Genomic DNA, 113,062 nt, shown 5'->3' with positions numbered 1-113,062 from the left:
GCAAAATCTCATTGAAGAGATTTAATATAAACAATATCATTTATTGACATTTTAAAATGTTAAAATCATTGATAAACAAAGATATTCCCGGAAAGCGACAGAACTTGTCGTATAAAATTATAGATACAAATTTTTAGAATCAGGTTGGAAAATATTTGAAATTATACCTTAGAGTATTGCAAAAAGTGTAAAAAGATTTTATTAATCCATTACTCGTTAACAGTATGATTAATAATTAAATACTATAAAATTCGTAGAATCATATGGCTACTCTTTAAATTTCTCCAGCCAATTACTTTCCAGCCTTTTAATCTTTTGAGTTTTCCCATCAACCAGCACCCAAAGTGTACTTGAGTCCACAACAAGCTTATCATTACAGAAAAATTCAACTTTTCGGGGTTGCCTAATACCCTCAGGAGCTTTCGGATAGGTTTTAACAGTAATTATATCTCCGAGATAAACCTGTTTTTTGTACTGAATATGATGATCGACGAGCATCCATATATCTTCAGGACAGTCTGTTTTTCCTTTCACTTTATCCCAGTGTTCGCCTGCTATTTCCTCTACCCAATGTACATACTGCACATTGTTGACATGATTATTTCTGTCTATATGCTCTTCTGTTACCTGTATCTGTTTCTGATAAATTAAATCCATTATTTTTCGGGCTTCATGAATAACCAAATATATGGACTTTAAGTTTTTATTTTTCATTCCAAATTAAAAACCTTCCCAAAACTGAGAAGGTTCACATCTGTAAAAATTTATTTAGTTATGGAAATGATCAGTGAAACTGTGCTGTCTCCGTAGAATCTTTCATCGCTACTGTTGCCGAGGAACCATTGGTTACTACATTCTGGATCTCATCAAAATATCCTGTTCCTACAAATGACTGATGCTTTACCGCCCGGAATCCTTTCTGCTGAAGAGCAAATTCACGTTCCTGAAGCTCTGAATAACCAGCCATTCCTCTTTCTTTATAAGCCAAAGCAAGTTCAAACATTGCCGTGTTCAGTGCATGGAAACCTGCCAACGTAATAAACTGGAATTTATAACCCATTTTCGCAAGTTCTTCGCGGAAATTTGCCATTTCTTCCACGCTTAGTCTGGCTGCCCAATTGAAAGATGGAGAGCAGTTATAAGCCAGCATTTTCCCCGGAAACTGAGCATGAATTCCTTTTGCAAATCTTCTTGCCTGTTCCAGATCCGGATTAGAGGTTTCCATCCAGATCAGGTCTGCATAAGGCGCATAAGAAAGACCACGGTCAATTCCCTGCTCTACTCCGTTGTTCACAACATAAAAACCTTCGGAAGTCCTTTCTCCGGTTACAAATTTTTTATCCCTGTCATCAATATCTGAAGTTAAAAGATCTGCTGCATCTGCATCTGTTCTTGCAATGATGATACTTGGTACACCCAATACATCCGAAGCCAAACGGGCTGCAATCAGTTTATTAATAGCCTCCTGAGTGGGAACCAGAACCTTTCCTCCCAAATGCCCGCATTTTTTTGCAGAAGAAAGCTGGTCCTCAAAATGGACAGCTGCTGCCCCTGCCTCGATCATTTGTTTCATCAATTCAAAAGCATTCAGATTTCCTCCAAATCCCGCTTCCGCATCTGCTATAATCGGAACCAGGTATTCTTTATCACCGTTTCCACTTACTGACTGAATCTGATCTGCTCTCAATAAGGCATTATTGATTTTTTTCACTACAGAAGGCACAGAATTAGCCGGATACAATGACTGATCAGGATACATTTCTCCTGAAAGATTTGCATCCGCAGCAACCTGCCATCCTGAAAGATAGATAGCCTCCAGCCCTGCATCAACTTCCTGAACTGCCTGATTTCCTGTTAATGCACCAAGTCCTGCCACATAATCCTGATTATTCAATTTATCCCAGAATTTGTTGGACATTTCTGTCGCAATTGTATAATCAATTTTGTAGGAACCACGCAGCTTTAATACTTCTTCAGCAGTATATGTTCTTTTTACTCCTTTCCAACGTGGATTGGTCAGCCAATCCTGTTCTATAGCCTGGATTTGTTCTTCTTTTGTTTTCATAATATTTGGATTTATTGTTAACTAAGGGTTAAGGGATCAGGGTTTGAGAATAGGAGAGTTTTAGAATCGTATATTAGAAGTATAAGATTATAGCAGAATAAGATTTTGTTTTTGAACTGTACCTCATCCTAAAATTATTCTGCTCCAAACTCTATAACTTTCCTACTCTCAAACACTCTCACTCAATAAACGGGTACGCTTTCAATGTCAGGAATTCTTCAAATTTTTCTGAAAATATCAACTCATTGAAAAGTTCTTTTGCAAGATTGAATTTCCCATTTTTGAAACGCTGCTCACCTACATATTTCTCAATATTTTCTATTTCTTCAGATTCCCACTGGAGAATCATTTCACGGGCTAAAGTAATACCACTATCCAGCTTCGCATCATTTTTCAGCCATTGCCATAATTGTGTTCTTGATATTTCAGCAGTTGCGGCGTCTTCCATCAGATTATAAATGGCTGCCGCACCGGTTCCCATCAGCCAGCTTTCCAGATACAAAATACCGACATTGATATTTTTTCTTACTCCTTTTTCTGTGATCTCTCCTTCTGGAACCTCCAGCAGATCTTCTTCTTTAATATGGTATTCAAATTTTTTATCAATCTGATTTTTGGTCGGCATATGTTCATCAAAAATCTCTTTTGCAATGGAAACCAGGGCCGGATGTGCCACCCAGGTTCCGTCGTGGCCGTTTTTCACCTCACGCTCTTTATCTTTTCTTACCTTTTCAAAAGCCGCATTGTTTGCTTCATTATCATTCTTTACAGGAATCTGAGCTGCCATTCCTCCAATTGCATGAACATTTCTTTTATGACAGATCCCGATCACTCTTTTTGAATAGGCACTCATAAACGGTGAAGCCATAGTTACCTGATCTCTGTCCGGAACCATAAATTCAGGAAAATTTCTGAATTTTTTGATAAATGAAAAAATATAATCCCATCTGCCGCAATTCAATCCGGCACTGTGTTCTTTTAATTCAAATAAAATTTCATCAATCTGAAATGAAGCTGTAATTGTTTCGATCAAAACGGTAGCTTTAATAGTAGCTTCCGGAATCCCTAAATAATTCTGGGAAAAAACAAAAACCTCATTCCACCATCGTGCCTCTTTATAATGCTCCAATTTTGGAAGATAGAAATACGGACCGCTGCCATTATCCAGCAACTGCTGTGCATTATTAAAAAAGTAAATTCCAAAATCTGTCAGAGACCCTGATGTTTCTTCTCCATTGATTTCAATATGTTTTTCCGGCAGGTGCAGGCCTCGCGGACGAACCTGAAGAACAGCCATCTCTTCATTAAGCTGATAAGATTTCCCATTTTCAGCAGTGAAATCTACGTTACGCCGTACTGCATCCATCAGATTAATCTGTCCCTGAATACAGTTTTCCCAGGTAGGCGAACTGCTGTCTTCAAAATCTGCCATAAAAGTAGATGCACCGGAATTCAACGCATTGATGATCATTTTACGGTCTACAGGTCCTGTAATCTCCACTCGCCTGTCCAGTAAATCATCCGGAAGCGGCGAACAGCTCCAATTTCCATTTCTCACTTCTTCAGTTTCAGATAAAAATCCGGGAAGATTTCCCAAATCAAAAAACTCCTGTGTCTTTTTTCTTTCTTCTAAAAGTGCCAGTCTTTTTTGATTAAAATTCTGATGGAGAGCAACCATAAATTCCGTCAATTCCGGAGTGAAAATCTCTTCAAACTGCTTCTGGGCTTTTATTTTCAATTGAGTCTCTGTTTCCATAACCTGCTGATTTTGTGATTTGATGTTACAAACATAAATAAAAATATTCACAAACAGCGAACGTTCGCTAATTATTTTTAAAATTTATTATGCGAATAATCGCTTTCATTTTTTTATATTTGATTATGAATTCAGAAAGTGATTTTATTAAAACAGTCTTCGGATTGAAGCTGAAACAGCTCAGACAAAAGAAAAACTGGTCTTTGCAGGATCTTGCTGTAAAGACCGGCTTATCCAAATCTTACCTCAACGAGATTGAAAACGGAAAAAAATATCCTAAACATGATAAAATCATACAGCTTTCAGAATCATTGAGCTGTACTTTTGATGAACTGGTTTCTACCAAACTGGATAAAAGCCTTGCTCCTTTCAACGAAATTCTGCAGTCGGATTTTTTCAAGGAGGTACCTCTGGATCTTTTTGGAATCAACAAAAATAACCTCATCAGCATTATCAGCGATGCACCCAAAAAAGTAACCGCTTTTATCAATGCCCTGATTGAGATTTCTCAAAACTATAATCTGGGAAAGGAACGCTTTTATTTTGCTGTCCTTAGATCTTTCCAGGAGCTTTACGATAATTATTTCCCTGAAATTGAAGAGAAAACAGCAGAATTCATTAAAGAAAACGGGCTGAACATCAGTAAAGATCTGAGAGCTTCTGTTTTGGAAAGTATTCTTACTGAAAAATTCAATTATACTATAAAATCTGAGAATTTTGAAGAGTTTGGTACCTTGGATAATCTGCGCTCTCTTTTCATTCCTGAACAAAGGCTTTTGGTTTTGAACCAGAAACTTGAAAAAGACCAAAGAACTTTTATTCTGGCTAAAGAAATAGGATTCAATGTTCTGGAACTGAAAATCCGTCCGAATACTTATTCCTGGCTGGATTTTGGTAGTTTTGAAGAAATTCTGAATAATTTTTATGCATCATATTTCGCCGGGGCTTTGTTAATTTCTAAAGAACAGACCATTGAAAAAACCACGGAATTTCTCCTTCAGCATACATGGGAACCGAAAAGTTTCGAGGAGCTGATTGAACGTTTTACAGATTCTCCTGAAACGTTTTATTACAGACTTACTAATCTGCTTTCTTCTGAATTAGGCATTAAAGATCTGTTTTACCTGTGTTTGGTCAAAAAAAAGAATTCGGATAAGATCCAGATTTTAAAAGAACTTCACCTGAATCACCAGCAGGCACCACATGCCAACGCCACGAATGAACATTATTGCCGAAGATGGATTGCAGTAAAAAACCTCCACCATTTAAAGGAAAATGAAACACTTACTGATGCTCAGATCTCCCACTATAAAGATCAGGGAGTAAGTTATCTTGTTATTTCAACATCCCAAAAGAATCCTTTTTCTGATGGAAGCAACAGAAGTTATTGTCTTGGAATTCTATTAAACACACAAACCATAAAAAAGATTGGCTTTGTAAAGTCCCCGTCTTTAAAAACAATTAATGTAGGGGTTACCTGCGAATCCTGCAGCATTGCAGATTGTGAAGTCCGTCAGGCTCCCGCAGTCAGGCTGGAAAAGGAACATTTTAACCTCAGTATGAAGAATGCGATTGAGAAAATAAGGAAGCAAATGATAAATGATGAATGATAAATGATACATGATGAATATAAAGTTATAAGTCTCATAGATTATAGCTAATTTCAATTTATTAAAACACACAAATGATATTAGATTTATTTTTTCCCAACCGTTGCATTAGCTGCAACCGGATTATAGATGCAGATCTTTTGGTCTGCAGCTTATGTTTTGAGCAAATCCATTTTACCCACTTTGATTATTTCGGCGGAAATACGGTTAAAGAAAAATGCAGACTTCTTTTTCCTGTTGAAAATACTTATGCTTTGATGAAATTTGAAGAAAACGGTTTAAGCAGGCAACTTATTCATGAGCTGAAATACAAAAGCCGGGAAAACGCAGGAAAAACCCTTGCTGAATGGACTACAGAACGCCTGGATTTTAAAAACGGAAAGCCTGACATTCTGGTATCCGTTCCGCTTCATCAAAAAAAACTAAGAGAAAGAGGCTACAACCAACTGCATTTATTTACAGAAACTTTATCAAAGTTTTATGACATCCCATTCGATCATGAACTGATTCAAAGAAATCATTACTCAAAAGCACAGGCACTGAAGGATAAGAAGCACCGCCTGGAAACAGAGAATCCGTTTTCACTTTCAAAACCAATTTCCGGAAAACATATTCTTTTGATTGATGATGTTTTTACAACAGGAAATACCGTTTCATCAATTGCATGGGAGATTTTAAATGCGGGTGAAAATAAGGTGAGTGTTTTGGTAATGGCCGTGGATTCCTGATGAGTATTTTGAGTTTGAGTGTCTTAGGGTAAATGAGTATTAAAATAAGTTGCTGGTTGCCAGTTGCTAGTTAATCATTACTGAACTCTAAAACTCATTTACCCTAAGACACTCAAACTCTTCTCCCTTTCCTCTTTCGATTCTTTTTCCTAATTTTCCGGTAAACTATTGAACATGAAAAATCTGCTTTTGCTTCATGGTGCGCTGGGACACAGTGATATTTTTAAGCCTTATGAGAAAGAGCTGTCAAAATATTTCAATATCCGAACCCTTTTATTTTCCGGACATGGGAATACAGAACTATCTGAAAATGGTATCAGCATCGAAAAATATACTGAGGAAATCAGAGATTATTTAGAAAAGGAAAATTTGGATGATGTTTATATTTTCGGTCACAGTATGGGAGGTTATGCTGCACTTTGCTGTGCTTTAAGGCATCCGGAAAGAATCAATTCTATTATGACGTTGGGAACAAAATTCAACTGGACCGAAGATCAGGCTTTAAAAGAGAGTAAAATGCTTGATCCGGAGGCTATTCTCCTGAAAGTCCCGAAATATGCCGAACAGCTGGAAACCCAACATGGTGCGAAATGGAAACAGTTATTGCCTGCCATTGCAGAGATGATGATTTCATTGGGCAAAAATCCTCCTTTGAATGAAAGCAGTCTCTGGGCTGTCACCATACCTGTACAAATTATGGCCGGAGACAAAGATAATATGGTGAGTATAGAGGAAAGTGTAAGTGCCTACCGTAGTATTCCTAATGCAAAATTGGCCATACTTCCGGATACAAAACATCCTATGGAAAAAGTACGGCCAACTTTATTATCTGATCTGATGAAAGATTTCTGGAATCTTTCCTAATGTTTATCGTTGTAATTTTTCACCGTAGCTTAAATCTCCGGCATCGCCAAGTCCAGGGGTGATATAACCTTTGGAAGTCAATCCTTCATCAATGGCTCCTACCCAAATTTTTGCGTCAGGATAAGCTTTCTCGATAGTTTCTACTCCCTGCCTGGAAGCAATTGCAGCAACAATATGCAGCTGGGTTGGAGTTCCGTTGGTCAGAAGGTCTTTGATGGCTTCTATTAATGATGCCCCTGTTGCCAGCATTGGATCAGCTACAATCAATGGTCTTCCTTCAATATTGGGGCAGGTAAGATAATCCTGCTTGATTGAGAAATAATCATTAGCATCGTGTTTTCTGTAAGCAGCTACAAAGCCACAGTCCGCTCTGTCAAGATAGCTCAGAATCCCTTCAAACAAAGGTACACCAGCTCTCAAAATAGTTGTTATAACCGGCTGAACTGCTATTTCCTGAACTTTGATTTTGTCTAAAGGGGTTTGAATTTCCACTTCCTTATATTCTAATCCTTTACTGATTTCAAAAGCTGCAATTTCACCAATACGCTCCATATTTCTACGGAATCTCATTCTGTCATGCTGGATATCTACATTCCTAAGCTCGTTGATCCAGGAGTTTACTAAAGAGGACTGTTTTGACAATACAATTGTATTCATTATCTGAAAAAGCTTTTATTTAAAATATTAAATTTAATATGAATAAAATCCCTCTTAGAAAAAATCTAAAAGGGATTATTTTTATTTCTGTCTGAAATACACCTCGATCGGAACTCCGGTGAATCCGAATTCTTTTCTCAATTGGTTTTCAGTAAATCTTTTGTAAGGTTCTTTTACGTACTGAGGCAGGTTACAGAAAAATACAAACTGCGGTGACGGCGTCGGAAGCTGTACACAGTATTTGATTTTAATATACTTACCTTTATTAGCCGGCGGCGGGGTCTGTTCAAATATAGGAAGCATTACCTCGTTTAATTTTGAAGTTTTAATCTTCTTTTTACGATCTTCATAAACCTCCATTGCCACTTCTACAGCTTTCAGAATTCTTTGCTTCGTTAAAGCTGAAACAAACAGAATAGGAACATCGTGAAACTGACCGATCTTATCTTTGATCACTTTCTCGAAATCACGCATGGTATTAGTCTGCTTGTCTTCTACAAGATCCCATTTATTAACCAGAATTACAATTCCTTTTCTGTTCTTCTGTGCCAGTCCGAAGATATTCATATCCTGAGATTCCCAACCCAGTGTAGCATCTACCATAACGATTACCACATCGGAAAATTCGATAGAACGGATAGATCTCATTACAGAATAGAATTCCAAATCTTCATTTACTTTAGATTTTCTTCTCATTCCGGCTGTATCTACCAACACAAATTCATGACCGAATTTATTATAAAGGGTCTGAATACTGTCTCTTGTAGTACCTGCAATATCTGTTACGATATTTCTCTCTACATCAAGCAAAGCATTTGTTAAAGTAGATTTCCCTACGTTTGGACGGCCTGCAATAGTAATTTTAGGCAATCCTTCGAACGGATCTTTGTATTCTGTGGTTGGAAAGTCTTTAACAATATCATCTAAAAGATCTCCTGTTCCTGAGCCCGTAGCCGAAGAAAGTGTGTAATATTTATCGATACCTAGCTGATAGAATTCTGTAGCAGGAAGTTCTTCCTTTGCTGAATCCACTTTATTGATAACAATATAAATAGGTTTATTTGATCTTCTTAAAAGACGGTAGATCTCATAATCTGTATCAGTAAGACCTTCTTCTACATTCATCATAAAGATGATAGAGGTAGCTTCATCTACAGCCAGCTGCACCTGCTTACGGATCTCTTCTTCAAAAATATCATCCGTTCCTACATCATATCCTCCGGTATCTATAACTGTAAAATCTACACCATTCCAGTCAGATTTTCCGTAATGACGGTCTCTGGTAACACCAGCCGTAGAATCTACGATGGCTTCTCTTCTTTCCAGTAAACGATTAAAAAGTGTGGATTTTCCTACGTTGGGGCGCCCAACGATTGCGACAATATTTGACATAAAAATGTTTAATAAATGAAATTATTAATGGGTATCTCCAACTTTTGGAGCCCAATTTTTTTGCAAAGATAAGATTTTATTATTTAGCCGTTAAAAAAGTATAGTTTGTAAAATTGTTTCTGATTAACTCACTACAGTATATTTAATTAAAAATCATATAATTATGGATAAACACTACTTTTTCCAGGGCAAAACTGTAAAAAATTATTTTTTCAATCGAATATTTTTTTATACTTTCGCACCTCCAAAGTAACAAAGACCCATGGTGTAGCGGTAACACTACTGATTTTGGTTCAGTCATCTGGGGTTCGAATCCCTGTGGGTCTACAAAAAGCCATTAAAATTAATTAATTTTAATGGCTTTTAATATTATAATTAAGATTGTTCTAAAATTTATCTTATCCTGGAAAAAAACTGTTTTAAGCTAATACCAATCCTGAAAAATTATTATATTAATATATTTTTCTGCCGGTAATAATTTTCTTTAAGGTTCTTTTCTAAAATACAATAAGTAATATATTCAAAAAAGCGATTATCTTTTTTTATAAGCCGCATTAAGTGCATATGTATTAAATCGAAAGCCTGATCTTCTTTATTGGAAGTATCAGATTTTTGTAAATTAATATGTATTTCCAATCGGATTTTTTCTAAAATGTTATCTATTTCCGAATGTTCAGCAGATAATATGGTATCAATATTCTGTTTATTTTCTAAAATAATTCTGTTAATGTTCTTATTATCATCAGCGCTTATTCCTAATTCCGTTCCGAAAAAGCCTTTTATTTTCTTTACATATTTTATTTTATCTTCAACCGTATAAAAAAAGCAATCAATATAATACAATGCTATCTTTACAGAGAAAAGCCAGTTTTCAATAGTGCTTTCCAGTGCTTGTTTTATAATTTGATATGCTATTAAACTGTCCCAATAGTATATTCTCTCAAAAAATAAAATATTATCACCTTGATATCTTATCATTTCTCTGTCATAAGTATCATACTGCAGAGAATCAATGTGTGAATTTTTTTCACTTAAAGCCTTATTTATCTCATCTATTAATTTTATTTGCTGATCAGAAAACACTCTGAATCTTATATGAAAATCCGGAGCATAATAATATAAAAACATGAAATGTGAGATAATTCCTTTCTCTACCAGATTATTCAGAACAGGTACAATATCCAGTATAATTGTGCTTGCAATATCTTCATTAACAAATAATTTGAAATAGATACACTCATGTATAAACGGATAAAGTTTATTTAAAACATGTACAGTTTCCGGTATTTTTTGAGAAGTATAGGTAAGAAAATTTTTATTCTTCAGTGGAGTAATAACTTCTAAATTAACTGCTGATTTGTATTCATCAGTAAAAAAAGGCTGGTAATCATCATAAATTGCCTCACATACAATTAATGTATTTTTCTTCTTAAGCTCTTTTAAGAACAGCTCAACGGATATCTGTATGTTCTGATTGATATAAAGTTCCTGCTCGCCATCTATAATACAAAATGTTTTCTTTAAACCCAATTTCCCTGCATTCTCATCATAAAGCGGTAATGCAGCAACGATACTTTCATTTTTATTCTTAAAAAAATCAGATGTTTTTATAAGCCAATGCGCTTTCTTTAAAATATGATTCTTATAGCTGATCCTAGGAAAAAAACCAAGAGTATTCAATACATTATTAACATTAATAGAGCTTTTCTCATGGTAATCATGCTGGGTACTGACATCTAGTAAGAACTTAAAAACCGGGCTGTTCAGAGTGTGATAATGATCAAAGAATGTAGAAAATGTTGGAATTATATATTTATTAAGCTTTTTACTCCTCAGATAAACCTTTGATTCAATAATACTGATATATAAATCATTAATGTCGATGTATTTTTGACCATCCTCTACCGGTATATCATTCGGATATCTTATAATATAATCAAAATTGATATTCCGTTTTACAATATGCCCTGCCAGATAAGTTGGCAGATGTTCAACCTCTGCTAAAATAAAATTCGATCCGATGGTCTTCTTTTGATACGAGCTGATCTCTTCTACAAAAGACTTTATTTCCTTATTTTCCGTGAACCTTCCTACTATTTTTATTGGTGATGAATAGGATATATAATTAATATTTATAATTTTCTTCCAACTATACTGAGGATCTTTAAAGAGTGAATAAGAACAGTATTTAGTACCGGTATCAGGGATGCTGTGCTTCAATGAAGATAGTTCATCTTTTTCAAACTCTATTTTTGTTTCCCCGTTTTTAGCCGCTTCAAATGTTTTTCTCAAAATAAGTAATTCCAATTTACTTAATTCTGCATGACCAGTATGGCTGCTGCTACCCTGACCATTACCATATCCCATATCTAAAGCCTCTAATAAAAGAACTTCTTTTTCCCCATATTTTTTATTAAAAGAATAAATAAACTTTTCTAAACGTGTTTCCTTTGAGTTAAAATTTTGTGACAGCTTTTCATATACAGATAATGCATCCTGTACATCATTCACAGTATCAAAATCTATTTGAATATTACTTTCAAAGTTTAAATCATACTTTATTTTGTCTGCAAGTGAGTTGTTTATGACTCCACTCGTTTGAAATTCATAAATATCATTTAATGACTGAAATAAAATAGGATTATCTCTTCTGAGCTCTTCCGAAATAATAAGCTTTAATAAATTATTCTGTATGAAGTCCTGGCCAATTGTCGAATAATTAAGATTAGAAAAAATGATTGATTCGTTAAGAATCTCGTCAAAAAATGTATAAGCTTCCTCTTCAGTAGCATTGAAACTTTCTTCCAGGAAACTAATGATTTCAGCCATAGACCGGTCTTTCTGAAAAAAAATAAAAAGGGAATCCATCACCTCATCATTTTCTATACTGGTCTTATGATAATTTTTGATCCTGCTTTTAAAATTTTTCTGGATATAAATTAACTCTGAGCCTTTAGAATAAATCGTATTATTAAGACTATAAGTAAGTTTTTCCTTGATTATTTTGTTTTCGCCGGCCTCTTTTATAACCCGGTCCAGATATTCATAATCAATTTTAGGCAATAATTTTTTTTCATAGACAGGAACTTCTTCTTCATTTTTTTTAGAATGATTTATAAGACCAATCCCCGAGAACATTCCAAAAGGTATGGGCCTGTTTGCCGCACGGGAAAAATATTTATAGAAAGTAAATTCAATATTTTTCTTCTTTTCAGAAGATTTGTTATCATGCTGCAACAACAGGTTATAAAATTCTTCAGATGACATCTTTACGGAATCTATAAACAATTCATTGTCTTGTAAATGTTTATATATTTCTGCAAAAGAACTATTCGAAAGATAAATATTTTTAAAAAAATCCAGACTGAACAAAGGCCTTCTGATTATGGATTTCGTGAACAATGAATCCGACATAATTTATAGGGAAAAATTATTTGATTTTTTCATATCGCTTATTAAATCAGGAATAAAATACCTAAGAAATGATCTGGAATAGTTTTCCGGGAAAACATATTTATTTAAAAGCAGTGTAGGCGAATGTTCAAAATTCGTGGACAATCCAAAATTATTTTGGCTCAGTATCTGGGTTTCAATTTCAGAAGACAATTCATCATTGATATACTGTTTTTCTTCAAAAAAATTATAATTATTAGCCAGCATTTCTAATGTGGAACTTCCTCCTGCATCTAAATAATGATGCAGAATATTCCTTATTATTTCTTTTCCCTCAGATGTAAAGTTTTTATCATAAAATATGATTTGAATTACCACATTATCCGATTCATAATTATATAAGTCCCATAAATTCTTATAGGTTTCTTTACAATACTTGCAGTTGGGGTTAGAAACCATAGTAATTAAAGGTTTAGCATCGCTTCTTTCCCCGATAATTACTCCCAGGTTTTCTAAATCAAAATCAATTCTTTTACTCTTTATCAAAGAATATTTAAACAGGTCAAAGTTTCTGTAAAACTTGATTAAACCATTATTCGTTTTCTTTAATCTTTCAACTAAAGCTGCATTTTCAGAAATAAAATGAGTAATTAGATAAGCCCCTGCAATGATAATAAGGAACAGTAAAATTTTGTTAAAATTTAAATTAAAGGGTAGTTTATTAAACGAAATAATACTGATTAATATCTGTATATAAAGAATAGCAATGATAGTAAGACATACCGTACAGAATTTTTTTTCTATAACAAGCTGGAAGTATAAAGAATAGAATGTCAAGGGTAAACTTAACATGATCCCTATAAAAAAGATACTATAAAACTCAGGAACTGCAATACTGAAAGCCAGTAGAAAAAACTGCTGGATAAAGAAAAAAAAGCTCAGATGCCCTAATTTAACAGGAAGTTTCTTATCCGAATTAATGATAGAACTGCAGCTGGATTTTTCTTCTTTTGATGAACAAAATTTATTGGAAAAGTCTGATTCTATTCCTAACTCAATTGAAAGTCCGCTATATGAGATATAAACTCCTATGACAGCACATAATGAAAGAACAGGGATATAAGGTGATCTGAAAATCGAGCATATAAACAGCAGCAGCAAAAAAACCACAAACAAAAAAGCTGTTTTGAGATTAAATTTTAAGGTCCATTTTTTAGGCAGTTCTTCAGCAATTAATACCAGAGATTCTTTTAAAGTATTTAGATTTTGTGATTTAATGTATTCGAATTTTAAATCCCCGGATCTGTCATAAAAAATAGCAAGATCTTTTCGATCAGTTTCATTTTCTATATCCGGATAATTATAAATATTATATCTGATATTCATCATATCCAGCGTATCTGCATAGGACAGAATATCCGGATAATTCGGATGGGAGGAAATACCTGTTTCTAAATCAGAATAATCTACATCAACATTTTTCTTTTTAAGATATTTATAAAGAAACTGAATATTGTTATTCATCTTTGCTTACATTTTTTAACAGGAAATTATTTAGCTGATCAACAGAAACATTGATCAGTACTATTTCATTTTTATTATTCAGCAGAAAATTGGTTGGATAGGAATTGATACCCCAGCGCGTAGCCTGCTCTCCATTTTCATCCAAATATTGAGTCCAGGGAATCTCAAAATCTTTGATTGTTTTATTTAAATAAGGCAAATCTTTTTTACGGTCTGTTGCAATATTAATGATTGTGAATCCTTTCGGATTATACTTATTATACAGCTCCTTATACTTAGGCAGATCTCTCCTGCACGGAAGGCAGTGGCTAAACCAAAATTCAACTAAAGTATATTTTTTTTGATTATCCAGCTTGAATGCAACAGGTTTCTGATCTAAACCGCTAACTTTCGGTAAAGGGAATGTATGTCCGATACTCAGAATCTTTTTCCGTCTGATTTCACCGGAAATTTCCTTTCCGTAAAAACTCTGTTTTATATCTTTTGAAAACCTATTAACTATAGATTCCGCTTCGGTTATAGAAAATAAGTTTTTTTCAAATAAATCAACAAACTTCCAAAAAGCTATATTTGAGTCCGGATGGGTACCAATATAATCCGATAATATTTTTTTTTCATCTGCTATGATTTCTTTCTCCTGTTTATCATATGATGCAAAGTATTCTTTAGGTACATTCTGCATACCTCCGTATTTACCAACTGCTTCATCCGCATCTTTATATAACTGGTTATATCTTTTTTTTACAGGAAGAAATGAAAGATCATACTCTTTATTCTCTTTAAGAAATTTATCGTTATGATTAACTGATAGAGAATCTATTGTGTAAATGTGAACATTCGTATCCTTAGAAGTAACAAAAAAAACAGAACTTGATGTATACCCATTCTCATCCCGATCAAAAAACTTGTATGGATAATTAGCTTTTAAATTGGCAGGTTTAAATTCAAAATTACCATTATTATCAACTGTTGAAGAATCCAGTACCTTGCCTTTTTCATAATATCTATCCTGATAGGCATTGGCAAGATAAATCTTTGAATGCTTAAAATTATATTTTGTTATACCTTTAACTGTATTGTTCTGAGAGCTAAGATTCTGACTGCATAATATTAAAAACAGCAAACTGTATTGAGATAAAATTTTCATTTAACTTATAAATTATCGATGAGAAGGGATTAACAAAGGCTGCTTTTAAATAAAGCAGCCTTTTTAAGAATTTAATTATAAGTAAGATCTTATTTCATAAGATTTTCAAATAATGTTATTTTAAGCGCAGCAATTAGTATGAGGTCTTCCTGAAAAATTATTCCAGATAGATCTTCCTGATGAACACAGTGAATCTGAATTACATCCTCCACCTTCTAAACCTTCTCCTAATTCTTCTTCAAAACCGATACCTCCTTTGAAGTTTTTCAATGTTTCTCTTGTAAGAGATGAAGATTTTACTTCTGATGCCTTAATTGTTTTCTTAATCGTTAGTTTTTTCATAAAATGAGTATTAAATATGTTTTTAATGTTCAAACAAAGTTAATTATTTATTTCATACATACAAGATATATTTCATATAAATCACCATTTAAGGTGTAATTTATTCATAGTTAGCAAAACAAACCTTAGCATGAAAAAAGTAAAAATATCATACCCAATTACTTATATAAAAAAAGCATTATTTTAAATCCCGATAAAATGATTAATTTTTATTCGCCTCAATAAAAAAGCCATCCTATTTTTAATAGAATGACTCTTTTTATATCAGTTAAATTGGAATTTAATACCTCGAAATCACCACCCAGGCAGAACCAGTACTTTGCACTACAATCGCTCTTCCCAGATTACTGTTATTTAAATCATAATTCGTAAAATCCCCGCCATTAATTCTGAAAGTTCCGCTAATGGTAACATTTCCGGCCGTATCATTAACCAGATTATAAATTTTCCCCTGATTGGCAGTACCTGGAGCCGGAAGAGAAATATTTCCGGTGACAAGAACCGTATAATCATCGGCAGCAACAGTTCCCGAAGACAAAGTTTTTATTTTTGCATTTAAAGATGAAGTATCTTTCCATGATAATGTTCCCGCGCCATCTGTTACCAAAACCTGATTAGCCTGCCCTCTTGTTCTTGGAAAAGTATAATCCCCCTGAGGATTACCGGATGTATCTTTATAAGAAAAAGTAACTCCTTTATTTTTTTCCAGAGCGATTTCTGTTAATTCTGCTGATGTCTTTTCATGGCTCAGTCTCAGATTGTCAACACTCCCGTTACTTATTCCCCATATAGAGGCATTTACACTTTGGTCCGCATTATTGGCAACCAAGGCAAAAATACCTCCCGTAGTCTGTGAAAAGGTTGCTATACTACCTCCACCCGATCCATAAGTAGATTGTAAACTGCTTATTCCCGGCCTCGTAAGCACTACACTTGTACTTGTAGCAGCAGATAGGTCACTATTGTCAGCATAATAAAATCCATTACCTATCCCAAAAAGATTGGTATCGATACCGAAATAGTTACTTCCGCTTCCGTATTGAGCTCTCATATCTCCTTTTACTTCAAACTTTCTGTCGGATACTGCATCACCGGCAGCAAAGCCAATCCCTACTTTTCCATTCTGGTAAATATCTTGAGTATTATCAGTCGCTGGATTTGCTGTATTTTGGATATTCCATGGTGATGTTCCTGTATTAAGCTTTACCCATTTATTCAGGTCACCGTTAAAATAATAATACCCCACAGAATTCATATCAGCAGTCTGCGTACCTGGCGTTCCGGTAGCAGTTATGTATACCAAAGCTCCTGTTTGTAAAGAAGTATAGTTTTTTAAATTTAGCTGATCTACGGTAATTCTCGGAGCAATAATTCCGTCAAATTTTGAAGTATCTGTCGGGTTTCCGACTACATCGAGTGTCGCATTTGGAACATCTGTATTAACCCCCACTTGGGCAAAACTAAAAGAACCAGCCAATACTAAGGCAGGAAATAATTTTCTTAACATAAATATTTGTTTGTTTTTCAACAAATATATAATTAATTTAAATATATTATCATTTTTAAATTAAACTTAGAAATAATTAATAAAAAAAGACAGCTTTTTCAGCTGTCTTCATAAATATTATGTTAAGTTTATAATTATTTTAAATCAAATCTGTCGGAATTCATCACTTTAACCCAGGCAGAAACAAAATCATTTACAAATTTTCCCTGAGCATCTGAACTTGCATATACTTCTGCAATGGCTCTCAATTCAGAATTTGATCCGAAAACAAGATCTGCACGGGTTGCGGTCCACTTTGGCTGTCCTGTTGACCGGTCAGTCCCCATATATAATTCATGATCTTCGGAAATAGCCTTCCATTGTGTTCCCATATCCAGAAGATTCACAAAGAAGTCATTGGTAAGCACTCCCGGACGACTGGTAAATATACCATGCTTTGATCCGTCAAAATTCGTATCTAATGCACGCAGTCCCCCCAAAAGTACTGTCAGTTCCGGAGCAGTAAGAGTTAATAGCTGTGCTTTGTCAATCAATAAAGATTCTGTAGATACGCTGAACTTTGTTTTCAGATAATTGCGGAATCCATCTGCTGCCGGTTCCAGATAACCCATAGATTCTACATCCGTCTGCTCCTGTGAAGCATCCATTCTTCCTGGTGAAAACGGAACTTTAGTATGATTACCTGAATCTTTCGCAGCTTTTTCAACTCCGGCACTTCCTGCAAGAACAATCAAATCTGCCAATGAAACTTTTTTACCATTAGTTTGGGCTTCATTGAATTCTTTTTGAATATTTTCCAGAATTCCCAAAACTTTCTGAAGTCTGACAGGATTATTTACCTCCCAATCTTTTTGAGGAGCCAGTCTGATCCTTGCCCCATTGGCACCACCACGTTTATCGCTTCCTCTGAAAGTAGAAGCAGAAGCCCAGGCTGTAGTCACCAATTCCGCAACACTTAATCCTGAATTTAATATTTTCTCTTTTAAAGCATCAATATCCGCTTCATTTACCAATTCATGATTAACTTCAGGAATTGGATCCTGCCAGATCAGCTCTTCCTGAGGCACATCTGGTCCTAAGTATCTCGCTTTTGGTCCCATATCCCTGTGGGTAAGCTTAAACCATGCTCTGGAGAAGGCGTCTGCAAATGCATCAGGATTATCATAGAAATGTCTTGATATTTTTTCATACACAGGGTCCAGTCTTAAAGAAAGATCCGTTGTAAGCATGGTAGGTCTGTGTTTTTTTGAAGAATCAAAAGCATCAGGAATGATCTCTGCTCCGTTTTTGGCAATCCACTGATGAGCTCCGGCAGGGCTTTTAGTAAGTTCCCATTCATTTTCAAATAAATTTTTAAAGAAATAATTGCTCCACTCGGTTGGTGTTTCAGTCCACGTTACCTCCAGCCCGCTGGAAATAGCATCCGTTCCTTTTCCTGATTTATAGCTGCTGTTCCATCCTAATCCCTGAAGCTCAATTCCTGCAGCTTCCGGCTCTTTGCCTACGTTATCAGCGGGACCTGCACCATGTGTTTTTCCAAAAGTATGTCCACCTGCAATTAAAGCTACTGTTTCTTCATCATTCATCGCCATACGTCCAAAAGTATCACGGATATCTTTAGCAGCAGCAATAGGATCAGGATTTCCGTCCGGACCTTCAGGGTTTACATAAATAAGTCCCATCTGAACGGCAGCAAGAGGGTTTTCAAGGTTTCTGGAGTGAATATCACCGTCTGCATTATCGTCAGTTGGAAGTACCCCATGTTTTTCAGCTACTCCCTCTGAGCCATGGGCATAACGTAAATCTCCTCCCAGCCATGTTTTTTCTGTTCCCCAGTAAACATCCATATCTGGCTCCCAGACATCTTCACGTCCTCCTGCAAAACCGAATGTTTTAAAGCCCATAGACTCTAAGGCAATATTTCCGGTAAGAATCAAAAGATCTGCCCATGAAATTTTATTTCCATATTTCTGTTTGATAGGCCATAGTAATCTTCTTGCCTTATCCAGACTTACATTATCAGGCCAGCTGTTCAGGGGTGCAAAACGCTGCTGCCCTGCTCCGGCTCCTCCTCTTCCGTCACCTACACGGTATGTTCCGGCACTGTGCCATGCCATACGGATAAACAGAGGACCATAATGGCCAAAATCAGCCGGCCACCAGTCCTGAGAATCTGTCATCAGTGCGTGAAGGTCTCTTTTTACAGCTTCAAGATCGAGACTTTTAAAGGCTTCAGCATAGTTAAAGTCTTTATCCATAGGATCTGAAAGCGATGAGTGCTGACGCAGAATATCTACTCTCAGCTGATCAGGCCACCAATCAAGGTTCTTGGTTCCTCCGCCTGCTACAGCTTCTTTTTTCATTGTTCCGTTATGAAACGGGCATTTACTGATGTCATTCAAGTCTTTTTCCATTGCAGTTTAATTTTTTATGTTGATAAATACAGTTTTGTTTTAATACATGACAAACTTACAAAGCTTAAATAATAAATACAATCTATTAATATTTATTTAAACAATAGTTAAAAACTATAATTAATTAAATTTTACAAATCGTTTGAAAGCATGATACCAAAAGACATAATAATGCAATTAAGTTAATAAAAATTCAGGAACAGATAGATAAAAAGCAAGAGCAAGTTGTCATATTTAGAATGATTCAAATAAAGATTTTACATTTTGATAACCAGCTCATTCGATTTAATAAAATTTGATTATTTTTATATTTTAAGATAAAATTGATATGAAAAAAGTCCTGATTGTTCTGCTTGTTGCATTTATCATTATACAGTTTTTCCCGATCGATAAAACTAATCCGCCCCCCACTCCGGGTATGGATTTTCTGAAGATCAAAAACACACCTGAACCTGTTGCAAAGATCATCAGTACTTCCTGCTACGACTGCCATTCCAATGAAACCAAATATCCCTGGTATGCAAGTATCTCACCAGCTTCATGGTTTGTTAAAAATCATATAGATGAAGGCAGGAAACATCTTAATTTCTCTACCTTTGCAGTATACGAACCAAAAAAACAGGCTCACAAACTTGAAGAGTGTATAGAAATGATAGAAAAAGAGGAAATGCCTCTGGAATCTTATTATGTGGGACATCAGGATGCAAAACTGACTGCTGAGCAGCGCAAGGAATTAGTGGAATACTTTAAAAAAGTAAAAGAAGACACCGAGAGGAAAATGTTATTTTAAATACCTACACCATTATGAAGGAGATTTGGGAAGATAAACATATTGTATTTTTTGATGGCGAATGTGGCGTCTGTAATTTTTGGGTACAGTGGATCCTTGAGCGGGATGGAAATAACCAATTCATGTTTGCTTCTTTACAATCTGATTTCGGGCAAAAATTTCTGGCTGAAAGAGGTTTGGAAACCAAAGCCTTCAATACACTCTACCTTTGGAAACCCGGACAGTATTACCTGATCAAGTCAAGAGCTGTATTGCAAATTGCCAATATATTGGGTGGAATTTATAAATTGTCGATTGTAGGAAAAATAGTCCCTGCATTCTTCAGCGATCAATTATATGATCTGGTCTCACGAAACAGGATGAAACTTGCCAATCAGAAATGTTTTCTTCCAGATCGGAATCAGAAGAAAAAATTTATCGAAGTATAATTTTCCACTACATAAACAATTAAGAAAGCAAAGATGAATCATCTTTGCTTTCTCTTTTATTTTTAAATTTTTATTGGTTCAAAGACCATATTGAATAGCTGTTTGGTGGTGCCTGGATCTTCACCCACTTATCTCCCTGTGTTGTAGGATACCAGCTTGAATTACCCGTAAAATCTTTAATCTGCTGGCTGCTCCAGTTAGTTTCTATCCATCTTTCCTGCCAGCTTGATGAATTATTAATGTAAACAACAAGCCCCGGATTGCCGTTATAACCGTTACGTCTTGCAATATATTCATCATTATCAGTATATAATATGGAAGTAGTTCCTGTAGCTTTATTGTTATGAATCCAGATAAGATTGTTCAGTCTTTCCTTGTTTAGCCATTCTTCATAATCTCTGTAAAAAATGGTAGGATAACCTTCATGAGTAAGGATATAAGCATAGGCCGGCATTTTGTTATAAATAATGTCAGTATCGTGATTGGCCACAAAAGTCACAGCCTTGTAAGGATTCCTTTTCCACATCATATCATCATTCAAAACATTTAAATTTCCGTTATCAAAAGCTTCATCCATTTTATAATAGGCTGCGAAATCAAATACGGAGCTGTTGGCGTTATTAGCCCACCACTCCAGCGTATTTACATTGGAGTCCCACAATTCGCCTACAGAAAATCCGCCTACGTTGGAATTCCAGTTATTGACAACCCAAGGTCCGAAACCTTTGACATAATCAAATCTCCAGCCATCAAATTTCATGACATTTTTATAGTACTTCCCGACAGAATCATCTCTTCCCCACAACCAGTCCTGCACGTAAGGATTGGCATGGCAAAGATCCGGGAATCCCCCGAAAGCACCTTCATCATTGTTACCGTAAGAGTTTTTGTAAAAATCATTATAACTTCTCTGAAATTTTCCGGAAGCAACTCCTGAAAAATCGGTCCAGGTATTTGTTCCTGTGTAAGGATTGGCCTGAGATTGTCCGCCACTGTTGTGATTAATCACAATATCTGCATAAACCTGCATATTTTCAGCGTGGGCTTTTGTAATTAGTGCTTCCAGTTCAGTTCGGGATCCAAAGCGGGTTTCTATGCTTCCGTTCTGGTTGAAATTACCAAAATCATAGTAATCTGTAGGATCGTATCCCATGGAATAAGCACCGTTCTGCGCCTTAGATGCAGGTGGAAGCCATACTGCGCCGATTCCTGAATCTGACCAGGCTGTCAGCTTATCTTTTACAGTATTCCACCAGTTTCCACCCTCGGGAACATCCCAGTAAAACCCCTGCATCAGAACTCCGCCTCCGGGACCAGATACAAATTTTCCAGCAGCAGATCCGTTTCCTGTACTGAAAGGACGCCCGTCATGATTGGTAACGTTGACGGTTTTGGAATGAACTTCCTGCTTCTGGAGGTTTTCATTGTCATTTTCATCACGGTTCTGACAGGAATTTAAAAATGCCAAAGCCAGCATCGAAACTAAGAAATGTGTTTTTTTCATACTTTATTTTAATTATTAATCTATTAACTAAATTACAATTTTATTGAAACAAAATCTATAAAACGTGAAATATTTTCATTTTCACCAAAAAATCCTGATAAATAACTGTATAAAAATTTCATTAAAAAATCATAAACTTTTAATATTTTCAAAACAATTTTTCTTTTAATCCATATATTTGCATACTATGGAATACAATACCCAAAAAACTCAGCTTCATATGCCGGAATATGGCAGAATCATACAGCAGCTGGTTGAACGCTGCAAAGAGCTCCCTACCAAAGAGGAAAGGAGTGAAATGGCTATGGCCATTATCGATTTTATGGGTCAGAGAAACCCTCAGCTCCGCGACGAAGAAAATTATAAACATAAACTTTGGGATCATCTTTTCATTTTAGCAAATTATGATCTTGATGTAGACTCTCCATATCCTTTCCCTACAAGAGAACAATTGTCTGAAAAACCGAAAAAAATGGAATATCCAAAATTACAGGGAGATTTCAAATTTTACGGTAAGAGTATTCTTCAGCTGATAGAGAAAGCCATCGAACTGGAATCAGGTGACGAAAAGGAAGCCCTGATTGAGGTGATTGCCAACAATATGAAGAAATCTTATAACGTATATAATAAGGAACATGTAACAGATGATGTCATTTTCCGTCACCTGAAGGAGCTTTCTGAAAACAGGCTGGATCTTACAGGAATAGAGTCTCTTGAAAAGAGCAAGATCTACTATACCAGCAATAATAACAACAGCAGAAACAACAATAACAGCGGCAGAAGCAACAGCAATAACAACAATAATAAGAACCAGCCCAACAAGAGAAGACATAACAACAATCATAAAAACAGAAAATAATGAGTGGAACATTTCAGATAAGAGGAGGAAAAAGACTGCATGGTGAAATTACTCCACAAGGGGCAAAAAATGAAGCCTTACAAATTTTATGTGCTGTACTGTTAACTGATGAAGAGGTAAGAATTAAAAATATTCCTGATATTCATGATGTGAACAGACTGATTGAAATTCTTGGTGATTTCGGAGTTAAGGTAACCAAGAATGGTCAGGGAGATTTCACATTTAAAGCAGATAAGGTTAATTTCGATTATATCAAGTCTCATGAATTTAAAAAAGACGGAGCCAAACTGAGAGGTTCCATTATGTTGATGGGTCCTATGCTTGCCCGTTATGGTGAAGCTTATATGCCGACTCCGGGAGGTGATAAAATAGGAAGAAGAAGATTAGATACGCACTTCCAGGGGCTTGTTGAACTTGGTGCTGAATTTAACTATGATGAAGATGAATATTTTTATTCTTTAAAGGCTAAGGAACTCAGAGGTAAATTTATTCTTCTGGAAGAGGCTTCCGTTACAGGAACTGCCAATATTGTAATGGCTGCCACTCTTGCCAAAGGAAAAACAAGAATCTATAATGCTGCCTGCGAACCTTATCTTCAGCAACTTTGTAAAATGCTGAACAGAATGGGGGCCAATATTTCAGGGATTGGTTCCAATCTTCTTACAATTGAAGGAGTGGAACATCTTCGCGGCACTGAACACACAATGCTTCCGGACATGGTAGAGATCGGATCATGGATAGGTCTTGCTGCCATGACAAAATCTGAGATCACCATTAAAAATGTAAACTGGAGCCAGCTTGGCGTTATCCCTAATACATTCAGAAAACTGGGAATCCAGCTTGAGCAGAGTAATGATGATATTTTTATTCCAGCTCAGGAAAATTATAAAATCCAGAAATTTATCGACGGATCTATCCTTACGATTTCAGATGCTCCGTGGCCTGGATTTACACCGGATTTATTATCGATAATTCTGGTAGTAGCTACACAGGCGAAAGGAAGTCTTTTGGTTCATCAGAAAATGTTTGAATCAAGGTTATTCTTCGTGGATAAATTAATTGACATGGGTGCACAGATCATTTTATGTGATCCTCACAGAGCTACGGTAATCGGACTGAACCAGGAGGCTCCATTAAGAGGAACTACCATGGTTTCCCCGGATATCAGAGCTGGAAATGCACTTCTTATTGCAGCATTATCTGCAGAAGGAAAATCTATCATCCACAATATTGAACAGATCGACAGAGGATATGAAAATATTGACGGAAGACTGAAAGCTATCGGTGCTGATATTGAAAGAATTTAGAAAAATATTTTATCTAATAAAAAAGCGTTCAAATTAATTTGAACGCTTTTATTTTATAAGCTTTGGCTACCATCCGCCACCACCTCCACCACCTCCGCCTCCGCCGGAGAATCCACCGCCACCAGACCCGCTGCCAGAGCTGGAAGGTTGGGTAGATGCAGACTGAATAGATTGGGTAAGGCTTGAATTCAGGGTATTGGCAAAAGCATGCTGGTTCATTACTCCTCCGTAGTACCAGTTATTCTGATATTCTGCAGCTGTTCTTTTCAGCATTTCATCAAATTTCTGCCCCCAGATCTGATCAACTCCCATTACCATTGCAAAAGGAAGGAGGGTTTCAAAAACCTGAGGAGTCATCTGAGGAGGGTTATGAAACTTCAGCTGTTCGTTTTCAGCAGCTCCCATATACATTTTGAATCCGTCTATCAATGACTTTTTTCTAAGTTTCTCTTTCGATGGCTGCCTGATCAAGTACTGATACGCCACCATTACGGAAAACGCAAGAACATAAAAAATATAGCAGGCATTGAAATTCATATTTTCAACACCACCTCCGCCTGCAGAAATGATTCCTCCAACTCCCAGAATTATAGCGATAGGCAGTGGAATCAAAAATTTCCAGGACGTATTTTTGAGCAAAAATGTTATTAAAATCAATACAATGAAAAGAATAATATACAAAGCTATCCCAGCAAAAACCCTTTCAAATTCAGGAAGGATAGTATAGCTTACAAATAATCCAAGGCCATAAACAATGCTGATCACAAGCCACGGCAGCACCAGCTTCTTCGTATTATTTCCTTCATTTAAAAGATCATCATGCTGAAAACCCAGTGTTCCTTTGAAATTCCGGACAGCTGTTTCAATTTTCGAATTATATTTTCCATCAAATTTCAAAGAATCTTCGAACCCCGAAAAAAGACTGTTCATCAGATTAATTTCTTCTTTGGATAAAGATTCATCTGCTTCATTTAATTTTTTCAGAGTAAAAATTTTGGTACTGAAAAATCCTAGCAGGCCTGAATCTTCCCCTTCAATTATTTTGATATATCCTTTCACTGCAAGATTGACAATAGCTGCAGTAAGGTATTTATTTTTAAAACTTCCACTATTAATATAACCCAAAGAAGCGGGTGAAAGATTTTCAGGAACATTGAATTGTGGATAAACAGTAGGTGCTTCAGCATCTATCCCATATTTCATCCATGTGGAATAGAGATACAGCAGCAATCCTAAGAAAATAATACATCCTGCGATCAAAATACCGTAAGTTTCAAGGAAAGTCGGCGGCGGCGGAGGCACCATAATTCCTTTCTTGAAACCTACTGCTATAGTAAGTCCCTCATTGGCATGAAGCCCTGAAGCCCCCCATTCTATGGAATTATCTGAAAGTACCTTGGATGTACAGTTCTGGCTGTTGCTACCATAAGCTCCGGTGTAGCAGGAATTCTGAATAATTCCGGCTCCTTCGGGAAGGTTCACTTTTGCAGAAATGGTATCTACATCGAAATCCCAGTAGGTACCGTTTACATTCCAGTAAAATTCATCGTATTTATTAAAGAAGCCAATCTGGTTCTCTGTTTTATATTTTATTTCATACTCGTAGGTTCCCGGATCAAGGATCACATCTTTATTTCCGGCATATATTTTCAGATAACCATCATCATTTTCTTCATGATAATCTTCATCTTCTCCGTTTTTTTTAACTGAAATGATATCATACCTTACTTTCTGGCTTTTATTGTTCAGATTTCTGGATAAAGGAAGTGCCCGGAAGATTCCCCTTTTGATATTGTTTCCGAGACTGTAAACTTTAATATTTTCGGTAACAGTGATACCTGAATTTTTATCAACATCAATATCCGAATGGAAAGAAATGATCTTTTCCGGCCCGATAATGGTCGACTGATCCAGCCTCTCCAGATCGTTCTGGGCAAAAACTATACAAAAAAACTGAAGAAGGAAAAGCTGTAACAACTTTTTCATCTCTTAGAATTTTACCGTTGGTACTTCTCTTTCTGCAATATTTTCCAGTTCGAAAAAAGGGGATTTCTCAAACTTATACATATTCGCAATGATATTGCTAGGAAAAGATTCTATAAGTGTATTGTTCTCACGAACGGTACCATTATAATACCGTCTTGATTTCTCAACATCATTTTCTATAGATGTAAGCTCGCTCTGCAGCTGTTGAAAATTGGTATTGGCTTTCAGATCAGGATATTGTTCTGCTACGGCAAACAGATTCATCATAGCCTGATTCAGGTTTTTCTCCGCAGCTTCTTTAGCCTGAACGGAATCCGCCCCTACAGCCTGGGTTCTGGCTCTTATAACACTGTCAAGGGTTTCACGCTCGTGTGTAGCATATCCTTTTACCGTTTCTACAAGGTTTGGGATAAGATCATGACGCTTCTTAAGCATGACATCAATACTGCTCCATGCTTCCTGAACAAGGTTTTTCAGCTTTACAAGACGGTTGTAGACAGATACTGCATAAATAAGGCACAATGCAATTAAAGCAATAATAACAATTAGGGTCATAGTTTTTTTGTTTTTTTATATTCCTTAAAAATACTGCTTTTTTTAAATTGGAAAGAGAATTAATTATTTTTTAATCTGTTCAAACTTAATTGTTATTACTTTTAAACCTTTAGCAAGAATTTAAGAAATAAAGTATAGTTAAGACTAATTATTCTGATTCCTGAAGGCTGTGCAGATTTTCCTAGTGCTATCAACAACTTATTACATCTTAATGATTTAGAAAATAAAAAAGTACCCGATAAAAACCGGATACTTTCTGTAATTAAAACTATATGAATCTCCCCTAAAAATACTTCCGGCAGTTATATTCCACCATGGTACTTAAAAGTTTATTTTTATTCAGATAAAATTCCAATTGCTGGTAATCTTCTGAACTGACATTAATATATAATTGTACTGAACCCAAACTATATCCGTTGACATATTCCACGTTGGCTGACAACACCCTGTGACAGATCCCGAACTGATTATAGATGGTATTCATTAAATGCTCAAATTTCATTTTGCCGTTTAATTCTATTTCCAGTATCAGTTCTTTTTTAGGCAGGTTAATTTTGTTATGTATTACCTGCAGTGTAGGATTAGGTGTAATCATTACTCAACAATTTTGGGTTAAACATTTTCTAGATCATGGTTGCTTTCTTGCGTTAAATCTTTGACAAAAATATAAAAAATTATTAGTCCACCAAATTAGTAGACTAATAATTTTAAATTTTAACATTTTCCAGCAAACCAACATCCAAATAATGAGCTTTGTTCTTATATAACCTTCTACAGATTGAGCAGATAAAAAAAGGCAGCAATTAGTGATTTCACCGGATGAACAAATTATGATTTCTCCCTTGATTATTTTTATAAATATAACCTTATGCGTTTTTAATAAAATACCCCTAAAGAATTTCTAAAACTTTAGGGGTACCATTATTCTTAGAGTATATTTACAACTCTCCTATTTTTTCCAATTTATCTGAAGCCGCCAAACCGTTGGGGTTGCATCCCGGTTTTCCTTCTGGAACTTCCAGGTTTTTCTTTTTGTAAAACCCGGTCCAGAATTCATTAGTTTTACCGGTTTTGGGGTCAATGAATGTCATCGGCTCAAGTTTGAATATTTGATTTTCCCGGAATGCCCTTTCAATATAATCTGAACAGTAATAAGAGTTTTCATCCAGAATATAATTGAAATTATAAGGCTTACCCAGCATGAATTCTGCTTTTTTGAGAGCAGCAGGAATAGACTTTTGATATTCCGGTTTGAGGCGGTAAATCATTACTTTCTGGCCATCATCAGACTGATCCGTAAGGAAAGATTTCAAATCCTGTTTCTGAGAACCGCCTTTGGGAGCGGCATGCAGAACATACCAGTGATTATTTTCTTTTTCCACAATCCCAATGTGATCAAATGATGCTTCTTTCTGCTTTTGAGTTACATTATTAATCGCTCCAGAAAGTCCGGTTTCTTTAGCAGTGACAAAAAGCAGGTCGCCACTCTTCAGCTTTCCGAATTTGGATTGAGATGCACAATACTGCAACAGCAGGATTACAACAAAGAAAATAGAATAGATTAAGGTCTTTGAGATTTTTTGAAACATATCTTCTTTAAATGTAATTATAATATGAAAATATAGATCTATTTTCCTTTTGAAGCTGATTCTTTGGATCTTTTAAACTGGGTTTCGTAGATGTTGATCCAGTTTTCAACCGTCATTTTTTTGCTGACTTCAGCAATAAGTTCAAAGGGAATATCATCCATTTTTTTAAAACGCACACAGGATTTCCCCATATCCAGTTTTCTTTTTGAATATTTCGGATATTCAGCCACAAACCATTCCAACAGTTTAGGATCGGCATAGATTCCCATATGATAGAATGCAATAAAATTTTTCTGGGAAGCCAGCGCCATAAACGGCAATGGTGTACCCGGAGCACAATGGTAGCCTGCCGGATAAGTTTCAAGGGGAACCCCCCAGCCTACCATCCCGTAGCTGACATTTTCCTGAAAGCCTTTTGGTAAATTATTATTTACAGTATCAAATAGTTTTTTGAATACTTCCTGTCTTTCTTCAGGAATTTTTGAAATATAATCGGTTACAGAGTCTGCCGGAATTTGCATTTTCAGTGAGTTTTAATTTCTCCCAAAATAACAAAATTTATAGATACCATCATTGAAAATTTAAAGCACAAAAAAAGCGGCAGTACATCAAATGCACTGCCGCTCCGTTTTACTACATAAAAAATTATTTTTTAACTGCTTTAATTGTTTGTTTAGATCCGTCGTTCATAGTAAGAACTACCATATACATTCCCTGATTTAAATCTCCTAAATGAAGAGCTGATCCAGGTTTTTCAATCGTTTTAACCAATTTTCCTGCAGCATCCAAAACTGAAACAGATTTAACATTTTTGACATCAGAAATATTCAAAATATCTGTAAACGGATTAGGGTAGGCTTTAATATCATCTTTCTTAAATGATGTTTCAGCAGTTGCCAAAACAGACTTTGAAACAGAAAGGTCATCAAATCCCATATAATATGGAGCTGATGTTGTACAGTAAGCCTTAATACCAAAAGTGTAATCTCCTGTCGTTGCTGGTATATAAGTAACAGTTACCTGAGTATAATTCGTGCTGTTAGTTCCGGAACCGCCACCCGCAGTTGCAGTTTGAGTAGGCGTAAGGAATGTCGTTAAGCTGGTAGCTCCCGTTGCTGATGGTGCATTGTTTACCAATACTTCATTTTGCCAGCCTGTTTTTCCGTCTCCCACCCAATAGAAAGAGAAATCATAAGAAACTCCTGCTGTTAAAGTAAATGATGGTGTCCATAAATAAGCAGCATTGGAATACGGATAATAGATCGTCATATAATTCGGTGCAGATTTAGGATCATTATATGATTGTTGAGAAGCATTTGCTGAAGTAAAGCTAGTTGTAGACGAGCTACCTCCCGGAAGTTGTTTCCAGCAATTCGGAACTACTGCCGATCCTAAAGTGGTCATTGCATCAAAATTTTCATTCCAAGGCAAGGTGGTTACCGGATAGCAAGGTGTTGTGAATGTTGTCGAAGTATAACTCCAAACACTTTTATCTGTAGCACTGCAGCTGGATCTTACCCAAGCATAATATGTTGTTGCAGGTGATAATCCACCCACCGGCGCAGAGGTTGTAGTAGAAGTTGCAGAATTTGATGCATTTAAAACTGTGGCAGCAGTAGGAGCAGTATTGGTTGTACTGTAATATACTTCATATCCAATCGCAGGAGCCTGAGCAGGAGCCGTCCAGCCAATCGTTGCCGAGCTGGCAGTAACATTCGAAGATGTAACCGCAGTTGGCTCAATACAGGTAGGAATATCCTGAACCATAATATCATCAATATATATTGCTCTGGCCGTACCACCTAAACCATGTTTAAATGCCAACTGCAAATCAGAGCCCGCCGGGATATTAACAGTGTACTGTGTATGTGTAGTTGTTAAGCTAATAGGAGAACCTATTTGTGTAAAAGAAGCAGGATCTGCAGGGTTTGACAAAGTCCCCACCAATAATGGGTAACCAGCCCCTCCAGATTTTGCAGAGAACCTTACACGCTTGTTGCCATCTGAAAGGTTAACAGTTGGAGGTGAAACCAGCATCTGACTGCCTGTAGTAGCGGTTGAATTATACAGATAATAAGAATTAGGCGCTGAATAAGGATTTGACGTAGTCACATATCCATAACCTGCAAATGATGCACTTTCTAAATATGCCCAGCAGCTTGGCGCGTTATTATTCGTTGAAGAACCTATACCGGTAGTATCAAAATTTTCTGTATATGGAACAGTGAAAGTAGAACAAGCCGTTTTGAATGTACCGGCAAAAGACCAGACACTTTGACTTGTTGCAGAGCTACAATTGCTTCTTACCCAGTAATAATAGGTAGTATTTGAATTAAGCCCTCCTATAGTAGTATTTGTACCTGTTACTCCTGGATATGTAGGTGTTACCGTACTTGCAGGCGTTATATTGGAAGTGCTGTGATATACATCATAGCTTACAGCACTGGTCGGAGCCGTCCAGGAAACGAAAGCAGAATTAGCTGTTATACCTGAAGCCGCCTGCAGAGTAGGAGGCGCGCAGTCTGAATACACATCTGCGGAAAAAGCAAAAATGTTCGGAATACCTGAACCACTTGCTTTAGTTACTGTAACACTCTGTATAGGTTTTGCCTGATTGGCAGGATCTATTGCCAACGGCATCTGATAAAGTCTGGGATCAGTAGTACTGGATTCTAAAGCATCTGTAGTTCTTTTGATCCTTCCAATTCCCTGTATGGCAAAATTTGCTCCTCCATACCAGTCCAGAAGGTTTACATTCGAAAATGTCTGAGTAGTATTATCCGTAAAAGTAACCGTAACGTTTACCACGGATGTTCCACTCCCGCTGGTAGACAGCATATACAACGTGAAAGCAGCTTTCGGGGTTGAAAAAACAAGGGTTCCCGAATCATTCACATTCGCGAGTCTTAAATCATTATTCGCACTTAAGCCTCCCAAAGTAAAGCTTAGACCGGGAGTAGTGGCAACTACAGAATTAATAATTCCGTCTACCGGTAAACCGTAAGTGATGGGAGTACTTGTTGCCGTCAATTGATAATCTTTTGCTACAAAAGCATAGGAAACTCCATCCACATCAATCGTGGTAGATAAAGAAGCAGATCCCACCCCGTTAGCAATAACATCTGCCGAATATCCGGATGAGACAGGCATGGTTTGAAAATTTTGGGCATTCATTGCTGTCGCAACAAAAAGAGTCATAAAAGAGAGACCCTTCAATGGTAAATGTATTTTCATAATTATTTTTTATTAGCGCCGAAATTTAATAAAAAAATCAATACAACATATATATTTTTATTAAATAATCAAACATTTGCTAATAAATTTAAATTATCAATATTAAAAATCTTACAAGGAAAGATTAAATTATTTATTGACCAAATGTTTTATTCACATTTTAATATATTATTTTAACAATTTTAATCATTTTGACATAAAATTTAGTCTCAAATGTAAATAGAAAGGGTTGCAGCTGCAATCAAAAAACAAACAACAACACTTTTTAATTCACTGATTATCAATATAATTAAAAAGTATTCAAAATGAACAACCCGTTATTTTATTATTGAGAAATTAAATCTTATTTTTGCCATACAAATTTTTGAACAATGCCGAATATTTCAAACAGAGCACAGCACATGCCCGCATCACCGGTAAGAAAGCTGGTTCCTTATGCTTTAAAAGCAAAACAGCAGGGAATAAAAGTATATCACCTTAATATCGGACAGCCTGATATTGAAACACCGGAAACCGCTTTAAATGCTTTAAAGAATATTGACCTTAAAGTATTGGAGTATGCGCTTTCTGAAGGTAATATAGAATACAGAAAAGCTCTTACGGAGTATTATCACACACTAGGCTTTTCAGATCTTACCCCTGATAATTTCATTGTTACCAACGGAGGTTCCGAAGCATTAAACTTTGCCATTTCCACTTTATGTGATGACGGTGACGAAGTGATTATTCCTGAGCCTTACTATGCCAATTATAATGGTTTCACCAGTGCATTCAACGTTAATGTTGTAGCAGTTCCATCCACTATTGATACAGGTTTCGCCCTTCCTCCGATTGAAGAATTTGAGAAAAAAATCACAGAAAAAACAAGAGCAATTGTTATCTGTAACCCTGGAAATCCTACAGGATACCTTTACACCCGTGAAGAACTTCAGAAACTGGCAGAAATTGCTTTAAAATATGACATTGTTGTTATCTCGGACGAAGTTTACAGAGAATATGTTTACGATGGAAAGCAACAGGTATCTATGCTGGATTTCCCTGAACTTAGTGACAACTGTATCATTATAGATTCAGAATCCAAGCGTTATTCCATGTGTGGAGTAAGAATAGGATGTATGGTAACACGCTCCAAAAAGATCCATGACGCAGCTATGCTTTTTGCACAGGCAAGACTTAGCCCTGTTCTTTTAGGCCAGATTGCAGCAGCTGCAGCACACCAGAATGACGGAGCTTATATCAGATCGGTAAGAGAAGAATATACACACAGAAGAAATATACTTGTAGATCTTCTTAACGCTATTCCGGGTGTTATCTGCCCTAAGCCCAGAGGAGCTTTCTACTGTGTAGCAGAACTTCCGGTAGATGATACTGAAAAATTCGCACAGTGGCTTTTAGAAAAATACTCTCTTAATAAGGAAACCATTATGGTAGCTCCTGCCGGAGGTTTCTACAGCGATCCTGAATTGGGGAAAAAGCAGGTAAGAATCGCTTACGTTTTGAAAGAGGAAGATCTTAAAAGAAGTGCTGAAATTCTTAAAGATGCTCTAAAGAAATACAGAGAAGAATTCAGTCTCTAAAATATAACTTATGATGCCGGCAATAAAAAATACTTATCTGAAACTTCTGTTTTCAATGTTTTTGCTGCCGGCATTTTTTTCCTGCGACAAAAAGAAAGAACAGTCTTCTGACAGTCATCAAAATCCGAATGAAATAACCTCTATCAGCTTATCCAATATCGGCGGCGATCAGGGAGATTACAAAATCATCAAAGTCACAAAAGATTCCATCCATGCCGAACAGGGCATTACAGCCCGCCAGGTCCATAAAGAATGGGATTCAGCTATCAGCATACAGACCTGGAATAATCTTATATCATCCATCAATATCAAAGATCTGGATGTGATACAAAGCTCTCCAAGCAAACAGTCTGTAGATGGTATTGATGAAACTTTTCAGATCAGGACCCCTAAAAAGTCGCATATTTATGTCAATTCTTATGCAGACACCCTGCATTACAGACAGCTGAAACAGTTTAAAGAACAACTTTACATCATTCTTCCCACAGAATATCAATAAAAACATGCAAGAAAATTTTTCCTTAAAGCCTTACAATACATTTGGCGTTGATGCTAAAGCAAAATATTTTATTGAAGTACAGTCCCTTGAACAGCTTAGGGATTCAATCAATTACGCCAAAGATCACAATCTTCAGATTTTGTTTTTAGGCGGCGGAAGCAATATCCTGCTGACAAAAGATTTTGACGGCCTTGCGATTAAACTGAATTTAAAAGGCATTTCCGAAGAAAACCTTAATGAAAATGAAGCTGCAGTAACGGCAAAATCCGGAGAAAACTGGCATGAATTTGTAATGTACACTCTTGAAAAAAACTACGGCGGCCTTGAAAATCTTTCACTGATTCCGGGAAATGTAGGTACTTCACCGATGCAGAATATTGGTGCTTACGGAACTGAAATAAAAGATGTTTTTGTAAGCTGTACCGTTCTGGATCTTGAAACGCTTGAACTAAAAACATTTAATCTTGATGAATGCCGTTTCGGTTACAGGGACTCTATTTTTAAGCAGGAAGGAAAGGGAAAATATGTGATTTTGGAAGTCAGTTTTAAATTAACAAAGAAAGATCATCATATTAAAACAGAATACGGAGCGATAAAAACAGAGCTGGAAAACCTGGGAATTACTTCTCCAACCATTCAGGATGTTTCAAAAGCAGTCATCAATATCCGACAGAGCAAACTGCCGGATCCGAAAGAGATGGGAAATGCCGGAAGCTTTTTTAAAAACCCCACTATTCCTTTAATTCAATTTGAAGATCTGAAACAGAGGTTTGAAAACATTCAGGGTTATCCTAACGATGATGTGGTAAAAGTACCTGCAGGATGGCTGATCGAGCAGTGCGGATGGAAAGGAAAACAGATTGGAAACGTTGCCTCACATAAACTTCAGGCGTTAGTCATAGTGAATGCAACCGGAAATGCAACCGGAAAAGAAATTTTTGATTTTTCTACCGGAATTATCGATTCTGTAAAAGAAAAGTTCGGGATAGAGCTTGAGCGGGAGGTGAATATTTTATAATAAATATATTATAAAGTCTCCACTACTTTAAATCATAAAGAAAAATGATTTCTTCTTTTCGGACTAGGCATTAAGCAATAAACTTGCCCTATGGAAGAATTAGGTAACTGAATGTAATTTTTAATCATGGGCAAACCCCCAAAAAATTTTCTCATCAGCCCCACTATCCGCACAGGTGAAGGAATTAGCTAATGTTTTCGGAGTAATAACGATACTGCCTTTTTTAAATAATAACCCCTGTAATCCTTTCCCGCAAATCCTACCGGGCCTTTTATCTATATTCCCCAGAATTACCAAAGTATGATCCACTCCTGCATCCGGGTAGGAAAAATTTTCAACTTTATTCCCAGTCCACCTGAGAAAATAGCATGGAGGGGAAATTTTTATATTTCCTGATCCGGATACTTTTGAATTAATCCTTAACTCTGCTTTTCCATTATTATTTATTAATTCTAATAATACTCCGTCAATCAATGTAGTATCAGTAACTATCACAGCATTATTTTCAGTAATTGACTGACTTAAATTCTCTTTATCTTTTTTGCATGAAAGAACGAGAAATAAAATTGACACTACAAATAATATATTTTTCATAATCATTTAAATTAACGGCCAAAACCAGATCTCCGTACCCCTGGCTAGATAATCGTAAGCATCACCACCTTTCAGTTCTATACCATTCCACACATCAATGTGATCGGTAGCACCCCATCCATCTTTAATGAAGATAATTCCTTTTGCGTTTCTAAAGCTTTTATGACTCATCGTTGGATATTTTTTCCTTTCCAACAGCAGCCGGTTTCCAAAAATTTCAGAATGTTTATTAATCCAGTTGGCAAGCTCTTGTGCCCTCAAAATATGCTTGAAGCCGTCTTCATGTCTTTCCCAACATTTCACACCGCCAAACGACACCAAATCTACTCCTGATTTTTCAAGGGCTAAACTCATACGAATTGCACATTGATTAGCATGCTTCGATCTGTCACAAGGAAAAACCCCGTTACCCGGGTGATTTTTCCATAAAATATCAAACCTTACCATATCAAAATAGTTTTTCTCTAAATTAGTAAATATTACATTATTCACAAATACGGGAATGCTTTTTTTAATATATTCAAATATAAAAATTACCAGACCACACCCGGGAAAGATAAAAACATTATTTTAGCTGAAAAAAGAACACATAACATGAAAATCACTATCCTCGGAGCCGGCAATATGGGCCTGTCCTTTTCAAAATCATTTCTAAAATATGAACTGATCAAACCGGAAAACCTCCACCTGATCACCCGGAATGAATCCAAAATTTCCAAAATAGCAGAAGAATTTCCAAAATCTGAAATTTCCACTTTTGAAGAAACGAAAGAACTGGATGCCGATCTTATTATCGTTGCTGTAAAACCTCAGGATTTTCAGCATGTTGCCCAGAATTTACAGTTTACATTAAAAGAAAACCAGATGGTACTTTCCATTATGGCCGGAATTAAGATTGAAAAAATTCAGAAATTATTAAACCACCCTCTTGTTGTAAGAGCGATGCCTAACTCTCCTACTCTTTTAGGAATGGGAATTACAGGTTATACCGCAGCAGATGGTATTTCTTTCAGCCAGCTCATTAATATTGAGAGATTGCTTAACAGCACCGGAAGGTCGGTATATCTGGAAAATGAAGATCTTCTGGATGGTGTTACGGCACTTTCAGGAAGCGGACCTGCATATTTCTATTATATTATTGACGCCATGATAAAAGCTGGTATGGAAATGGGTATAGAGGAGAATCTTTCTAAACTTTTTGTGAAGCAAACCATGTTGGGCGCCTATCACCTGATCAACAATTCTGAGAAAAATCTTGAAGAACTCATTAAAGATGTTGCCTCCAAAGGCGGAACCACTGAAGCTGCTTTAAAAACTTTTGAAGACAGCAGTTTAAAAGAAATTTTACAAAACGGAATTTTAAATGCAGAAAAGCGCGCTAAAGAATTAAACGGCTAAATCAGAAACTATGTATTAAATAGCAATAAAAATATTTTGATATATTATTTTTATAAATTTACTTCCCTAAAAACACACAAATGAAATTAAAATTTTTACTTCTTGCCATAGTAATGGTATTCTTTAGTTGTAGTACCGTAAAAATGAACAGCAATGTTTCTTCTGACTTCAAAGATGGAAAACTAGATAAATTACTCGTAATTTTTAATGGTGGAAAATCAAAAAAAATTGAAGACACTTTTATTTCAGCAATTAGCTCAGAACTAAACAAAAGATCAGTTGGAAATGAATCGTTAGCTGTCAGACCCGCAATGCTCAATTATGATACCATCATAAAAGAAACTGAGGAAAAATACAACCCGAACTACATCATGAACATCAATTATATCCAGATTGTTACATGGACCGACGGAACAGCACATGCAAGCTATGCTGTAACAATTACTGATAAAAAGAATAATTATGTAGTTTATAGTGCAGGGGCAACACTTGGAATCAATATGCTCACAGAAAGAAGTGGTGGAGAAAAGCTGGCTATTAAAATAATCAATGATTTAGAAAAAAATAACCTAATTCCAGCAATACAAAAATGATTCTAAAAAATTTATTCTTCGCTTTTGGTATATTAATTTTGACAGGCAGCTGCTCTACAAACAATATGTCTCGCGCTGTTGCTGACACGTCTTTTAATGCAAAAAACTTTGATAACGTTTTAATTATCTATCACAACCTTTCATTACCGGAAAAAACGGTTAATGAATTGAAGCAGGAACTGGACAATACCTTTAAAAAGCATAATATTAATTCTTCCGGTGTTATATATTCCGTTATGGATAAGGAAAGAGAGTATTTACTTGCAAAAACCTTAACCACTTTTCACTCAGATTATATATTAGAAATAAAACATTATTCTGCTTCTTATTTTCAGTGGAGTTTACTGGATGCAAACACCAAAAAAGAAATATGGAAGACTTTCACCAGTAATATTACTGACGTGGATAAGATAAACAAAACTTTTGAAAAAGAATATTTTGGAAAAAAATAAACTTTACTGAAATAGACTTAAAAATTATAAAAAAATTACATAACCAGACCGGGAAACTTATTTTCAATAAATTTTCGCAGCAGCCAGCCCAGATAAACACCGAAAGTATTAAGAATAATATCATCTACCTCGAAGATTCCCATCCTGGTAAAATACTGGAGTGCTTCAATAATAACAATAGAGGAAACAAAAGTATATATCAGCATTTTCAGATTCTTAAGCTGAGGAAAAAGCCAGCCCAGAAACCCAAAAGGTGTGAACATAATAATATTGCCCAAAACAATAATTACAATGTATCTCCATTCAATAGCATTGTGGATAAACTCTATAGTAGAGAAAACAGGCTCTACAGTGATCTGGTTATCTTCATACTGAAACCTGCCCATTCCCCAGAACATGAGGTAGAGTAAAAACAGCGTATACGGAATGATAATAATTTTATAAAATTTCTTTAACATCAGGTGCAAATTTATTCATTTCAAAAACATTAAATTTGTGTGTTAAATTAATTTAATGAAATACGTCTTACTTACGCTCATTTCAGCAATGCTGCTGTCTGTTTCGTGGCCTACCTACGGTGTTCCGTTCTTTATATTTTTTGCCCTTGTTCCTCTTTTGATGATGGAACACGGAATCTCAAAATTTTCATCCTACAAAAGAAAAAGCTGGATGGTCTTCGGACTCTCCTATCTTTGTTTTGTCGTTTGGAATATCGTAACAACAGGGTGGCTGTACGGTTCTAAAAACCCGGACGGAAGTCACTCCATGATGGCGGTGGTATTTCCTGTGCTTGTAAATTCTTTTTTATATTCACTTGTTTTCCAGTGCTATCATTGGTATAAAAACGCACAGGGAACCTACTGGGGACTAGGATTCCTGATCGCTATATGGATGAGTTTTGAAAAATTCCACCTTAATTGGGAGCTCACATGGCCATGGCTGAATTTGGGAAATGTGTTTTCAGAATACCCAAAGCTGGTACAATGGTATGACACACTGGGAGCAACCGGCGGAAGTTTCTGGATTCTGGTAATTAATGTTTTAATTTTCTATACTTTAAGAACCTGGGAGGCAGGACGGAAAAGAAAAGATCTGATCAGAAACACTTCAATTGTTGCTGCTTTAATTGTTCTTCCTATGATTATTTCATTGGTTAAATACAATAACTTCAATGAAAAGCCTTCCGGTCAGGTAAACGTTCTGATGCTACAACCTGATCTTGATCCTTACGCTGAAAAATATTCAAAGGATAGTCTTACAATCGAAAATGATCTTTTAACCTTAGCCGAAAGTAATTCAAAAGGAAAAATAGATTATTATATCGCTCCGGAAACTGCTCTTCCGGGAAGAGGATCCATTTCCGAAACGGCTTTTGATAAGAGTTTACTTTTAAACAATGTCAAAGGATTTTTATCGAAGCATCCGGGATCCGTTTTTGCAACAGGAATTTCTTCTCACCGTTTTTATAAAAATCAGGAAAATATTCCGGAAGAGGCTTATCAGCTCAATCCTGAACTTTGGGTAGAAAGTTACAATACAGCTATCCAGATCGACCCACAACAGAAAATCCAGGTGTATCACAAAGGAAAACTTGTTCCGGGAGTTGAGATATTTCCGTATATGAATGTTCTGAAACCTCTTTTAGGGGACGCTATGCTTAATCTGGGCGGAACCGTCGCTTCTCTGGGAATAGACAAGGAAAGAAAATCTTTTGCAAATCCTTACAACAAAGGCAGAATGGCCCCGATCATCTGCTATGAAAGCATCTATGGCGAGTTTACAACAGATTACGTTAAAAAAGGAGCCAATTTTCTCGGCATTATGACCAACGACTCGTGGTGGGGCGTTACAGAAGGACACAAACAGCTTTTATCTTATGCCAGGCTGAGAGCCATAGAAACCAGAAGAGAAATTGCACGTGCTGCCAACAGCGGTATATCTGCTCATATCAATGCAAAAGGAGAAGTAGTTGCTGATACTTTCTATGGCGATAAAACAACATTATTTGCCAAAGTGAATCTTTACGAAACGATGACTTTCTATACAAGAGCCGGAGACCTGTTGTCAAGATTTTCTATTTTCGCTTTAGGCTTTTTGCTGTTCTATTTCCTGATTGAAAAGTTTAGAAGCAAAACTAAGAAAGCATAATTTTAAACTCAAAAAACACTAATGATTTACACAAATAAGCACAATTATCTGTGAAAATTCGTACAATCTGTGATTAATAAATTTTGACTACAAAAGTCACAAAAGACAAACATTGAAGTTTTTTTATTCATTACATTATTAATAGTGTATCTGACCACTACTATTCAAACAGTGAGAATTCCCCTCCTCCAGAGGGGTGGCAAATCGAAGATTTGACGAGGTGGTTCAAAAATTACCTTAATATATATCAAAGTAAAAAAAATAGAAAAGCCAGCTGGACGACTGGCTTTTCTTACTAATAGAACTCTTCAGTTTTATTTAATCATAAGTTTTTGAGTGGTTATTTCGTTTTTAATTTTCAGTTTTAATAAATAAACTCCTTTCGGAAGATGGGATACACTGACCGACTGGTCATTATTTAAAACAATATTCTGTTTTCGTCCATCTATAGAATACATTTCAATATCAGAAACTTTTTCCCCTTTGATAAATACTTTCTCCGATGCCGGATTAGGGTAGATTGAAACCTTTCCGTTTACAGCCACATCACGTGTTCCTAAAGTGTTCTGTACCGAGGCATCTGAAAAAGTTTTTGAAGCATCTATTGACCTTACACTCCAGTATACATTCTGGACTGAAGGATCAAGATCCAGGAACCAGGATGGTGTTGTTACCACATATTTTGCAATATTTCCTGCTCCGGGTGCAGACCCTACTTTAATTTCGTAACGAAGTGCATTAGCAGGTGTCTTATCATCCGATGCACCGCTCCACGAGAAATTAAAACGGTTTCCGTTTTTTGTTAAATTAAGGACTGCAGGAGGTGCAGGTTTCAGATTAACTTCAGAAGAAGTATTTTTGAAAATTTTGGTAAGTGAAGGCATGCCCGGATCTGCCCAATCAAATCCGGCCAGCAAAATATCCAGACGGTTGTCATTGTCAAAGTCAAGTAAATTCACAAAACCCGGACCTCCTAAAATATGCAGACCTGTAGGTATGTTTTCAGTAAAATTTTGAGTTGAAGGATTGTATAAAAAAGTCTTTACTACAGCATCATTGTTGTCATCATTCCCAGAAACAATAAAATCATAGTATCCGTCATTATTCAGATCACCTGCAGCTACAGATGAGTCTGCAATTTCAGGAATATTAAATCTTTGTTCTGCCAGGTTTCCTGTCCCGTCATTCATCAGAACCGCCAGATAACCATTATAATTATTATCCTGTCCGGAGATTACAATATCCTGATAACCGTCTGCATTGAAATCTGCAAAATCCATTTTGCCACCTGACAGCGCAGTAAGATCCTGAGACAGAGTCAATATTCCAGCCTGATTCATATAAACTTTGCAAACCGGATTATCTCCCTGTTCCGTCCCTAAAATAACGAGGTCAAGAAGATTGTCATTATTAAGATCAACAAATTTGAAGCTTCCGTTCTGTGTTCCGGGCTGCCAGGCTTTAAAGATCTCAAAATCAGTCCCGGTATTCCTGTAAAAATCCAGATTATTCAGAAATCCCGCTCCTTCTACATATTGTGTTCCGTTGACTGCATAATCTGTTTTACCGTCATTATTAAAATCAAAAGCTTCTAAAGATCCATAAACCTTTCCGGCAAGATCAGCTTCCTTCACAAAACCTGCTCCTGAATTCCGGAATCTGTAATGTTTATAATTGACCACATCATTGTAACTCAATCCTGTCGAAATAATATCCAGAAGACCATCATTATTAAAATCCATGAATTTAATATCCCCTAAATGAGTTGCATCCGTTCCAAGACTGGCATGAGGCACCAGTGAAGTTCCATTATTTTTGTATACTTCGTTAAAAGAGGTGTCAACATTTCCATCACCATCACTATCAATCGCTCCGTTGATCACTATATCCTGCTTTCCATCACTATCCATATCGGCTGCATCTGCTGATCCGTAGTAAAAATTCTTCATACCGGTCTGGATTTCAGCATAGTCCTGTGCCCAAAGCCCAACAGGAAGCATAGATAAAAGAATAAAAATCCTCTTCATTTTATTTTTATTTAGATTAATTAAAAACAAAGATAAAATATTCAGATTTGCTTTTACAGTAAAGCTTATATGAAATATATCAGTCACTTGGCTCAGCCTATCTCAGGATTTCTTTTATTTTAAAATCATGATTATTAATGAGTCTGTTATTTGTAAATATTTTCCAAAAGATTTGTCTATCTAAAAAATTCTTCGTTATTTTGCACTCTCAAATATTATACAAATAAGAACATCGAGATATGTCAAGAATTTGCCAAATAACAGGAAAGCGTGCAATGGTTGGTAACAACGTTTCTCACGCTAATAACAAAACGAAGCGTCGTTTTGAAATTAACTTATTAGAGAAGAAATTTTACCTTCCGGAGCAAGATAAGCACGTAACACTGAAAGTATCAGCTCATGGATTGAGAGTGATTAACAAGATTGGAATCGAGGAAGCTATTGAAAGAGCTACTAGAAACGGATTGATTAAAAAGAATTAATAAATCATGGCAAAAAAAGGAAACAGAGTTCAAGTAATCCTTGAATGTACAGAGCACAAAGAGAGCGGTATGCCGGGAATGTCAAGATACATTTCTACTAAAAATAAAAAGAACACTACTGAAAGATTGGAATTGAAAAAATACAATCCGGTTCTTAAGAAAGTTACAGTTCACAAAGAAATCAAGTAATTTATAAATATATTTTACCATGGCAAAGAAAGTAGTAGCAACCCTACAAAGCGGTCAGTCAAAAAAAATGACTAAAGTTGTGAAAATGGTTAAGTCATCTAAGTCAGGTGCTTACGTTTTCGAAGAAAAAGTAATGAATGCAGACGAAGTAGACGGTTATTTGAAGAAATAATCTCCACTTTATTTACAATATAAAAAACTACTCAGATTTTGGGTAGTTTTTTTGTTATCTTTGTTCACCAGATTATTAATCAACTAAATATACATCATATGAAAAAGATTCTTATTCTGGTTTTCACAGAAATTTTTCTATTTTCATTCGGTCAGAAAAAAATGAGCAATGTAGAATATAAAAGCTCCGCAGAAGTTTTTACCATTAAAGGTCTTTCACAATCGACAAGTATCGACTGTGGAAGTTCTAAAATGATCCTTCTCTCCGGACAGGTTCCACTGGATACTGCAGGTAACCTTGTAGGAAATACTGTTGAACAGCAAACCCAGCAGGTTTTTAAAAATATTGAATACATCCTGAAAGAATATGGAGCTACAGGAAAAGATATTGTAAAGCTGGGAATCTTTATCACTGATATTTCCAAAACGCCAGACTTTAGAAAAATCCGTGATTTATATATCAACCTTCAAAACCCTCCCGTGAGTACCTTGGTGGAAGTAAGCCGTCTTTTCAGAGATGATGTTCTTATAGAGGTAGAAGCTACGGCAGTTATAAAAAACAAATAAGAATGAACTATGAGTTGGTTTAAAAATATTTTCAAAAAAGAAGAAAAGGAAACTTTAGACAAAGGCCTGGAAAAATCCAGCCAAGGTTTCTTTGAAAAAATGACGAAGGCCGTAGTCGGTAAAAGCAAAGTAGATGATGAAGTCCTGGATGATCTTGAAGAAATACTGATTGCATCTGACGTAGGAGCTTCCACAACCATCAAGATCATAGAAAGAATTGAAGAACGCGTTGCCCGTGATAAATATGTAAATGTAAGCGAGCTTGACAATATTCTCCGCGAAGAAATCTCCGGATTACTTCTTGAAAATCCTCATGCAGGAACAGGAAATATTGACACCTCGAAAAAGCCTTATGTAATAATGGTTGTTGGTGTAAATGGTGTCGGAAAAACCACTACAATCGGGAAATTAGCTCATCAGTTTAAATCGGAAGGAAAAAAGGTTGTTCTTGGAGCAGCAGACACCTTCAGAGCTGCAGCAGTAGATCAGCTTACCATATGGAGTGAGAGAGTTGGAGTTCCTATCGTCAAACAGGATATGGGCTCAGATCCGGCTTCTGTTGCTTTTGATACCGTACAGAGTGCTGTGGCACAAGGTGCAGATGTGGTAATTATAGATACTGCAGGAAGGCTTCACAATAAAATCAATCTGATGAATGAGCTTTCCAAGATCAAAAGGGTAATGCAGAAAGTAATTCCTGATGCTCCCCATGAGATCCTTCTGGTTCTTGACGGGTCTACAGGACAGAATGCATTTGAGCAGGCAAAACAGTTTACAGCAGCCACGGAAGTGAATGCTCTGGCAGTAACAAAACTTGACGGAACGGCTAAAGGCGGTGTTGTCATCGGTATATCAGATCAGTTCCAGATTCCGGTAAAATACATAGGAGTAGGTGAAAAAATGCAGGACCTTCAATTGTTTAATGGTACAGAATTTGTAGATTCTTTTTTCAAGAAAAGATGATTTTTATCATATTTATCTTTAAATTAGTACAACAAATTTTATACAAATAACAAAAAAAATTTAGGACTATGGGAATTTTAACTTGGATCATATTTGGTCTTATCGCAGGTGCAATTGCAAAACTTATTATGCCGGGAACACAGGGCGGCGGTTGGCTGATGACAATTATCTTAGGTATTGTCGGAGCTTTTGTTGGCGGATTTGTAGGTAGCCTTATCGGCTGGGGTTCGGTTAACAGTTTTGATTTTAAAAGCATGTTATTAGCTGTAGGAGGAGCTCTAATCGTTCTCTGGATCTACGGAATGGCTACGAAAAAAGGCTAAATAAGCCAGATAAAAAATAAAATCCCGGAACTGAAATTCAGCTCCGGGATTTTTTGTACAATATAATTTAGTTTAGTTGATTTTAATCTGGTATGGCATTTCCATTTTTACTTCAGACTGCAGCTTCTGATCTGTAATCTGCTGAAGGATTTCATAATTTGCCTTTCCTATCTTGTTTTTAATAATTCTTGCAGAAACATCTTCTTCGTTCAGATCTTTGAAAACCTGCTCAAACGGAGTCATTCTTTTAGGATAAGAAGACACGTGATAAGATTTTAATCCTGCTTTCTGTGCTGCAAATTTCACAGCGTCGTTTAATGTTCCCAATTCATCTACAAGACCAATTTCTTTAGCACGTACACCGCTCCATACTCTTCCCCCTCCTACACTGTCGATCTGCTCGAAAGTCTGTTTCCTGTTCTGAGTAACGAAATGCACAAATCTCTTATAAGTTCCTTCCACACTTCTTGTAATCAGGCTTACTCCATAAGGCGTAACCCCATTCAAAGCTGAATAATACTGGGAATTGGCATTCGTTGCGACAATATCTGAACGGATCCCGTTCTTATTAGCAATATCCTTATAATAAGGTATCACTCCGAAAACTCCGATAGAACCTGTCAGTGTATTAGGCTCAGAATAAATTTTATCAGCTGCCATTGCAATGTAATATCCTCCGGAAGCTGCATAATCTCCAAAAGATACTACTAAAGGCTTTTTCTTTTTCAACTGCTGTAATTCAAATAAAATCTGATCTGAAGCATTGGCACTTCCCCCAGGAGAATTGATTCTGAAAACAACAGCCTTTACTTTATCATCATTCTGAAGATCTTTGATATATTTCACATATTTTTCAGAATAGATCTCATTGTAACCGTCACCATTGTTAATTCCTCCGGAAGCATACAATACAGCTACTTTCTCCCCGGATTTATCTTCGCCCGCATAAGAACTGATATAACCAGCTAACGATACCTTATTCAATTTTTCTTTCTCTTTAAGACTAAGCTTGCTTTTTATCATCTGATCATATTCTGTTTTCTGAATCAGTTTGTCGGCAAGTTTATATTTTAAGCTTAATTCTGGAATCATTCCATATAAGCTGTCCACAACCGTTCTGAACTGAGCAGTATCAATCTTTCTTGAAACAGCCATTTTGGTTGAACTTCTTTTCCAGATATCATTTAAAAGTGTACTCAATTGTTCTTTATTCTCAGGAGAAATATCATTTCTTAAAAAAGGTTCAACCGCTGATTTAAATTTGCCATGTCTTATAACTTCTATACCGATACCATATTTGTCAGCAAAATCTTTAAAGAATGTAACCTCAGTAGCCAACCCTTTCAATTCTATCATTCCTGACGGATTAAGATAATATTGATCCGCAACAGATCCTAAGTAATAAGAAGCCTGTGAAACTGCATTCCCGTAAGCATATACAAATTTTCCACTCTTTTTAAAGTCCTCAACAGCACTTCTGATATCATCTATCTGTGTCATTCCTGCATGCAGATCATCAGCTTCAATACTTATACCTTTAATGTTATCATCGTCTTTAGCTTTCTTAATGGCCTCCAACACATCATACAGCATAACGCTCTTGTTTTTTTCACTGATATTGAACAACCCCACTTCTTCTTCAGTAGGACTATCTATTATGTTAGTTTTTAAATTAATCGTAAGAACAGAATTGTTTTTCACTACAACAGATTTGTCGTTCCCCATGGAACTGAACACTAGCATCATAATGAAAAAGACGAAAAATAAGGCACATAATAGGACAATTGCCACTATATTTGCCAAGACGTTTTTAAAGAAACTTCTCATAAATTCAATCAATTTTCTAATATGTCGCAGCATAAGGTAGTTTTGTTACTAGGAAGTAACCTTGGAGATCAAAAAAAAAATTTGCAACTGGCTCTAAAGAAAATCAGTGATGGCGGTAATCACATTTCACAAACAAGCGAATTTTTGATAACGGAACCCGTAGAATTTGTCAGTTCCAATATTTTTTGTAATATTGCATCAGAAATATTCACTCATTTGTCACCTATCAAACTGCTAGAATTTATTAAAAATATAGAAGTGGAGATGGGTAGAACCGAGGATTCAATTGCATCGGGCGGCTATAGTGACAGAATAATAGATATTGATATCATTAAATATAATGATTTGAAATTCAAATCAAAAAAATTAGAAATTCCTCATCAAAAGCATTTATTCGAAAGGGAATTTTCTAAAATATTATTGAAAGATTTTATCTAAATAAAACATAAAAAACATATATGAAATTAGGTTTATTATTATTGGCCACACTACCTATCGCGGCTTATGCCCAGGATAGTACTACAGTAAACTCGTCTAGTGAGTACCCTAATACCTTCTCTTCAGGTTCTGCTAATGTACAGCGTTTCGACAACAAAGCCAGACGTTTTAATGACTGGTCTATTTCCGTTGGAGGAGGTGCTGCATTCATGGTACACTCTGACCTTAGATCTATTTATGACAAAAAGGTTAACTGGGGCTACAATGCTTATGTAAGTATTGACAAGCAGATCACTCATACTTTTGGATTAAGCCTTATCTATCAGAGAGGAGAAACTAAGCAGAAAGCAATGTTAGATGGCGCGGCAGGTATTGCAGCAGGTGTAGGAACAGCAACTACAAAGTTTAACCAGCTTGCTTTAATGGGAGATATTAACTTCTCTAATCTATTGAGAAGAGTTGATAATCATTCACCTTACAGATGGGCATTACACGGTTATGCAGGTATCGGTATCCAAAATTACAATACTTCCTTGCATGATGCAAACGAGTTCAGATGGAGCGACAGCCCGAAAAGAGTTCCTTTATTTATCGATCAAAAATTTGATTTTAATTCAATCTACTATCAGTTCGGTACTGGATTGAAATATAAGGTATCAAAGCTTATTGATATTGAAGCAAGAGCTATGTATATTATAAGTGGGGATGATGAATTCGATGGAGGCGGATGGGCTGATCCAAATAACTATGATCCTGCAACTCCAGGTTCAAAGTATAACATGATCAGTGATTCCAGATCTGATAATGCATTGTCAGTTACTTTAGGGGTTTCTTTCAAATTAGGAAACAAACTATCTCACTTGGCATGGCATGATCCGCTTCAGGAAGCATACTACAGAACAAGCGTTTTAGAAAATGCAGCTACAGATCTTGTGGTATGTGAAAAAGGTGACGCAGATAATGACGGCGTATGTGACGATTGGGACAGACAGCTTGATACTCCTGCTGGTGCAAGAGTAGATGGTGCAGGTGTAGCTTTAGATATGGATCTTGACGGAGTGATAGATTTATACGATAAGTGTGTAACAGTTCCCGGACCTGTTGAAAACAACGGTTGTCCTACAAAATAAGAAACAGGAATAAAAACTGTTTTATAAAATTTAAATCATTTAATTAACTAAATAAAAATACACTATGAAATTAAGTTTAGCAATTGTAGCATTAGCAATGGCAATTCCAGCCGCGAGCTATGCGCAAGACTCAACAGCAGTTTCAAATGGAGAATATCCAAACACGTTTTCTTCTGGTTCTGCCAATGTTTCTCCGTTTACCAATCAATCAAAAAGATTTAATGACTGGTCTATTTCAGCCGGTGCTGGTGTACCATTGGTACAATCAGGGGATTTAACATCTATCAAGAATGGTAACGGTAAAAACTTATTCGGATACTCTGCTTATTTAAGTATTGATAAAGCGATCACTCATGCGTTCGGTTTAAAATTACAATATGACAGAGGTGAAACAAGACAAGGATGGTTCAATACTAAAGATGCTGCACCAGATGCAACAGCTGTAGGTGCAAGAACTCAATATGATGCGATCTCATTATTGGGAGACATCAACTTCTCTAACTTATTGAGAAGAGTTGACAACCACTCACCTTTCAGATGGGCACTTCACGGTTATGCCGGTATTGGTACTATCGCTTACAGAGCTTATCAAAAAGACATTAACGGACAAAGACTTGCTACAGAAGTTAAGCCTTTCAAACTAGGTTCAATGTTTATGCAAGCTGGTACAGGTTTAAAATACAAAATCAATAACAGACTTGATATTGAAGGTAGAGTAATGTATGTGGTAACCGGTGATGATGAGTTCGATGGTGGAGGTGACAAATACAGCGCAATCAACAAGCGTGAGGAGCAGGTATCTGATAACTTCTTCAATGCAACTTTAGGTCTTACTTTAAAATTAGGAAAACACGAATCTCACCTAATGTGGCATGATCCACTTCAGGAGATCTATTACAAACTTGATGTTTTGGCTAACAAAAACCAGGATATTGAAGTATGTAAAAAAGGAGATGCTGATAACGACGGAGTTTGTGACGATTGGGACAGACAGCTTGATACTCCTGCTGGTGCAAGAGTGGATGGTGCTGGTGTTGCTCTTGATACTGACCTTGACGGTGTAATCGATCTTTACGATAAGTGTGTAACAGTTCCTGGACCTGTTGAAAACAATGGCTGTCCTACAACTACTGCAGGACCTGTAGTAGAAACAGAAACTAAGCTTGAAGGAATTGAGTTTGATTTAAATTCTGACAGAATTTTACCTTCAAACACTCCAATCTTAAATAATGCTGTTTCTTATATCAACTCTTCAAACGGAGCATATAACGTAATCGGAGCTACAGATACAAGAGCTTCTGATGCTTATAACCAAAAATTATCTGAAAGAAGAGCAAATAGCGTTAAAAACTATTTGATCAAAAACGGAGTAGAATCTTCTAAATTAAACGCAATCGGTAGAGGTGAAAAAGACCTTAAATACCCTGAGTGTGAACCTGCTACTAAATGTCCTGAATGGAAAAACAGAGCAAACAGAAGAGTATATTTCGAAGCTAAATAATAAACTTTTTAGTAAATATATCAAAGCCGTGCAATGCACGGCTTTTTTTGTTGTAATACTTTTATTACATTTACCCTATGATTTCTCAGCAGGATTTCCAAAAATTAAAATATGATACCCTGAAATATTTTTGGGGTTATGATACTTTCAGAGATTCTCAGGAAGAGATTATAGATGCTGTTATTAAGGAAAATGACAGTCTCGTTCTTTTGCCGACAGGTGCAGGAAAATCTCTCTGCTATCAGCTTCCCTCTTTATTAAAGGAAGGAACCTGCCTTGTAGTTTCACCTTTGCTTGCGCTGATGAAAGATCAGGTGAGCCAGCTAAAGCATCGCGGCATTGAAGCAGAATATCTGTCTTCCGAACTAGATGAATATGATGCAGAAGCTATCTATGACCGTTGTAAAGACGGCCTTACCAAATTACTGTATGTTTCTCCTGAAAGATTAACCAATACACAATTTCTTCAGAACATTGAAGAAATCCAGCTGTCATTCATTGCTGTTGATGAAGCTCACTGTATTTCAGAATGGGGGCAGGATTTCCGTCCGAGCTATCAGAATATCAAAGAATTCAGACAAAATCATCCCAAAGTTCCCTGCCTTGCCTTAACCGCCACCGCAACTCCCAAAGTACTTGAAGAAATCAGAAATAAACTGGAACTAAAAAAACCGTTTGTTTTTCAGAAAAGTTTTAGAAGAGAAAATATCCGGATTTTTTTGGATGAAGTCTCCGATAAATTTCAACGTGTTTTTGATATTTTAAAGCATAGTAATGATTCCGGAATTGTCTATGTAAGAACCCGGAAGGATGCAGAAATGCTGGCAGAATTTCTAAAAAAAAACCAGGTAAAAAACGTAGATTATTTTCATGCAGGTTTAACTACAAAAGAAAAGAATACAAGACAATCCATCTGGAATAAAAGTGATAATCACGTTTTGATCTCGACCAATGCCTTCGGTATGGGAATAGACAAGGACAATGTCCGCTTTGTAATCCATTTTTCTCCTGCACCATCATTGGAAAATTATTACCAGGAAATCGGAAGAGCTGGAAGAGACGGTAAAGACAGTTTTGCATTCCTTCTTTGGAACAAACAGGAATTGCTCAATTTTGATGAAATCTTAAAAAACCAGACTCCTAACAAAGCTGAATTTTTAAAGATCATTACCTACCTCTACTCTATTTTCCAAGTTGCAGAGCATGAATTACCTGAGAAAGTTTTCCAGCTGAATATTCAGGGAATCCAAAATTTCACCCGGCTGTCGAAAGCAAAGATCAGTAATGTTCTTAATTTTCTGCATAACCAGGAAATCATCTATCATAACGACAACAAAAGCCTGTCTTCACTGGAACTTCTCTTCAATGCTGAGGAAATAGACCAGCTGCCACAAAAAGATGCTTATTTCATAGAACTTCTGCTTCGTACGGTATCAGGAATTACGACTCATAAAGTAATGTTCAGTGAACAGCAGGTGAGCAGTAAAATCGGAGTAAGTGTCCCTTTAATCAAAGAGCGGCTTAAAGAACTTCAGCAGAAGGATTATCTGGAATATGTAGATGGTGCTCTTTCAAGCATCAAATTTTTGAAGCCACGTGATGAAAGAGTAATTAATGCAGCCTATTGGAAACTTTTCGAACATATCCAAAAAAATAAGATCCAGAAATGGGAAGAGATGAAGTTTTTTATAGAAAATACAGATTACTGTAAAATGAAGCTCATTCTTGCTTACTTTGGTGAAAAAAACACAAAAAATTGTGGTCAATGCTCAGTTTGTGAAAAGAATAAACAATCCATTTTCGGTAAAAATATTTCCCAGCAAATCATCAATCTGCTGGCTAAAAGACCTTCTACCATCGAGGACCTTTCCGTTCAGCTCAATTATCATTCTAAAAACAATATTTTAGAAAATCTTATCTTCCTTCTGGATTCCGGAAAAGTAAAGATGCTGAATTTCAGAACATATGCATTGAGTGATTCATAATAGGCATCTTTATCAATGATGAATTTGCTTTACACGTTTTTTAGAGTCAAAATTTGAGACTTTTCTAATACAGTTCGCAACGATAATCCAACAACTACCAACCCGCAACAATTAACCTTACAGCGCTTCCCGAAACTCAAAAAACCCTTATCTTTGCACCATGAAATCATTGAAAGTCGTTTTTTTAGGGACTCCGGAATTTGCTAAAACATCTTTGGAGGCTATCCATCAGTCAAATCATGAAGTTGTTGGTGTTATAACTGTAGCAGATAAAGCCAGCGGACGTGGTCAGAAGATCAGCCAGTCGCCGGTAAAAGTTTATGCTTCAGAAAATAATATTCCCGTTTTCCAACCTGAAAAATTGAGAAATCCTGAATTTCTAGAAGAGCTTAGAAAACTGGATGCTGACGTTTTTGTGGTAGTTGCCTTCAGAATGATGCCTAAAGTTCTTTTCGAAATGCCTAAAATGGGAACGTTCAATCTTCATGCATCGTTGCTTCCTGATTACAGAGGTGCAGCTCCAATTAATTATGCGGTAATTAACGGTGAAGAAAAAACAGGAGCCACCACATTCTTTATCAATGAAAAAATAGATGAAGGAAATATTCTTCTTCAGGAAGAACTTGATATTTTACCCGATGAGAACGCCGGAAGTCTGCACGACAGATTAATGGTAATGGGTTCAAAGCTGGTAGTAAAAACACTTGACGGTCTGGCTGAAAATTCCATTACTGAAAGACCTCAGCCTCAGGTAGAGCATCCAAAAAATGCTTATAAAATCTTTAAAGAAGATACCAGAATCGACTGGAAAGCTCCTTCAAAAACAGTACATCGGTTTATCCTTGGAATGTCTCCTTATCCTGCTGCTTTCACGACCTTAAAGATTGGAGCAGAAGAGAAAGGATTAAAGATATTCGCAGGAAAATTTGAGATAACAAATCATGGAAAAACTTCCGGAACTCTGGACATTTCTAAAAATGAATTCAAAATTTATACCCAGGACGGTGTTTATTTTCCACAGGAACTCCAGCTTGAAGGCAAGAAAAGAATGACGGTAAAAGATCTTCTAAACGGATTCAGAAATTTTGATGAGATAGAACTATCAGTTTGAGGGTAAGAGAGTATATGAGTTTTAGAGAAAATGAATTTTGAGACATTAAATTGAAAATTTCAATAGTCTGAAATCTTGATTCTTGGCTCTAAAGATTCACTTGCAAAGCAAATTCATTATTGACTATTAAATCTTAATTCTTACTCACAATTTTCCGGCGGATTCTGCTTATAAACTCAGGAGTGACGCCCAGATAAGCTGCAATCTGGATGTTGGTAAGGCGATGGGCTGTTTGCGGATATTCTTTCAAAAAGTCCTGATAACGTTCATCAGAAGGTTTGCTTAAATTATCAATAATTCTGCGCTGTAAAGCTATAACTGACATCTGAAATTTTAACCTTATCAGTCTTTCAATTTCAGGAATTTCCCGATAGAATCTTTCTTTATCTTCTTTTGAAATAAGAAGAATTTCACTGTCTTCAATGGCCTGAATATTGAGCTGGGACGGAATCTGGTTGATAAAACTGTCAATATCCGAGATCCACCAGTCTTCCACTCCGAAATACAGAATCTGCTCATCTGCATTTTTATCAGTACGGAAAACTTTAAAACATCCGCTCAATACAAAGCCTTCGGCTTCACAGATATCTCCCTCTTTTAAAAGAAAATCCTTTTTCTTTAATTTCTTAATCTTGAAGGCACTGCAATATTTCTCCAGTTTTTCGTCTGAAATTTCAATATACTGTCTGATGTGTTTCTTCAAAGATTCTGTCATGGTTTAAAAATAAAAAAAGGTTTAGTAAAATCCTAAACCTTTTATATTATTATATTGAATTTATTTTTAATTCTCAATTTCCAATAAAAACTGGCAATAAAGTTAATTCAAAATAGATAAGTCTCCCTTACAGCTGAACCAACTCTGTAACCTCTACATCATATCCGCCAACCTGTGGTTTGATATTAGGATTTTGAGTAATTACCTTGAATTTATTGATTCCCAGGTTTTTCAGTATCTGTGTTCCGATACCGTAATCCCTGTAATTGTATGCTAAAGTAGGATGCTGCTCCTGCCCGTCCTGATAATTCAGGAACTGCTGAAGTTTTCTCAGAGTATTTTCAGAATTGGAAACATTGTTGATGAAGATCACAGCGCCTTTTCCTTCTTCATTGATCATATTGGTTACTTTCTCCAACAAAGGTTTCTCCCCGTTGTTAAGTCTTGTCAATACATCAAAATAAGAATCTGAAGACTGAACTCTTACCAACACTGGCTCATCAACCGTCCAGGAACCTTTTGTCAATGCAAAATGGATCTGGTCATTTGATGTTTCTCTGAATGCGAAGAAATCAAATTCACCGTAAGCGGTTTTTACTTTTCTTTCTTCAAGCCTTTCGATCAGGTTTCCTTTTTTAAGCTGATAATGGATCAGATCTTCAATAGAAACGATCTTCATATCATGCTTCTGGGCAAAAGCGTGAAGTTCAGGCAAACGTGACATAGTACCATCATCATTCATGATCTCACAGATTACACCTCCTTCCTTTAAACCTGCTAAATTTGTCAGATCAATGGCTGCTTCAGTATGTCCGGCTCTTTTCAGAACCCCTCCTTTTCTTGCACGAAGCGGGAAAATATGGCCGGGTCTCATGAAATCTGTCGGCTTGGATTTTTCATCCATCAAAGCTAAAATTGTTTTGGCTCTGTCACCCGCAGAAATACCTGTGGAAGTTCCGTTACCAAGAAGGTCAACAGAAACGGTAAAAGCAGTTTCCTTTGGATCGCTGCTTCTGCTTACCATTACCTCAAGGCCAAGCTCGTCGCATCTTTTTTCAGGAAGTGGCATACAGATGAGTCCTCTTCCGTGGAATGCCATAAAATTGATAATTTCCGGTGTTGTCAGCTCCGCAGCACAAAGAAAATCACCTTCGTTTTCTCTGTCCTCATCATCTACTACTATGATTATTTTACCATTTTTAAGGTCTTCGATAGCCTCTGGAATAGTATTCAATTTAATATCAGACATGTTTACTTTTTATTTGTGCAAAGATACTTATAAAAATAAGCATCTGCCAATTAATATGAATGTTTGTTAGGCTTTGGATAAAGAGTTCGCAGCCTCTCTGAAAATCTCATAAGACCTCAGTCTTTTCTGATGATCGTAGATATGCGAGTTGATAATTAATTCATCAACATTGAATTTTTCCTGAAAATCTTTCAGTTTTTCCTCAATTTCTGTCTGATCTCCAATCAATGTATACTTTAGTTTCTGGAGCACCATCGATTTTTCCATTGGTGACCAGATATCATCCATATCGTCTACAGGAGGTGCAAAAGGTTTTCTGTCATTTCTGATGATATTGATGAATGCCTGAAATAGAGTTGTAGAAATTTTATGAGCTTCTTCTGAAGTTTCAGCCGCTACTCCATTAATACATGCCATAATGTAAGGCTTATCCAGTTGTTCCGAAGGCTGAAAATGTTCTCTGTAAATATTAAACGACATTTCCATTTGTTCAGGAGCAAAGTGTCCTGCAAAAGCATATGGAAGCCCCAATTCTGCCGCTAACCAGGCACTATCTGTACTGGATCCCAGAATGTAAAGCGGAATATCCAAACCTTCGCCGGGAATGGCACGAACCAGAGCATCAGAATTATCTTTGGAAAAATATCTCTGTAGTTCCAGAATCTGTCTCGGAAACTGTTGGTTGATTATTGCAGGATTTCTTCCCAAAGCCTGAGCCGTAAGACCATCAGTTCCTGGTGCTCTTCCCAAGCCAAGATCTATTCTGCCGGGAAAAAGAGATTCCAGTGTTCCGAACTGTTCAGCAATGATTAATGAACTGTGGTTGGGAAGCATAATTCCACCGGAGCCGACTCTTATTGTTTTTGTTCCGTTGGCAATAAAGCCAATCAGAACTGAAGTGGCAGAACTGGCAATACTTTCCATATTGTGATGTTCGGCCAGCCAGAATCTTTTATAATTTAAGCTTTCAGTATGGTTTGCTAAAGATAAACTGTCCTGAAAAGTATCGTGAATGCTTTTTCCCTGTTTTACGGGAGCTAGATCCAGCACCGATATTTCAAAATTTTTCATATTTTAAATGTTAGGTTTAAAACCAAACAAATTTAAATCAATAAAATTGCAATAGTTACTTTTTGTAATTGATAGGATGGATTAGCTAGTTCAGGAAAAAACTATTGGAAATTAAATTCTTATTTAAATGATTTTACTTATACAATTTGACAGATCATAAAAATAGTTTAAATCTTACTTGTAAACTTTCCATAAAAAGACGAAGTTTATCAAATAAAAATTCCATCTGAAAACTATCATGAAAAAATTCTGCATTATCCTTATTTCTTTTCTCCTGATCAGCTGTTCATTTAATCAAACCTTTTCAAACAGAGAAGAAGATAAAAAAGAGGCAGAAAAAATCTCTCAAAAATTCTTTTGGGAACTAAAGTATGGAGGCAATCTGGATACAATTTACAATCTGTTCAGTGATAAGTTTTTTGAAGTAACGAACAAAGAAAAGTTACTCCAAATAATCAATGTATCTCAAAATGATATAGGACGGGTTGAAGAATATAATTTAGTAAAATGGGAAACACTTATTATAAAAGGATCTAATTCAAAAAGTGAATATTTATTGATATACGATGTTAAAAGAGGCTCAGGCAAAACGGAAGAAACTTTTTCCATGGAGAAAGATAAAAACGGGGATATTAAGATTGTTGGATACAGGGTTAACCAAGATCTGTTGAATAAATAAAAACAGCCTGTCTCGCTTGAGACAGGCTGTTTTATTATACCGTTTTGTTTTTCTTCTTCTTAAAATTATAATGATTAATCAAAATTCTGATCTCATTAAATTCAAAATCATTCGGAAGAGCATTCTTCCATTCCGTTAAGGATTCATGAGGGTTTTCATAAAATTCTTTTTCAAATGCTTTGATCTTATCCGAAGTAATCACTCTTGAAATATCCAGCAATCCCTGTTCTGCAAATTTGGCTAAATGCCCGATTACGGTTTCTTTTACCAAGCCTCTTTCGAGAGCAATTTCACCAATAGTTTTTCCCTCTTCAAATAACTGGAAGGTCAGAACCTGAGAAGGAACTTTTGCGATCTTTAAATTGATCTCCTTGTTATTTTTTTCATCTAAAAGTTTCGTTTCCAATAGATGAGCTTCTTTCAGGTTATTCAGATATTCTTCCGTATCCTCAAGCCAGTCTCTGAATGCTTCATTATATTGTTTTAACCCTTTTGTTCCTTTAATTTCAGCATAGAATTCTTTCAGCGGATTGAAAACCTTGTCTCTTATTTCGATAAAGAAAAAATTAACTGCCCCTTTAGTTTTGCTTTCAATATCAGACCATTCTTCTTTGTTCTCAATAAAATTGTTAACCTTCTGGGAAATTACTCTTTCCAGTTTTTCAAAGATTTTTCCAAGGCTGACAATTTCATGTTTCAGTTGAAGGTATAGCTGATTTGTCTTTACGTGATCAATATTTTTTGTGGTAATGGAAAGCTTGTTCCAGTCTTCCACTTCCTGCAGAAACCAGAGACAGTTTACCGTACGGAGTACTTTTTTGATGCTGTAATCATATTTTTCCTTATTCAGAATAGCCTCCACATTATCATTGGCAAAAGTATCACCCTGGAACTGCAGAATTCTGTTATCCTTAAAAATAACCTCAGGGGTAATTTTAGATTTTAACACAATCCCTTCCAGAGTACGGCATCTGGACAGCGCTACATAGACCTGACCTGCTGTAAAACTTTTCCCCGCATCAATAATTACTTTGTCAAATGTAAGACCCTGGCTTTTATGAATGGTAACGGCCCACGCCAGCTTTATCGGAAACTGTTCGAAGCTTCCCAAAACTTCTTCTTTGATATTTTTCTCTGTATCAAGGAAATATTTCTTCTGTTCCCAGACTTCTCTTTTAACTGTAATTTCTCTTTCACTGCCATCCAGAACAACTTTGATCTCATTGTCATCCAAAGCAGAAATTTCACCCAGTTTTCCATTGAAATATTTCTTTTCACCGGTAATATCATTTCTTATGAACATCACCTGTGCTCCTACTTTTAATTCCAAAAACTGTTCATTCGGGAACTGGTTTTCTTTGAAATCTCCAAAGAGCTTGGCTTCATAGGTTTTAACTGTCAGGTTAATTTCTTCCAGTTTTTCCTGGTTGATTTCGTCCGCCATCTTATTGTGCGAACACAGATAAACATAAGATTCTGTTCCTGTTTTAAAATCCGGATCGTATCGTTTGTTAAGGTCTTCAAAGTTGATATTGGCTACATCACCGTCACGGATCGCGTTCAGGATTTCCAGGAATTTTTCATCCGATTGTCTGTAAACCTTTGTCAATTCAATCGTCAGAAGCGGAATATCCTTAATGGCAAGACTGTCAAAAAAGAATGGTGACTGGTAACACATTTTTAAAATATGCTCGTCTCTCACCACCGGCGGAAGCTGGTAAAGATCTCCAATGAACAGCATCTGCACTCCACCAAACCGCTGGTTGTTCCTTCTGATAAATCTCAGCGAGAAATCCATCATATCAAGAACGTCTGCTCTGAGCATGGAAACCTCATCAATAATAAGAACTTCCACTTCTCTTAAAAGCTTGAGTTTGTCTTTTCTATATTTGAAATGAGGCATCAGGTCGGCAATATTATTCGCCAAGCTTCCGTCAATACGGTCCGTAGTTGGTAAAAAGGTCCTTAAAGGCAGGCCAAACATGGAATGGATGGTAACTCCTCCTGCATTAATCGCAGCAATTCCTGTAGGAGCAACCACAATATATTTTTTCCTCGTTTTCTTCACAAAATCATTAAGGAAGGTTGTTTTTCCCGTTCCTGCTTTTCCTGTAAGAAAAACGCTTCTGTTTGTATGCTCTATTAAGTCAAAAAAATGATTGTTCATTGTGCTTCAAAATTACGGAAATGAATTTGATTTTCTTACCTTGGCATAACTTTTGAAAATTCTTTAACAGAAAAGAAATTATAATGAAAAAAAGTTTCATATATACTCCACTATTAGCATTATGCACTATTTTTGTAACAGTTTCATGCAATACATCCAAGAACGCCAATACAAATCTGCCTAAAGATATTGCAGAAAGACCTGCAGACGAGGACAGTCAAAAATATGAGCAGGCCCAATTGGATAAATTAAAAGCATCTATCGAATCTGAGGCATCCAGAGAAAAATGCACCAGTGCTTCGGAATGGACATTTGCACCGATGGGAGCCAAAGGCTGCGGAGGACCTCAGCAATATATTGCCTATCCTAAAAAGATAGAAACTACGCTGCTTCCAAGAATTGAGGAATACACACAGAAGGTAAAAGCCTTCAACGAAAAATACAATATTGTCTCTGACTGTATGATGATAATGCCACCAACATCCGTGAAGTGTATTAATGGAAAAGCCCAGCTTATCACAGCAGAGCAGTAAAAAGAGAATCAAAGCAAAGGTTATATATCCTGTTGAGAAATCAACAAAACTTACCCAGGAGTTTATACTAAGGATCAAAAAAAGCTCTATCATATGATGGAGCTTTTGTTATATTTTATTTTGAAGTGAAGTGTGAATTTTTCTCCACAAGTGAATAATCAGTTTTTAGCATGATTTTTCAGGTAGCAAACATCAGATTTCAAACTTATCGAAAGTTTAAATTTAATATCTTTCAATTCCTTTATTTACTCTAAAATCCTCAAACTCCAGAACTCTCAAACCCACACTTACCCTCACACTTTCAGGTTCTCCTTATACCATGAAGAATATTTCACATAATTATCTGCAATCCTGTTTACCTCTCCTTCAAGTAACTGGGCAGAAATATCTTTAATCTTTCTTGCCGGCACACCGCCCCAGACTTCTCCCGATTTGATATGGGTTCCCTGTGTCACTACAGAACCTGCCCCTACGATAGAGTTTTCTTCTACCAGACAGTCATCCATTACGATAGCGCCCATGCCGATCAGTACATTATCTTTAATAGTACAGCCATGAACGATTGCATTATGACCTATGGAAACATTATTTCCGATATTTAAAGGGTGCTTCTGATAGGTGCAGTGCAGCATGGCATTATCCTGAACATTCACTTTATCGCCCATCCTGATGTAATGCACATCTCCTCGGATCACCGCATTGTACCAGATACTGCAGTTTTCCCCCATCGTAACGTCACCTATAATAGTAGCCGTTTCTGCCAAAAATGTACCCTCTCCTATCTGAGGTGTCTTTCCTAAAAGTTCTTTTACAATTGCCATAATATTAATTTGATAATTTGAAAATGAGTTAATTCGAAATAATTTTTACAAAATCAATGCTGGCCTGTAATTTTAAATAACCGTGATAGCAAAAATCTAATTTCCAATCTCTGACTTCTAATTTCTAATTGCGTATTTTTGTATCTCAAATTTAACGAAAAAATGCGTACGATACTTATAGAACCAACTGAAAACACGAAAGTGATGAAATTTGTCGCGGATTATAACCTGATCCCGGGATCTTTAGAGTTGGACAGAAGTTCAGATATTTCAGAAATTCCTTTAGCTCAGGAACTTTTCAACTATCCTTTTGTGGAAAGAATTTTCATTACGGCTAATTTTGTTGCGGTAGCGAAACAAGACACTGTAGAATGGGAGCATGTAGCAGAAAGCCTTAAAAATGTTATTGAGGACGAATTATTGGCCAACCCGAGAATTTATCTTCAAAAAAAGAAGGAATTGTATCAGATTTATGCTGAAATGACTCCTAATCCTAATGCCATGAAGTTTGTTTCCAGCAAGCTGCTTATAGAGGGTTTTGTGGAAGTGAAATCGAGAGATAATTCGGAGGGCGTTCCTTTGGCGAAGGCTATCTTTAATGAATTTGATTTTGCAAAAGAAGTCTTCATTTCTGACAACTTTGTAGCGGTAACAAGGGATGATTCTGTGGAATGGCATCAGGTAATGATGGCTGTACGAGGTTTCATCGCTGAATATCTTCAGAACGGAGGGGAAATTTCCACTCTTGAACCTCAGAAACATGAAAATCCTGTTGAAAAGATCATCAACAGAGAATATACAGATGATGAGCAGAAAATTTCAGATATTTTAAATGAATATGTAGCTCCTGCAGTGGAAAATGACGGTGGAAAAATTTCGCTGATGGAATATGACCAGGAAAGTAAAACAGCAAAAATGTTGTTACAGGGAGCCTGTTCAGGATGTCCAAGCTCTACCGCCACTTTGAAAAACGGAATTGAAAACATTTTAAAACAGTTCGTTCCGGATTTAGTGGAAAAAGTAGAAGCTGTCAACGGATAATCAGCCTGAAATGTCACCCGGAAAGAAGATTTTGGTCATTATCGGAAGTGCCACGAAACATTCCAGCAACCGGAAGTTAATAGAACAGGTTCTGGAAAAACATTCTGACACAGATTTTCATATCTATGATGATCTTTCTGATCTTCCGCATTTTGATACCTCATTAACGGATACGGATACACCGCAGGAAGTTTTGAAGATCAGGGAAGAAATAGAAAGTTCGGATGGCATCTTGTTTTCTACTCCGGAATATATTTTCAGTATCCCGGGCAGATTGAAAAATTTACTGGAATGGTGTGTTTCCACCACTATTTTTTCTGAAAAACCGGTTGCGGTAATTACGGCGTCTGCCAACGGAGAAAAAGGACACGAGGAATTAATCATGATTCTGAAAACACTGGGGGCAAAAACAGAAGATAAGCATCAGCTTTTAATAAAAGGAATAAAGGGTAAATTTAATGATAACGGCTTGGTTGAAAATAATACCTTTGCCCAAGTATCAACATTGATAACAGATTTTGAAGAGGCTGTTTCATAATTAAAATTAAAAATATTGGCTAAAAAAGGAATTTTACTGGTAAATCTTGGTTCTCCAAAATCTACGGCTGTAAATGATGTAAAGGAATATCTTGACGAATTTTTAATGGATGAAAGGGTAATTGATTACCGCTGGATTTTCCGTGCACTTCTGGTCCGCGGAATTATTCTGAATACAAGACCCGCAAAATCTGCAGAAGCCTATAAAACAGTATGGACAGATGAAGGCTCTCCTTTGATTTTCATCACTGAAAAAATTCAGAAAAAACTGCAAAAGCTGGTTGATGTTCCTGTGGAAATCGGGATGAGATATGCTGAACCAAGCATTGAAACAGGAATTCAAAAATTGGTTGACCAGGGAGTTTCTGAGATTGTCCTTTTCCCATTGTATCCTCAATATGCGATGAGTACTACGGAAACGGTGATTGAAAAAGCTGAGGAAGTACGGAAAAAGAAGTTTCCTAAAGTAAAGATCAATTATATACAGCCTTTTTATAACAGGGAAATTTATATTAATTGTCTGGCTGAAAGTATCAAGGAAAAGCTTCCTGAAAATTTTGATGCTCTGCAGTTCTCTTATCACGGTGTTCCGGAAAGGCATATTTATAAAACAGATCCGTCCAAGACCTGCAAAATTGATGATGCCAACTGTATCAACAGCCAGGTAGATACCCATAATGCCTATTGCTACAGACATCAGTGCTATAAAACTACAGAAGCTGTTATTGCTAAAATGGGGCTTCCCAAAGAAAAAACAATTGTCTCTTTCCAGTCAAGATTGGGGAAAGATAAATGGATAGAGCCTTATACGGATGAAACTTTAGAAACAATCCCTAAAAAAGGAGTAAAAAATCTTGCTATTGTTTGCCCTGCCTTTGTTTCCGACTGTCTTGAAACTCTAGAAGAGATTTCGGTAGAAGGGAAAGAACAGTTTCAGCATGGAGGCGGAGAAAACTTTCACTATATCCCATGTCTGAATGATGAAGACCGCTGGATAGATGTGGTAAAAACTCTCTGCGAAGAAAAGCTGAATGATTTTTACTTAGTATAATTTTATCAATACATAAAAAATAAAAGAGTCACAAAATAATTTTGTGACCCTTTTTGAAGATATATTAAAATTTATTTTTTGATAAGATTTCCTGCTTTCTGTCCGTTAACCATTACGATGTATACTCCGGAAAGTATATTAGACGGAAGCTGAACATCTACTTTGTTTGCACCTTCAGTAATTTTGATCTTTTCAGAGATTTCTTTTTTCCCTGTCAGACTTACTAATTCAACGATTCCGTTTCCTTCTTTTCCTTCAAACTCAACAGTAAATCTGTCAGTTGCAGGGTTTGGACTGATTGTGTAAAGTGAAGTACCCGGCGCTGCTATTTTTCCTGCGGCAGAAGTTCCTCCTCCAACACCTACTGCATTCCATGCATTAGTAACCTGAGTTACTTCATTACTTCCGGCTCCGTATAAATCTGCAGCTGCCTGAAGTGAATAAGTTCTTGCATTAGCATACGTAGAAGAAGAAATAAGATAAGTAGTCAATGTTCTGTAAGCAATTGCTGCTGCTTTATCCAATCCGATTCCTGTAACATTATAGGCAAAACCTTTATCATTAGTTCCTGTTCCTCCGGTTACCAATAGATAATACCAGAAGTTCAGAACTCCTGAATTGGTATGAACCCAGCAGCTGTCATTATATCCAGGAAGGTTAGGGTTCCCTTGAGGAGTACAGGTGCTGCTTGCATCTTTCCAGTAAGTTCCTTTGTATGTATCCGGCTGCTGATAAGCATTAGGATTTGCCATATCTCTGATCACATAGCTGAAATCTTCACCCAGCTTCCAGCTTGACTGTGTTGGTCTAGCCCAAAGCTCTATACTGTTTCCGAAAACATCAGAAAAGCCTTCATTCAATGCTCCTGACTCTCTCTGATAAGCAAGATTAGCTGTTTTTGTAGTCAGACCGTGAGTAATTTCGTGTCCGCAAACATCTAAAGCTGTTAATGGTTTACCTCCATTCGTTGAAGCACTTCCATCTCCATAAGTCATTCTGGAACCATCCCAAAAAGCATTAAAATAATTGGTTGAATAGTGTACGTAAGATTTGATAGCAAAATTATTATTGTCAATACTTTTTCTTCCGAATTTTGAATAATAATAATCCAGCGTCATTTCAGCACCCCAATGGGCATCAGTAGCATACTGATCTTTATTCGTATTTACGTTGTTCCAATTATTGTCAGTATCTGTAAAGTCTACAGCAGAAGCATAATTCGTACCTTTTTTCAGATTGTATGTTTCTACAGCTGTTCCTCCATTTCTTCCAGCTTCTCTCAATCTGTAGCTTCCGTTGTATGAATCTGCAACAATAGATCTGTTTCCACTATAAGCTGTTGTAGCAGTTCCCGGAGCATTGGTTTCGTGAATCAATGCATTGGTTCCTAAAACTTCACCGGTTTTGGCATCCACAAAAACATACTGTCTGCTTAATGGTTTTTCCGCATAGATATCAAATTTGTAAGCAAGCTTAAGATCAGCTATCTTTTCATCAGAAGGCTCCGAATAATAAACCAATTCACCTTTTGGAGCAAATGTTGCGTTGGCATTTTTAGATTCGTTTTTAATAAATTCTTCCTCTTCTTTATTTTGCCATTTATAAGAATCTGCTCCTACAAAAGCAAGAGCGCTCTGCAATGCATTACTTTCTGAAATACCAGCTTTCTTTTCTGCAGCTGCAGGCTCTTTAAGAATCCATTTTCCGGTTTCACCTACCACTTTTCCTCCTCTTGTCTGTACAGACATCATTCCGTATTCTACAGGAATACCATTGATTGTCTGCTGGAATCTGTGAGTCTCAAAACCAAGCGCATCTTTTTCTGAGCCTAATCTTAAACCCTGTCCTTGTGAAACCCTTTTAGTAGTTTCATCAAATAAGACAGGCTTTCCCTGAAAATCAGGACCGTTTTTATCGAATCTGATTAGTTCTGCGTGAAGTCCGTTTTTCCCGGAAATTAGTTTTGATGGAGTTTCCTGCCCAAAAACAAAGGCGGAGGCAGCAATGCTTACTGCAAAGATAAATTTCGTTTTCATAAAAAATTTTGTTTAATGTTTAACGAATTTATACCTTTTTTGCAAAAAAGCAACGAAATAGATAAATAAAACTCAAAAAATAAATAGAACAATTGTTTTAAATTTAAAATATTTTTAAAAACAATGTAATTAATTGAAAATATTTTTATTTCTATAAAAATTATAGACTAATAATTTTTATATAATTCAACATTTTATGAAATATTTTTTTCAATATGCATAGCATAACACATGATTATCCTGGAAATTCGTTGCTTTTCTTTCAAATTATTTATTCATCATAGTTTCAAAAAAAAACCATCCCTTACGAGATGGTTTTCTATATAATATTTTATTCTATGTAGTTTACTAATCTATGAGTATTTTTATAAGAAAAGAGTTAAGTTCATTCAAAATTATTTCCCAATAGGAGTTCTGAATTCACCATATCCCATCAGTCCGTCATAATTTCGCCCAAAAGGAGCATAATATAAAAATGCCTGATACAGATTTTCTGTCTGCCAGAAATTACCGTTTATCTCTCCAAAATTCAGAGACCCGTTACTTTCTTTAGTGGCAAGGATATAGTTGTAGAAACCTTGTTTCAGAAATATTCTGGCTACATATTTTTTTCCTGCAGCATCGTACTGCATTTGATTTTCTTTACTTGGCTTAAAATTATTAAAACCTCCCAGTACATAAATTTCTTTATCCACAGGATCAGAATCCAGAGAAAAATATACCCATGAATAATCAGCTTCTCTTTCTGCATTTCTTTCCAGTCCCAGATCGTTTCTTCTGTAGTACCATGCTCCGTTTACATCCGGCTGGTATTGGTAATTCAGAGGAAAAGCCCATACCGGATGAAGATAAGTCTGGTTGATGCCATCCTTCAATTCCGTTGCTCTCACCATATCTGCGGCCATATTCATGTTCTTATTATCAAAATAATAGAATTCATTATTTCCGGGAAATGTTAAGTTCATTTGCTGAAAAAGCAGTTGGTTTCCTAAGGTTGCGCTTGGTTTCATATTATTAACCACCACATTAGGATTGTTGTTCTGCATAACGTTTAAAGTCATAGAATTGACATTAGAAGAAAGGTCCCCTGCTTTTGAAGCGGCTTTTACTTCTACCCTTTGGTTAATATTGGGATTTTTGGCATCTGCGATCCTTGAAATATTTAAAGCAATATTTGCCGCATCCTCTACCAGATAAAAACGCTTTTTAAAAAGAGGTCTGTCAGCTGAATCTTTATAAACGATCAGCTCAAAATTTCCCGAAATTTTCGGTTGTATCTTATCGTTCGGAAATGTAAGCTTATAATGGGTATAAGGCTGCAGGGTATTAAAAGAATACTGAAACTGATCCAAAAGTCCGTTTAAACTTCCATTGGCAATCTCTGTAAAAAACAGGTTATCATCATTCCAGTTTCTGTCGTAATGCTTGATTGTATACCTGTATATTTCACTGGCATTGGTAAGATCGTCAAAGCTTAAAACCAGCTGTTCACCAAATTTGATAACAGGCGTTTCATCATTCGTCTGCGGGTTGAATAATTGGATGCTTTGGATATTCTGTCCAAAAACCAGTCCGCCCAAAGAAAGTAAAAATATTCGCAAAGTTTTCATTATGACGAAGATAGCGAAAAATCAATTTTAAACCATAGAAGATGTGAAAGTTTTAGCAGAAATAAGTAACTTCAGAAGTAAAGACCTAATAAGAAGGAGACAGGAAATACCAACAATTATTCGGTTGATTTATTATACCTTTCACTACTGAAGAGACACAACATTTAAGTAATTAATTTTATGAGAAAAATATTTGATAGTAGTTATTTCTTTCCTGTCGTTTGTTTATTATTAATTGTAGCGTATTTTTTCGAATATATCTTCTCCGGTATTATACCTAATATAATTACATTATTAATATTAGAGTTTATTTATAATTTTGCAGTCCTATTTATCTGTATAAATTATGTCTCAAAAAGTAAATATTTTAAAGAAAATGTATGGATAAAACCTAAAGCAGGAATGTATACTCTAATAGTATTAATCGGCATATTTACAATCAAAACAGTTTATGATCTTTTTAATAAATTGCTTTAATAATGTAGTAATTCTTCCAAAAAAGAACTTAAAAATAAAGAAATGTATATTATAGAATTTATTATTGTTCAGATATATTGTGTGTTTTATCTCAGATATTTGTTTAAAAATAAAATTACATCAGGATCTGTTTCTGCGTTTGGGGCAATTTTATTACTGGAGTTATTAGCTATATATAATTTATGGGTACACCAATCAATTTTAGAAAATTTATATAATTATATATTCTAAACAGCAGAATGACAAGAAATAAAATATAGTTTTATATATCATTCTGAGCAAAGTCAAAGAATCTTTTATTATTAAATATTTCAATTAAAAAACAGCTCAAATATTTTAAGACAGAACTTTTGTAACTAAATTTGTCTCCATAAAATATTACAATATGCTTCAGATTCAAGGCTTCGTATTCAATTTTGCCAGCGAAAATACCTATATCCTTTACAACGAAAATAAAAATGCCTGGCTGATAGATCCGGGAAATATGAACGAGCAGGAAACCACAGCCATAGAAAGCTTTATTTCTGAAAACGGCCTGAAGATCGGGAAGATCCTTCTTACCCATGCTCATATTGATCATGTTCTGGGTTTACAGTGGGCTTTCGATACTTTTAAAGTTCCCGTTTATATGCATCAGGACGATCAGGAAGTACTGGATATGCTTCAGGCAAGCGGAATGAGATTTGGCTTCTCTGTTGATCCTGTAAAAGTAGATACTCTATATATCAATGAAGGTGAAGTACTTGATCTGGACGGAGAAAAGTTTAAAATCTACCATGTTCCGGGACACTCTCCGGGAAGTGTGGTATATCATAATGAAGAGCAAAAATTCATGGTCTCAGGTGATGTCCTTTTCGAAGGAAGCATTGGCAGAACCGATCTTTATAAGGGAAATCATGAACAGCTGATCAACGGTATTACAAATAAGCTTTTTATACTGGACGACGAGACGCAGGTTTTCTCCGGTCATGGCAATCCCACAACGATAGGTTTTGAGAAACAGTATAATCCTTTTTTCAAGTAGATTTCAGAAGGGTTTGAGATTTCCGAGTTTGGGTGTACATTATGATCCCGACTTATACTAAAAGCAAAACCGCCAGAAAAGATCTCTGACGGTTTTTATGAAGAAAATATAAGTAGTATTAAAAATCTAATGTGATAGAAGCTCTTGCAGCTGCTCCCATAATTGGTCTTGCCATTCTGATATTTGTACCTGCCGTAGTCTGGGATCTTGGATCACCTTCTGTAATTCCGATGGTGTTAAAGATATTGGTTCCGTCTACCGCAAAACGTATTTTACCTAACTGGTAAGACATTCCGGCTCCAACTTCCGTGAATGAAGGCAGGATATTATCATCCGTATTTCCTTCGTTCTGGAAACGTTTTCCGTAATAGTTCATGCTTACATATGCTCTCCATTGCTTTGTAATGTTTACAGCCGGAGAAATATTGAAGTAGAACTTAGGCATTCTTCTTACAGTATTATCACTATAATCAACAATTACATTTGTTTTAATTCCATTCACCTCTATTACCTGCGTTACTGCAAAATCTTTGTATTTCGGATTTTGGATGGTTCCGTTGAATGTTACTTCAAGGATGTTATTGAATAATCTTGTATATCCTTCAATCTCTACCCCGAAATTGGTGGTATTTGCAAATTTATTTTCCGAAGTTCCGTCCGAGAATACGTCAGTAAACGAAAGGTTTTTAAGTGTAGAATAGAAAGGAATAATTCCGATATCGAAAGTACGTGAGTAATATTTATATCCCACCTCAAGCTGATTGGTGCCAACAGGTTTAATTGCACTCAGATCTGCCATATTGTTGTAATATGCCTCTTCATTAGGAGATCTGAACCCGTGGGAGAAACGTGCATAAACTGCGTTTTCTCTGTTGATTTTATAATTGGCAGCCAATGTATATGAAACCTTATCTACATCATAGTTCCAGTAGGTATACTTGTTCCCAAGTACCGCCATATTGTCATCTGCTGTTGTTGTTTCAAAACCATGAGTTCCATCAGTAGTTAAGCCTGAGTTGTTAAGATTTCCGGTTGTTGTATTAACTCCGTATCCCTTATAAAAATCACGGCTGTAACGAATTCCTCCATTGAAACTAAGAGCATCTGTAATATTATAGTCTAAGTTTAAATAAAGATCATTAAGGCTTCCCTGAATTTGTGAATCTCTGATCAGGAAAGACATATCTGTAACACCATTATAAGTTTTGGAATATCCTATATCAGTTGGGTCCATTGAAGGGTTCACCAGGTTCAAAAGCTGTGGTCTGTCAGAAGCTGTTGTTAAAATATTACTCCAGTTCCAGTATTGATGGGATTTCCAGTTTGATTTGTAGAAACCTGCCGTTACATTTCCTTTATCAAATTTATAATTGAACTGAAGGTCATTCACAAAATTATTCATCTGCTTGTCAATAGCCCAGAACCCTAATTTCTGTACATATTGAGGATTCACTATAGCACCGCTGCCCACCTGAGAATACTGATAATCGCTCATTGCTAAGCCACCATCTTTAACAGGTTTAGTTGCAAAATCAGAAGCCAGTTTAGGAGCTCCCGCCGGGAACATTCCCGTATACTCCATATTGATATTGGTATATCTTGTTTTGTTTAAAACACTGAAATTATTTCCAAGATCATATTTAAATTCTGCACCTACTACATCAACTTTAGGATGAATTCCGTTTTCAAGGTCTCTCTTGAAAAATCCTCCGCCGGCCTGTGGAATATTAAGCTGGCTGACAGCTCTGTAACTATAGGTTCCGTAATTGGCATCAAAACCAGGGAATTCTTTCAGATCGTTTCCGTCCTGTAATAAAGGAATCGGCAGATAGAATGTATTCCTGTCATCCAGTTTTTTGTAGTATATTTTAGCATATCCTTTATCAAAAACATACTTCAGGTTCATTCTGATCTGTCCTCCGTTGTTGGCTCTGAAACCAGTCTTTCTTATTCCGCTATCTGTTCTGTAGAATCCGCCAACGTTAAAGAAAAGTTTATCCTGAACCAAAGCACCCCCCACATTCATATCTGTACGCATTAAGCCATAGGTACTCGTTTCCAGCTTGGCAGTTCCTTTAAAGTCATTACTTCCTTCTTTAGAAATAAAGTTGATCAAACCACCTGGAGAATTATTGGCATAAATAGATCCGGAACCTCCTCTTAAAGCTTCCAGGCGGCTTACCGTATTATCTACACGGAAAAAGTTATCTGCATTCGCAAACTGAAGCGCACCATCTTCAAAAACCGGAAGACCGTCTTCCTGTACCTGCACGAATTCATAAGCACCTGCAGAAGGAATACCTCTTGCAAAAAGGTTGTTTCCTACTTCACCACCTGAAGTTTCCACAGCAAACCCGGGAACTCTCTGTAACAATGCAGCAGCACTGATTGGATTCTGTTTCTGGATTTCTTTTGCCGTAAATGTAGAAATAGCCGTACTGGATTCTATTTTCTTCTTCGGTCCGGAGTTTCCGGTGATAACGATCTGGTCTATAGAAGATGTTTTGATGGAATCCTGTGGAGTTTCCTGAGCATACGCATTGTTAAAATAAAGCGTAGCGGTGGCGGCCATTAAAAATATCGATCTTTTTTTCATAGCATGATTTTTATATAGTTAGTTTTGTTTTAATTTGAGATAGACCCCATTTGTCCATCCGAATCCGTCCTGATTCGGATATTCCCCGCCTCCTGCAATTGTTTCTGTGTCTAATGCATTATATTTTTCCATTAATTTTCCGGTGTTGCTGTATACTCTTTCCACATTTCCGCACCAGTTATTTTTTATTTCCTCAGCAAGCTTATCAAAGCCATAGTTTTTCATTGCTTTGAATCCTAGCCACTGATAAGGAGCCCATGCATTCGGAAGATCCCACTGCTGGCCGCTGTTTTTTGTAGTGGTTACAAGCCCTCCCTGATAAAGAAACTTTTCAGCAATAATTTTTGCTACGGATTCTGCCTGTTTGTTATCCGCCAATCCCAGAAATAAAGGGTAAAGAGCAGCAATATGTTCAGACGGTGTGTTTGTGTGTTTTTTTAAGTGATAATCTTTGTAACATTCAGTATTTTCATCCCAAAAGTATGTGTTGATCATCTGTCTTCGTTTTGCTGCTCTTTCAGAGAAATAATTTTCCTTATCTTTTATATTCTGAAACGCTGAAGATTTTGCCAGAGTTTTTTCCAAATGCCATAAAAGGCAGTTCAGATCTACTTCTGCAATATTCAGTGTTTCTATGGTCTGTATGTGTTCGCCGTCTGCAAACCATCTGCTGGAAAAATCCCAGCCGGATTCGCAGGCGCTTCTTATATTTCTGTAAAATTCGTTTCCTGCATTTTCGCTGTCCTCAATATCAATCAGGTAGCTTTCAGGGCGTGGTGCATTTTCTGCGTCATAATAACGGTTCAGAACATCCCCGTTTTTTGTTTTTACTACTCTTTTTACACTGGAATCATTGTCCAGCCATTCTTCCCCATTCATCCAGAAAACATATTCTTTCTCTAAAGTGTCATAGTATCGAGTATAAATTTTTTCATCGTTTGTGGTTTCAAAAAGAAGTTCCAGCATCAGTGAAAAGTATGGTGGCTGCGAACGGCTCAGGAAATGAGTTCTGCTTGCGTTGGGCACAAAGCCTACATTCTGGATTAAATAAGAACAATTTTCTACAATATTTTCCATCATTTCCGTTCTGCCGGAAACCTGTAGCCCAAGCATGATAAAATAGCTGTCCCAGTAGAAAAACTCATTAAAACGGCCTCCGGGCACAACATATGGTTTCGGAAGTTTCAGCAGTGTTCCTTTTTCTTCATAGGCAGTACGGGTCAATTCGTCCCAAAGCTTTTCGATATGCTCTTCAATAGGCAGCTGATCCTGTCTCTGGATTGATATCTTTGCACCCAGGAAATCAAAATTTGCCATTACAAAATCTTTCAGATCAAATCCTTCACTTCCTTTCTTCTTTTCATATTCCGCATTGATTTCCGAGACAGGAAACATAGGAACGGCATCGGTCATCATCTTCTGGTCTTCAAAGATCTGTGCTCTCTGTACCTCATCAAAAAGAGCCTGAATTTCGTTTATGTAAAGCTGCTTATTCATTATTATTTCTTAGGATTTATTTTTAATTTATTCATGAAAATGGCCGAAATAATCAGCAGGGAAAGCGGTATCAGAGAAAGATAAAATGCCTGCTGACCACTGAACTCCTGGAATACAAAGCCTGTAATCATAGAACCTATTGTACCTCCGATTGCAGAGAAAACTACGATAAGCCCTGACATTGCACTGTGTAAATATTTCGGAATGGATGCCAGAATAACAGAATTGATGCTTGGATAAATTGGTGCCAGCAAACCGCCCATCAACGGAAATAAATACACTACTAGCGGAGCATTAAACCATCCTGTTCCTTCATTGATCTGAATATTATGGGTTAAAGGCAAGACCAAAAGTATACTTACTGCAAAACCTATTACACAGAAGGAAACCACATAGATCCAGCTGAATTTTTTGGAGAAAAAGCCTGATAAAAATCTTCCCAGAGCAAAAGCTCCTGCCAGAACTGCCCCGGCCTGAATACTCATGGAAGTGGGAAGCTTTAAAATTTCTTTATAAAAAGTAGGAGTCCACGTCTGGAAACTCTGCTCTACTAATACAAAAAGGAAGGCACACAAAAGGAAAAACAGTACTTTTTTGTAGCTGAATAAGCTGATGCTGTTTTTCAGATCTCCCAGTAAATCTGTTTTCTCGCTTCTGGCTTCTTTTTCATTTAATTTTGAAAAGAATAAAAACAGGAATGACAGGGTAGAAAGTGTTCCCAGCACCCAGTATACATTCATCCATTGGGTAGATTTCGGGTTGTGATCATCAATAAATAAACTGAAAAGTACATTTCCTGCCAGTACTCCGATCATAAAAAAACCTTCCAGGAATCCCATAAAACTTGAATGTTCCTTATCTGTTTCCGTAACAAGGCCAATAGAAGTGAAAACCGAGATTTTTATTAAGGCAAATGAGATTCCTACAATGGCAAATAACAGTTTAAAAAACCAGAAATCACTGGTAAAAGGCATTACAAAACACATACAGCTTACCAGAAAAAGAGCAACCAGCATGGAGTTTTTAATCCCGATCTTTGGCAGAAATGATGCCAGAATAAAGGAACATATGGCGATCGGAAGATCTTTAAAACCTTCCAGAACACTGGCAGAGGATTTTGAGATCCCGAAGTTTTGCTGTACCTGCAAAATAACCGTGCCCACAGAATTCAAAAGAATCGCGAAAACGAAATAATTTAAAAACAATACAGTTTTAATGTTGAAATTTTTCATGGAGATCATTTCTTGGCGGCTAAGATAGAAGCATTTCACTTAACATTAATTTAACACAATAAATCAATATTTGAACTATATTAATATAATTAGTATTTTTATTGCATAAATACGATTAATGAGATGAAAGTTAGTTTTGAAAGAATAATTCCGAATGAAAAGAGCTCTTTTCGTACACTGCACAATAATTCCCCCATCTCCGAATTCAAATGGGAATATCATTATCATCCCGAAATTGAATTGGTATGTGTCATTTCAGGGAACGGAACCCGCCACGTGGGTTATCATAAGAGTAATTATACAAACGGAGATCTCGTTTTGATAGGTTCGAATATTCCGCATTCCGGTTTCGGATTAAATTCTACAGATCCGCATGAGGAGATTGTGCTTCAGTTCAAAGAAGAGATTCTTCAGTTTCCACAACAGGAAGTGGAAGCCAGATCCATCAAAAATCTGCTGGAACTTTCTAAATATGGAATACATTTTCATCATAAAATTAAAAAGCTAATGCTTCCAAAGCTGAAACTGATGCTGGAATCGGAAGGCTATAAAAGATATCTGATCCTCCTTGAAATTTTATTTGAACTTTCAAAATGTAATGATTATGATCTTCTGAATAAAGAAATTATGCCTTATACCATTATTTCAAAGAATAAAACAAGGCTGGAGAATATTTTCACATACGTGGAACATCATTATGACAAGGAGATCAATATTGAAGATGTTGCCAAACTGGCTAATCTTACTCTTCCTGCTTTCTGTAATTTTTTTAAAAAGGCAACCCAGATTACTTTTACAGAATTCGTGAACCGGTACCGGATCAATAAGGCGTGTCTGCTGATGGTTCAGGATAAAAGCATCTCAGAATGCAGCTATAGCTGTGGTTTCAACAATGTAACTTATTTCAACAGGATGTTTAAAAAATATACCGAGAGAACTCCTTCTGAATTTATAAAAAATCATTCCCATAATAAAATTGCTATCTAAAAATAATTGAAAAGGCATCCTGTATCATATGCTTTCAAGCTTCTTTCAATAACTTTTTTCAGATAATAGAGTTGATAATTTTCATCCGGATTATCTCTAACAGCAGCTTCTTTACATATTCCGTTTATTCAATAATCCCCCACACTTCATTCACTACATAATGATTTAATTATCAATGCGTTAAAGTTTTAATTTTATTATTTTTTTGCTTACCTTTGTCATAGAAAAACACAATAGAAAATTATATTAATCCGCATTCCACTGCAAAATGAGTAACTAGGTATACAAACTCTCTTTTCAAAATTAGCTTGGCAAAGTCTTTTTTGAACAATCAGTATTGATATACCTGAATGTAGAATTTGTATTAATAAATATTCTAAAAATTATCACGATGAGAAAAATTATTATTTTATCAACAGTACTGTTGTTTAATACTATTGTACCCGGCCAAACCGGAATAAATACAAGCACTCCTTCTGCAAGTTTGGATATTGTAAGCAAAGGAAATACCAGTGCAACAAAAGCCCTGGAGATCAATAATTCGAGTGCAAAAGAAATGGTAACAGTATTAAACAATGGAAATGTAGGAATTGGGGAAACAGCTCCAACTGCTACACTACAGATTACCAATACCACAAGTACAGCTTTAAGAATTGTAAATGGGACGCAAGGGGCAGGAAAAGTGCTTACATCTGATTCATCTGGCAATACATCCTGGGTAAATCCTGCTTTAATAGCAATATCAGGAAATCTACCTTCATCAACAGTAAGTTTTTCATCTTACGGTCCCGGGAATCCGCCTAATATTTCTTTGTATACTGGCGGTACAATTGTATTACCTGCAGGAAAATGGCTCGTTACTTTTGGATCGGTAGCATCCTTAGGTCAAAATGATAGAATTAATACCAGTGATGCCCAATTATGGTGTACCGGATATTTAACAGATTCTTCTACCATCAGTACGGCAACAACAGATTACATTTCTGCATATACGGGACAGAGGGGTTCCGGAGGTTCAATAGGAAGAGGGATGAACAGAACGATGGTAGCAGGCTCTATTGCTATAAATAATACAAGCGGAGCAAACAAAACCTATTATTTATGGGCTAATCAGGAGCTTGAAGCATATCCCGGAGGTCCTACTTTTATTAATGTAAATGCAAGTGGAACTGCAGGATATTGGATTAATCTTTTTGGTGTCGGAAACTGGGAAAGATATTTTTATGCAATACCAATTCAATAATAAGCAAATGCTTCAAATATTAAATATCTGAGATAAAAAAAGCGGTCTGTAATGTAGACCGCTTTTTTATTATTTCCATTTAATGTTGCATCCCATACTTGGTCTTTGAATCTCCTCCTGTGGTTCTCCCAGCAAAAGGTTTTCAAAAGCAATGATAAGATCTTCTCCGGTTACATCTTTATTATTCCCCGGTCTTGAATCATCCATCTGTCCTCTGTAGATCAGATCTAATTTATCATCAAAGAAATAGAAATCCGGAGTACATGCTGCATTATAAGCTTTAGCTACCGCCTGGCTTTCATCGTAGAGATATGGGAAATCAAATTTTCTTTCAATCTGGAATTCGATCATTTTTTCAGGTGCATCAGCCGGATATTTTCCTACATCATTGGCATTGATTGCAATGAATTCAATTCCTTTATCATTATAATCTTCATATAATTCATTGATTTTATCAATTACATGAAGAACAAACGGACAGTGGTTGCACATAAAGATCACCAGAGTTCCTTTTTCTCCTTTCAGGTCATCCAGAGACTGGATCTCGTTTGTTTTTGAAGGGTTCGGAAGCTCAAAAAAAGGAGCCTTTGTTCCTAGAGCCAGCATATTTGAGGGAGTATTCATATCCTTTATTTCTTTATCCGCAAAGATAAAATTTCTTTTAATATAAGCCTATCTGCGAATTTATAAACTTGCGTTAAATGTTAATTATCAAATATTATTTGGAAGATATGTTCAAAAGTTTGTAGTTTTGCTAACACTGTTAGTAAATAATAACATGGGCCTACATGAACGTCGTCAACGAGAAAAAGAATCCATACGTGCAAATATTTTGCAGGCGGCTTTCGGTTTGGCTAAAACAGAGGGTTGGGCTTCACTTTCCATGCGGAAGATTGCAGATGCTATTGAGTACAGCGCTCCCGTAGTTTATGATTATTTTGAAAACAAGGAAGCAATTTTATATGAAATTTCTGTGAATGGTTTTCACTGTCTTCATATAGAATTACTGAAAGCTCAGAGAAAATTTGACACTCCGGAAGAACAGCTTATTGCCATAGTAGATGCTTACTGGAATTTTGCTTTTAAGAATAAAGAATACTATCAGCTGATGTTCGGTTTGGGAATGCAGTGCAGCGGAAAGGGCCAGATGAAAGAAGAATTCTCATCATTCCAGGATCTTATTTATGAATGTACCTATAACATTATCAAGAAGAACGGATCAAATACGGAGAATGCGTGTCATATGTCTCATGCTTTGTTTTCAGCAGTACATGGACTGATCTCTATTATGATGATGAGAAATACGGATATTCCTTCTACGATGAACAAAACGACTTTGGACGAAACGGTTTCAGCATTCGTTAAGTCTTTGTAAATTTTTTTTGAACCAAAAATTAACACCGTTAGGAAAAATAACATTGAATAACGGTAAAATATTCAGTTAAAAAACTAAAAAAGTAACATGAAAACCATAATTCAGAAATTACAGGATAGCCTTTCCAAATCGATTAACACTGTTAGATAAATTAACACACAATTAATACACCTCATTATTATATATAATCAACATTAAAAAACAGACAGCTATTATGAAAATGACGATCTGACTCAATTATTAAAAATTCTGAAATTTTTTTTGAACTAATTATTAACACTGTTAGAAAAAATAACAGAATTTATTTAAAGAACACTATTACTTAAATCTAACACTTCATTAAAAAAATTAAACCAACAATGAAAATATCTGGAAAAATAAGGTTTATCATACTTATATCAAGTATCATCCTTTTACAGAACTGTACCCAAGCAGCAGAAGGTTCCAATGCAGCACCGCCTGTTCCGGAACTTCCGGTTTATACCGTGATCACATCTCCAGCTACAACATATCAGGAATTTCCTACCGCACTGGAGGGTAAAAACAATGTAGAGATCAGATCTCAGGTAGACGGATATCTGGACAGGATCTACGTGGAAGAAGGCTCATATGTAAGAGCCGGACAGCCTTTATTTAAAATAGATTCGAGAGCATACGGCGAACAGGTAAATATGGCCCAGGCCAATCTTCAGGCTGCCAACGCTAATATTGAAAAAGCTAGAGTGGAAGTAGACAGGCTTCAGCCGCTGGTTGCTGCAAAAGTAGTTTCTGACGTACAGCTTAAAACGGCAAAAGCCAATTATGCCGCTGCTGTTGCCGCTGCATCACAGGCAAGGGCTTCCGTAGGAAATGCTAAGATCAACGTAGGATTCACAACCATTACAGCACCTGTAAGTGGATATATCGGAAGAATTCCTTACAAAAAAGGAAGCCTGATTTCAAGAACAGATCCCAATCCATTGACTTTATTATCGGACATCAGTGAAATTTATGCTTACTTCTCTTTAAGCGAACTTGATTTCATTGCATTTCAAAATAAATATCCGGGAGCAAGTTTAGAGGAAAAACTGAAAAATATGCCAATGGTTGATCTTGTGATTGCTGACAACAGCATCTATCCTCAAAAAGGAAAAATGAGCATTGTGGATGGACAATTTGATAAAACAACCGGAGCTATCAGCGTTCGTGCCGTTTTCCCAAATGCACAGGGAACTTTAAGAACAGGAAATACAGGAAGAGTGCGTATGCCTCAGCTGCTTTCCAATGCTGTGGTTATTCCTCAGGAATCTACTTTTGAAATTCAGGACAAAACCTATGTGTATATCTTGGGTAAGGATGGCAAAGTAACCAGCAAACCTGTTAAGATCTCAGGAAAAACCGAGAACTATTACTTTATTTCTGAGGGAGTAACTCCCGGAGAAAAAATCGTATACACAGGAATCGGAAACTTAAAGGACGGTGCTTCTATCAAGCCGAAAGCGATCTCGTCTGACAGCTTATTGAGAGCTAAACCTTTGTAAGTATTCTTATTACGAACTATTTATAAGACTGTCTAAACTTTATCTTTTTTAAACCACGAAAGAGGCAAAAGTTTAAACACATAAAAATAAACTTCTTATGTTAAAACAATTTATAGAAAGACCGGTCCTTTCAACGGTCATCTCCATCATACTGCTATTGCTGGGAGCGCTTTCGGTTTTCAACCTGCCGATCACGCTGTTTCCGGACATTGCCCCCCCAAGTGTTCAGGTAACGGCATTTTATCCGGGAGCGAACGCGGAAGTTGTGGCAAGATCAGTAGCAACGCCTATTGAAGAGGCGGTAAACGGGGTTGAGAACATGACATACATGACCTCCAACTCAAGTAACGACGGTACTATGACGCTGAGTGTATTTTTCAAGCAGGGATCAGACCCTGATAATGCTGCAGTAAACGTTCAGAACCGTGTATCCAAAGCAATGAGCCAGCTTCCTCAGGAGGTAGTTCAGGCCGGAATCTCTACGCAGAAAGTTCAGAACAGTATGATTATGTTCATGGGGCTGTCAAGTGATGATCCTAAGCAGTATGACGAGCTGTTCCTTCAGAACTACCTCAAAATCAACATCATTCCGCAGATTCAGCGTATTCCGGGAGTTGCACAGGCCCAGGTTTTCGGGACAATGGACTACTCCATGAGAATTTGGTTAAAGCCGGATCGTTTGGCAGCCAATAATCTTTCTCCACAGGAAGTGATGGCCGCTATAAAAGACCATAACCTTGAAGCTGCTCCTGGACGTTTGGGTCAGGGAAGTAAGGAAACTTATGAATATATCTTAAAATATAAAGGTAAATTAAACCAAAACGGAGACTACGAAAATATTGCTATTAAAGCCAACAATGACGGTTCATTTTTAAGGTTAAAAGATGTGGCAAGAGTAGAATTCGGTTCATATACCTATACAGCAACGAACAGAGTTGACGGAAAGCCCGTAGCCGGATTTGCCATTCTGCAAACTGCAGGTTCCAATGCCAACGACATTCTTACTGAAATTGAAAAACAGGTAGATAAATTTTCCACTACCCTTCCAAAAGGCGTAAAGCCGATCATTATGTACAATTCCAAAGACTTTTTGGATGCATCTATTCATCAGGTAGTTGAAACCTTAGTCATTGCATTTATCCTGGTATTTATTGTAGTATATATTTTCCTTCAGGATTTCAGATCTACATTGATTCCTGCGATTGCAGTTCCTGTAGCTATTATCGGTACATTCTTCTTCCTGCAGCTGTTTGGTTTCAGTATCAATATGCTGACCCTGTTCGCATTGGTACTCGCCATCGGTATTGTGGTAGATGATGCCATAGTCGTAGTGGAAGCCGTCCATTCCAAAATGGAACACACGGGAATGCCTGTAGAGCAGGCAACAACCAATTCCATGAGCGAAATTTCCGGCGCCATTATTTCCATTACACTGGTAATGTGTGCCGTATTTATTCCGGTTGGCTTCATGCAGGGTCCTGCAGGGGTTTTCTACAGACAGTTTGCCTTTACATTGGTAATTGCAATCATGATCTCGGCAGTAAATGCATTAACATTGAGCCCCGCTCTGTGCGCTTTATTCTTAAATGATCCTCAGGGTGAACATGGAGAGCACGGTCAGAAAAAAGGTTTTGGGGCGAGATTCTTCAATGCGTTCAATGTGGCCTTTAACAATATGACCAGAAAATATATCTACAGCCTTAAATTTTTAATTAAAAACAAATGGGTTGCCGTTGGAGGTCTGGCTCTTATCATTGCAGGAAGTGTTTTCCTGATTAAAAAGGCTCCTACAGGATTTATTCCAACGGAAGACCAGGGATTCGTTCTGTACGCAGTAAATACAGCGCCCGGAAGCTCACTGGACAGAACCAACAGAGCAACAGAGCAGATCGACAAGATCGTAAAAAGTGAAAAAGCAATGAATCACCTTTGGGTAGCTGATGGAATGAATTTCATTACCAATGCCAATGCATCTCCTTATTCTGCAGGTTTTATCAAGCTTAAAGATTATAAAGACCGCGGCGATATGAAAGATCCTGACCAAATCGCAGCAGCCCTGACAGGAAAAGTTTCACAGGTGAAAGATGCCAATGCATTCTTTTTCAACTTCCCTACCGTACAGGGTTTTGGTAACGTTTCCGGTTTTGAGTTTATGCTTCAGGATAAAACGAACGGTTCTTTTGAGCAGTTGGGAACAACTACTCAAGCCTTCATTGGAGAATTGATGAAACGTCCTGAAATTGCGTTTGCTTTCACCACTTATGCAGCAGGAAATCCACAGTATACCATTGATGTGGATGCAGATAAGGCCAATCAGCTGGGAGTTTCTGTCACAGAATTAATGCAGACGATGCAGATCTATTACGGAAGTAGCTTCGTTTCGGATTTCAACAGATTCGGTAAATATTACAGAGTAATGGCTCAGGCAGATATTCCTTACCGTACAGATGCGAATTCTTTAGAAGGAATCTATGTTAAAAATAATTTAGGTGAAATGGTTCCTGTAAAGACTTTGGTGACTTTAAAAAGAACTTTCGGACCTGAAACTGTGACTAGAAATAACCTGTTTAACGCAGTAACGATCAACGGAACTCCAAAACCGGGCTACAGTACCGGAGATGCCATTAAAGCAGTAGAAGAAGTGGCTCAGAAATCACTTCCGAGAGGTTTCGGATATGAATGGACCGGGATTACCCGTGAAGAGATCAAAACCGGTGGTCAGACTGCATTTGTCTTCCTTCTAAGTATCCTATTTGTATACTTCTTGTTGGCGGCTCAGTATGAAAGCTATATTCTTCCGTTCGCTGTTATTCTTACAGTTCCTACAGGGATTTTCGGAGTATTCGCATTCACAGGATTAGCCGGAATTGACAATAATATTTATGTACAGGTAGGTCTGATCATGCTTGTAGGGCTATTGGCTAAGAATGCCATTTTGATTGTGGAATTTGCGGTTCAGAGAAGAAAAGCAGGAAAAACATTGATTGAATCTGCACTTCAGGCTTCTAGATTACGTTTAAGACCTATCCTGATGACCTCATTTGCCTTTATCATCGGTATGCTTCCATTGGTTTGGACACAGGGTGCTGCGGCAAAAGGTAATCACTCCATCGGTATCAGTACTGTGGGAGGAATGTTTACAGGAGTAGTATTCGGGATTTTCATTATTCCGGTAATGTATGTGATCTTCCAGTATCTGCACGAAAAAATGCCGAGCAGAAAGAAAAAAAGACTTCTGAAAAAACAACAGGAAGAACTTATAGCAGCTACTCATTAATAATATGATTTACAAAACTTTGGGATATTAAAATTAAATTTTCTATGAACCATTAAGGTTTTCTTGATTAAACTTAACTCCTTCAATATCCTTAATGATTTAAAAAGCAAAGCATTTCTCCTACTAAAGACTTCTTTGCAAAAGCAGCTTCTCAAAGTTTTGTATTCAATTAAAAGCTTAGTCAAAAAACTATGAAAAAAGTAAAGAATATTTTTCTAACATTTATATTAGCTGTGGCTTCGGCTTCTTGTGTGTCTAAACTGGCATACACGGAGCCGGACCTCCAGCTTCCGGAAAAGTTCCAGTATACCGCTACTGCTGATACAGCAAGCATTGCCAACCTGGAATGGAAACAATTTTTCAGCGATCCCATCTTACAGGGATTGATTGAGAAAGGAATTAAAAATAACTATGATCTTCAGATTGCTTTAAAACAAGTAGCCTCTTCACAGGAAAAACTGAAACAGGCAAAGTATCTCCAATATCCCGATGTAGGTTTCGGTGTTTCCGCACAAATCTCAAAACCTTCGGACAACAGTATGAACGGGAAAAGTTTAAATTCATTTTTAGGCCAGAACCATGTTGAAGATTATAATGCAGCATTCAATTTATCTTGGGAAGCTGATATCTGGGGAAAGATCAAAAACCAGCAGGAAGTTTCAAGAATGCAGTACCTGCAGACTTATGAAGCAACAAAAGCAGTACAGACACAGGTTGTTGCTGCGATTGCCCAGGGATATTATAATCTATTAATGCTTGACAAGCAGATCCAGATCGCAAAAGCCAATCTGGAATTAAGCACCAATACCCTTTCGATTACTGAAAAAATGTGGCAAAGCGGTGATACGACTTCTTTGGGAGTTCAGCAGGCAACTGCTCAGAAACAGTCAACTGAGCTTTTGATTACTCAATTGGAGCAGAATATTGCCATTCAGGAAAATGCTCTGAGTATTCTGGTGGGTGAAAATCCAACTAAAATCAACAGAACAATTGAAATGTCTGACACGTCTCTTCCACAGAATATTTCAGCAGGACTTCCGGCAGCAATGGTAAGCCGTCGTCCGGATGTTCGTCAGCAGGAACTTGTTTTACTGGAATCTAATTCCATGGTAGGAATTGCTCAGGCCAATATGTATCCTGCTTTAAAAATTACAGCAAACGGAGGAGTGAATTCTTTCAAATTTGACAACTGGTTCCAGATTCCTGCTTCTCTGTTCGGATCTGTATTGGGTGGAATTACCCAGCCTATTTTCCAGAAAAGACAATTGAAAACAGACCTGAATGTAGCTAAAATCCAAAGAGAGAAAAACGTTCTGGCTTTCCGTCAGTCTGTTTTAAATGCAGTAGGAGAAGTTTCCGACGCTTTGGTTTCCAATGAAAGCTTAAAAGTTCAGGAACAAAAAGCATCAGAACAGGTAACGACATTAAAAAACGGAATAAAAAGTGCCGAAATGCTTTACAAAGGCGGTATGGCCAATTATCTGGAAGTGATTACAGCTCAGGGAAATTCCCTGCAGGCTGAACTGAATCTTGCATCCGTAAAAAGACAGAGACTGAGCAGCATTGTAGATCTTTACAGAGCGCTTGGAGGCGGTTGGAAGTAGTAAATTTTAACTATATTGTTTTGAAGTGCGGTTTCTTGTTTAGGAACCGCATTTTTTATAGCTCAGATTTTATTATGGGGTACTCTGCCCATACTTTTTTTGAACGGCAAACACCGATCCCGTTGCTGCAGAATTTTTCGTAATAAATATATTATCAAACTGTGTCTCGCTAATGGTCACATTCAATGTATTATTACTCAACACTTTTACCATATCAGGAACAGTATTGGAATGGCCGACAATAACAACAACTTTCCCTTGATTTTGTGCAAGAATGTTGTCAATAAATAATTGAGTTGCAGCCATAGTAGCAGCCGGTGTATATTCTTTAATAACAATTCCTTTACTCTCTGCCAGCGGACTGACTGTTTGTCGTGTACGATTGTATGCTGTTGTATAAATATTATCTATATGAACATTTCCCAGCAAACGTTTCAGCTCTTCAGCCCTCAGTTTACCAGCACTGGTAAGATCAGGATCAGTTCCGGAGTTTTCTTTTTCTGCATGACGTAACAGAATGCATACCGTTTCTGTACTGCTGATCTCCGAAGGAAGTGGAATTCCTAATGGATTATCAGTATTCTGTACACTATTTTCAATGTTCCCGTTTTGGTTTTCCTGGCTGGAAACTCTTTCACAACTTGCAAGCATCACCATAGGCACCAAACTCGAGATAATTAATTTTCTCATAATTCAATTGATTTAATGTGTTTAGAAATTGTCACTATTTTTAAGTACAATTTAATTAAAAAATGACAAATTTTTTTAGAAGTAAAAGATAATCTTTAAAATAGAATTAATCTTCTATTTATTGGAAAGAGAAATAAATTCAATTAAATCATCGAAATCTTTTTGCGAATATCCCAATGGTAAATAGTGAATATCATCCGCTTTTCTGTACCACGTCAATTGCCGTTTTGCATATCTCCTGCTGTTCTTTTTGATCTCGGAAACTGCAAAATCCAGGTCCCATTCACCATCAAAATACTTGAACAGCTCAGAATAACCAACCGTTTTTAAAGCGGTAAAATCTTTAAACTTTTCCAAGCTTTCGGCTTCTGCTAAAAGCCCCTTCTCCATCATAATATCTACCCTCCGGTTGATTCTGTCATACAGATCTTCTCTCGGCGCCTCAATTCCTATACGGATCACGTTAAAATCTCTGGAATCCTGTGAAACAGCAATCTGTTCGGAATATTTTTTATTCGTCTGCCAAATGACATCAATGGCACGTAAAAGCCTTCTGTGATTGTGAAAATCCACCACTTCAAAATATTCAGGATCAAGTTCTTTCAATATTTCCTGAAGCTTTTCAATTCCTTCAGTTTCAAAAATTTTCTGAAGTTTTTTCTGGTTATTTTCATCAGCTTCAGGCAGATCATTTAATCCTTCAATAACTGCTTTTTCATACATCATACTTCCACCGACCAAAATAACGGTGTCATGACTGACGAAAAGTTCATTGAGTTTTTTTAAAGCATCTTCCTCGTACTGCCCGATAGAATAATATTCCTGAACTGAAAGATTTCCTATAAAATAATGAGGTGCTTCCGCCAGTTCTTCTGCTGAAGGTGATGCTGTCCCTATTTTCATTTCTTTAAAAAACTGCCGGGAATCACAGGAAACAATTTCGGTATTGAAATAGTTTGCCAGATCAATTGCCAGTCTCGTTTTGCCTATTCCGGTGGGTCCTACAACAGAAATCAAGTTTTTCATATGTAGTTTATCTGTTTGTTTTTTAAAGGTCATATGGAATCTTAAGTCTTCATCATTAATTTGTGGTTTCCAAATCACTGCGATTTCACAGTGCTAATTTAAATGTTTATCTTTGTAGAACAATAAAAAACTATGATTTTATCGATGACAGGATTCGGCAGAGCCGAAGGTGTTTTTGAAGGAAAAAAGATTTCAATAGATATTAAGTCTCTGAACAGCAAAAGCTTTGATTTAAATATCAAAGTACCTTTACGTTATAAAGAGAAAGAATTCGAAATCAGAAAAATCCTTAACGACAGAATTATCCGTGGAAAGGTAGACTGCTACATTAACCTGGAGAACCTTGAAGAGTCTAACGATGTGAAAATCAATAAGAGTTTAATAGATTCTTATATTAATGAACTTCGCAACATCGCTTCAGACGGACCGGACTTTGAATACCTGAAAATGGCGGTAAGACTTCCCGATGCTATTACCTCAAGGCCTGATGAACTTACTGAAGGAGAATGGGAAGCACTGGCCGCAATTGTGCAGGCAGCTGTGGACCGTTTTATGGAATTCAGAAAGACAGAAGGAACCATTTTGCATGAGGAGCTCGAAAGAAATATCCAGAATATTGATAAATACCTTTCTGAGGTTATTCCTTTTGAAGAGGAAAGAATCATTGCTGTAAAAGAACGTTATCAGAAATCTTTAAAGGAATTCGAAAATGTGGACGAAACACGTTTCTATCAGGAAATGGCTTATTTCACCGAGAAACTTGATATTGCAGAGGAGAAAGTAAGACTGACCCAGCATTTGAAATATTATAAAGAAGTAATGGACAACGAAGATTTCAACGGGAAAAAACTTGGATTTATTTCTCAGGAAATCGGAAGGGAGATTAATACTTTAGGTTCAAAAGCCAATCATGCCGAGATTCAGAAACTGGTGGTTATGATGAAGGATGATTTGGAAAAAATTAAAGAACAGACGTTAAACGTATTATAAGTTACGAGATAGGGAACGTAAGGTTCAAAACCTGAGACCTGAAACTCGAAATCCGAAACAAAATGAATAAAGTTATCATATTTTCAGCACCATCCGGGAGCGGAAAAACTACATTAGTAAAACATTCTCTGGAAACATTTCCTGAACTGGCATTTTCTATCTCTTGTACCACAAGACAGCCAAGAGGAAGTGAAACCCATGCAGTGGATTATCATTTTTTAAGTCCTGATGAATTCAGACAGAAAATAGCGGAAGATGCTTTTGTAGAATATGAAGAAGTATATACTGACAAATATTACGGTACTTTAAAATCTGAAGTGGAAAAAATCTGGAATCAGGGAAAGGTAGTGATCTTTGATGTAGATGTAAAGGGAGGAATTTCCTTAAAAAAATATTTTGGAGAAAAAGCCCTGTCTATTTTCATCGAACCACCTTCGATAGAAGAATTGGAACGAAGATTGATATCCAGAAATACAGATGATGCAGAAACCATTAAAACACGTGTGGCAAAAGCCGGAGAAGAAATGGCCTATGCAAAAGAGTTTGACAGGATCGTAATTAATACCGATCTTGATGAAGCAAAAAGAGAAATAGAAAGTTTAATAAAAAAATTTATAGAAAGAAACTAGAAGTTAGAAATTAGAAGTTAGTTATGCATTAAATTACTTATTTTAATGACAGCTGACATTCTAACCTCTAATTTCTAATCTCTAACTTCTATACCCAAAAAAACATTGAGGTTGATATGAGTACCGAAACATTAGAAAAAGCTAAATCTGCCATTCCTGTAAGAGGATTTCTGGATATAAAAGATATAGCGATCCCTCAAGGAGAAGAATTGGTGAAAGCTATTCTGAAACTTAAAGAAGAAAAAAATGCGGTGATCCTTGCCCATTATTACCAGCCGGGAGAAATTCAGGATATTGCTGATTTCCTGGGAGATTCTTTACAGCTGGCAAGACAGGCTAAGGAAACCAATGCAGACATGATTGTATTCTGTGGAGTACACTTCATGGCTGAAGCCGCTAAAATTCTGAATCCGACTAAAAAAGTAGTTCTTCCGGATACTATGGCCGGATGCTCTCTGGCAGACGGATGTTCAGGAGAAGGTCTGAGAAAAATGCGTGAACAGCACCCAAATGCTTTGATCGCCACTTACATTAACTGTAATGCTGAAACTAAAGCGGAAAGTGATATTATTGTCACCAGCTCAAATGCTGAAACCGTGATTGAAGCGCTTCCAAAAGACAGACCGATCATCTTTGCACCGGATAAAAATTTAGGAAGGTATCTGTCTAAGAAAACCGGCCGCGATATGATCCTTTGGGATGGAAGCTGCATCGTGCACGAAGCATTTTCCATGGAAAGAATTGCCCAACAGCTTGCAGATAATCCTGATGCAAAATTAATTGCACACCCTGAAAGTGAGGAAGCCGTTTTAAAACTGGCCCACTTCATCGGTTCTACTTCTGCCCTGCTGAATTTTGTAGAAAAAGACGACTGTCAGAAATTCATTATCGCAACTGAGGAAGGAATTCTTCACGAAATGAAAAAACGTGCTCCGCATAAAGAACTGATTCCTGCCCTGGTCTTTGACGAAAGCTGTAACTGCTCCGAATGTTTCTACATGAAACGCAATACCATGGAGAAGCTGTACTTATGTATGAAATATGAACTTCCGGAAATCCTTATCGACGAAGAGCTTCGTTTAAGAGCTCTGAAACCTATTGAAGCGATGCTGGATCTTTCAAAAAGCATAAAATAATAAAAAAGCACTGTTCTTACAGTGCTTTCTTTTTTATATCCGTTTAAGCAGAAACAATCTGCCTTTCTTAATTTACAACATTGGAGGATAACAGGTACCACTAGTACTAGGTTTTCTCCAGCAGCCCCAAGCACCGCCTCCGCGGAAGCAAACATATGCAGCCCCACCACATGCTTCAATCTGAATATCGGTAAACCCACCGCTAATTTTACTCTTCTCTTCTCTCGAAAGTTTTTTTAAATTTTTCATAATAAATATTTTGATATGTTTTCTTAAGATTTTTACCATCCTCCGTCCTCTCCCGGCACTTCAAAATCATTACAGTTTGATGCAGCCGGTATACACGTTTTTCCCTTTTCGCACCATTTACGGTCTTTTCCGCAATAGATATAAACAGGACCATCAATTCCGGCCGCTCCTTTTACAGTTTTCAATTCCCCTCTTGAAAGTTTTTTAATTTTTTTCATATGTCTTAGATTTGATTATTTCTAATTTTTCACATACTGCTAATATGCTCTACAAATATGAGTTGCAAAAACTTCAAAACAAAACCAGAGTTAACAGGTGTAACTAAATATTGATTAAGTGAGACATTTCGAACGATTTCTGTTGTAACAATAAAAAAGGCCACCATATAGATGGCCTTATCATTTTTCCCAATTATTGAAAGCATTCATAACTAACAAAAACACAGCTTTTGCATCTGCTTGGGAGTGCATTGTAATCCTCACACGAATAGTCATATCCTCCTGAAGGTCCTCCAGGTCCAAACCCTCCAATAGGACAGCCACTGCAGTTAGACACGGCTCCATTAATTGTTTCCAAATGCTTTCGGGTCATTTTCTTTAAATTTTTCATAGTAGTTTTATTTTGTTTTGGTATTTAAATATAACCATTTTAAGTGAACAAAAAGTGTTTTGCATCAAAATATATCTCTTAAATATGAATTATAAAATACTACCATATCAATAAAATAATTTTGTTATCTCCAAATAATTTGTACATTTGTTCGGTAAAGAATGAATTTTCTAAGAAACATATCAGATATTTCTATTCCGGGATCACCTATTTCGGCATTATCATCTGTTTCTACATTCACAACTACAACAACTACCCCTTAGCGGGGTAAATTTTCACATATCATTTCCTGTACCCGTACTCTTTTTTTAAAGAGTAACCTCATCATTTTATCCAACTTCAAATACCTATCAGATGAAAGTCTTAAAATTCGGTGGTACATCAGTTGCCAATGCCCAGAATATCCTTCTGGCAGAAAATATTATTAAAAAAGAATCTTTGCAGGACAGAATTATTGTTGTAGTTTCAGCCCTTCACAGTGTTACAGACAGCCTGATAAAAGCTGCCGAATACGCTTCCTTAAAAGATGAAAATTATACACCCATTATCAAAGATCTTGAAGAAAAACATCTGGATCTGGTCAAAGAACTGATTCCAATTTCAGCACAAAGTTCCTGGTTAAGTTTCGTTAAAAAACATTTTAATGACATCGAAGATATTTACAATGGAATCTTTGTTTTAGGTGAATTCACAGATAAGATCAAAGATAGAATTACTTCATACGGTGAATTTCTGCCTTCAAACATTATAGCTGCAAAACTTCAGTTTGAAGGTTTGGATTGTCTGTGGATGAATTCCGCTGACCAGATCAGAACTGACAACAATTTTACCCACGCAAAAGTAAATTTTGATGCCACTGAAGAAAATTTAAAGAAATTTATTGCTGATCATAACAATCAAATCATTGTCGCGCCCGGTTTCATTGCCAAAGACCAAAATGGAAATGCTACAACATTAGGAAGAGGCGGTTCAGATTATACTGCCGCTATTATTGCAGCAGCTGTTTCAGTTGAAGAACTCCAGATCTGGACTGATGTAAATGGTATGATGACCGCTGATCCGAGACTTGTATCCAATGCAAAACCAATCCCGGAGATCTCTTACCATGAAGCAATGGAACTTTCCCATTTTGGAGCGAAAGTTCTTTATCCGCCGTCCATACAGCCCGTTATGGCTAAAAATATTGATCTTAAGATTAAAAATACTTTTGATCCGGATGCCTATGGAACTTTAGTTTCTCATACATTGAATAATTCTGTTGACGAAAAACATCAGATCGCGGCAGGAGTTTCCAATATGAGCCATATTGCCCTTCTTACTCTGGAAGGCAGCGGAATGGTAGGAATCCCCGGAATTTCAGCCAAACTGTTTCAGTGCCTGAGCTTTGAAAAAATTAATGTTATTCTTATTACTCAGGGATCTTCGGAACATTCTATTACCATAGCCGTTAATGAAAAAGAGGTATTTCACGCTGAGAACATTGTGAATTCTGCTTTCGGAGATGATATAAAACTACACAGAATAGCTCCCGTAAAAATAGAAACCGGGCTTTCAATTGTAGCACTCGTAGGAGAAAATATGAAAAACAGAAGTGGCATCAGTGCGAAGATGTTCGGGTGCTTAGGAAACAATGGAATTAATATCAGGGCCATTGCACAGGGATCTTCGGAAAGGAATATCAGTATTGTTATTTCAGAAAAAGATACTAAAAAAGCAGTCAATATACTTCATGAAGAGTTTTTTGAAACAGAAATCAAACAGGTACATCTTTATCTGTGCGGAACAGGTAATGTAGGTTCAAAACTGGTAGAGCAGATTTTTGAACAAAATGAATACCTGCGTGAAAACAATTTGATCAATTTAAGAATTGCAGGACTTTCCAACAGCCGGAAAATGTATTTTTCTGACCAGGGGATCTCTGAAAATGAATACAGCAGCTGGATTGAAAAAGGTATTGAGGCATCTGCCAACAGCTTTGCAGGAGAGATCATCTCCCGGAATCTCAGGAATTCAGTGTTTATTGATGTTACTGCCAGTTCATCAGTCCCGGAAGTTTATGAAGATTTGTTGAAAAGAAGCATCAATATTGTTGCCTGTAATAAAATTGCAGCTTCATCAGATTTTGACATTTATAAAAAACTCAAAAACACAGCCCGGAACCATAACTGCCGATTTTATTTTGAAACCAATGTCGGAGCAGGACTTCCAGTTATTGGAACCATTAATGACCTCATAAAAAGCGGCGATAAAATCACATCTATTCAGGCTGTATTAAGTGGAACACTCAATTTTGTTTTTAACAATTATGACGGAAGCAGAACATTTTCAGAGGTTGTTGCTCAGGCGCAAAAGGAAGGGTATACCGAACCGGATCCGCGACTGGATCTGACCGGAACTGATGTCGCCCGCAAAATCTTAATTCTGGCCAGAGAAGCCGGATATCCACTTCAGTTCGAGGATATAGAAAATGAAAGTTTTCTACCCAGTGAATGTCTTCATGGAAGTGTAGAAAACTTCTATGAAAAGCTTACCGAGTATGAAGATCATTTTAAAAATTTACTCAATGAGGCACAGAAAAACGGCAATATCTTAAAATATACTGCTGAATTTAAAGATGGTAAAGCGAAAGTAGGTCTTCAGCATGTTGCTCCTGACAGCGATCTGTATCATCTGTATGGTAAAGACAATATTGTCATTTTCAAAACTCTGCGATATTCTGAACAGCCTCTCGTTGTAAAAGGAGCCGGAGCCGGAGCTGAAGTTACAGCCAGTGGCGTTTTTGCAGATATTATCCGATCAGTTTAAAACAGATACTATGAAAAAAATAAAAATAAAGGTTCCGGCTACAGTTGCCAATCTTGTTTGCGGATTCGATATCCTCGGAATGGCAATTCATGAACCTTACGATGAAATGGAGTTAAAATTACTGGACAGTCCTGAAATTATTATCAAGCACGAAGATGATTTCGGGCTTCCGGAAGACCCTTCAAATAATGTAGCAGGTGTTGTGCTTCAAAATATCATGCAGCATCTGGAGCTGAAAAAAGGTTTTGAGATAACAATACGCAAACATATAAAGCCGGGCAGCGGGCTAGGATCCAGTGCGGCAAGTGCCGCCGGAGCCGCCTTTGGAGCCAATATCTTATTAGGAAATATCCTGTCCAAAGAAGAACTTGTTCATTTTGCTATGTTCGGGGAAGAGCTGGCTTCCGGAGTACGTCATGCTGACAATATTGCACCTTGTATTTACGGAGGCATCACTTTGGTAAAATCCTCTTCTCCTATTGATATTATTCCGCTAAGTACTCCAAATCTTTTTGTAGCTGCAGTACATCCGCAGGTCGAGGTTAAAACCTCTGATGCAAGGCAAATCTTAAAAAAGAATATCTTGTTGAAAGATGCCGTTGAACAATGGGGAAACATTGCAGGACTGGTAGCCGGAATCCTTAAAAATGATATCCCTTTGATTGGAAGAAGCCTTAATGATGTATTGATAGAACCTGTCCGCAGCATTCTGATTCCGAAATTTGATGAGATCAAAACACGAAGCATAGAAGCAGGCGCGCTTGGAGGTGGAATTTCCGGTTCAGGGCCTTCCATTTTCATGCTAGCGGAGAAGAAAGAAACAGCTGAAAAAATTGCACAAATGATGAAATCTGTATACGATGAAATTGAAATCAGGAGCTATGTATATATTTCAAAAATAAACCCTGCCGGGATTGAAATCATTGAAGAAGAATAAACCATCAATTAACAAACAATGAAGTATTATAATTTAAAAGATAACCACGAAGTCGTTGACTTTAAAATTGCCACCATAAAAAGTCAGGGTAGCCAGAAAGGACTGTTCTTCCCCGAAAGTATTCCTCAGTTTGATAAAGAATTTATGCAGAATCTGCATCTGTTTTCTGATGAGGAAATTGCGTTCAGATGCATGAAGGATTTTATCGGGGATGAAATTCCGTCAGACCTATTAAGGAAAATAGCTGCAGAAGCGATCAGTTTTGATATTCCTTTGAAAAAAATCAGTGAGCGGATCTCGGTTCTGGAACTTTTCCATGGGCCTACTTTAGCATTCAAGGATGTGGGCGCAAGGTTTATGAGCCGCTGTTTATCCTATTTTCTGAAAGATCAGGACAAAAAAGTAACAGTTCTTGTTGCTACTTCCGGTGATACGGGAGGAGCTGTTGCGCATGGATTTTATAATGTCCCGGGAATCAATGTAGTCATTCTTTATCCCAAAAACAGGGTGAGTGCAGTTCAGGAAAAACAGCTTACTGCATTAGGCGGAAATATTTCTGCACTGGAGGTTAACGGAAATTTTGATGACTGCCAGAATCTTGTAAAGCAGGCTTTTTCAGATGAAAAGATCAATTCGGAACTGTTTTTAACTTCTGCCAATTCTATTAATGTTGCAAGGTGGCTTCCCCAGCAGATCTATTATTTATTGGCTTTAAAACAATGGAGGCAGCATGAAAATCAAGATCCGGTAATTTGTGTTCCAAGCGGAAATTTCGGAAATATCTGTGCAGGACTTCTTGCTTATTTCCGGGGGCTTCCGGCAGAACATTTTATTGCGGCATGCAATGAAAATGATGTAGTTCCTGATTATCTGAAAAACTATCAGTATCATCCTAAAAAGGCTATTGCAACCCTATCCAACGCTATGGATGTTGGAGATCCAAGTAATTTTACAAGGATTATGGAACTTTTTGACCATCAATTTGATCATCTAAAAAGTATGATTTCAGGATATTCCATTGATGATCAATCAACATTGCAGGCTATACAAGGGGTTCATGAGAAATATGGATACATCCTTGAGCCTCATAGTGCAGTCGCATTTGCTTCCCTAGAACAATATCTGGATGAAAATCCGGAAAAAAAAGGATTTATATTGGGAACTGCCCATCCTGTGAAATTCCCTGAAGCTGTAGAAAAAGCAGTGCATATTAAGCTTGAGATCCCTGAGGCCCTGAATGAGCTCATGAAAAAGGAGAAAAAAACTGTAGAAATAAATGCAGATTTTGAAGAATTAAAACGATTTTTGCTGAAATAAAAATCAGGAGCTATGAGCAAGATCTTTCTTGAAGATGTAAAAATATATGCTTACCACGGTGTACTTCCCGAAGAAAATATCATCGGGACCTATTATATTTTAAATGCGGAGCTGCATACAGATCTTTGGACCGCTGCAGAAACGGATGACCTGAATGATACGATAAGCTATGCAGATATCAACGGGATCATTCATCAGGAAATGGCCATTCGATCTAAATTACTGGAACATGTGGCTGGAAGAATTATCATGAAGATCCATGAAAATTTTTCCCAGATTTCCTACATTAAACTGAGGATCACAAAAACCTCTCCACCTATGCAGGGCGAAATGAAAGGGGCAAGTATTGAACTGGAAAGAAGTTTCAAGCCCGGCGATTTTTAAAAATTTCTATCTTCACAAAAAATATAAAGAATTGAAATCCATCAAATTATTATTTTTATTAAGTTTTGCCATGGTTTTTGGCCAGACTGCTGTTGATAATCAATCCGCAACTTATAACTTTCCAAAGATAAAGTCCAGCATTACCATGCCTGTAACGATTCCGCTAGCCGAAATCAGTAATATGATCAATGCTTCGGTAAAAGAACTGGTATTTCAGGATGATTCTTATACGGATAACAATAATGACCAGTTCAAAGTAAAAGTATGGAAGACCCGCCCTATCCGTCTGGTAGGAGGAACAAACCAAAATATCCTGATCGAGGTTCCTTTAAAAATATGGGCAGAGAAAGGAATTGGCACGTTGGGAGTATATTCTTATCAGAACACTACTTTTGAAACTGTAATGTCTTTCAATACATCCATCAGTTTTAAAAATAACTGGACGATTTCTACATACACACAGCCTAATGGTTTCAGATGGGTAACAAAACCGGTTCTGGATTATGGTAAAATACAGATTCCTATTACTTCACTGGTAGAAAAAAGCCTGAAAGAGCAACAGGGAAAATTCGCAAAAACCATTGATCAGCAAATGGCCGCTCAACTGAATTTCCAACAGTATGCGGTAATGGCATGGAATGTTTTTTCACAGCCATTTAATATTTCGGAAGAATATAATACATGGCTGAAAATAAGCCCGATTGGTGTGAATATCACTCCGCTAAAATTCTACGGGAATGAAATCACCACGAATATCGGGATGGATATTTATTCAGAAACATTTACAGGAAGGAAGCCTGCAGCTTCACCAGTGATAAAATCAGCCGGAAATTTTAATGTGGTTCCGGTTTTGGCAGATAAATTCCTTTTGCAGACCACTGCCAACGTTCCTTTTTCTGAAGCAACCAATATTGCCAGAAATATGTTCATGAACAAAGAATACGATGTCAGAGGCTCTAAAGTAAAGATCAAAGATATTCGTGTTTATGGTGCAGAAGGAAGAGTGATCATTGAGGCTGAAACAGAAGGTTACGTGAATGGTAAAGCCATTATTTCCGGAATCCCCGTATATGATGAAACCAAAAAGAAAATAGTTTTATCCAATACGAAATTCAATCTAAAAACAGCCAATATTCTGCAAAAAACAGCCACTCTGCTTTTTAAAGGAAAAATTGTCAAGATGATTGAAGAGGAATATGGAATTCCAACACAGGATCTGGAACTGGCCTCAAAAAAGAGTATAGAAGAAGCATTTAACAAAGAATATTATAAAGGATTAAAAATGAATGGAAGGGTTTTCAATCTGAAACCAGGCAGTGTCCTTTTAAACGAATCCGGGATTACTGCAGTAATTGAAACGAATGCTACTTTAAAATTAATACTAAACGGAATGTAAATTTATATGAAAACTAAAAACTAATACAAATGAGAAAATATCTACAGATTGTTGACAGACACCGGGCTTCCAAAGGAGCCAGATTTGCAAATTATTTAATTGACCTGGTTGCTTTTTATATTGCATTTTTTGTGATTCTTATGATACTGATGGTTATCAGCCCTGCTTACAGAGAGTGGATTACCAATACCAGTGATATTGTACAAAGACTGATAGGCATTATTTCCTATATCCTGTTTACTTTTTTTATAGAAGCCGTAACCGGAGGAAGAAGCCTTGGAAAACTGATTACAGGGACCAGAGTAATCATGACTGACGGACAGAAACCTTCTGTCGGAGATTATTTTTTAAGAAATATAATCAGAGGGATTATATTGGTTGATCAATTGTCATTCCTGGGTGAAAATGGCTTTCATGATAATTGGAGCAATACCCGTGTCATCAACATCAAAGATTATGAAGCTGAAAGACAGCTAAAAAGCGATATCAACAGCATTGGAGCGAAAGAAATGATTTAAAAATTTTTGTTCGTTAAAAATTTTTGCTATATTTGCACACCTCAAAAATGGTAAAAATGGTACTTTGGCCGAGCGGCTAGGCAGTGGTCTGCAACACCATCTACAGCGGTTCGAATCCGCTAGGTACCTCAGAGCCTTTCTATATAAAACTGAATTTCAGTAGATTATAGAAAGGTTTTTTATTTTTTGTCTATTTATGTGTCAACAATGTAGAAAACAGCTATTTTTACATCCGTCGCGCCCACGTTTTGACTGTCAAAAACTCCGTTCTTTTCAGATTATAAAAATTAGAGTAACCTAACTTATATATACTTCTTAAAATCTGAACTTATTGTATATTGCATAAACGTTAATTCATGAAATTTACACTCTTACTACAACATCTTGCTTATTATGGATGTGTACTATTACCTTCGACAAAATAATAAATCACATTTTTTATAAAACTAATTTCTATACCCTCGTAATGACCGTAGAAAAACCTTCATTCACAAACAGATAATGGGATATAGATTTCTTATTACTTTACAACCAATACTCACGCGTGCGCGTACTGCTCCGAATACAATATATGGAAACCCACAAGTTTCATTATTTGTCTTTCTAATTCTTCTATTTCTTCCATGGAGTAAAGATAAGCAGAAAAGCTAAACCAATTTAAAAATTAATTATCCCTGTGTGATGATTTAATTGTTATATTTACTATCACAAATCAAAAAAAATTCAATATGAAAAATCAAAATCTTCAAAAAGGAAAAAAACTGAACAAAAAAGAATTGAGAGTAATTACTGGAGGACTTCTACCCTGTGCCGATCCAGAGACCGGTGTATGTGAGGAGTATAGACTTCAGTGTGTAGAATTCCAATGCAAACACAAGCCTTAAATTATATCAATCAAAAAAACTTAAATCAAGCCCTCTTTTAGAGGGTTTTTATTTTCTTATTTTTATCAAGGGGGGCATCCAGCATCAACATATCAAGTACTTATATTTAATATATTGGTGCGGATTGACACCAGGGTTATTGATTATATGATGAAATATCAACTCTTTTGTTTGTTGGAAGCCATGTATTTGTATTTTGACCGACTAGCCAGTTTTATTAAATCAAATTAAAATATATAGTGAAGTTTAGTCCATTCTGTAATCTCAATTTATCAGTACTTTATTTTAAATTTAAATTAGAAATTCAGTTTACTTAGATCACTTCTAATCTAAAATCTAAATTTTATTCAGTAAAAATGTACTTTTGTCTGAAAATAACACTAATGATAAAAAAGTATATTTTTTATTCTCTCTTTCTTTTTTTCAATAGCATATACGGACAAAAAACAAATCCAAAAACTATTGACAGCTTGTGGGCAGTAGCTACCGCCAAGCAGGTTTATGCCAATAAAGGATCAAAAGAAATGCTTCGTTTATGTACAGAAATATATTATCAATCCCAAAACATAAAGTATGAAAAAGGAGAACTGAGAGCCCTTGTAAAAATGTCTGAAATATATATTAATGAACAGAATTATAAGGAAAGTTTAAATAAAATTACTGAAGGTCTTCTACTCGCTGAAAAGAGTAACAATTCTGTAATCTGGTCGGATCTGCTAAGACTGCAAAGCAACGTTTATTCTCACCTGGGATATTATGACAAAGCCGACAAGAGTGCCCGTAAAGCACTGGCAATTGCAGATAAGATTCAAGAAAATGACAGAAAGTATCTGGCTAAATCACAGGCTTTAAGAAAAATAGCTGAAAATAAACTTCAGGAAAATATCCTGGAAAAGAAATATGATTCTGTTCAGTTTTATTTTTATAAAGCATATACCGAATCTAAAAAATTAAATCCCAATCTTCCTTACAGAAATGGGAGCATAGCTAAAAATGTCAAAAATTTGGCTTTGATACTTTTTTATCAGGATAAAATTTCAGAGGCAGAAAAATATTTGCTCTGGTATGAAGGGTTAACCAGAAATATCAAAGAGAGTCCCGAATACATTTCGTTTTACAGCCTCAAAGGAAGTATTGAAAACAGGAAAAAAAATTATCAAAAAGCAGTTGAGTATTTTAATAAATCAATCTATTTTTCACAAAAATATAAAATCCTTCCCCTGGAGCTGGTAACAAGCTATTCCGGAATTTCTGAATCATATAAAGGCCTTCAGGATTATAAAAATCAGTCGGTATATATTGAGAAAGCAAAAAAGTTAAGCGATAGCTTATCGGCTGTAGAAAAAACGGCTGTAGAGGAAGTAGCAAAATCAGAAAAAACAGAATATGATCAACAAAAACCTGCTCAATTTATTATCACTGGCATTCTACTTATTCTGATTGTATCAGTTTTAATTTTCATTTTTTTAAAAAGAAAAAAACGGTTTATAAAAGAAAAGACTTTTAATGAAGAAATGGAAAGAAAAACTGAAGCCAATCAATCTGCTGGTCCCATTGAAAAACAAATACCTGCAACTGATTCACAGGAATTGAATATCATCATAGAACTCGCCAAAAATAACAGTCCTTCATTTCCTCTTAAGTTTTCTGAACTATTCCCAACATTTAATCAGAAGCTTCTTGAAATAAATCCACAACTCACCCCTTCGGATTTGGAATACTGTGCATTAATGAAACTGAATTTTGATACGAAACAGATCGCCACATTTAAAAAATCGTCGGTGGGATCTGTAGAAACCAGAAAGTCCAGAATAAGAAAAAAACTTAATATTATTAACTCGGAAAATATTTATGTGTGGCTTATGAAAATACAGTAATTTAATTCTTTAACAATCTCTTTTGAGCATCTATGTAATATTCTGTAATATTTTGTAATAAAATGTGTGTCAATATTTTACACATTCTATATTCGGTGTAATAGTTTTGCAACAAAAACAAAACACATTGAATATGAACAAAAAAATAATATCATATATTTTTTTAATTTACAGTAATTTTATTTTTTCTCAGGTAGGCATTAATACAAATATTCCTTCTGCAGCATTAGATATTGTAAGTAAAGGCAGCACTTATGCAACAAAAGCCCTGGAGGTTAATAACTCCAGTTCACAAGAATTACTAACCGTTCTCGATAATGGAAACGTAGGGATTGGAACTTCAAATCCTGCAGCCCAACTGCACACTACAGGCACTGTACGAATGGAGGGGCTGAGTACCAATACAAATAATACAAAGGTACTAACAGCAGATACTTCTGGAAATCTTACTACAAGATCTACCTCCACATTATTGCCTCAGGTAATTGCCGGAGCTAATGGTTTAGATGCTGTAAGCTCCGCCCAGACAATATCTTCTATAAATAATGTTCCCGCTTATACGAATGCCCTGCTGGTTAAGAGTTTCACTCTTTCGCAAACGTCTCTAGTTACTTTCTTTTATAGTTTAGGGGCAATGAATCTAATGAGCTCATCCGGAAGCTCTGCCTTTAATGATGGCGCCGCCAAGCAGATTGGCACTAACTTAATCTGGAAGACTTTACCAGCTGGCAGTGCTTTTTCAGTAAATGGGATGATATGCACTAGTGCCATACCCTTTTCGAACACAGGGGATAATTATGTAAGTGGAAGCTTCTATTTATCAAACAGCTGTTCGATACTTTTACCTCCCGGCAATTATTCTGTTGAATTACAAGGATTTATAAATGCTTATGACAATAACAAGGGAATCCGTGCCACATTCGGAGGTAATAATTACGACAGGTTCGACATTACGGCAACATCTGCACAATAAATTAAATCATCAAAAACAATTATGAATAGTTTTAATCGGTACTTTATGATTTTTCTGATAAACAGCTGTTGTTTATATTCTCAAGTAGGCATAAGTACTTCCAATCCTTCCGCAATGCTGGATATAGTAAGTATTGGAAACACACCAAAGGCTTTGAAAGTAAGTAATACCAATAAAGAAATAGCATCAATTCTTAATAATGGTAATCTTGGTATTAATGTGTCTAATCCATCAGCCCAACTGCATACATCAGGAAGCATACGCCTTTCCGGATTGGGGATTAATACTGCGGACACTAAGATAGTAACCAGTGATACCAATGGAAATATAACTACAAGGTCTACCACTCTCTTATTACCACAGATTCTTGCCGGAGCAAACGGTATAGATGCTATATCTGCAACCTTATCTGTATCTTCTGTGGCCGGTATTGCAAGCTATACCAGTAATCTGCTTATAAGAAGTTTTACACTTACCCAAACTTCAATGGTCAGCTTTTCTTATCAGTTAAGTGTTGGCAGTATAACTAATACAACAGGTGGTAATTTGACCGATGGAGCATCCAAACAAATAGGAGCCCGTCTGGCATGGAAAAGCCTTCCTGCAGGCAGCCCGTTTACACTAAGTGATACATTGTATACAGATGCAATGCCTTTCATGAATTCATCTGCTAATTACACAAAAGGATTTTATTATCCAAAAGGAAACTGTTCTCTTATTTTATCTCCCGGCGCTTATTCCGTCGAGCTAAAAGGATATGTGTATGCGTATGATAATCTTCAGGGAATAAAAGCAACTTTCGGGGGTTCGCCTTATGACAGGTTAGATATTATAGCAACTCCGGTTCAATAATAAAAAAATAAACGGTACATAACCGTAATGGATGACGATGGAAATCAGGAAAGAATATTCTATGCAACTGATCCGGTAATCACAAAATCATATTGAATTTACCTGAAAAACAAAAGGAATTTTAAAATATTATGATCAATTTAAAAAACATTCACATTGGAAATCTAATTGAAAGCAGATGGAAGGAATTAGGTATTCCAATGAAAAGAACATGTAATTTTTTTAAACTTAATGAAGAAGAAATAGAAAAGATGTTTCAGTTAAGTGATATGAACTCCGCTTATATTCTCAAATGGTGCAAATTATTGGACTATGATTTTTTCAGAATATATTCCCAGCATCTGATTTTATATTCACCGGTGCAAAAAAATATTAACCTTAAAAATATCTCGCTGCCCCAGTTCAGAAAAAGCATTTATACCAAAGAAATTATTGACTTTATACTGAATGAAATCAGTACAGGAGAAAAAAGCATACAGCAGGTGATTGAAAACTACAGAATTCCCAGAACCACACTGCATAAGTGGATCAATAAATATAATCAGCAAAATAAAGATAAAACAGATAGCTAAGTAATAATATAAAAACACGTAACGATGAAAAAAAGCAATCTCCCAAATTACAAGCTGATATTTACTGATATCATCTCAAAAAATCATCCTGAAAAAAGGATAAAATGTCAATCTATTCTGGATAAAAAAGAATTATCAATACTGGATGTTGTTAAACTTAATGAAATAATTTTCGGAATCTGCGATAAAGAATCATTTATAAATAATCAAAAATATAAAGCTTATGATGAATCTACAATTACCTATATTTTAGATTATCAGCAAAAAAACAAGCTGAATAATATCCAATTGGCGAATTATTTTAAGCTTAGCCGAAATACAGTAACAAAATGGAGAAAAACCTTCCAGTCTGATTTTAAATAATTTTCTTAAATTACTGTAATTTCTATGTAGATCCTTACTTTCAAAAAGTAAGGATTTTTATTTTCAGCATATAAGCTAATCATTCATCATTCGCATCAGCACCAAACAAAAAATCCCCGAATTGCTTCGGGGATAAAAACTAATAACCATGAAAACTCAAATTAAACATGAGTTGCTTGATACATTGAAAAATCGTGCCAAAGTTGTCATTCTGAAAAATACTTTTTAAATTTTCTTTTTACAATAATGATAACTGCACATCTATGTATTTATATAAACCAGAAGTAAAAATATCCTTACAGACTGGTTAATTACAGTGAATAATAAAGCAATAAAAAAACAGAGCCCCGGATCAATACCCAATATATTTTCATGATCAATGTCATATACTGATGTTACTTCTTTTCATCAACTTCAAGAAGATAGAAATAAAAAAGCCTCTTTAACAGAGGCCTCAAAAACACAAATGATGAAAAAAATTTTTATAATTTAAATTAAAAACTATTCATTATTAATTCTACCTTCAAAATTACCATCTTTTATCTTTTCATTTTATGAGTTCAGTCATAAACCTCTTTTTTATTCTATTTTTTACTTGATTCTTCAAATAATTATTTCCTTACAACATAACATCCGGCATCAATCCTCATCTGAAGGTTCCGGAAATATACACCAGCTCACAGGAAATTTATAAACTTTTGAACTATCAGACCAGCAAGCTCCACAGACTTATCAACAAAAAAGCCTCCAAATCAGGAGGCCCAAAAACACAAATTAAAAATCCTCTTGCAAGGATTCATAAAGTTCATTAATCTTCTCTTTATTCAGCCCAGGTCATCGGAATATATACTGTAATATACCCATCAGCATCTACCTGAGCATCTGATACAGTTCCGGTTACAGAACCATAACCCGCCCAGCCACCTTGACCCTGCATTGCAGAAAATGTATATGTTCCTTCCGGAATTCCCTCATTATATGCAGGAAGTGTCTGAAAGCCTCCACTATAATAAGTATCATAAACCTCTCCTGTCACTGTATTCTCAGCCAGAAAGCTTCCTACATCATAGTTTCCTGAAAGTGATTTCGTCCCATCCAAATTGACAATACCGAATCTTAGCTTATAGGTTTTTGTTTTTGAAATTTCTTTAGAAGCTTCAGAATGAGCCTCAGGCTTAACATCTGTCATCATATCATCGTTTGGAGAACACGAGACAGCCATAACTGACAAGGCTGCCAAAGCCAATGTCTTAAAAATTGATATTTTCATATTAAAGTAATTTGGTTATTTCAAAAGTAACCAATTCATATGAACTGAATAAAAACTTTTAATTAACTTAAAATTACATCCATCCCTCTCTATATCACAAAAGAGCCAGATTTTGTCTTTTAGTTTTATTATAAAATTTAGCACTTTAACATTTATTAACTAAATTTTGGCTTCATAATTGAAAATAAATAGAAAGTTGCTGCCGTTTTGGCTAAAACTATTTATTAAAATTTGAATTATGAGAAAGATAGTATTAGCAGGTTTTTTATCAGTTTTTTTACTGACAGCCTGTAAAAAAGACGAAAGAACAGCCGAAAAATCTCTTGAAGAACAGAAAATTGAATTTCAGGCAAGACAGCTTGAAATAGAAAAACAAAAGCTGGCTATTGAGAAAGAAAAAATAGTGTACGAAGCACAGAAAAAAGCAGACAGCATTGCCGAAACCAAAAAGTCTCAGGCAGCTGCCGCCAATAACTCAAAACCTCAGGTCATAAGAGAAACAAGAACAGTTTACAGAGACAGAGAGTCAAATTCTAACTCAGGAGGAGGAACTTATGCAGACAATGGAAGCAGTTCTTCACAGGGGACCACTGCTACCCAGAAGAAAGGATGGAGTAAAGCCGCCAAAGGAACCGCTATTGGTGCTGTAGGTGGTGCCGCACTGGGAGCCATTGTAGCTAAGAAAAACAGAGGTCTGGGTGCAGTAATTGGTGGTGTAGTAGGTGGTGCAACCGGTTACACGATCGGTAGAGCCGGAGACAGAAAAGACGGAAGAGTTCAACCACGTTAATTAATATTTTCACGATAACATTTAAAGATTGCTTATTTTTAGGCAATCTTTTTTTATGATTTTACTTTTACTTTCTTCAGTTCTCATTCTTACAGTACTCGCAGGCTGGGGGGAAGTCATGGAAAAATTTCCGGGGATTTTATCCGAAGGAGTTTCAGGCAGCATGTTAACGGGAATATTAGGGCTCAGCATTATATGGACTGTACTTGCTTTTTTCATTCCTGTTAATATATATGTAGAAATTCCTTTTATAATGGCCGGTATTTTCTTTTTCTTTCAAAAGAAACTGTATCAGAAAATCAACAAATTTTCAAAAAAAGACACCATATTAATCATCTGTATTTCACTGATCATTTTATACAGCAGCTCTTTTTATCCTTATATCCTGGATCATTTCGGCTACTATGTCCCGACTATTAAATGGCTTACAGAATATGGTCTGGTGAAAGGAATTTCCAATCTGGATCTTACATTGGGCCAGATGTCTGTCTGGCATATTTTTCAGGCAGGATTTTCCGGTTTTTCTGATCCTTTTTTAAGAATCAATGCTGTTGTACTTGTCATCTATACACTTTATATTTTTGAAAGAAAAAACTGGATACAACTATGTTTCATTCCTGTATTATTACTTTTTTCGCAATCACCCAGTCCCGATCTTCCTGTCATTACTTTATCATTAATTATTTTAAATGAAATTATAACAGGAAACAAAAATATCAGCCTGCTCTTTTCATATGCTGTTTTTATTTTTTCTATAAAGCCTACAATGATATGGCTTCCATTACTGGTATTTTTCTCCTCGATATTTATTTTTAAACCCAATTATAAGAACTGGATTTTAGGAGCCGGAATTCTTCTTTTATTCTTTATTAAAAATATATGGACATTCGGATATCCGGTCTTTCCAGTTTCTGTCGGTGATTTTGGTCTCAGCTGGAGACCTAATCCTGAGGTATTGAAAATTTCTTCACAATATGCCATTCAGAAAACCTATGACATGCAGTATACTTATGACGAAATTCAGAAGTTTTCTTCTTTTGATACGGTCAGAAACTGGTTTACCCTGGAAGGAATTAAATCAAAAATCAATATTCTTTTTATAATAAGCCTGATTCTGTTTTCAGTTTTTGCTTTCGTTAAAAAGAAAAAAATCATCACCCTGATCTGTATCTCCATATTAATAAAAAGCATTTTGGTATTAGCATTTTCAGCACAGTACCGCTTTTTTATCGATGTATTTTTTGTAATATTTTTTATTCTGTTTACTCATTTGAGTAAAAGGAATTCTCTGGTTTTATTCTTCATATCAAGTTTATTGGTAGCAGGAATTTTAAGTTTTCCAAATTTCATCCAGAAATACATACCGAGCTTCAGACCCGGAAATTTCATGACAGGATTAAAAAAAGAACAACTCTACCAACCTTCAACTTATCATTACAACAAATTTGAAACTTTCCGGACCGGAAACTTAAAATTCAATGTATCAAAAGATTATCCTTTTAATTTTAACACTCCTGTTCCTGCTATTTCAGCAAGTTATATTTTTGATGATATAAAAGCAGGAATCTTTCCGCAATACATTGATGAAAAAAACATCAGAAAAGGATTTATCTGGAAAAAACTTTCACCACAGGAAAAAACAGAAGCAGACAACGTTATCAATAATATCAAAAACACTGATAAATAGAACAAATACAGAAACTTTATTATCTGGAGAAAAATAGGTAATTTTGTATCATGTTCAACACATTAGGTAATCTTCTCAGTCTTACAACATTTGGAGAAAGTCACGGCGTGGCTTACGGCGGTATCATCAATAATTTTCCGGCAGGTTTAACGGTAGATTTCGATAAAATTCAATATGAATTGGATCGTAGAAAACCCGGTCAGTCTGCAATTGTCACTCAAAGGAAAGAAAGTGACACGGTAAAGTTCCTTTCCGGAATTTTTGACGGAAAAACTACGGGTACTCCTATTGGTTTTATTATAGAAAATGAAAATCAGAAGTCTAAGGACTACGATCATATTGCAGATTCTTATCGTCCAAGTCATGCAGATTTTACTTATGATCAGAAATTCGGTATCAGGGATTATCGCGGTGGTGGAAAATCTTCAGCAAGGGAAACCATCAACTGGGTCGTTGCAGGAGCATTGGCCAAACAGCTTTTGTCCGGCATCGAAATCAATGCCTATGTATCTTCCGTAGGCAATATTTTCTGTGAAAAACCTTATCAGGCTTTAGACTTTTCAAAAACAGAAAGCAATGCGGTACGCTGCCCCGATGCCGAAACAGCTGAAAAAATGATCGAAAGAATCAAAGAGATCAAAAAAGAAGGTAACACTATCGGCGGAACAGTTACCTGCGTGATTAAAAACGTTCCTGTAGGAATTGGAGAACCTATATTTTCCAAGCTTCAGGCTGAACTTGGCAAAGCTATGCTGAATATCAATGCCTGCAAAGGATTTGAGTACGGAAGCGGTTTCTGCGGTGCTAAAATGACAGGAAAAGAGCATAATGATGCTTTCAATACAGATTTTACTACAAAATCTAATCTTTCGGGAGGAATCCAGGGAGGAATATCCAATGGAATGGATATTTATTTCCGTGCTGCATTCAAACCTGTCGCAACTATTTTACGGCCTCAGGACAGTGTGGATAAGCATGGAAATCCTGTTATTGTTGAAGGAAAAGGCCGTCATGATCCATGTGTAGTGCCAAGAGCGGTTCCTGTTGTGGAAAGCTTAGCTGCCTTTGTACTGGCCGACCTGTTTTTAATCAATAAAACAAGAAACATCAATAATTTTTAATATAAATATTTTTGGTAATGAAAAATTACTGGGATAAAGGAATTTCTTTTGAAGAATATATCCGCATCGGAACAGAAAGATTAGAAAATCCTGCCAACCAACAAGAAGCAGAATACAAACAATATTATGAACTGGGTCTTCAGAGAATGGACAGAACGGTAAAAAAATACGTCCCGGATGAAGGTCAGCTGAAAGAACTTGCCGCCAAAAACTTTGACGGAAAGATTCTGATTATTTCTGAGGCATGGTGCGGAGATGCCAGTGCAACGGTTCCTGCAGTATTCAGATTTTTTGAAGGACATAATGAGGTAAGGGTTTTTCTGAGAGACAGTGATAAAAGCTTAATCAATCAGTTTCTGACCAATGGTACAGAATCCATCCCTAAAGTAATTATTCTGGATAAGGATTTTAATGTAAAGAATTCATGGGGCCCGCGTCCTAAATATGGCTATGAGCTTTTAATGAAATATAAAGCAGATCCCGAAGCCTATCCGAAGGATACTTTCTATAATGATCTGCAGATATATTATGCAAAAAACAGAGGGAAAGATGCTGTTCAGGAAATTTTAGAATTATTATAATATAGATTGAATCCCGACAGTAAACAATAACCGTAAAGATCAACCTATGAAAAAGAATATCATTTATCTTGTCCTTATCATCATTATTGGTGCAATAGCTTTTGTTCCCGGAACCCGGAATTTCCTGAAGGATACTTTCTTTCCGGTTGCCACCATTGAAAATGCAGTCCACATCAGCGAAGAAGATTATGATATAGAACTTAAGGGAATCAATGCCCCAAGTACCAATCTTAAAAACTTTAAAGACAAAGGTGTTTTTCTGAACTTCTGGGGAACCTGGTGCCCTCCGTGCAGAAAAGAATGGCCTTCCATCCAGAAGCTGTATGATTCCAGAAAAGATCATGTAGATTTTGTTCTGATTGCCATGAACGATAAAGAAGAAGATGTGAGAAAATTTTTGAAGGAAAACAATTATACTGTTCCTGTATATATTGCCCAAAGCCCGATTTCTGAAAAAATTCTTCCCAAAGTATTCCCCACCACTTTTCTTTTGGATAAAACCGGAAGAATCCTTATTAAGGAAGATGCTACAAAAGATTGGAACACAGAGACTGTGCACCAGTTCATTGACAATATCATCAAGTAGTTTTTTTAACTAAATTTTATAATTAATTGGTATAGAATTTGCGAAATTTACTACGTTGAAAAATTATTAAAACTAAACACAAAAATGAAATATTCAAAATTGAATCTTGCAAAAGAAGCCATCAGCCATAAAGGCTTCGTAAAAAAAATCCCTGATATTTTCAGAATGGTCAAGTTATGGAGAAAAGGAATATACCCGATGAGATCTATCGATATTATTCTTCCTCTTCTGGGAATTCTATATGTAATCTCCCCTATTGATTTACTTCCTGAGTTTGCCGTACCCGTTTTAGGAGTTATGGATGACCTTGCCGTATTATCAATGACAATTCCGAAACTTATCAAAGAAGTGGATAAATTTTTACTGTGGGAAGCTGAACAGAGGCTGAACAGCACTAAAATTATCGACGCAGAAATTGTAAAATAATAATTTACAGAATATTCTTTTAGCCATCCTGAAACATTTCAGGGTGGTTTTTTATTGACAAATGATTGATAAATTTTTAAGCCTTGTTCCAAATCATTAAATTTGCATTATCTAATAAAAAATAATGGAAAGTAAAAAAGAGTTTTTCTTAGAGTGCTACAAGCTGGGCATCATCAAATTCGGAAGGTTTACCTTAAAAAGCGGCATTGAAAGTCCGTTCTATGTAGACCTTAGACCTTTAGCTTCAGATCCTAAAATCTTAAAGAACCTGGCAAATTATTTACTGGAAATGCTTCCACTGGATAATTTTGACCTGATCTGCGGAGTGCCTTATGCAGCCCTTCCGATGGCTACTGCAATGTCTCTGGAAAGCTATATCCCATTAATTATTAAAAGAAAAGAAGCAAAAAGCTACGGAACTAAAAAACTGATCGAAGGTATTTACCAGAAAGGACAGAACTGCCTGCTGGTAGAAGACGTGATCACTTCCGGGAAATCTCTTGTGGAAACTATTGCAGAGGTAGAACAGGAAGACCTTAAAGTAGCTGACATCGTTGTGGTTCTTGACAGAGAGCAGGGCGGAAAACAACTGCTGGAAAGCAAAGGCTACAGAGTTCATACCCTTTTCAATATTTCAGAAGTTTGTGCTATTCTTCAGGAAACCGGAGAATTGTCTGATGAAGAGGTAAAAAGAATCCAGGATTTTCTTCAGGGAAACCATATTCAGTTTGAAGAAAAAACAAGAAATTCTTACGAACAGAAACTGGAAAATGCACAGCATTCGGTTTCTAAAAAGCTCCTGCAAACAGCTTTGGCAAAAAAATCAAACCTGATTGCCTCTGCTGATGTTACTACAACGCAGGAACTCCTTGAGCTTGCTGAAAAAGTAGGTCCTCATATTATTGCATTAAAAACCCATATTGATATTATTTCAGATTTTGATTACGGAAAAACAATTGTTCCTCTAAAAGCATTAGCTGAAAAACATCAGTTCTTACTGATGGAGGACAGAAAGTTTGCAGATATAGGTAACACACAGGAGCTGCAGTTTACCAGCGGCGTATTCAAAATTACTGACTGGGCGGATTTCGTTACTTCACAGGTAATTGGCGGATTTGAATCTTTAGACTGCTTCAAAAATGTAGGTGTCGTTGCTATTGTGGGAATGTCTTCCAAAGGTACTCTTACTACGGCTACTTATCGTGAAGAAGCTTTAAAAGTGGCATTATCACATCCGAACGTAATCGGAGGCGTATCACAAAACCAGATTCCTGAAGAGCTGCTGCTTTTCACTCCGGGTGTTAACCTTGCGGATTCAGGAGACGGAAAAGGACAGCAATACAATACTCCTGAACATGTTTTCAAAATGCTTCATTCAGATTTTATCATTGTAGGAAGAGGTATTTATAAATCTGATGATCCTGAAACTGCTGCTATTACCTATAAAAATGAAGGCTGGAATGCGTATGTTAATTCTTTGCAAAAAAACACAGTCCAGGGCTAAAATCCTGCTGGATATATTCAAAATAAGTTTATATTTGGGCTTTATCACAGGATATTGAAAAAGATTACCACTTGCCTTGTTTTGTTTTGGGGAATTGTACAGGTTTCTGGGCAAAAAGACAGCATATATATTGAAGCAAAATTATCTGCTGACAGGAAAACACTGGATGTTAGTCAGGAAATTGTGTATTACAATCATTCCGGCAAAGATCTACAGTCGGTCAAGCTTCTTAATTGGGTTTCTGCTTATAACAAAAAGGGAACTTCATTAGTATACAGAAAACTGGAAGACAGAAACAGTGACCTTCATTTTGCCAAAAATGATCAGCTGGGTAAACTTGTGGATTTACAGATCAAAAATTCAGCAGAACAACCTGTTTCCGCGAATTCCACTACAGATGAGAATCTTTTTCTTCCTTTGTCAGAGGCTTTGAAACCTGGTGAAAGCGTTAAATTACAGCTTCAGTACAGTATACTACTTCCCGACAAGAAATTTACGGGTTACGGTACATCTGATAAAATAACTGCATTAAAATATTTCTTTATTGTTCCGGATCATTTTGATCCGGACAATATTTCCAAAAGAAACTACCATGATATTGAAGAATCGGTAAGTTTCAATACTTTCTGGACCGTCAATTTTGATCTTCCACCCAATAGTTTTATCGAAAGTAATCTGCCGCAGATTCAAATGAATGCATTTAAGGGTTACCTGGACTCCGATCCTGAATTTGTGATTTCAGAGAACGGACTACCTTCTATAAAAGTAAATGTAGACGGTACAGATACCGAAATCAAGTTTGGATATAATCTGAAACCGGAAGAAAAGCAGGACCTTGAATTTTACCTGCCTCTTCATCTGAAATTTATTAAAGAAAGAATCGGTTCGCTTCCAAAAAATCTTTTTATTTCTGAAAAATTCAGGTCTTCGGAAGATTTTTTCGGAAATAATGATATTGCTTTCTGGAAATTCAAATTCCAGCTGTTTACCGATTCTGAAAAAACAGATCTTGATTATTTCGGAATTATTGCAAAAAAAATACTTGACGAAAGTATTATTGCAGATAAACAAAAGAGCCACTGGTTCAAGAATGGCTTAAAATCCTATTTGGAAATCCAATATCTTCAAAAATTCTACAAAGAAACCAAGTTATTGGGCATTTTACCGGAAACTAAAATTTTCGGGGTAAAACCATTGAAATTATTTCATGCTTCTAAGGTAAAACTTATTGACCGTTACGGGCTGGCTTATCAATATATCATGTCTCAGAATCTGGATCAGAAGATCAGCGAAAATTTTACTGTTCTGAGCAATTTTAATGATATGGCGGTCAGCAGTTTTGAAACCGGAAGTCTTTTTAATTATACGGCGGAAAAAATGGGCTACGATCGTTTCAACGATATTGTGAAAGATTATATTGCTCAAAATACGGACAGGAAAATAGAACCGGAAGAGTTTCTTAAGCAACTGGCAGAAAAAGAGAAAACCTCAGGATATCTCAGTGATTTTCTCAAACATAAAAACAGAGTTAATTTCAGACTTAAAAATATCCGGAAACAGGATGATTCTTTGAATATCAGAATCGGGAAAAATACAGATTCTCCAATTCCAGTACGGCTTGAAACACAGACAAGCGAGGGCGAAGTAAAATCTTACTGGGTAGACACAGAAGAAAATGAAAGGATTACGAATTTTGCTATTCCTGCTTCAGATGATATTCATAAGGTTACTCTCAATTCAGATTATATTTTTCCGGAATCAAAATACCGGGACAACTTTTTATACGCAAAAGGTCTGTTTTCGAATGCAAAAAAAATAAAATTTAAGCTTATTAAGGATATTCCCAATCCTGAATACAACGAAATATACATCAGCCCAAGGGTACGTTTTAATAATACGTATGATAAATTCCTTTTGGGAGTGAATTTAAAAAATCAATCTTTCTTCGATCAGAAATTTCTGTATTCATTTACTCCAACCTACAGTACGGGAACCGGAAAACTGACAGGATCAGGAGCTGTCTCCTACTCTTTTCTTCCGGCTGAAAGTATTTTCCGAAGCATCACTTTTGGAGTATCCGGTTCTTATTATCATTACGATTATGGGCTGGCTTACAGAAAAGGATCAATATTTTCCAGTTTAAACTTCAGGAAAAATCCCCGAAGTACGGTGAGCAGAAGCCTTGCGTTTTCTTACAATTATCTAGAAAGAGACCTGAGCCCGAAAATGATTGCCAACAATGATTATGGCAAATATAATCTCTGGAGCGCCGGGTATGGATACAGTGACAGCCAGATGATTCATGAAAAAAGCTTAAGCTTAAGTACTCAAGGTATGGAGGACTTTAACAAAATAACTGCGGAAGGGTTTTACAGATGGGAATTTGCCCCAAAACAGAAATTGAGTGTTAGACTCTTTGCCGGATATTTCATACGAAATGATACCCGGAATAGTACATTTAATTACGGAATTTCAAGGGTATCAAATTATTCTTTCTCTTACAACCTGTTGGGTGAGAGTGCCAACAGCGGCCTTCTCTCACAGCAGTTTATCCTGGCTGATGGGGGGTTCAAATCTTTCATTCCGGGATCTGTTAATCAGTGGATCACTTCTTTTAATGTAGATTCAAGTGTATGGAAGATATTTCATGTGTATGCTGATGCCGGGATCTATAAAAATAAAAACCGTCCTGCAGAATTTATATGGGATAGTGGTATCAAAGTAAAACTTATCCCTGATTTTCTTGAAATCTATTTCCCGATACAATCCTCATTGGGCTTTGAACCTTCTTTCAAAGATTATGCAAAACGTATCAGATATACTCTGGTACTTAACCTTGGAGCTGTTATCAATGCTGCCAGAAGAGGATGGTACTAAATAAAAAAAGCAACTGTAATAAACAGCTGCTTCTTTTAACATGTTATATTGAAAACTAACTTTTACTTTTAGAAACAGGCGTATTCATCTGATTCCAGCCAAACTCATTGGCTAATGATTTTCCATACTGGATACATCAAAAACAATACCACGAAATAAGATCAATATAAATCAAATTAATTAAAATAAAATACAATTTTCGTTATTTTTATTTTTATTAGAAATATTGTAAATTAAAATCATCATTAAACATAACTTAATAAAAAAGCTCCGGCCATTTCTTCGAAATGGCCGGAGCTTTTATTTATAAAGAAACTAAAATTAGTCTTTCAAGATTTTTTGAGATACTGGCTCATTATTTACAGTTCCAGTAACAATATAGTTCCCTTTTGCTAGGCCAGCAACGTTTACAGCACCGTCTTGTTTTACAGAAGCAGATTTTACTACCTGTCCGAACATGTTGTAAACTTTCACATCTTTCACATCAGCACCAAAAGTAATTTCGTCGCTCTTTACGAAAGTGTTTTTTACAAAGTTACCTGCTTTGATATTTTTGATATCTGAAACTGCAAGTGCTCCTGTAGTTACTTTGATATCATCAATAAAGAATCTGTTGTTAGTAGCAACAGCTCCTTCAAATGTAAGAACTACAGAACCTGTAGCACCAGTGATATTCACAGTATAATTTGAGAATGCACCTTTTACCAGAGTTACAGTAGCCTGACTTAAAGTTGCTCCTGTAGCAGAAACATTTAAAGTTGTATTTTCACTTGCCCCATTCCAAGCTCCAGCTCTAAAAGTTAGAGTTGCATTTCCTGATAAAGTGATCGTTGGAGTAGTAACAGTTCCTTTTAATGATGAAGTTCCTGCTTTTAAACATCCACTTCCTCTATAAATTTTTGCAAAGGTCCAAGCTCCGCCTGTAGTATATGAAGTAGATCCGTCAGTAAAACCTGAGCCAGCTACACTTCCGCTCCAGCCACCGTCATTTCCTCCAGTTCCTGTTACATCATCAAACGTAGCATTG

General features: G+C 36.3%; 101 protein-coding genes and 2 tRNA genes (1 of these 103 only partly in view). 62 read left to right on the top strand and 41 right to left on the bottom strand.

What is annotated here, in order from left to right:
* Positions 1–267: 267 nt before the first annotated feature.
* The 3 genes from ACQWU4_RS19280 to aceB all read right to left on the bottom strand — a co-directional run bounded on the left by ACQWU4_RS19280 (position 268) and on the right by aceB (position 3,821).
* A complete protein-coding gene (locus tag ACQWU4_RS19280; protein ID WP_429937366.1) occupies positions 268–657 on the bottom strand; it encodes an acyl-CoA thioesterase in 390 nt (129 codons plus the stop codon).
* A 127-nt stretch (positions 658–784) separates the two neighbouring features.
* Positions 785–2,065, bottom strand: a complete 1,281-nt coding sequence (gene aceA / locus ACQWU4_RS19275) for an isocitrate lyase (RefSeq protein WP_429937365.1) — start codon at positions 2,063–2,065, stop codon at positions 785–787.
* 178 nt (positions 2,066–2,243) lie between these two features.
* On the bottom strand, positions 2,244–3,821 hold the full coding sequence (gene aceB / locus ACQWU4_RS19270) for a malate synthase A (RefSeq protein WP_429937364.1): 1,578 nt from the start codon (positions 3,819–3,821) through the stop codon (positions 2,244–2,246).
* A gap of 125 nt (positions 3,822–3,946) precedes the next feature.
* Here aceB and ACQWU4_RS19265 point away from each other — a divergent pair, with 125 nt between their 5' ends.
* From ACQWU4_RS19265 to ACQWU4_RS19255, 3 genes are all read left to right on the top strand, one after another.
* On the top strand, positions 3,947–5,431 hold the full coding sequence (locus tag ACQWU4_RS19265) for a helix-turn-helix domain-containing protein (RefSeq protein WP_429937363.1): 1,485 nt from the start codon (positions 3,947–3,949) through the stop codon (positions 5,429–5,431).
* 74 nt (positions 5,432–5,505) lie between these two features.
* Entirely contained in the window at positions 5,506–6,159 is a 654-nt protein-coding gene (locus ACQWU4_RS19260; protein ID WP_429937362.1) for a ComF family protein, read from the top strand.
* Between the two features lie 174 nt (positions 6,160–6,333).
* On the top strand, positions 6,334–7,023 hold the full coding sequence (locus ACQWU4_RS19255; protein ID WP_429937361.1) for an alpha/beta fold hydrolase: 690 nt from the start codon (positions 6,334–6,336) through the stop codon (positions 7,021–7,023).
* 3 nt (positions 7,024–7,026) lie between these two features.
* Here the strand turns inward: ACQWU4_RS19255 and upp are convergent, their stop codons facing one another.
* The gene (gene upp / locus ACQWU4_RS19250) at positions 7,027–7,680 is read right to left on the bottom strand and encodes a uracil phosphoribosyltransferase (RefSeq protein ID WP_429937360.1); all 654 of its coding nucleotides are present in this window, start codon (positions 7,678–7,680) and stop codon (positions 7,027–7,029) included.
* Positions 7,681–7,761: 81 nt separating this feature from the next.
* Positions 7,762–9,072: a ribosome biogenesis GTPase Der gene (gene der, locus ACQWU4_RS19245; protein WP_429937359.1), complete on the bottom strand. Its 1,311-nt coding sequence runs from the start codon at positions 9,070–9,072 to the stop codon at positions 7,762–7,764.
* Positions 9,073–9,328: 256 nt separating this feature from the next.
* Here der and ACQWU4_RS19240 point away from each other — a divergent pair.
* A tRNA-Gln gene (locus ACQWU4_RS19240) sits at positions 9,329–9,399 on the top strand.
* Positions 9,400–9,519: 120 nt separating this feature from the next.
* On the opposite strand, the gene ACQWU4_RS19235 is transcribed toward ACQWU4_RS19240, so the two are convergent.
* From ACQWU4_RS19235 to katG, 6 genes are all read right to left on the bottom strand, one after another.
* Complete coding sequence (locus tag ACQWU4_RS19235) at positions 9,520–12,486, bottom strand: thiopeptide-type bacteriocin biosynthesis protein (RefSeq protein ID WP_429937358.1); 2,967 nt, start codon at positions 12,484–12,486, stop codon at positions 9,520–9,522.
* A 3-nt stretch (positions 12,487–12,489) separates the two neighbouring features.
* The gene (locus ACQWU4_RS19230; RefSeq protein ID WP_429937357.1) at positions 12,490–13,989 is read right to left on the bottom strand and encodes a vitamin K epoxide reductase family protein; all 1,500 of its coding nucleotides are present in this window, start codon (positions 13,987–13,989) and stop codon (positions 12,490–12,492) included.
* The gene (locus tag ACQWU4_RS19225; protein ID WP_429937356.1) at positions 13,982–15,136 is read right to left on the bottom strand and encodes a TlpA family protein disulfide reductase; all 1,155 of its coding nucleotides are present in this window, start codon (positions 15,134–15,136) and stop codon (positions 13,982–13,984) included. Before ACQWU4_RS19225 ends, ACQWU4_RS19230 begins: the two co-directional genes overlap by 8 nt.
* Before the next feature lie 120 nt (positions 15,137–15,256).
* Entirely contained in the window at positions 15,257–15,478 is a 222-nt protein-coding gene (locus tag ACQWU4_RS19220; protein WP_429937355.1) for a hypothetical protein, read from the bottom strand.
* 280 nt (positions 15,479–15,758) lie between these two features.
* Complete coding sequence (locus ACQWU4_RS19215) at positions 15,759–16,985, bottom strand: hypothetical protein (protein WP_429937354.1); 1,227 nt, start codon at positions 16,983–16,985, stop codon at positions 15,759–15,761.
* Positions 16,986–17,119: 134 nt separating this feature from the next.
* Entirely contained in the window at positions 17,120–19,399 is a 2,280-nt protein-coding gene (katG, locus tag ACQWU4_RS19210; RefSeq protein WP_429937353.1) for a catalase/peroxidase HPI, read from the bottom strand.
* A gap of 328 nt (positions 19,400–19,727) precedes the next feature.
* Between katG and ACQWU4_RS19205 the strand changes: the two genes are divergently transcribed.
* Both ACQWU4_RS19205 and ACQWU4_RS19200 read left to right on the top strand, forming a co-directional pair.
* Complete coding sequence (locus ACQWU4_RS19205; RefSeq protein WP_429937352.1) at positions 19,728–20,189, top strand: heme-binding domain-containing protein; 462 nt, start codon at positions 19,728–19,730, stop codon at positions 20,187–20,189.
* A 14-nt stretch (positions 20,190–20,203) separates the two neighbouring features.
* Positions 20,204–20,617 (top strand): thiol-disulfide oxidoreductase DCC family protein, encoded by a 414-nt coding sequence (locus ACQWU4_RS19200; protein WP_429937351.1) that lies wholly within the window; start codon positions 20,204–20,206, stop codon positions 20,615–20,617.
* 70 nt (positions 20,618–20,687) lie between these two features.
* On the opposite strand, the gene ACQWU4_RS19195 is transcribed toward ACQWU4_RS19200, so the two are convergent.
* On the bottom strand, positions 20,688–22,121 hold the full coding sequence (locus ACQWU4_RS19195) for an alpha-amylase (RefSeq protein ID WP_429937350.1): 1,434 nt from the start codon (positions 22,119–22,121) through the stop codon (positions 20,688–20,690).
* Between the two features lie 187 nt (positions 22,122–22,308).
* On the opposite strand from ACQWU4_RS19195, the gene ACQWU4_RS19190 reads away from it, so the two are divergent.
* Positions 22,309–22,980, top strand: a complete 672-nt coding sequence (locus ACQWU4_RS19190; RefSeq protein ID WP_429937349.1) for a DUF4290 domain-containing protein — start codon at positions 22,309–22,311, stop codon at positions 22,978–22,980.
* Positions 22,980–24,287: a UDP-N-acetylglucosamine 1-carboxyvinyltransferase gene (gene murA / locus ACQWU4_RS19185; RefSeq protein ID WP_048502513.1), complete on the top strand. Its 1,308-nt coding sequence runs from the start codon at positions 22,980–22,982 to the stop codon at positions 24,285–24,287. The genes ACQWU4_RS19190 and murA overlap by 1 nt, the downstream gene beginning before the upstream one ends.
* 66 nt (positions 24,288–24,353) lie before the next feature.
* On the opposite strand, the gene ACQWU4_RS19180 is transcribed toward murA, so the two are convergent.
* The 6 genes from ACQWU4_RS19180 to ACQWU4_RS19155 form a co-directional block, all read right to left on the bottom strand.
* On the bottom strand, positions 24,354–26,273 hold the full coding sequence (locus ACQWU4_RS19180; protein ID WP_429937348.1) for a DUF2207 domain-containing protein: 1,920 nt from the start codon (positions 26,271–26,273) through the stop codon (positions 24,354–24,356).
* Positions 26,274–26,276: 3 nt separating this feature from the next.
* Entirely contained in the window at positions 26,277–26,828 is a 552-nt protein-coding gene (locus ACQWU4_RS19175) for a LemA family protein (protein ID WP_429937347.1), read from the bottom strand.
* A 283-nt stretch (positions 26,829–27,111) separates the two neighbouring features.
* The gene (locus ACQWU4_RS19170; RefSeq protein WP_429937346.1) at positions 27,112–27,423 is read right to left on the bottom strand and encodes an NIL domain-containing protein; all 312 of its coding nucleotides are present in this window, start codon (positions 27,421–27,423) and stop codon (positions 27,112–27,114) included.
* Positions 27,424–27,766: 343 nt separating this feature from the next.
* A complete protein-coding gene (locus tag ACQWU4_RS19165; protein ID WP_429937345.1) occupies positions 27,767–28,417 on the bottom strand; it encodes a YiiX/YebB-like N1pC/P60 family cysteine hydrolase in 651 nt (216 codons plus the stop codon).
* Between the two features lie 38 nt (positions 28,418–28,455).
* Complete coding sequence (locus tag ACQWU4_RS19160; protein WP_429937344.1) at positions 28,456–28,938, bottom strand: DUF1801 domain-containing protein; 483 nt, start codon at positions 28,936–28,938, stop codon at positions 28,456–28,458.
* A gap of 124 nt (positions 28,939–29,062) precedes the next feature.
* Positions 29,063–31,651 (bottom strand): fibronectin type III domain-containing protein, encoded by a 2,589-nt coding sequence (locus ACQWU4_RS19155; RefSeq protein WP_429937343.1) that lies wholly within the window; start codon positions 31,649–31,651, stop codon positions 29,063–29,065.
* Between the two features lie 371 nt (positions 31,652–32,022).
* Here ACQWU4_RS19155 and ACQWU4_RS19150 point away from each other — a divergent pair, with 371 nt between their 5' ends.
* Genes ACQWU4_RS19150 through murB form a run of 3 tightly spaced genes read left to right on the top strand, consistent with a single transcriptional unit; the run spans position 32,023 to position 34,745 of the window.
* The gene (locus tag ACQWU4_RS19150; RefSeq protein WP_429937342.1) at positions 32,023–33,228 is read left to right on the top strand and encodes a pyridoxal phosphate-dependent aminotransferase; all 1,206 of its coding nucleotides are present in this window, start codon (positions 32,023–32,025) and stop codon (positions 33,226–33,228) included.
* A gap of 10 nt (positions 33,229–33,238) precedes the next feature.
* Entirely contained in the window at positions 33,239–33,727 is a 489-nt protein-coding gene (locus tag ACQWU4_RS19145; RefSeq protein WP_429937341.1) for a hypothetical protein, read from the top strand.
* A gap of 4 nt (positions 33,728–33,731) precedes the next feature.
* Positions 33,732–34,745 (top strand): UDP-N-acetylmuramate dehydrogenase, encoded by a 1,014-nt coding sequence (gene murB / locus ACQWU4_RS19140; RefSeq protein WP_429937340.1) that lies wholly within the window; start codon positions 33,732–33,734, stop codon positions 34,743–34,745.
* Between the two features lie 120 nt (positions 34,746–34,865).
* Here murB and ACQWU4_RS19135 read toward each other — a convergent pair whose 3' ends face one another.
* Both ACQWU4_RS19135 and ACQWU4_RS19130 read right to left on the bottom strand, forming a co-directional pair.
* Positions 34,866–35,339 (bottom strand): hypothetical protein, encoded by a 474-nt coding sequence (locus ACQWU4_RS19135; protein WP_429937339.1) that lies wholly within the window; start codon positions 35,337–35,339, stop codon positions 34,866–34,868.
* 6 nt (positions 35,340–35,345) lie between these two features.
* Positions 35,346–35,786: a type VI secretion system amidase effector protein Tae4 gene (locus ACQWU4_RS19130; protein ID WP_429937375.1), complete on the bottom strand. Its 441-nt coding sequence runs from the start codon at positions 35,784–35,786 to the stop codon at positions 35,346–35,348.
* 147 nt (positions 35,787–35,933) lie between these two features.
* Between ACQWU4_RS19130 and proC the strand changes: the two genes are divergently transcribed.
* From proC to ACQWU4_RS19115, 3 genes are all read left to right on the top strand, one after another.
* The gene (gene proC, locus ACQWU4_RS19125) at positions 35,934–36,737 is read left to right on the top strand and encodes a pyrroline-5-carboxylate reductase (protein WP_429937338.1); all 804 of its coding nucleotides are present in this window, start codon (positions 35,934–35,936) and stop codon (positions 36,735–36,737) included.
* An 80-nt stretch (positions 36,738–36,817) separates the two neighbouring features.
* On the top strand, positions 36,818–37,330 hold the full coding sequence (locus ACQWU4_RS19120; RefSeq protein WP_429937337.1) for a hypothetical protein: 513 nt from the start codon (positions 36,818–36,820) through the stop codon (positions 37,328–37,330).
* Positions 37,331–37,395: 65 nt separating this feature from the next.
* On the top strand, positions 37,396–37,782 hold the full coding sequence (locus tag ACQWU4_RS19115) for a hypothetical protein (RefSeq protein WP_429937336.1): 387 nt from the start codon (positions 37,396–37,398) through the stop codon (positions 37,780–37,782).
* A 35-nt stretch (positions 37,783–37,817) separates the two neighbouring features.
* On the opposite strand, the gene ACQWU4_RS19110 is transcribed toward ACQWU4_RS19115, so the two are convergent.
* Positions 37,818–38,240, bottom strand: a complete 423-nt coding sequence (locus ACQWU4_RS19110) for a VanZ family protein (protein WP_429937335.1) — start codon at positions 38,238–38,240, stop codon at positions 37,818–37,820.
* Positions 38,241–38,295: 55 nt separating this feature from the next.
* Here ACQWU4_RS19110 and lnt point away from each other — a divergent pair, with 55 nt between their 5' ends.
* Positions 38,296–39,930: an apolipoprotein N-acyltransferase gene (gene lnt, locus ACQWU4_RS19105; protein ID WP_429937334.1), complete on the top strand. Its 1,635-nt coding sequence runs from the start codon at positions 38,296–38,298 to the stop codon at positions 39,928–39,930.
* Positions 39,931–40,244: 314 nt separating this feature from the next.
* Here the strand turns inward: lnt and ACQWU4_RS19100 are convergent, their stop codons facing one another.
* Positions 40,245–41,957: a T9SS type A sorting domain-containing protein gene (locus ACQWU4_RS19100; RefSeq protein WP_429937333.1), complete on the bottom strand. Its 1,713-nt coding sequence runs from the start codon at positions 41,955–41,957 to the stop codon at positions 40,245–40,247.
* 239 nt (positions 41,958–42,196) lie between these two features.
* On the opposite strand from ACQWU4_RS19100, the gene rpmB reads away from it, so the two are divergent.
* The 6 genes from rpmB (at position 42,197) to ACQWU4_RS19070 (ending at position 44,652) form a co-directional block, all read left to right on the top strand.
* Positions 42,197–42,439 (top strand): 50S ribosomal protein L28, encoded by a 243-nt coding sequence (gene rpmB, locus ACQWU4_RS19095; RefSeq protein WP_002976757.1) that lies wholly within the window; start codon positions 42,197–42,199, stop codon positions 42,437–42,439.
* Between the two features lie 6 nt (positions 42,440–42,445).
* A complete protein-coding gene (rpmG, locus tag ACQWU4_RS19090; protein WP_027379950.1) occupies positions 42,446–42,628 on the top strand; it encodes a 50S ribosomal protein L33 in 183 nt (60 codons plus the stop codon).
* 19 nt (positions 42,629–42,647) lie between these two features.
* Positions 42,648–42,800, top strand: coding sequence for a DUF4295 domain-containing protein (locus ACQWU4_RS19085; RefSeq protein WP_002976755.1), 153 nt, complete (start codon positions 42,648–42,650; stop codon positions 42,798–42,800).
* Between the two features lie 98 nt (positions 42,801–42,898).
* Complete coding sequence (locus ACQWU4_RS19080) at positions 42,899–43,366, top strand: RidA family protein (protein WP_429937332.1); 468 nt, start codon at positions 42,899–42,901, stop codon at positions 43,364–43,366.
* Between the two features lie 9 nt (positions 43,367–43,375).
* A complete protein-coding gene (gene ftsY / locus ACQWU4_RS19075; protein WP_429937331.1) occupies positions 43,376–44,329 on the top strand; it encodes a signal recognition particle-docking protein FtsY in 954 nt (317 codons plus the stop codon).
* A 68-nt stretch (positions 44,330–44,397) separates the two neighbouring features.
* On the top strand, positions 44,398–44,652 hold the full coding sequence (locus ACQWU4_RS19070; protein ID WP_429937330.1) for a GlsB/YeaQ/YmgE family stress response membrane protein: 255 nt from the start codon (positions 44,398–44,400) through the stop codon (positions 44,650–44,652).
* 72 nt (positions 44,653–44,724) lie between these two features.
* On the opposite strand, the gene sppA is transcribed toward ACQWU4_RS19070, so the two are convergent.
* Positions 44,725–46,479 carry a signal peptide peptidase SppA gene (gene sppA / locus ACQWU4_RS19065; protein ID WP_429937329.1) on the bottom strand — a complete coding sequence of 585 codons (1,755 nt, stop codon included), beginning with the start codon at positions 46,477–46,479 and terminating at the stop codon, positions 44,725–44,727.
* Between the two features lie 21 nt (positions 46,480–46,500).
* On the opposite strand from sppA, the gene folK reads away from it, so the two are divergent.
* From folK to fmt, 5 genes are all read left to right on the top strand, one after another.
* A complete protein-coding gene (gene folK, locus ACQWU4_RS19060; RefSeq protein WP_429937328.1) occupies positions 46,501–46,917 on the top strand; it encodes a 2-amino-4-hydroxy-6-hydroxymethyldihydropteridine diphosphokinase in 417 nt (138 codons plus the stop codon).
* A 20-nt stretch (positions 46,918–46,937) separates the two neighbouring features.
* Positions 46,938–48,047, top strand: coding sequence for an OmpA family protein (locus ACQWU4_RS19055; protein WP_429937327.1), 1,110 nt, complete (start codon positions 46,938–46,940; stop codon positions 48,045–48,047).
* Positions 48,048–48,111: 64 nt separating this feature from the next.
* Entirely contained in the window at positions 48,112–49,548 is a 1,437-nt protein-coding gene (locus ACQWU4_RS19050) for an OmpA family protein (protein WP_429937326.1), read from the top strand.
* Between the two features lie 77 nt (positions 49,549–49,625).
* Positions 49,626–51,533: a RecQ family ATP-dependent DNA helicase gene (locus tag ACQWU4_RS19045; protein WP_429937325.1), complete on the top strand. Its 1,908-nt coding sequence runs from the start codon at positions 49,626–49,628 to the stop codon at positions 51,531–51,533.
* A 160-nt stretch (positions 51,534–51,693) separates the two neighbouring features.
* A complete protein-coding gene (fmt, locus tag ACQWU4_RS19040; protein WP_429937324.1) occupies positions 51,694–52,644 on the top strand; it encodes a methionyl-tRNA formyltransferase in 951 nt (316 codons plus the stop codon).
* Between the two features lie 133 nt (positions 52,645–52,777).
* Here the strand turns inward: fmt and ACQWU4_RS19035 are convergent, their stop codons facing one another.
* From ACQWU4_RS19035 to ACQWU4_RS19025, 3 genes are all read right to left on the bottom strand, one after another.
* Positions 52,778–53,359, bottom strand: a complete 582-nt coding sequence (locus ACQWU4_RS19035; RefSeq protein WP_429937323.1) for a Crp/Fnr family transcriptional regulator — start codon at positions 53,357–53,359, stop codon at positions 52,778–52,780.
* Between the two features lie 127 nt (positions 53,360–53,486).
* A complete protein-coding gene (gene ribB / locus ACQWU4_RS19030; RefSeq protein ID WP_429937322.1) occupies positions 53,487–54,608 on the bottom strand; it encodes a 3,4-dihydroxy-2-butanone-4-phosphate synthase in 1,122 nt (373 codons plus the stop codon).
* Positions 54,609–54,674: 66 nt separating this feature from the next.
* Positions 54,675–55,679: an LLM class flavin-dependent oxidoreductase gene (locus ACQWU4_RS19025; RefSeq protein ID WP_429937321.1), complete on the bottom strand. Its 1,005-nt coding sequence runs from the start codon at positions 55,677–55,679 to the stop codon at positions 54,675–54,677.
* A gap of 238 nt (positions 55,680–55,917) precedes the next feature.
* On the opposite strand from ACQWU4_RS19025, the gene ACQWU4_RS19020 reads away from it, so the two are divergent.
* Positions 55,918–56,358, top strand: a complete 441-nt coding sequence (locus tag ACQWU4_RS19020) for a hypothetical protein (protein WP_429937320.1) — start codon at positions 55,918–55,920, stop codon at positions 56,356–56,358.
* A 34-nt stretch (positions 56,359–56,392) separates the two neighbouring features.
* Here ACQWU4_RS19020 and ACQWU4_RS19015 read toward each other — a convergent pair whose 3' ends face one another.
* Positions 56,393–58,525, bottom strand: a complete 2,133-nt coding sequence (locus ACQWU4_RS19015; protein WP_429937319.1) for a helix-turn-helix domain-containing protein — start codon at positions 58,523–58,525, stop codon at positions 56,393–56,395.
* Positions 58,526–58,608: 83 nt separating this feature from the next.
* Here ACQWU4_RS19015 and ACQWU4_RS19010 point away from each other — a divergent pair, with 83 nt between their 5' ends.
* The gene (locus tag ACQWU4_RS19010; protein ID WP_429937318.1) at positions 58,609–59,058 is read left to right on the top strand and encodes a hypothetical protein; all 450 of its coding nucleotides are present in this window, start codon (positions 58,609–58,611) and stop codon (positions 59,056–59,058) included.
* A 293-nt stretch (positions 59,059–59,351) separates the two neighbouring features.
* Here ACQWU4_RS19010 and ACQWU4_RS19005 read toward each other — a convergent pair whose 3' ends face one another.
* Positions 59,352–59,879 (bottom strand): gamma carbonic anhydrase family protein, encoded by a 528-nt coding sequence (locus ACQWU4_RS19005; RefSeq protein ID WP_429937317.1) that lies wholly within the window; start codon positions 59,877–59,879, stop codon positions 59,352–59,354.
* Between the two features lie 162 nt (positions 59,880–60,041).
* Between ACQWU4_RS19005 and ACQWU4_RS19000 the strand changes: the two genes are divergently transcribed.
* From ACQWU4_RS19000 to hemH, 3 genes are read left to right on the top strand one after another with little or no spacing between them, the layout of a single operon-like run.
* A complete protein-coding gene (locus tag ACQWU4_RS19000) occupies positions 60,042–60,920 on the top strand; it encodes a NifU family protein (RefSeq protein ID WP_429937316.1) in 879 nt (292 codons plus the stop codon).
* Between the two features lie 10 nt (positions 60,921–60,930).
* Positions 60,931–61,458 carry an NADPH-dependent FMN reductase gene (locus tag ACQWU4_RS18995; protein ID WP_429937315.1) on the top strand — a complete coding sequence of 176 codons (528 nt, stop codon included), beginning with the start codon at positions 60,931–60,933 and terminating at the stop codon, positions 61,456–61,458.
* Between the two features lie 15 nt (positions 61,459–61,473).
* Positions 61,474–62,508 carry a ferrochelatase gene (gene hemH, locus ACQWU4_RS18990; RefSeq protein ID WP_429937314.1) on the top strand — a complete coding sequence of 345 codons (1,035 nt, stop codon included), beginning with the start codon at positions 61,474–61,476 and terminating at the stop codon, positions 62,506–62,508.
* 71 nt (positions 62,509–62,579) lie between these two features.
* Here hemH and ACQWU4_RS18985 read toward each other — a convergent pair whose 3' ends face one another.
* Entirely contained in the window at positions 62,580–64,544 is a 1,965-nt protein-coding gene (locus ACQWU4_RS18985) for a M4 family metallopeptidase (RefSeq protein WP_429937313.1), read from the bottom strand.
* Positions 64,545–64,939: 395 nt separating this feature from the next.
* On the bottom strand, positions 64,940–66,154 hold the full coding sequence (locus tag ACQWU4_RS18980; protein ID WP_429937312.1) for a type IX secretion system plug protein domain-containing protein: 1,215 nt from the start codon (positions 66,152–66,154) through the stop codon (positions 64,940–64,942).
* Positions 66,155–67,016: 862 nt separating this feature from the next.
* On the opposite strand from ACQWU4_RS18980, the gene ACQWU4_RS18975 reads away from it, so the two are divergent.
* The gene (locus ACQWU4_RS18975; RefSeq protein ID WP_429937311.1) at positions 67,017–67,655 is read left to right on the top strand and encodes an MBL fold metallo-hydrolase; all 639 of its coding nucleotides are present in this window, start codon (positions 67,017–67,019) and stop codon (positions 67,653–67,655) included.
* Positions 67,656–67,773: 118 nt separating this feature from the next.
* Here the strand turns inward: ACQWU4_RS18975 and ACQWU4_RS18970 are convergent, their stop codons facing one another.
* The 3 genes from ACQWU4_RS18970 to ACQWU4_RS18960 are packed head-to-tail and all read right to left on the bottom strand — an operon-like array spanning position 67,774 to position 72,980.
* Entirely contained in the window at positions 67,774–70,251 is a 2,478-nt protein-coding gene (locus ACQWU4_RS18970; protein ID WP_429937310.1) for a TonB-dependent receptor, read from the bottom strand.
* 18 nt (positions 70,252–70,269) lie between these two features.
* Complete coding sequence (locus ACQWU4_RS18965) at positions 70,270–71,748, bottom strand: trehalase family glycosidase (RefSeq protein WP_429937309.1); 1,479 nt, start codon at positions 71,746–71,748, stop codon at positions 70,270–70,272.
* A gap of 2 nt (positions 71,749–71,750) precedes the next feature.
* A complete protein-coding gene (locus ACQWU4_RS18960; protein WP_429937308.1) occupies positions 71,751–72,980 on the bottom strand; it encodes an MFS transporter in 1,230 nt (409 codons plus the stop codon).
* Between the two features lie 123 nt (positions 72,981–73,103).
* Here ACQWU4_RS18960 and ACQWU4_RS18955 point away from each other — a divergent pair, with 123 nt between their 5' ends.
* Both ACQWU4_RS18955 and ACQWU4_RS18950 read left to right on the top strand, forming a co-directional pair.
* Positions 73,104–73,967 (top strand): AraC family transcriptional regulator, encoded by an 864-nt coding sequence (locus ACQWU4_RS18955; protein WP_429937307.1) that lies wholly within the window; start codon positions 73,104–73,106, stop codon positions 73,965–73,967.
* Positions 73,968–74,358: 391 nt separating this feature from the next.
* A complete protein-coding gene (locus ACQWU4_RS18950) occupies positions 74,359–75,210 on the top strand; it encodes a hypothetical protein (protein WP_429937306.1) in 852 nt (283 codons plus the stop codon).
* 69 nt (positions 75,211–75,279) lie between these two features.
* Here ACQWU4_RS18950 and ACQWU4_RS18945 read toward each other — a convergent pair whose 3' ends face one another.
* Positions 75,280–75,834, bottom strand: a complete 555-nt coding sequence (locus ACQWU4_RS18945; protein ID WP_429937305.1) for a thioredoxin family protein — start codon at positions 75,832–75,834, stop codon at positions 75,280–75,282.
* 154 nt (positions 75,835–75,988) lie between these two features.
* Between ACQWU4_RS18945 and ACQWU4_RS18940 the strand changes: the two genes are divergently transcribed.
* The 4 genes from ACQWU4_RS18940 to ACQWU4_RS18925 all read left to right on the top strand — a co-directional run bounded on the left by ACQWU4_RS18940 (position 75,989) and on the right by ACQWU4_RS18925 (position 82,986).
* Positions 75,989–76,585 (top strand): TetR/AcrR family transcriptional regulator, encoded by a 597-nt coding sequence (locus ACQWU4_RS18940; protein WP_429937304.1) that lies wholly within the window; start codon positions 75,989–75,991, stop codon positions 76,583–76,585.
* 359 nt (positions 76,586–76,944) lie between these two features.
* A complete protein-coding gene (locus ACQWU4_RS18935) occupies positions 76,945–78,105 on the top strand; it encodes an efflux RND transporter periplasmic adaptor subunit (RefSeq protein WP_429937303.1) in 1,161 nt (386 codons plus the stop codon).
* 97 nt (positions 78,106–78,202) lie between these two features.
* Positions 78,203–81,382 (top strand): efflux RND transporter permease subunit, encoded by a 3,180-nt coding sequence (locus tag ACQWU4_RS18930; RefSeq protein ID WP_429937302.1) that lies wholly within the window; start codon positions 78,203–78,205, stop codon positions 81,380–81,382.
* 191 nt (positions 81,383–81,573) lie between these two features.
* Positions 81,574–82,986 carry an efflux transporter outer membrane subunit gene (locus tag ACQWU4_RS18925; RefSeq protein WP_429937301.1) on the top strand — a complete coding sequence of 471 codons (1,413 nt, stop codon included), beginning with the start codon at positions 81,574–81,576 and terminating at the stop codon, positions 82,984–82,986.
* A gap of 72 nt (positions 82,987–83,058) precedes the next feature.
* Here ACQWU4_RS18925 and ACQWU4_RS18920 read toward each other — a convergent pair whose 3' ends face one another.
* Positions 83,059–83,676, bottom strand: a complete 618-nt coding sequence (locus tag ACQWU4_RS18920; protein ID WP_429937300.1) for a SixA phosphatase family protein — start codon at positions 83,674–83,676, stop codon at positions 83,059–83,061.
* Between the two features lie 114 nt (positions 83,677–83,790).
* A complete protein-coding gene (gene miaA, locus ACQWU4_RS18915) occupies positions 83,791–84,702 on the bottom strand; it encodes a tRNA (adenosine(37)-N6)-dimethylallyltransferase MiaA (RefSeq protein WP_429937299.1) in 912 nt (303 codons plus the stop codon).
* Positions 84,703–84,834: 132 nt separating this feature from the next.
* Between miaA and ACQWU4_RS18910 the strand changes: the two genes are divergently transcribed.
* The 3 genes from ACQWU4_RS18910 (at position 84,835) to nadA (ending at position 87,457) form a co-directional block, all read left to right on the top strand.
* On the top strand, positions 84,835–85,692 hold the full coding sequence (locus ACQWU4_RS18910; RefSeq protein WP_429937298.1) for a YicC/YloC family endoribonuclease: 858 nt from the start codon (positions 84,835–84,837) through the stop codon (positions 85,690–85,692).
* 62 nt (positions 85,693–85,754) lie between these two features.
* Positions 85,755–86,321, top strand: a complete 567-nt coding sequence (gmk, locus tag ACQWU4_RS18905) for a guanylate kinase (protein WP_429937297.1) — start codon at positions 85,755–85,757, stop codon at positions 86,319–86,321.
* 116 nt (positions 86,322–86,437) lie between these two features.
* Positions 86,438–87,457 (top strand): quinolinate synthase NadA, encoded by a 1,020-nt coding sequence (gene nadA / locus ACQWU4_RS18900; RefSeq protein WP_040998260.1) that lies wholly within the window; start codon positions 86,438–86,440, stop codon positions 87,455–87,457.
* 72 nt (positions 87,458–87,529) lie between these two features.
* On the opposite strand, the gene ACQWU4_RS18895 is transcribed toward nadA, so the two are convergent.
* From ACQWU4_RS18895 to ACQWU4_RS18885, 3 genes are all read right to left on the bottom strand, one after another.
* Entirely contained in the window at positions 87,530–87,706 is a 177-nt protein-coding gene (locus ACQWU4_RS18895) for a bacteriocin-like protein (RefSeq protein ID WP_429937296.1), read from the bottom strand.
* Between the two features lie 32 nt (positions 87,707–87,738).
* A complete protein-coding gene (locus tag ACQWU4_RS18890) occupies positions 87,739–87,924 on the bottom strand; it encodes a bacteriocin-like protein (RefSeq protein WP_429937295.1) in 186 nt (61 codons plus the stop codon).
* A 193-nt stretch (positions 87,925–88,117) separates the two neighbouring features.
* The gene (locus tag ACQWU4_RS18885) at positions 88,118–88,315 is read right to left on the bottom strand and encodes a bacteriocin-like protein (RefSeq protein ID WP_429937294.1); all 198 of its coding nucleotides are present in this window, start codon (positions 88,313–88,315) and stop codon (positions 88,118–88,120) included.
* Between the two features lie 354 nt (positions 88,316–88,669).
* On the opposite strand from ACQWU4_RS18885, the gene thrA reads away from it, so the two are divergent.
* The 13 genes from thrA to ACQWU4_RS18820 all read left to right on the top strand — a co-directional run bounded on the left by thrA (position 88,670) and on the right by ACQWU4_RS18820 (position 101,193).
* Positions 88,670–91,120, top strand: a complete 2,451-nt coding sequence (thrA, locus tag ACQWU4_RS18880; RefSeq protein ID WP_429937293.1) for a bifunctional aspartate kinase/homoserine dehydrogenase I — start codon at positions 88,670–88,672, stop codon at positions 91,118–91,120.
* 10 nt (positions 91,121–91,130) lie between these two features.
* Positions 91,131–92,057 (top strand): homoserine kinase, encoded by a 927-nt coding sequence (locus ACQWU4_RS18875; RefSeq protein WP_429937291.1) that lies wholly within the window; start codon positions 91,131–91,133, stop codon positions 92,055–92,057.
* 18 nt (positions 92,058–92,075) lie between these two features.
* Entirely contained in the window at positions 92,076–93,374 is a 1,299-nt protein-coding gene (gene thrC / locus ACQWU4_RS18870; protein ID WP_429937290.1) for a threonine synthase, read from the top strand.
* A gap of 12 nt (positions 93,375–93,386) precedes the next feature.
* Positions 93,387–93,758: a dihydroneopterin aldolase gene (gene folB / locus ACQWU4_RS18865; RefSeq protein ID WP_429937289.1), complete on the top strand. Its 372-nt coding sequence runs from the start codon at positions 93,387–93,389 to the stop codon at positions 93,756–93,758.
* Positions 93,759–93,789: 31 nt separating this feature from the next.
* The gene (locus ACQWU4_RS18860; protein WP_429937288.1) at positions 93,790–95,154 is read left to right on the top strand and encodes a DUF4403 family protein; all 1,365 of its coding nucleotides are present in this window, start codon (positions 93,790–93,792) and stop codon (positions 95,152–95,154) included.
* A gap of 29 nt (positions 95,155–95,183) precedes the next feature.
* On the top strand, positions 95,184–95,672 hold the full coding sequence (locus tag ACQWU4_RS18855) for an RDD family protein (RefSeq protein ID WP_429937287.1): 489 nt from the start codon (positions 95,184–95,186) through the stop codon (positions 95,670–95,672).
* A gap of 58 nt (positions 95,673–95,730) precedes the next feature.
* Positions 95,731–95,801 (top strand) — tRNA-Cys (locus tag ACQWU4_RS18850).
* A gap of 599 nt (positions 95,802–96,400) precedes the next feature.
* Positions 96,401–96,556, top strand: a complete 156-nt coding sequence (locus ACQWU4_RS18845) for a bacteriocin (RefSeq protein ID WP_429937286.1) — start codon at positions 96,401–96,403, stop codon at positions 96,554–96,556.
* 383 nt (positions 96,557–96,939) lie between these two features.
* Entirely contained in the window at positions 96,940–98,433 is a 1,494-nt protein-coding gene (locus ACQWU4_RS18840) for a hypothetical protein (RefSeq protein WP_429937285.1), read from the top strand.
* Positions 98,434–98,566: 133 nt separating this feature from the next.
* On the top strand, positions 98,567–99,406 hold the full coding sequence (locus ACQWU4_RS18835) for a hypothetical protein (protein WP_429937284.1): 840 nt from the start codon (positions 98,567–98,569) through the stop codon (positions 99,404–99,406).
* A 45-nt stretch (positions 99,407–99,451) separates the two neighbouring features.
* Complete coding sequence (locus tag ACQWU4_RS18830; RefSeq protein ID WP_429937283.1) at positions 99,452–100,258, top strand: hypothetical protein; 807 nt, start codon at positions 99,452–99,454, stop codon at positions 100,256–100,258.
* A 131-nt stretch (positions 100,259–100,389) separates the two neighbouring features.
* Positions 100,390–100,830, top strand: a complete 441-nt coding sequence (locus tag ACQWU4_RS18825) for a transposase (protein WP_429937282.1) — start codon at positions 100,390–100,392, stop codon at positions 100,828–100,830.
* A 24-nt stretch (positions 100,831–100,854) separates the two neighbouring features.
* Positions 100,855–101,193 carry a helix-turn-helix domain-containing protein gene (locus ACQWU4_RS18820; protein ID WP_429937281.1) on the top strand — a complete coding sequence of 113 codons (339 nt, stop codon included), beginning with the start codon at positions 100,855–100,857 and terminating at the stop codon, positions 101,191–101,193.
* An 820-nt stretch (positions 101,194–102,013) separates the two neighbouring features.
* On the opposite strand, the gene ACQWU4_RS18815 is transcribed toward ACQWU4_RS18820, so the two are convergent.
* A complete protein-coding gene (locus ACQWU4_RS18815) occupies positions 102,014–102,463 on the bottom strand; it encodes a hypothetical protein (RefSeq protein ID WP_429937280.1) in 450 nt (149 codons plus the stop codon).
* Between the two features lie 238 nt (positions 102,464–102,701).
* On the opposite strand from ACQWU4_RS18815, the gene ACQWU4_RS18810 reads away from it, so the two are divergent.
* The 8 genes from ACQWU4_RS18810 to ACQWU4_RS18775 all read left to right on the top strand — a co-directional run bounded on the left by ACQWU4_RS18810 (position 102,702) and on the right by ACQWU4_RS18775 (position 112,035).
* Positions 102,702–103,253 carry a glycine zipper domain-containing protein gene (locus ACQWU4_RS18810; protein ID WP_429937279.1) on the top strand — a complete coding sequence of 184 codons (552 nt, stop codon included), beginning with the start codon at positions 102,702–102,704 and terminating at the stop codon, positions 103,251–103,253.
* Between the two features lie 55 nt (positions 103,254–103,308).
* A complete protein-coding gene (locus tag ACQWU4_RS18805; RefSeq protein WP_429937278.1) occupies positions 103,309–104,940 on the top strand; it encodes an LIC_10190 family membrane protein in 1,632 nt (543 codons plus the stop codon).
* 50 nt (positions 104,941–104,990) lie between these two features.
* Positions 104,991–106,061 carry a chorismate synthase gene (aroC, locus tag ACQWU4_RS18800; RefSeq protein ID WP_429937277.1) on the top strand — a complete coding sequence of 357 codons (1,071 nt, stop codon included), beginning with the start codon at positions 104,991–104,993 and terminating at the stop codon, positions 106,059–106,061.
* Between the two features lie 17 nt (positions 106,062–106,078).
* Positions 106,079–106,642: a thioredoxin family protein gene (locus tag ACQWU4_RS18795; RefSeq protein ID WP_429937276.1), complete on the top strand. Its 564-nt coding sequence runs from the start codon at positions 106,079–106,081 to the stop codon at positions 106,640–106,642.
* Positions 106,643–106,688: 46 nt separating this feature from the next.
* Positions 106,689–107,228, top strand: a complete 540-nt coding sequence (locus ACQWU4_RS18790) for a TlpA family protein disulfide reductase (protein ID WP_429937275.1) — start codon at positions 106,689–106,691, stop codon at positions 107,226–107,228.
* A gap of 84 nt (positions 107,229–107,312) precedes the next feature.
* Positions 107,313–107,654 (top strand): YkvA family protein, encoded by a 342-nt coding sequence (locus ACQWU4_RS18785; RefSeq protein WP_429937274.1) that lies wholly within the window; start codon positions 107,313–107,315, stop codon positions 107,652–107,654.
* A gap of 124 nt (positions 107,655–107,778) precedes the next feature.
* A complete protein-coding gene (gene pyrF / locus ACQWU4_RS18780; RefSeq protein ID WP_429937273.1) occupies positions 107,779–109,158 on the top strand; it encodes an orotidine-5'-phosphate decarboxylase in 1,380 nt (459 codons plus the stop codon).
* Between the two features lie 54 nt (positions 109,159–109,212).
* Positions 109,213–112,035 (top strand): aminopeptidase, encoded by a 2,823-nt coding sequence (locus ACQWU4_RS18775; protein ID WP_429937272.1) that lies wholly within the window; start codon positions 109,213–109,215, stop codon positions 112,033–112,035.
* Between the two features lie 321 nt (positions 112,036–112,356).
* Here the strand turns inward: ACQWU4_RS18775 and ACQWU4_RS18770 are convergent, their stop codons facing one another.
* On the bottom strand, positions 112,357–113,062 hold the 3' portion of the coding sequence (locus ACQWU4_RS18770; protein ID WP_429937271.1) for a T9SS type A sorting domain-containing protein. Its footprint extends 68 nt past the window's final position; only the last 706 of its 774 coding nucleotides appear in the window; the start codon falls outside the window, past its right edge; the stop codon is at positions 112,357–112,359.

Source organism: Chryseobacterium sp. MIQD13 (assembly GCF_050496705.1).
Classification (GTDB): Bacteria; Bacteroidota; Bacteroidia; order Flavobacteriales; family Weeksellaceae; genus Chryseobacterium.
The sequence above is the reverse complement of the archived record's forward strand: the minus strand, read 5'-3'. Positions and strand labels throughout refer to the sequence as shown.

Excerpts from the sequence above, each read along its gene's own strand:
- ACQWU4_RS18840 (WP_429937285.1), top strand. The coding sequence starts at position 96,940 with ATGATAAAAAAGTATATTTTTTATTCTCTCTTTCTTTTTTTCAATAGC.
- thrC (WP_429937290.1), top strand. The coding sequence starts at position 92,076 with ATGAAGTATTATAATTTAAAAGATAACCACGAAGTCGTTGACTTTAAA.
- ACQWU4_RS18855 (WP_429937287.1), top strand. The coding sequence starts at position 95,184 with ATGAGAAAATATCTACAGATTGTTGACAGACACCGGGCTTCCAAAGGA.
- ACQWU4_RS19025 (WP_429937321.1), bottom strand. The coding sequence starts at position 55,679 with ATGAAAAATTTTGAAATATCGGTGCTGGATCTAGCTCCCGTAAAACAG.
- ACQWU4_RS18890 (WP_429937295.1), bottom strand. The coding sequence starts at position 87,924 with ATGAAAAAAATTAAAAAACTTTCAAGAGGGGAATTGAAAACTGTAAAA.
- ACQWU4_RS18895 (WP_429937296.1), bottom strand. The coding sequence starts at position 87,706 with ATGAAAAATTTAAAAAAACTTTCGAGAGAAGAGAAGAGTAAAATTAGC.
- ACQWU4_RS19035 (WP_429937323.1), bottom strand. The coding sequence starts at position 53,359 with ATGACAGAATCTTTGAAGAAACACATCAGACAGTATATTGAAATTTCA.
- ACQWU4_RS18805 (WP_429937278.1), top strand. The coding sequence starts at position 103,309 with ATGATTTTACTTTTACTTTCTTCAGTTCTCATTCTTACAGTACTCGCA.
- ACQWU4_RS19045 (WP_429937325.1), top strand. The coding sequence starts at position 49,626 with ATGATTTCTCAGCAGGATTTCCAAAAATTAAAATATGATACCCTGAAA.
- ACQWU4_RS18930 (WP_429937302.1), top strand. The coding sequence starts at position 78,203 with ATGTTAAAACAATTTATAGAAAGACCGGTCCTTTCAACGGTCATCTCC.
- ACQWU4_RS19230 (WP_429937357.1), bottom strand. The coding sequence starts at position 13,989 with ATGAATAACAATATTCAGTTTCTTTATAAATATCTTAAAAAGAAAAAT.
- ACQWU4_RS19000 (WP_429937316.1), top strand. The coding sequence starts at position 60,042 with ATGCGTACGATACTTATAGAACCAACTGAAAACACGAAAGTGATGAAA.
- ACQWU4_RS18985 (WP_429937313.1), bottom strand. The coding sequence starts at position 64,544 with ATGAAAACGAAATTTATCTTTGCAGTAAGCATTGCTGCCTCCGCCTTT.
- ACQWU4_RS19100 (WP_429937333.1), bottom strand. The coding sequence starts at position 41,957 with ATGAAGAGGATTTTTATTCTTTTATCTATGCTTCCTGTTGGGCTTTGG.
- ACQWU4_RS18980 (WP_429937312.1), bottom strand. The coding sequence starts at position 66,154 with ATGAAAACTTTGCGAATATTTTTACTTTCTTTGGGCGGACTGGTTTTT.
- aceB (WP_429937364.1), bottom strand. The coding sequence starts at position 3,821 with ATGGAAACAGAGACTCAATTGAAAATAAAAGCCCAGAAGCAGTTTGAA.
- ACQWU4_RS19120 (WP_429937337.1), top strand. The coding sequence starts at position 36,818 with ATGAAATTAAAATTTTTACTTCTTGCCATAGTAATGGTATTCTTTAGT.
- der (WP_429937359.1), bottom strand. The coding sequence starts at position 9,072 with ATGTCAAATATTGTCGCAATCGTTGGGCGCCCCAACGTAGGAAAATCC.
- ACQWU4_RS18785 (WP_429937274.1), top strand. The coding sequence starts at position 107,313 with ATGAAATATTCAAAATTGAATCTTGCAAAAGAAGCCATCAGCCATAAA.
- ftsY (WP_429937331.1), top strand. The coding sequence starts at position 43,376 with ATGAGTTGGTTTAAAAATATTTTCAAAAAAGAAGAAAAGGAAACTTTA.
- folB (WP_429937289.1), top strand. The coding sequence starts at position 93,387 with ATGAGCAAGATCTTTCTTGAAGATGTAAAAATATATGCTTACCACGGT.
- lnt (WP_429937334.1), top strand. The coding sequence starts at position 38,296 with ATGAAATACGTCTTACTTACGCTCATTTCAGCAATGCTGCTGTCTGTT.
- ACQWU4_RS19175 (WP_429937347.1), bottom strand. The coding sequence starts at position 26,828 with ATGACCCTAATTGTTATTATTGCTTTAATTGCATTGTGCCTTATTTAT.
- ACQWU4_RS19015 (WP_429937319.1), bottom strand. The coding sequence starts at position 58,525 with ATGAACAATCATTTTTTTGACTTAATAGAGCATACAAACAGAAGCGTT.
- ACQWU4_RS18940 (WP_429937304.1), top strand. The coding sequence starts at position 75,989 with ATGGGCCTACATGAACGTCGTCAACGAGAAAAAGAATCCATACGTGCA.
- ACQWU4_RS19160 (WP_429937344.1), bottom strand. The coding sequence starts at position 28,938 with ATGCAAATTCCGGCAGACTCTGTAACCGATTATATTTCAAAAATTCCT.
- ACQWU4_RS19220 (WP_429937355.1), bottom strand. The coding sequence starts at position 15,478 with ATGAAAAAACTAACGATTAAGAAAACAATTAAGGCATCAGAAGTAAAA.
- fmt (WP_429937324.1), top strand. The coding sequence starts at position 51,694 with ATGAAATCATTGAAAGTCGTTTTTTTAGGGACTCCGGAATTTGCTAAA.
- ACQWU4_RS19280 (WP_429937366.1), bottom strand. The coding sequence starts at position 657 with ATGGATTTAATTTATCAGAAACAGATACAGGTAACAGAAGAGCATATA.
- thrA (WP_429937293.1), top strand. The coding sequence starts at position 88,670 with ATGAAAGTCTTAAAATTCGGTGGTACATCAGTTGCCAATGCCCAGAAT.
- ACQWU4_RS19055 (WP_429937327.1), top strand. The coding sequence starts at position 46,938 with ATGAAATTAGGTTTATTATTATTGGCCACACTACCTATCGCGGCTTAT.
- ACQWU4_RS18875 (WP_429937291.1), top strand. The coding sequence starts at position 91,131 with ATGAAAAAAATAAAAATAAAGGTTCCGGCTACAGTTGCCAATCTTGTT.
- rpmG (WP_027379950.1), top strand. The coding sequence starts at position 42,446 with ATGGCAAAAAAAGGAAACAGAGTTCAAGTAATCCTTGAATGTACAGAG.
- ACQWU4_RS19115 (WP_429937336.1), top strand. The coding sequence starts at position 37,396 with ATGTCTCGCGCTGTTGCTGACACGTCTTTTAATGCAAAAAACTTTGAT.
- ACQWU4_RS19200 (WP_429937351.1), top strand. The coding sequence starts at position 20,204 with ATGAAGGAGATTTGGGAAGATAAACATATTGTATTTTTTGATGGCGAA.
- ACQWU4_RS18910 (WP_429937298.1), top strand. The coding sequence starts at position 84,835 with ATGATTTTATCGATGACAGGATTCGGCAGAGCCGAAGGTGTTTTTGAA.
- ACQWU4_RS19085 (WP_002976755.1), top strand. The coding sequence starts at position 42,648 with ATGGCAAAGAAAGTAGTAGCAACCCTACAAAGCGGTCAGTCAAAAAAA.
- pyrF (WP_429937273.1), top strand. The coding sequence starts at position 107,779 with ATGGAAAGTAAAAAAGAGTTTTTCTTAGAGTGCTACAAGCTGGGCATC.
- ACQWU4_RS18845 (WP_429937286.1), top strand. The coding sequence starts at position 96,401 with ATGAAAAATCAAAATCTTCAAAAAGGAAAAAAACTGAACAAAAAAGAA.
- ACQWU4_RS18945 (WP_429937305.1), bottom strand. The coding sequence starts at position 75,834 with ATGAATACTCCCTCAAATATGCTGGCTCTAGGAACAAAGGCTCCTTTT.
- ACQWU4_RS19190 (WP_429937349.1), top strand. The coding sequence starts at position 22,309 with ATGGAATACAATACCCAAAAAACTCAGCTTCATATGCCGGAATATGGC.
- ACQWU4_RS19010 (WP_429937318.1), top strand. The coding sequence starts at position 58,609 with ATGAAAAAAAGTTTCATATATACTCCACTATTAGCATTATGCACTATT.
- ACQWU4_RS19265 (WP_429937363.1), top strand. The coding sequence starts at position 3,947 with ATGAATTCAGAAAGTGATTTTATTAAAACAGTCTTCGGATTGAAGCTG.
- ACQWU4_RS18790 (WP_429937275.1), top strand. The coding sequence starts at position 106,689 with ATGAAAAAGAATATCATTTATCTTGTCCTTATCATCATTATTGGTGCA.
- ACQWU4_RS18835 (WP_429937284.1), top strand. The coding sequence starts at position 98,567 with ATGAACAAAAAAATAATATCATATATTTTTTTAATTTACAGTAATTTT.
- ACQWU4_RS19020 (WP_429937320.1), top strand. The coding sequence starts at position 55,918 with ATGAAAAAATTCTGCATTATCCTTATTTCTTTTCTCCTGATCAGCTGT.
- ACQWU4_RS18825 (WP_429937282.1), top strand. The coding sequence starts at position 100,390 with ATGATCAATTTAAAAAACATTCACATTGGAAATCTAATTGAAAGCAGA.
- ACQWU4_RS18830 (WP_429937283.1), top strand. The coding sequence starts at position 99,452 with ATGATTTTTCTGATAAACAGCTGTTGTTTATATTCTCAAGTAGGCATA.
- ACQWU4_RS19180 (WP_429937348.1), bottom strand. The coding sequence starts at position 26,273 with ATGAAAAAGTTGTTACAGCTTTTCCTTCTTCAGTTTTTTTGTATAGTT.
- ACQWU4_RS19255 (WP_429937361.1), top strand. The coding sequence starts at position 6,334 with ATGAAAAATCTGCTTTTGCTTCATGGTGCGCTGGGACACAGTGATATT.
- ACQWU4_RS19150 (WP_429937342.1), top strand. The coding sequence starts at position 32,023 with ATGCCGAATATTTCAAACAGAGCACAGCACATGCCCGCATCACCGGTA.
- ACQWU4_RS19110 (WP_429937335.1), bottom strand. The coding sequence starts at position 38,240 with ATGTTAAAGAAATTTTATAAAATTATTATCATTCCGTATACGCTGTTT.
- ACQWU4_RS19170 (WP_429937346.1), bottom strand. The coding sequence starts at position 27,423 with ATGATTACACCTAATCCTACACTGCAGGTAATACATAACAAAATTAAC.
- ACQWU4_RS18995 (WP_429937315.1), top strand. The coding sequence starts at position 60,931 with ATGTCACCCGGAAAGAAGATTTTGGTCATTATCGGAAGTGCCACGAAA.
- ACQWU4_RS19005 (WP_429937317.1), bottom strand. The coding sequence starts at position 59,879 with ATGGCAATTGTAAAAGAACTTTTAGGAAAGACACCTCAGATAGGAGAG.
- ACQWU4_RS19260 (WP_429937362.1), top strand. The coding sequence starts at position 5,506 with ATGATATTAGATTTATTTTTTCCCAACCGTTGCATTAGCTGCAACCGG.
- folK (WP_429937328.1), top strand. The coding sequence starts at position 46,501 with ATGTCGCAGCATAAGGTAGTTTTGTTACTAGGAAGTAACCTTGGAGAT.
- ACQWU4_RS19165 (WP_429937345.1), bottom strand. The coding sequence starts at position 28,417 with ATGTTTCAAAAAATCTCAAAGACCTTAATCTATTCTATTTTCTTTGTT.
- ACQWU4_RS18955 (WP_429937307.1), top strand. The coding sequence starts at position 73,104 with ATGAAAGTTAGTTTTGAAAGAATAATTCCGAATGAAAAGAGCTCTTTT.
- ACQWU4_RS19205 (WP_429937352.1), top strand. The coding sequence starts at position 19,728 with ATGAAAAAAGTCCTGATTGTTCTGCTTGTTGCATTTATCATTATACAG.
- nadA (WP_040998260.1), top strand. The coding sequence starts at position 86,438 with ATGAGTACCGAAACATTAGAAAAAGCTAAATCTGCCATTCCTGTAAGA.
- ACQWU4_RS18815 (WP_429937280.1), bottom strand. The coding sequence starts at position 102,463 with ATGAAAATATCAATTTTTAAGACATTGGCTTTGGCAGCCTTGTCAGTT.
- ACQWU4_RS19155 (WP_429937343.1), bottom strand. The coding sequence starts at position 31,651 with ATGAAAATACATTTACCATTGAAGGGTCTCTCTTTTATGACTCTTTTT.
- ACQWU4_RS19135 (WP_429937339.1), bottom strand. The coding sequence starts at position 35,339 with ATGAAAAATATATTATTTGTAGTGTCAATTTTATTTCTCGTTCTTTCA.
- ACQWU4_RS19050 (WP_429937326.1), top strand. The coding sequence starts at position 48,112 with ATGAAATTAAGTTTAGCAATTGTAGCATTAGCAATGGCAATTCCAGCC.
- ACQWU4_RS18820 (WP_429937281.1), top strand. The coding sequence starts at position 100,855 with ATGAAAAAAAGCAATCTCCCAAATTACAAGCTGATATTTACTGATATC.
- ACQWU4_RS18920 (WP_429937300.1), bottom strand. The coding sequence starts at position 83,676 with ATGAGAAAATTAATTATCTCGAGTTTGGTGCCTATGGTGATGCTTGCA.
- ACQWU4_RS18810 (WP_429937279.1), top strand. The coding sequence starts at position 102,702 with ATGAGAAAGATAGTATTAGCAGGTTTTTTATCAGTTTTTTTACTGACA.
- ACQWU4_RS19235 (WP_429937358.1), bottom strand. The coding sequence starts at position 12,486 with ATGTCGGATTCATTGTTCACGAAATCCATAATCAGAAGGCCTTTGTTC.
- murA (WP_048502513.1), top strand. The coding sequence starts at position 22,980 with ATGAGTGGAACATTTCAGATAAGAGGAGGAAAAAGACTGCATGGTGAA.
- ACQWU4_RS19225 (WP_429937356.1), bottom strand. The coding sequence starts at position 15,136 with ATGAAAATTTTATCTCAATACAGTTTGCTGTTTTTAATATTATGCAGT.
- ACQWU4_RS19070 (WP_429937330.1), top strand. The coding sequence starts at position 44,398 with ATGGGAATTTTAACTTGGATCATATTTGGTCTTATCGCAGGTGCAATT.
- murB (WP_429937340.1), top strand. The coding sequence starts at position 33,732 with ATGCAAGAAAATTTTTCCTTAAAGCCTTACAATACATTTGGCGTTGAT.
- ACQWU4_RS18975 (WP_429937311.1), top strand. The coding sequence starts at position 67,017 with ATGCTTCAGATTCAAGGCTTCGTATTCAATTTTGCCAGCGAAAATACC.
- ACQWU4_RS18885 (WP_429937294.1), bottom strand. The coding sequence starts at position 88,315 with ATGAAAAATTTAAAGAAAATGACCCGAAAGCATTTGGAAACAATTAAT.
- ACQWU4_RS18970 (WP_429937310.1), bottom strand. The coding sequence starts at position 70,251 with ATGAAAAAAAGATCGATATTTTTAATGGCCGCCACCGCTACGCTTTAT.
- aroC (WP_429937277.1), top strand. The coding sequence starts at position 104,991 with ATGTTCAACACATTAGGTAATCTTCTCAGTCTTACAACATTTGGAGAA.
- ACQWU4_RS19080 (WP_429937332.1), top strand. The coding sequence starts at position 42,899 with ATGAAAAAGATTCTTATTCTGGTTTTCACAGAAATTTTTCTATTTTCA.
- gmk (WP_429937297.1), top strand. The coding sequence starts at position 85,755 with ATGAATAAAGTTATCATATTTTCAGCACCATCCGGGAGCGGAAAAACT.
- ACQWU4_RS18925 (WP_429937301.1), top strand. The coding sequence starts at position 81,574 with ATGAAAAAAGTAAAGAATATTTTTCTAACATTTATATTAGCTGTGGCT.
- katG (WP_429937353.1), bottom strand. The coding sequence starts at position 19,399 with ATGGAAAAAGACTTGAATGACATCAGTAAATGCCCGTTTCATAACGGA.
- ACQWU4_RS19195 (WP_429937350.1), bottom strand. The coding sequence starts at position 22,121 with ATGAAAAAAACACATTTCTTAGTTTCGATGCTGGCTTTGGCATTTTTA.
- ribB (WP_429937322.1), bottom strand. The coding sequence starts at position 54,608 with ATGTCTGATATTAAATTGAATACTATTCCAGAGGCTATCGAAGACCTT.
- ACQWU4_RS19145 (WP_429937341.1), top strand. The coding sequence starts at position 33,239 with ATGATGCCGGCAATAAAAAATACTTATCTGAAACTTCTGTTTTCAATG.
- ACQWU4_RS18965 (WP_429937309.1), bottom strand. The coding sequence starts at position 71,748 with ATGAATAAGCAGCTTTACATAAACGAAATTCAGGCTCTTTTTGATGAG.
- sppA (WP_429937329.1), bottom strand. The coding sequence starts at position 46,479 with ATGAGAAGTTTCTTTAAAAACGTCTTGGCAAATATAGTGGCAATTGTC.
- proC (WP_429937338.1), top strand. The coding sequence starts at position 35,934 with ATGAAAATCACTATCCTCGGAGCCGGCAATATGGGCCTGTCCTTTTCA.
- ACQWU4_RS18950 (WP_429937306.1), top strand. The coding sequence starts at position 74,359 with ATGAGAAAAATTATTATTTTATCAACAGTACTGTTGTTTAATACTATT.
- aceA (WP_429937365.1), bottom strand. The coding sequence starts at position 2,065 with ATGAAAACAAAAGAAGAACAAATCCAGGCTATAGAACAGGATTGGCTG.
- upp (WP_429937360.1), bottom strand. The coding sequence starts at position 7,680 with ATGAATACAATTGTATTGTCAAAACAGTCCTCTTTAGTAAACTCCTGG.
- ACQWU4_RS18935 (WP_429937303.1), top strand. The coding sequence starts at position 76,945 with ATGAAAATATCTGGAAAAATAAGGTTTATCATACTTATATCAAGTATC.
- miaA (WP_429937299.1), bottom strand. The coding sequence starts at position 84,702 with ATGAAAAACTTGATTTCTGTTGTAGGACCCACCGGAATAGGCAAAACG.
- rpmB (WP_002976757.1), top strand. The coding sequence starts at position 42,197 with ATGTCAAGAATTTGCCAAATAACAGGAAAGCGTGCAATGGTTGGTAAC.
- ACQWU4_RS18960 (WP_429937308.1), bottom strand. The coding sequence starts at position 72,980 with ATGAAAAATTTCAACATTAAAACTGTATTGTTTTTAAATTATTTCGTT.
- ACQWU4_RS19215 (WP_429937354.1), bottom strand. The coding sequence starts at position 16,985 with ATGTTAAGAAAATTATTTCCTGCCTTAGTATTGGCTGGTTCTTTTAGT.
- ACQWU4_RS19130 (WP_429937375.1), bottom strand. The coding sequence starts at position 35,786 with ATGGTAAGGTTTGATATTTTATGGAAAAATCACCCGGGTAACGGGGTT.
- ACQWU4_RS18795 (WP_429937276.1), top strand. The coding sequence starts at position 106,079 with ATGAAAAATTACTGGGATAAAGGAATTTCTTTTGAAGAATATATCCGC.